Source organism: Microbacterium sp. Gd 4-13, from assembly GCF_003095395.1.
Lineage (GTDB): Bacteria > Actinomycetota > Actinomycetes > Actinomycetales > Microbacteriaceae > Microbacterium.
Genome location: NZ_QEIJ01000001.1, coordinates 229,758 through 342,289, shown reverse-complemented (window position 1 = coordinate 342,289; position 112,532 = coordinate 229,758). Strand labels below are relative to the sequence as shown.

Genomic DNA, 112,532 nt, shown 5'->3' with positions numbered 1-112,532 from the left:
CCGGCATCTCGATCCTCATCACGACCATGGCATCGGTCATGGTCGCGTCGACCGAGACCGCCGCGGCCGCCGAGGCCGCGGGCGCGCGGGGTGCATTCCTCGTCGCCGCGATCATCTCGCTGCCGCTGCTGGTGGGCGCGTTCCTCATCAAGAAGCCGGCCGACGCCCCGGCGGAACTACCGCTGGCACACTGACGGCCCTCGGCCCGCTCGGGCTCGGTCGCCTGTCCTCGCGCAGACGACCGAGCCCGATCTCTCGCCGCAGACCGTTTTCGTCACGCCCCGCACACCGAGCGCAGGCCCCAGACCTCACCCCGGAATGGGCACTCCCCCTGTCTGGCACGTCGGGCAGTACTGCGCCGCGCCTTTCGAACCGGGCACGTCCTGCACGGTGCCTGCGCACACCGGGCAGGGCTCGCCGGTTCGCCCGTGCACGCGCATCGCGTCGACCTTCGCCGCTTTCTGCCCGGAGGGCAGGATGCCTCGGCGAGCCGTGACCGCCTCACGCAGAACCTCGACGACCGCAGCGAACAGCCGGTCTCGGTCGTCGTCGCTCAGATCGACCGCGTGCGCGACGGGCGACAGCTTCGCGACGTGGAGGATCTCGTCGGAGTAGGCGCCCCCGATGCCGGCGATGGACTCCTGCTCCTGCAGGAGGGCGCGGATCTGCTTGCGCCTCGAGCCGAGGGCGGAATCGAGCTGTGCGCGAGAGTAGGTCGGATCGAGGGGATCCGGACCGAGCTTGGCGATGGAGGCGACGTCGCGCGCGTCGTCCACCACCGACAGCCCGAGCGACAGGAACGACCCCGCGTCGGTGACCGTGAGGGACGCACCGCCGTCGAACTCCAGGCGCGCGAGGACCGGCGCATCCGTCTGCTCGTCGAGGAGCGCCCACCCCGCGCGCCCGAAGCTGATCAGCAGCCCGGCGGCGTCGGTGGCGATCTCCACGTGCTTGCCGAAACGGTGCACCCCCGACACGGTCGCCCCGATCAGCTCGTCGAGCGGGCGGGCTCGGGTCTTCAGCGCACGGAACTCCTCGAGGTCCGCGCCGACGATCCGCTGCGCGACGAGGTGCCGGTCGAGGTACTCGGCGAGGGCCTGCACTTCCGGTGACTCGGGCATAAGAGCATCCTCCTCCTCGTTGGCGGGTGCAGTGCCCTTCGACGAGCTCAAGAGCGGCTACGCCGCGCGCACAGCGAAGCCCCGGACGCCGAGCTCGTCGAGTCGTCCGGGGCTGTGCTGGCACGGTCAGTGCGTGGGCGATCCGCCCGTGACCGCGATGGTCTCGCCGATGACGTAGCTCGACTCCTGCGAGGCGAGGAAGACGAACGGCGGCGCGAGCTCGACGGGCTGACCGGCACGGCCGATCGGCGTCTCCTCACCGAACGACTCGATCTTCTCGTTCGGCACGAAGGCGGGCTGCAACGGCGTCCAGACCGGTCCGGGTGCGACGCCGTTCACGCGGATGCCGCGCTCGATGAGCTGCTGAGCCATCGCGCGCGTCCAGTTCGCGATGCCGGCCTTCGACACGGCGTACTCCGCGAGCGACGGAGACGGGACGAAGCCCTGGATGCTGGAGGTCGTGATGATCGACGCACCGGGCCTGAGGTGCGGCGATGCCGCCTTCGTCAGCCAGAAGAGCGGGTAGATGTTGGCCTTCAGCACGTGGTCGAGGGTCTTCGTCTCGAAGTCGTCGATGCTGTCGACCGTCGGCATCGTGCCGGCGTTGATCACGAGGATGTCGAGACCGCCGAGCTCGGCGACCGTCTTGTCGACGATCTCCTTGTCGACGCTCTCGTCCTGGAGGTCACCGGGGAGGAGCACGGCCTTGCGGCCCTCCTTCTCGATCAGGGCGGCGACCTCTTCGGCCTGCTCCTGCTCCTCGGGCAGGTAGCTCAGGGCGACGTCAGCACCCTCACGGGCGTACGCGATCGCCACGGCTCGGCCGATGCCCGAATCTGCGCCGGTGATGAGGGCCTTCCGGCCGGGCAGGCGGTTGTTGCCGATGTAGCTGGTCTCACCGTGGTCGGGAGCCGGATCCATCTTGCGGATGTCGCCGGGGCCGGTCTGCTGCTGCGGGGGGAACGGCGGCCGGGGGAACTGGGTGTTGGGGTCTTGGGGCGTGTACATGTTGTCGGCCATTCCGTCACGCTAGAACGAGCGACCGCCGCCGCTCCCGGGGGTTGCGGCGGCGGTCGAAGCCGTCTATGCGGGCGTCTCAGCGCTTGCGCGGCGTGCGGTTCTCGGCGCTGACCATCCACGCGAGCTGCTCGAGGCGCTCGAGGATGGAGTGGAGGATGTCGGCGCTCGTGGGGTCTTCCTCATCGACGTCGTCGTGCACCTCGCGTACGGTCGACGTGGCCGACTCGAGGCGCTCGGTGATCAGATCGACGACCTCACTCGTGTCGACCTCGCCCTGCGGGAACTCCGGCAGAGTCGTCGTCTCGGCGATCGTGTCGCTGCGTCCATCGGGAAGGGCGTGCAGGGCGCGCATGCGCTCGGCGACGGTGTCGCTGAATTCGCGGGCGGCCTCGATGACCTCGTCGAGCTGCAGGTGGGTGTCGCGGAAGTTCTTGCCCACCACGTTCCAGTGCGCCTGCTTTCCCTGGATCGAGAGCTCGATCAGGTCGACCAGAACACGCTGGAGGTTCTCGCTGAGCTTCGCCGAAGCGGTGAAGCCGCTCTCGGCGTTCTCGGTCGCGGTGAGGCCCGCGCCGCTTCCGCCCTTCGCGGGGCGACGGCGGTTACGGGGGGCTGTCTTCGAGTCGGTTGCCATGATGTCTCCTGACGGTCGCAACGGGTATGTGAATGACGGTAGACCCGCTCCGCGCCGACGCCACGGGGGTTGTCGATGCATCCGTTCGTTGTTAGTGCGCGGCGGCTAGTCGGGCCCGAGGGTTCGCGCAAGCCCGCACTCCCGGCGGTCGGCTGTTCGTACGGTGGGAACGTGCCCGACACTCCGACCTCCGCCGACCCTCTCAGTTCCTACGCACCCATCGGCGACGGTCGCACGGTCGCACTGATCGGGATGCGCGGACAGATCGACTGGATGCCGCTGCCGAACCTGGATTCGCATCCGGTGTTCGCCCGCCTGCTCGACGCCGAGACCGGGGGCGCGATCGATCTGCACCCCTCCGGCGACTACGAGGTGAAGCGGCGATACATCCCGCGGACGAACGTGCTGGAGACGACGTTCACCACCTCCACCGGCACGATGCGACTCACCGACGCCATGGTGACCGGGGTTGCCGGGCGGCTGCCGTGGGCGGAGCTCGCACGCCGCGTCGACGGCATCGAGGGCGAGGTCGAGGTCGAGTGGGTCATCCGCCCCGGTACCCAGCTGCAGACCGCATCACCGTGGATCGAAGACATCGACGGGGCGTGCGTGATGCGGGTGGGCGAGATCTCCTTCGCGATCGTGGGGAAGAATCACGGTCGCGCCGACCCCGAGCCCGGTTCGGCGTCGGCTCCCCGCGTCGAGGGGCGCTTCACGACGACGACCGGCTCCCGGCATCTCATCGTGCTGGCCGCGACAGACGACGAGCCGCTGCATCTCCCCGACCCCGACAACGTCGACCGCGGCATCGACCGCACGATCGGGGGCTGGCGGGCGTGGTCGAAGGAGTTCTCCTATGAAGGCCCCTGGGCCCGCCATGTGCAGCGCAGCGCGCTCGCGCTGAAACTGCTCGTCTACTCCCCCACCGGGTCGATGGCGGCGGCGGCGACCACGTCGCTCCCCGAGAACCCGCGCGGCGGTAAGAACTGGGACTACCGGTTCGCCTGGGTGCGCGACCTCGCGTACGCCTCCCACGCCCTCATCCTGTTCGGTCTGCGCGAAGAGACCCACGCCGCGATCTCGTGGCTGCTGCGGACGATCCGCGAGAACGGTCCCGATCTGCACGTCATGTACACCCTCCGCGGTGGTACCAGCACCGACGTGCAGACCTTCGATGTCGAGGGGTGGCGCGGCATCGGCCCGGTCGTCACCGGCAATCCGGCCCAGGGCCAGTTGCAGCTGGGCGTCTACGGCGACCTCTTCGCCATCTGCCGCACCTATGTCGACGCCGGCAACGTGCTCGACGTGGCGACAGGTCGCATGCTCGCCGACACGGCCGACCGCGTCTGCGATCTGTGGCGCAATCCCGATTCGGGAATGTGGGAGCTGCCCGAGATCCGTCATTACACCTCGTCGAAGATGGGATGCTGGCAGGCCCTGAACGACGCGGTGGTCCTCGCCGAGGCGGGGCAGATCCCGGGAAGCGCGGCACGCTGGGCGTCGGAGCGCGAACGCATCCGCCAGTGGATCGAGGAGAACGGCTGGTCGGAGCAGGCCCAGGCCTACGTCATGTACCCCGGTTCGACCGACCTCGACGCCTCCGTGCTGCTGCACGGCCCCAGCGGCTACGACCGCGGCGAACGCATGTCGTCGACGATCGACGCGATCACTCGCGACCTCGGCGCCGGCAACCTGTTGTACCGGTACTCGGGCGTCGACCAGGAGGAGCACACGTTCGTCGCCTGCGCGTTCTGGCGAGCCGCGACCCTGGCCTGCGTCGGACGCCACGATGAGGCGATCGCGACCATGGACGACCTCGTCACGCGCGGCAACGACGTCGGCGTCTACGCCGAGATGATCGACGAGTCCGACGGCGAGTCGTGGGGCAATCTCCCCCAGGCGCTCAGCCACCTGGCGCTCGTCACCGCAGCCCTGACGATTCGCGACCTGGCACCCGCACAGAAGCTCGAGGGCCACTGACCTCCCCGCCCCGCACATCTGCAGCATCCGCTCACCACGAACACGATCGAAGGCTCCTCGATGAACGCTGACCCGAAGCTCTTCCGCCACCTGGATTCGGTGCTCGTGGAGAGCATCTTCTGGGACGAGCGCTACGACGAGGTCTCGTGGGTCGACATCACCACCGGAACCTTCCATCGCGCGCGGCTCGACGGTGCGGTCGACGGCTCGGACGACCGCGTGGTCGAGCTGCCCGCGCCGATGAGCGCGGTGCAGCCCGCGCACGGGGGCGGCTTCGTCGCGGCGTTGAAGGATCGCATCGTGTCGCTCGACGCGGAGGGGGCGATCACCGGCACGGTCGCCGAGGTCGAGCACGCGCACGCGGGCATCCGCTTCAACGAGGGCAAGGTCGACCCCTTCGGGCGGTTCATCGTGGGCGGCATGGACGTCACCTCCGCCAACCCCGACGCGGCGCTCTACGCCTTCAGCGCCGACGAGCGCCCCGAGGTGCTGCGGGGCGGGTTCGGCGTCGCCAACGGCTTCGAGTGGGCCGCCGACGGCGGCGAGATGTACGTCACCGACACGTCGACGAAGACCGTCTACCGCGCGCCCTACGGGCCGGGTCGCGGCGAGCTGGGCGAGCTCGAGCCGTACCTCCGCGGCTACGATTCCGACGGTCTCGTGCGCGACGTCGACGGATGCTTCTGGAACGCCGTCTACGGCGGCGGCGAGGTACTGAGATGGAGCCCGGACGGCGAGGTGATCGCGCGTCTCGCCGTGCCCGCACCCAACCTGACATCGGTCGCTCTCGGCGGTCGGGAGCGACGGACGCTCTTCGTCGGTTCGGCGCGAGAGAACCTCTCGGAGGACGATCTGCGCGCGGCCCCGCTCAGCGGATCGATCTTCACGATCGACGTCGACACGGCCGGGCGGGCCGTGGGCGTTTTCGGCGAGACCTCGCCCGGGCGCTGACGTCTGTCGCCGTTCTCCAGGGTCCACTAAGGTCGCACTCGAACCCGCCGTTCGGGCGGACCAGACCCTTGATCAGGAGATGCGACATGGCAGATCTCATCGTTATCGCGTTCGACAAAGAGAGCGAGGCCGAGGCGGCCTACGCGAAGGTTCAGGAGCTGCAGGACGATCTGATCGTCCAGCTCGCGGGCCTCGCCCTCGTCAAGGTCGACGAGGAGGGGAAGACGAAGGTCGAATACCCGGGTTCGGGAGCGCGAATCGGTGCCGGCGCGGCCGGCGGAGCGCTCTTCGGCACGCTCATCGGCATCCTCTTCTTCGTGCCGCTCGCCGGCCTCGTCTTCGGAGGACTCTTCGGCGGACTGTTCGCCGGCCTCGACAAGACCGGTCTCGACGCGCAGTTCCGCGATCGCGTGAAGTCGACCGTGTCGGAGGGCAAGTCGGCGATCGTGATCTACGCCACGAAGATCACCGAAGACAAGTTCGCCGCCGCCCTCGCCCCGTTCAACGGCAAGGTCGTCCAGACGTCGCTGTCGGAGGACGTCGAGCGCGAACTGATCCACGACCTCAACAACGCTCAGTAGCCCGCCGCCCGTCCTGGAGGCATGACGGGGCCCAGTGCAGGACGATCCGACCGCGATCGTCCTGCACCGGGCCCTTCTCCTACCTCCAGCGCCGCTCAGAGGAACGCGAGCAGCACGCCTCCCGCGGCGCCGACGAGCACGACGATCCACGGTGCGACCCGCCACGATACGAGCAGCACGAAGCAGACGAGGGCGAGAGCGAACGACCCGCCGTCGACCACGCCCGACACGAAAACCGGGTCGTAGAGCGCGGCCGCCAGGATGCCGACGACGGCGGCGCTCGCGCCGCGGAGCAGCGCACCGGCCCACGGCCGGGTGCGCAGTGCGTTCCAGAACGGCATCACGCCGACCAGCAGCAGGAATCCGGGCAGGAAGATGGCCACGAGCGCGATCACGCCGCCGACCACACCCCCGGGTCCGACCGACGAGAGCGTGCCGAGGTATCCCGCGAAGGTGAACAGCGGTCCGGGCATCGCCTGGGCGAGGCCGTAGCCGGCGACGAACTGGTCGGGTGCGAGCCATCCGGTCGACACCACGCCCGCGTCCAGGAGGGGCAGCACGACGTGGCCGCCGCCGAAGACGAGCGCCCCGGCGCGGAAGAACGCGTCGAACAGCGACACCGCGCCGCCTCCCGCGAGAGCCGCCACGATGGGCAGCCCGATCAGCAGCACGACGAGCGTTGCGAGACAGACCCACCCGACCGTTCGCGAGACAGGAAACCGCAGCATCCCCGCCCCCGGCTCCGCCCCCGCGCGGCAGAGCCACAGGCCGGCGAGCGCTCCGACCACGATCGCGAGCACCTGGCCGCCTGCGCCGTACAGCACCAGCGCGATCGTGGCCGCAACGACGGCGATCGCCGCGCGCTGCCGGTCGGGTGTCAGCGTCTTCGCCATGCCCCACACCGCCTGGGCGACGATGGCGACCGCGACGATCTTCAGCCCGTCGACGATTCCGCCGCCGACGGGGCCGCCGATCACGCCGGCCCCGTAGGCGGCGACGATCATCAGCACGGCCGAGGGCAGGGTGAAGGCGACGAAGGCGGCGAGCGCACCGGCGACGCCGGCGCGCAGCATCCCGAGCGCGAATCCGACCTGGCTGGACGCCGGGCCGGGGAGGAACTGGCAGAGCGCGACGAGGTCGGCGTAGCGCTCGTCGTCGATCCACCGACGGCGTGTCACGATCTCGTCGCGGAAGTATCCGAGATGCGCGATCGGTCCGCCGAACGAGGTCAGCCCGAGTTTGGCGAAGACGCCGAACACCTCGGCGGCCGACCCGGATCGAGACACGGCTCAGGCGTGCGGCGCGTCCGGCACGAGCGAGGCGATGAGCGTCTCCACGCGCGCGCGGATCTCGTCGCGGATGGGGCGGACGGCGTCGATGCCCTGACCGGCGGGGTCGTCGAGCTCCCAGTCCTCGTAGCGCTTGCCGGGGAAGATCGGGCACGCGTCGCCGCAGCCCATGGTGATCACGACGTCGGATTCGCGGACGGCCTCGACGGTGAGCACCTTCGGGGCGTTGCCCGCGATGTCGATCCCCTCCTCGGCCATGGCCTCGATCGCGACCGGGTTGATCTCGTCCTTGGGGGCCGAACCGGCCGAGCGCACGTCGACCCGGTCGCCGGCGAAGGCCTGCAGGTAGCCCGCAGCCATCTGTGAACGGCCGGCGTTGTGAACGCACACGAAGAGAACGGTGGGTGTAGTCACGTGACCAGTATGCCTGGCGGATACCAGCCGGCGGGGCAACGGGCAATGCCGGACACCCAGAGTTCACCCGCGCATAGGCTCGCGACATGGACGATGTCGATGTGACCCTCGGCCCCGGGAGTCCGTCGGATCTCGCCGCTGCGATCTCGAGGTCGGCGCGCGCGGCCGACGGCTTCGGCCTCGACATCGACGCGACGCTCGCGTGGGTGCGCGCGGTCGGCCCCGACGTCGCGTCTGCGTCGCACTCCGCGGGCTGGGAGTCGCTCGCCGCCGCGGCGGCGGTCGACGTCGCGGGGGCGCGGATGCTGGAGCCCCACGTCGATGCGCTGCAGATCCTCGCGCAGGCCGCCCGCGCCGACGCCGTGAGCACCGACGCGGTCCCAGGCGAGGACGCGACGTGGGGAGTCTTCGCCGCCGAGGGGAGAGGCGTCTCGGTGCGGGCCCGCGAGCACGAGGGGCGGTGGGTGCTTTCGGGCACGAAACCCTGGTGCTCCCTGGCGTCGCACCTCAGCCACGCTCTCGTGACGGCGTGGACAGCGCCCGACGAACGCCGGCTCTTCGCCGTCGATCTTCGCGCACCCGGTGTGCACCCGCACACGGGCCCCTGGGTGTCGCGGGGCCTCGCGCAGGTCGTGAGCGCGCCCGTCGACTTCGACGATGCGGCGGCGGCGCCGGTCGGCAACGACGGGTGGTACCTCCGGCGACCCGGATTCGCCTGGGGCGGTATCGGCGTGGCCGCCGTCTGGTGGGGCGCCTCTCTTCCGCTGACGGAGGCACTCGCGCGCGCGGCGGCGCGCGAGGGAGCCGACCAGCTCGCGGCGGCGTACGCGGGCGAGGCGGATGCCGCGTCGTGGGCCGCACGAGCGGTTCTCACCGATGCGGCTGGGCGCGCCGGCCGCGGGGTCGACGCGCCGGCGGTGCTCGCCCACCGCGTCCGAGCCACCGTCGCCGAGACCGCCGATCGCATCGCCTCGCTCGCCGAGCAGGCGCTCGGACCCGCCCCGCTGACGACCGACGAACCGTTCGCACGCAGGATCGCCGACCTGCGCATCTACCTGCGGCAGCATCACGGTCGGCGCGACCTCGCGGGGCTCGGCCGCAAGCTGGTCGCATCGTGAGCGTCGCCTTCGACCACCGCGATCCCGGGACGCCCGAGCAGACATGGGCTGACGCTGCGCCCTGGCGCTCCGCTCCCCCGCTGCGGCTCACCGCCGACGCCGTGGTCGTCCTCGCCGCACACCCCGACGACGAAACGCTCGGCGCCGGCGGCCTGGTCGCGCGGTGCCACGCCGTCGGCATCCCGGTCACGGTCGTCGTCGTCACCGACGGCGGCGCGTCGCATCCCCTTCTCGGCGACGAGCGCGACCTCGCGCGCGAGCGACGGAGCGAGACGGTCGAGGCGGTCGCCGATCTCGCTCCGTCGGCGGCGCTCGTGTTCCTCGGGTTCGACGATGGGCGTGTCGACGAGCAGCGCGCCGACATCTCCGAACGCGTGAACGCCGTTCTCTCGGGCTTCTCCGATCGTGCCGTTCTCGTGGCGGCACCCTGGTGGGGCGACGGGCACCGCGATCATCGCGTGCTCGGCGAGATCGCGCTCGACCTGGGAGCGCCGACGGTGGAGGTCGTCGGTTATCCCATCTGGCTCTGGCACTGGGCGACACCCGACGCCGTCGACACGTCCGGCTGGCGGGTGCTGCACCTGACGGATGCGGAACGGACCGCGAAGTCGGGAGCGATCGCCCGTCACCGCACGCAGGTCGAGCCGCTCTCACCGCTCCCCGGCGGAGAGGCGATCGTGCACGACGGCATGCGCGCGCACTTCCTCCGCGACGACGAGGTGTACGTCGGCGCTCCCCCGACCGAGGAGACGAGTGCGGATATCGCGGCGTTCGACGACTTCTTCCGCCGACACGACGATCCGTGGGGGTTCGAGTCGCGCTGGTACGAGGCACGCAAGCGCTCGGTGTTGCGGGCATCGCTCCCGCGGGCATCGTTCGCGAGGGCGCTCGAACTCGGGTGCGCCAACGGTGTCCTGACCGCCGAGCTCGCCGACCGGTGCGACGATCTGCTCGCCGTCGACGCCTCCGAGCCCGCGGTGCGGGCCGCGTCGGGCCGCACCCGAGACCTCGCGAACGTGCGAGTCGAACAGTTCATGCTTCCGGGCGCCTGGCCCGACGGCCGTTTCGACCTCGTCATCGTGTCGGAACTGGCCTACTACCTGGGCGCGGACGACCGAGAGCTCCTCGCACGACGCATCCGCGGATCGCTCACCGACGACGGCGTGGTCGTCGCGTGCCACTGGCGTCGTCGCATCGACGACGCGGCGACGACCGGCGACCGCGTGCATCACGAGCTGTCGCGCTCGCTGGGCCTGCACCGGATCGCACGCCACGAGGAGGCCGACTTCGTGCTCGACGTCTTCGCGACCGCTCCGGGGTCCGTCGCCGAGCGGGAGGGGCTGGCGTGAGTGCCGACATCGACGCGATCGCCGTCATCGTTCCCGCGCACGACGAGGAAGAGCTGCTCGGCGGTTGCCTGCGCTCGGTCGCCGCCACCGTCCGATCGGTGAGCCACGTGCCCGTCGCCGTCTTCGTCGTGCTCGACGCCTGCACCGACCTGTCTGCGACCATCGCCGCGGGGCACGACGTGGCCACCGTGGTGATCGAAGAGGGAAAAGTCGGCGCGGCCCGCGCCGCGGGGGCCGCGGCGGCGAGCGCTGTCTTCTCCGGCATCGACCCCGAACGCCTGTGGACGGCGCACACCGACGCGGATTCGGTGGTGCCGCCGAACTGGCTCTCGCATCAGCTCGACCTCGCCGCGGCCGGTGCCGACGTCGTCGTCGGGACCGTCCACCCCGACCTGCGCGATCTCGACGATCACCAGCGCCGCGCGTGGCTGGCGACCTACGAGATCGGAGTCGCAAACGGAGCCGTGCACGGCGCCAACCTCGGTATCCGGTCATCGACGCTCGTAGCGGCGGGTGGCTTCGCGCCCGTGCCCGAGCACGAGGACGTCATGATCGTGGATCGAGCGCGCGCCGCCGGTGCGACGATCGTCGCCTCCGCACGGGCGAACGTCGTCACGAGCGGGCGTTCGGAAGGGCGCACGCCGGGCGGATACGCGAGATACCTCCGCGAAGACCTCGTCGCCCTCGCCGCATCCGCCGACCGTTGACGTGAATGTGTCAAGGGCGTGCGCACCGGGGGCCCCGGGAGTAGCGTTCGAGACCTCATACCCCGAGGAGGCGGCCATGACCGACCACAAGCATCCCGAAGACGCAGCCCAGCGCGAGACCACCGACCAAGGCGAATACACCGACGTCGAGACGCCGGACGGGCGCGACACGCACCAGGACGACGTGACCCCCGGCGAATACACCGACACCGACCTCGGCGACTCGTCGAACCGCTAGAACACGGTCCGCGCCCTCAGCCGAAGATGCCCGAGGCGATCTCCGACAGCAGGGCGCGGCCGTTGCGGTTCACGGTCGCGTAGTAGATCCAGACGTCGTCGCGAGCGACGATCGCTTCCTCCGTGTCGGTGCCGCTCCCCGGCAGGAGGCAGTACTGCGCGCCGAAATCCTCCGCCGCCTGGCACGTGTACCCCTCCGACGCGAGGCCCGGGAGCGCAGCGGTGACGTTCGCGGCGGGCGCGGTGCTGATGAGCAGCAGCACCCCCGCCCCCTCACCCACGATCCAGTCGCACCCGAGAGCGAGGGTGGCTCCCTCGGGCGCGGGACGGATGAAGCCTGCACCGTCGCTCTGCAGAGTCATGTCACCGACGGTCTCTGCGCGCGTCGCGGCGGATCCGAGCTGCGCGCAGTCCGTCGGCAACGTCTCGGTGGAGGTCGTCGGGGTCGGCGTCGGAGGAGGTGTCGGCGTCGGAGTCGGGGTCGGCGATGCGGACGTCGCCGTCGGCGAAGCCGAGAGCGTCGGGCTCCCGCTCGGGTCGGCGCTGCCGGCGCATCCGGCGAGGAGGAGGACGGCCGCCGCGGCGGCGACGCTGAGGGCGGTGACGCGACGACGGATCATGCGGCCACTCTAGAGCCGCGGACCGGCGCGGTGTGAGCGTTCCGCTGCCCCGATTGACTCCGTGTCTGAGGCCCCGGATAGATTGGACGTGGCCGGCATACCGCCGCGTCGACTATCGACGCACGACGGAAGAGACCCCATGGAAATCGCAGGAATCGGAATTCTGGTTCTGATCGGAGTCGGGGTGGCGCTCGTCGCCCTGATCCTCATCGCCCTCCTGATCCGCGCGTGGTACCGCGTAGCGAAGGCCGACGAAGCCCTCGTCATCGTCGGTAAGCGTCAGCGCAGCACCGACGGCGTGACCTCGTCGCGCATCACCGTCATCACCGGCGGCGGCGCCATCGTCAACCCGCTCACGCAGCGCGCCGAGATGATCTCGCTGCGCGCCCGCCAGATCAAGATGGAGCCCACCGCTCAGTCGTCGACGGGTGTCACGGTCAACGTGAGCGGCGTCGCCCTCGTGAAGATCGGCTCCGACCCCGAGTCGGTGCGCCGAGCCGCCGAGCGCTTCGCCTCGCAGGACAAAGCCATCGAACAGTTCACCACCGAGCAGCTCGAGGGCGCACTGCGCGGCGTGGTCGCCACGCTGACCGTCGAAGAGCTCATGCGCGACAGGCAGCGCCTGTCGGATCAGATCGCCGAGGGCATCAAGCAAGACCTCTCGTCACAGGGTCTGATCCTCGACTCGTTCCAGATCCAGGGCATCACCGACCTGAACGGCTACATCTCCGCGCTCGGTGCGACCGAGGTCGAGCGCGTGAAGCGCGAAGCCGAGGTGGCCCGCATCAACGCCGTCCGCGAGATCCGGGCCCGCCAGATCGCAACCGACGAGGCGAACCTGATCGAGCAGACCGCGCTCGACAAGAACAACGCCGCCGCCAAGGCCGAGGTCGGCCGCGCGAACGCCGAGGCCGAGCAGGCAGAGGCCCTCGCCCGTGCCGAGCGTCAGCAGGCGGTGCTCGTCCAGGAGGCGCAGAACACCCAGGCCCGCCTGGAGTCCGAGGTCAGCCGCGTCGCCGACGCCGACCTCTACCAGCGCAAGCAGGAGGCCGACGCCGAGGCGTACGCCCAGGTCAAGGCCGCCGAGGCGCGGGCGCAGATCGCCGCGCAGGAAGCTACGGCCGTTCGACTCAAGGCGGAGGCCGACGCCGACGCTCTGCGCCTGACCGGTGAGGCTCGAGCCGCAGCGATCAGCGCCGAGGCCGAGGCGCTCTCGCTGAACCAGCAGGCGCTCCTCGCTCAGCGGGCGCTCGAGACGCTCGTGCCGATGATGACCGAGTTCGCCAAGGGCTACGACAAGGTCGGTTCGATCACCGTGCTCGGTGGCGAAGGCGCCAGCGGACACCTCGCGACCGAGTCGGCGACGGGGCTTCGCGCATCGTTCGACGCGGTCCGCGCCGCGACCGGAATCGACCTGACCGCCATCATCCAGGGCCGAGCGGTCGGAGAGGCGTTCGCCGATGCGTCTGCCCGCCGTCCGGGCGAAGCACCGGAGGCGGCTCCCGCCCCGGCCGACGCCTGAGAGCAGGTCGGCTCGAAAGTCGGGCAACCCTCGCCGCCCAGGAGGGGGCGTCCTTTGAGAAGGGGCAGTGAGGGTTGCCCAACTCGGAATACTCTAGTGTCTTGTCCCCCATATGGGGGACACGGACGGCTGTGAGATTCGTTAGTGCGGGTCTGCGGCCGCGCCCCGTTCGGCATCCAGCGCCGCCGACCACCCCTGCGCAGCATCCGTGCCGTCGAATCCGCCCCTCGCGAGACGGAATCCGACGTCGTCCTGGCCCGTGCGAGGATGCCCACCGCGGCGGGTCGACGCGCGTACCGTCCACGAGTCGTCAGCGAACCCGCCGCCTCGGAATACCCGATAGTCGCCGTAGCGTGCAGGATCGAGCAGATCCCAGCACCATTCCCACGCGTTGCCGAGCGTGTCGAAGAGCCCGTTGAGGTTCGGATGCTTCGCGCCCACGTCTTGCGGAGTCGTCACCCCGTCCGCGCTCGTCCATGCGACCTCGCGCAGCGGGCCGTAGTGCGAACCCGTCGAACCGGCGCGGCAGGCGAACTCCCATTCCGCCTCGGTCGGTAGCCGGAAGCCGTCGGAATCGACGTGCCAGGTCACCTCTTCACCCTCGAACGAATAGGCGGGGTCGAGTCCCTCCCACTCCGAGGCCGCATTGCAGAACCGGATCGCGCGCAGCCAGCTCACCCCCGTCGCGGGCCGTCGCGGGTCGGGTGAGGGTGCGCTGATGATCTCGGACAGCTGCTCCTGGGTAACCGGGTAGACGCCGATCTCGAACGGTTCGAGCTCGACCGTCCACCGTCGTTCGAGGCGGGCGTCGTACAGAACGACAGCCCCTCCGCCGATCCGGGCCATCTCGATGTCTGTCACCTCGGCAGTCTGCCACGCGGCCCCGGGGTCGGGGCGGGGCGGTCGCCAGGCTAGATTCGAGAGGTGAGCCGTCTCAAGTCCCTCGTGCGGTTCGTCGCCGCCGCAGAAGAGCTGCACTTCCCTCGCGCCGCGGAATCGCTCGGCATCTCGCTCCCCGCGCTCTACTCGGCGATCCAGAAGCTCGAGAACGAGATCGGGCACCCCCTCTTCACACGCGCGAACGGCAAGACGACACTCACACCCGCCGGCGAGCTGTTCCTCGACGAGGCCCGCCGGCAGATCGCCGAGACCCCCGTGTCGTCGGGCAACGTGCCCGCACCCGCGGGTGGCAAGGCGAAGGCGTCGAAAGGAACGGGCCGAGCTCCCGTGGTCAAAGGACAGCCGAAGCCGTTCAAGAAGCGCCAGGGGCGCTGACGGCGTCCGTCCCTCGCGACCTGCGGCCTCAGGCTTCGGTGAGCCGACCGGCGTCGACGTGCCAGTGGCGGTCGATCTGCACCGCGTCCAGCATCCGCCTGTCGTGCGTGACCAGCAGCAGGGTTCCGTCGTACGACTCCAGCGCCTGCTCGAGCTGCTCGATCGCCGGCAGGTCGAGGTGGTTCGTCGGCTCGTCGAGCACCAGCACGTTCACACCCCGCGCCTGCAGCAGCGCCAACCCCGCGCGCGTGCGCTCGCCCGGCGACAGCTCGTCGACAGGACGGTTCACGTGGTCGGCCTTGAGCCCGAACTTCGCCAGAAGCGTGCGCACGTCCGCCGACCCCATCTCGGGTACGAACGCCTCGAAGGCGATGGCCAACGGCTGGGTGCCTGCCAAGAGGGAACGCGCCTGGTCGATCTCCCCGATGCGCACGTTGGCGCCGAGACCGGCCGTTCCTTCGGTGGGCTCCTGACGACCCAGGAGCGCCCTGAGCAGCGTCGACTTGCCGGCGCCGTTGGGCCCCGTGATGCCGATCCGCTCCCCCGCGTTGACCTGCACCGACACCGGACCGAGCGTGAACGACCCCTGCGTGAAGACCGCTGAACTCAACGTCGACACCACCGAACTCGACCGCGGCGCCGCACCGATCGTGAACTCGAGCTGCCACTCCTTGCGCGGCTCCTCAACCTCATCGAGGCGGGCGATGCGACTCTCCATCTGGCGCACTTTCTGCGCCTGCTTCTCGCTCGACTCCGTCGCGGCCTTCCGCCGAATCTTGTCGTTGTCGGGCGCCTTCTTCATCGCGTTGCGCACGCCCTGGCTCGACCACTCGCGCTGAGTGCGCGCGCGGGCGACGAGGTCGGCCTTCTTGTCGGCGAACTCGTCGTACTTCTCGCGCGCGTGACGTCGCACCGTCGCGCGCTCCTCGAGGTATGCGTCGTACCCGCCGCCGAACACACGGTTCGACCCCTGGGCGAGATCGAGCTCGAGCACCCGCGTGACGCACCGCGCGAGGAACTCCCGGTCGTGGCTGACGAGCGCGACGCCGCCCCGCAGGCCGCGCACGAAGGCTTCGAGCCGCTCCAGACCGTCGAGGTCGAGGTCGTTCGTGGGCTCGTCGAGAAGGGCGATGTCGAACCGCGACAGCAGCAGGGCCGCGAGTCCGACCCGCGCCGCCTGACCGCCCGACAGCGACGTCATCTCTGTCTCGCTCGCGAGATCGAGGCCGAGGTCGGCGAGCACCGCGGGGATCCGCTCCTCCAGATCGGCCGCGCCGCTCGCCAGCCACCGCTCCAGCGCCGCCGAGTAGACGTCGGCGGGGTCGGCACCGTCCGGGGGCGACGGATCGGCGAGCGCGGCGGCCGCAGCATCCATCTCGTCCGTCGCCCGCGTGCAGCCGGTGCGGCGTCCGATGTACTGCGCGACGGTCTCACCGGGGATGCGTTCGTGCTCCTGCGGCAGCCATCCGACGAAGGCGTCGGTGGGCGCGAGGGTGATGGTGCCGGCCTGCGGTTCGTCCACTCCGGCGAGAAGGCGCAGCAGCGTGGACTTGCCGGCGCCGTTCGCCCCGACGACGCCCACGACGTCGCCCGGGGCGATCGTGAGGTCGAGCGCGTCGAAGAGCGTGCGGTGGCCGTAGCCGCCGGCCACACCGCGAGCCACGAGTGTCGCGGTCATCTTGTGTCCTGTCGTCCGTGTCGGAGGGGCGGGTCAATCCCAGCCGAGGTAGTCCTCGATCTCGGCGCCGATCTCGCCCGGGTGCGTGATCACCGCGAGGTACCCGCCGCCCTCGATGCTCGCAAGGCTCGCCCGCGTCGGGGCCGTCGCCCGCAGCTTCTCGGCCGTCTCGGGAAGATCGATGCGGTCGTGGGTGCCCTGGATGATGTTCACCGGAATGCGCTCGGCCAGCGGCTCCCACTCCTCGACGGGGGTCGCCGCCCGTGCGGCCGCCTGCAGCGCGCGCGCATCGTCGTCGCGCAGGCGCGAGAAGACGTTCCACGCGAAGCCCGCGTCGACCGCCTCGCCCGCGAGAACGCGGATGGCGTCGCCCGCCTCGGCCGCCGTCGCCGCGGCGAAGGCCGAATCGAGAGCGGCGGACGCATCGGCGGAGACGGGTTCGGACCCCTCGACGCCGAGCAGCACGAGGCCCTCGACGCGGTCGGCGTGGTCGCGGGCGATCACGCGCGCGAGCGTGCTGCCGAAGCCGTGGCCGCCGATCCAGGCCTGACCGATGCCGAGGTGGTCGAGCACGTCGACGACGTCCCGGCCGAGGTCGTGGAGGGTGACCGGGGCGGTGTCGGGCGACTGCGCGCGCACGCCGATGCGGAGGATGCGGAAGCCCTCCTCCTCGAGCACGTGCGCGAGCGTGCCGAGCGAGGCGATGCTCAGACCCTGACCGGGCAGGAGCACGAGCAGGTGCCCTTCGCCCTCGTCGACGAAGGGGATGGAACGGCCGTCGGGTTCGAAGGTCTGCGGGGCACTGATCGTCATGCCTCCATTCTCCCCGACCGCCGGGCCCGGTGACGGACGCCGGCCACCGGACCTGCTCCCCCTTCCGACCAGAACGCCCGACCGGCCGCCCGAGCAGAACGTCCGACCAGCCGCCCGAGCAGAACGTCCGACCGGCCGCCCGAGCAGAACGTCCGACCAGAACGCAGGATGGATGCTGCACTACCCCGTGCGGCGCCCTGGAAACATGCGGATCTCGCCACCGCGGCGCACCATTCATCCTGAGTTATGGCCGGGCGAGTGAGAGCGCCCGCCCGATCGGCGCCGTTCTCGCCCCGGCGGACAGTACGGTTGCGGTGTGATCACCAACGACCCGCTGCCCGACCGGCCCGCACCCGACAACCCCTCGGGCAAGCTCGTTCTCCTCCGCCACGGCGAGACCGAATGGTCCAAGAGCGGCAAGCACACCGGACTCACCGACATCCCCCTCACCGCTCGCGGCGAGGACCTCGCCCGCGGCGCCGGCCGTCTGGTTGCGGGGTACGACTTCTCGCTGGTGCTGACGTCTCCGCTCGAGCGCGCGCGACGCACCGCCGAGCTCGCGGGCCTGCACCCCGAGATCGACCCGCTGCTCGTCGAATGGGACTACGGCGGGTACGAGGGGCGCACGACACGCGAGATCCGTGAAGAGCTCGGTTACAACTGGAGCGCCTTCACCCACGGCGTGATCCGCGGGGAGACGCCGGGCGAGACGGTCGAAGAGGTCGCCGGACGCGCCTCGCGCGTGCTCACGCGGGTGCTCCCCGCGATGGTCGACGGCGACGTGGCACTCGTGGCCCACGGCCACTTCCTCCGCATCCTGACCGCCGTTTTCCTGCGCATGGCACCGCGTTTCGGGGCTCAGATCACCCTGGATGCCGGATCGGTGTCGGTTCTGAGCTTCTACCGCGAGCAGCCCGCCATCATGTCGTGGAACTACGGGCTCGAGCTCCCCCTAGAGCCCTCGGAGTCCTGACCGCCGCGCGGTGAGCCCCTGTGCCCGGAAATCACCGGTGGCGGGGAACACCCTTCAGGATGCGATCCACGGCGTTCTTCGGCCCGTGCACGGCTACACCCACAAGGTCGAGGTCGACACCGGCGGATGCGGCGACGACCTCGCGGTTCGCCGCGTCGTGGGTCGTACCGAACATCCGCCGGTCGTAGACCGACACACGGAGGTCACGCGTGACGGCTCTCGCTCTCACACCCTGCAACACCTCCCCGTCCCCTTCCCAGACGATGACGGGCTGTCCGAAGATCGCCAGATACTCGGTGCCATCCGCATCGACGTACGGCTCGCCGAGCAGGGCGGTGTCAGCGGCGACGCCGCTCGCGAGGAACGCGGCCACGTTGACGCTCTGCCACGGCTCGAGATCGTCGCGGAGGATGAGGGCGATGCGGGTGGGAAAGCGCACGGGTTCGTCGGTCATGGCTCCACGATCCGTCACGGGGGCGGGCGGAGTCTTGTACGTTTCTCGCATGGCGGAGCTCACACAGATGCATGTGTGGCCATCGGAGGTGCCCGGGGTGAGAGAAGTCCTCCACGCCCGGATGACGACCCATGCCTATCCGTTGCACGCCCACGCCGACTGGGCGCTCATGCTGGTCGACGAAGGTGCGGTGGTCTACACCCTGGGCGGCCGAGCGCATATCGCCGACAACGCCGCCGCGACTCTGCTTCCGCCGGGGGTCGCTCACGACGGACGCGCTGCTCCCGGCGCGGCGGGCTTCGCCAAGCGCGTGGCGTATCTCGACGCGTCATGGGTCTCTCGGTCCGGAATCGGCGCCATCGTCGACCGGACCACTCGGGTCGATCTCCTGGCTGCCACGCGCCGCGCACATCGGGCGTTGGCGACCCCCGGCGAAGGGCTCGCCGCGGAACAAGCCCTCATCGAACTTTCGGATGCTGTGGCCGCGCGAGCCGACGACACCGGTCGGTCGTTCCGCGACCATGGCCTTGCCCGCCGTCTCCGCGAGCTTCTCGAGGCACGACTGCCCGGCGCCGTGTCACTCGCGGAGGCGAGCGATCTGCTGAACAGTCATCCCAGCCATCTCTCGAGGTCGTTCGTCGCGGCCTTCGGCCTCCCGCCCCATCGCTACGTCACCGGACGACGAGTCGACCTCGCACGCCAACTCCTCATCAGCGGGCATCGCCCCGCGCGCGCAGCCGCGCAGGCGGGATTCCACGATCAAGCGCACCTCACGAGACACTTCGTGAAACTGCTGGGCACCACGCCCGCCCGTTTCCGCTCATCCCTCGCGCGCTGACCCGCGTACTGGGCCCGGTCGTGCGGATGAATGCCACCACGAATGCACTCGCGACGTGAAGTCGAGTGCAGCCAAGGGCGATTCCGGGGAGAGGCCATAGTGGCGTCCGAGCTTCTCCGTCAGTGACCGGCTCAATTCTTCCGGGGTCATGCCGCTCGACAGCCAGACGCGCATCGGGCTCACCAGGTCGTCGTACTCTTCGTCATCCTCGGGCCGGTCGTCTTCGTCCTCGTACACACCGAGCACGTCCCAAGTCTGGAAGATGTCCGCCAGCGCGAGGGACGTCGCATCGAATCCGTCTCGAAGCCGTCGCCGCATTGTGACGCCTTCCGTCCCCAGAACGCCCCCTCGGTCATCGGGGCGGAGCTCCACCGGATTCTCGTCCTGCGGCCCATCGACGCGCACGTCTGAGCGGGCGTCGTCATCCGCGGGCGAACGCCTCTTCTCGAACGCGAACATCAGATCCGCACCGGATGCTTCCCCCGCGCTCCCGGCTCGAGGAGGTTCGCTCGGATCGGGGTGACCCGGGTGGAAGAACTCAACGATGTGGAAGCCGCACGTGTTGACGTAGAGATGGATGTTCCTCGTGTCTTCGTACGGGGTCATGGTTCTCCAGACCTCGACCGCGGGATAGCGAGCCTCGATGCAGGCCCACACCCTCTTGCCGAGGCCCTTCCCCTGCTCGGCTGTGTCGATGAACAGCAGGTCCAGAGATGCTCGGCGCCCATCTTCGCCGATCCAGACGACGGCGCCACCCACGCGTCTGCCATCTTGTCGGACGTCCCACGTTGCGGCACCCGGCTGATCCATCGACTGACGGATCTCCGCTTCGGAGATCACCGGCTCGTCGGATTCGTTCCCGAAGGCCGCCGCACCGGCATCGAAGGCGGCCTGCAGGCGCGTGATGAATCCCGGACGATCAGAGGTCTCGAGCGGATGCAGCACAGGAGCGGTCACGTCGACACCCACACCGCTCATGCCCTGCCTCGTGTCCGTCAGTTGTTGAAGCGGAACTCCACCGGGTTACGCCACCGATGAGCATCACGGCGCACGATTCGGCCTCGGAGTTGGACCTAGGACCGGTTGTGCTTCTGGCGTATTGCGATAGCCGATATCCCACGGGAGATTGCCGCTCGAATCCGGCCACACCATTTGAAGTGCTTCGAAGTCGCCGAGCATCCTCTCGGCCGCCGTCAACCCGCGGCGGTCATCGACCCGGATAAGCGCCACCGAGCCCGACTCCGTAAGGGCATCTGTGCGATCGCCCGGTTGGAACGCTCCTCTCGATTCCTGTTCGTCCACCGCATTCCTGATGAAGACGTCAGCGACGTCTGCAGGCAGGCCGGTGATCAGGAGCTCGTCCCACCCTCTCGTCGTGAGACCAACCGTGTAGGAGAACGGTGCGGCAGACGCGATGCCGAGTACGTGTCTCACCGCCCAGCCGTACGTGTCGACCATTCGCTTCAAGTCGGCGAACGCGCGCTCGTTCGGGCTATCCATGACCCTGACCTTAGCGGCGCCCACCGCGCGGGATGTCAGTTGTTGAAGCGGAACTCCACGACGTCGCCGTCCTGCATGACGTAGTCCTTGCCCTCGAGGCGGGCCTTGCCCTTCGCGCGGGCCTCGGCGACCGAGCCGAGCTCCAAAAGGTCGGCGAAGGAGATGACCTCGGCCTTGATGAAGCCCTTCTCGAAGTCGGTGTGGATGACGCCCGCCGCCTGCGGGGCCTTCGAGCCCTGCGGGATCGTCCACGCGCGCGCTTCCTTCGGACCCGCCGTCAGGTACGTCTGCAGTCCGAGGGTGGCGAAGCCGATGCGGGCGAGCTGGTCGAGGCCCGACTCGTCCTGACCGGTCGACGCGAGCAGCTCGGCTGCGTCCTCGGGGTCGAGGTCGATCAGCTCCGACTCGATCTTCGCGTCGAGGAACACGGCCTGGGCAGGAGCGACGAGGGCTGCGAGTTCGGCCTTGCGCGCAGCATCCGTCAGCACCGCCTCGTCGACGTTGAACACGAAGATGAAGGGCTTGGCAGTCAACAGGCCCAGCTCGCGGATCGGAGCCAGATCGATCGACGTGGCGGAGAGCACCTCGCCGCGCTGCAGCGCGTCGCGCGCGGCGGTGGCGGTCTCGAGCACGACGGGGTCGAGCTTCTTGCCGCGCACCTCTTTCTCGTACCGGGTGATGGCCTTCTCGAGCGTCTGGAGGTCGGCGAGCTGCAGCTCGGCGTTGATCGTCTCCATGTCGTTCTGCGGGTTGACCGCGCCGTCGACGTGCACGACGTCGCCGTCGGCGAATCCGCGCACGACCTGCGCGATCGCGTCGGCCTCTCGGATGTTCGCGAGGAACTGGTTGCCCAGCCCCTCCCCCTCGCTCGCGCCGCGCACGATGCCGGCGATGTCGACGAACGACACGGCGGCGGGCACGGTGCGCTCGCTCGAGAAGACCCCGGCGAGCTGGTCGAGCCGGGGGTCGGGGAGGTTCACCACGCCGACGTTCGGCTCGATCGTGGCGAACGGATAGTTCGCCGCGAGAACCGTGCTCTTCGTCAGAGCGTTGAACAGGGTGGACTTGCCCACATTGGGCAGTCCGACGATCGCGATGGTAAGAGCCACGGGCACCAAGTCTAGGCGGGCGGATGCTGCACCCTCCGCCCGGCGCGTCAAGGGCGGTCCGTCAGGGGCGCAGGAAGCGAAACGCCTCCGTCGTGTACGGGAGCTCGACGACCGCGTCACCCGTCGCGCCGATGTCGTCGAACAGCTCGCCGAGCTGCGCGGTCATGCGGGCGCGAGTGGCATCGTCGACCGTCGCCGAGTAGCTGCGCGAGCGCGCCATGGCGAACAGCGTCTCGCGGGTCATGGGTCGGCTCCACGTCCAGCCCCGATGCTCGAACTCGCCGAAGGGCGGGCCCACGGGAGGCGTCCCCTGAGCGAGCATGAGCTCGGCGTTGCTCGGCGTCATCACCTCGGTCATACGGCGCACCCAGTCGACGTTCTCGTCGCGCAGGTTCCAGACGAGCCCGAGCACTCCGCCGTCGCCGAGCACGCGCGCGACCTCGGCCGAGGCGGCCTCCGGGTCGACCCAGTGCCACGCCTGCGCGACCAGAACCGCGTCGAGCGAGCCGTCGGGCAGCGGAAGCTTCTCGGCGGTGCCGACACGGGTCGGCACCCCGGCGACGTGGGCGCGCAGCGTGTCGAGCATCCGGGCGTCGGGATCGACCGCGACGACCTCCGCCCCCGCCGCCAGGGCAACGCGGGTGAGCTTGCCGGTTCCCGCACCCACGTCGGCCACCCGCGGCGTATGCCCGGAGCGACGGATGGGCTCCAGCATCCATTCGACCGCCTCGAGCGGGTAATCGGGGCGACCGGCCTCGTAGGCGGCGGCTTCGGCCCCGAACGATCTCGACATCTCCGTGCGATCGGCCATGCATCGACCCTACGACCGACACGCCGCCTTCAGAACGGACGTCGCGGGCCGCCCCGCGACGCGAACCGCCGCTTCCGCGCCTGCGGCGTCGTCCTGCCGGAGTTGTGTCGGCCCCGGCGCGCCTCCCCCGGGTGCCCACTCCGGCATCCGACCCTGGATCCGTGCCCCTGGACTTCACCGCTATCGATTTCGAGACGGCGAACTCCAGCAGTGCCTCGGCGTGCTCCGTGGGACTCGCCCGGGTGCGCGACGGCGAGGTCGTCGCGACCGCGGGCTGGCTGATCAAGCCCCCGCCGGGCCACGACGAGTTCCTCGACTTCCACATCGGCATCCACGGCATCCGCCCCGAGCACTGCGCCGACGCCCTCGGCTGGTCCGAGCAACTCACGCCGTTGGCCGCCTTCGCCGGGGCCGACGTGCTCGTCGCGCACAACGCCGGGTTCGACATGGCCGTGCTGCGCCGGGCCTGCGAGGCGACGGGCGACGAGTGCCCGCCCTACCGCTACCTCTGCAGCCTGCAGCTCGCGCGCAAGACGTACGAGCTCCCGTCGTACCGGCTGCCCTTCGTCGCCGCCGAGGCGGGCTTCAGCGAGTTCGACCATCACGACGCCGTCGCCGACTCGCTCGCGTGCGCGCACATCGTCATCGACGCCGCGCGGCGAGCCGGTGTGAGCAACATCGCCGATCTCGCAGCATCCGCGGGCGTGCGCATGGGCCGGATCGCCATCGCCGAGCCCGCCGTTCCGGCCCTCTCCGCCGTGGCGTGACGCGATGTCGGAGGGCTGCGGCATCCTGACGACATGGACGCACCTGTTCTCCTCCTGACGCTGGTCATATGCGTCGCCCTCGGTCTCGCCGCCGGTTTCGTCGTCGGCACGAGTCGCGCGAACGCGCGTGCGGTGCGCGATCAGGCGGATGCTGCGGCCCGGCTCGCCGCGGCTGACGCGGCCAGGATCGGTGTGCAGGCGCAGCTCGACCACCAGCAGCTGCTCTACCGCGACCTCGCGGGTCAGGCACGCGCCGATCAGGCCGCGCGCGAGGAACGCGAGCGTCGAGAGCAGACGGTGCTTCGGGCGCTCGCGCCCGTGCGCGACTCCCTCGAGACGATGCATCGCAAGGTCGAAGAACTGGAGCGCGAGCGCGGGATGCAGTTCGGATCGCTGAGCGAGCAGCTGCGGCGCGCGCATGAATCCGACGAGGCGCTGCGCTCCACGACCGAGGCCCTTGCGTCGGCGATGCGCTCGAGCAGCACCCGTGGCGTGTGGGGCGAGACCCAGCTCCGCCGCGTGGTCGAGGCGGCGGGCCTCATGCGGTACGTCGACTTCGACACGCAGGCGACGATCTCGACGGTGGCCGGCGCGGGGCGTCCCGACATGATCGTGCGGCTCCCCGGCGATAAGACGCTCGCGATCGATGCGAAGGTGCCGTTCGACGCCTACCTCGAGGCGAGCGCGATCCCCTTCACCGCCCAGGGCGAAGAAGCCGCGCGACGCGCGTCGCTGCTCGACCGACACGCGCGGGCCGTGCGGGCGCACGTCGACGCCCTGGCGAAGAAGAGCTACTGGTCGGGCTTGGAATCGAGTCCCGAGTTCGTGGTGTGCTTCATCCCGAGCGAATCCCTCCTGTCGGCCGCACTCGAGCACGACCCGGCATTGCTCGACTACGCCTTCGGCAAGCGGGTCGCACTCGCATCACCGGTGAACCTCTGGGCCGTGCTCAAGACCGTGGCCTACACGTGGACGCAGCAGGACGTCTCGCAGGAGGCGCGGCAGCTCTTCGCCCTGGGCACCGAGATGTACGAGCGCATCGGCACCCTCGCCGGGCACGCCGACGACCTTCGCCGGGCGATCGAACGCACGGTCGACTCGTACAACAAGTTCGCGGGGTCGCTCGAAAGCCGCGTGCTCGTCAGCGCGCGCAAGTTCCCCGGAATCGACGACACCCGCCTCGAGGCGGCCTCGGCCCCCGCGGTGATCGACCGCAGCACGCGCCGGTGGACGGCGCCCGAACTCCTCGACGGCCTCGACGATGCGGCGCCGTCGACCATCGCCGACCTCGGCGACGTTCGCGGACGGCTCTAGGGAGCCGACGTGGCGCCGATCGGCGCAACGGGAGAGATCAGCCTGCTCCGCCGGGCACGAAGCTCAGCAGCGAGATGACGGCGCCGGAGACGATCACGAACGCGCCGATCATCCACCAGACGCTGGGCTCGTGGCCCTCTTCCCGTCGCACGCGGAACAGCACGTCGGGCCGACGCGCGGGGTCGATCGGAGCTGCGACGGCCGCGGCTGCGGCGGCGTGTGCCACGGCGTCGGCGACGACCGCCTGGGCACCGGTCTGCGGTGCGGACTGGCTCGACTGAGCGGACATGTCCACTCCCCTCACGTCTGTGATCACGGAAGCATCGCCGTTGACACCGGGGTCAATTTTGCCATGCATCACCTGAACGAGTCGTCACGACTCGGTCACGACGGCGGGTCCGCGCGTCGATGCCGCACACGCGGCGGTCACAGAAGAGGCGTCAGAGCCACTTCGACGTGAGGTGTTCCGACGAGATCCACCGGAGGGTTCCCGAAGCTCCGCGCAGCACGACGCTCTCCGTATAGAGGAAGTCGCCCTCGCGGCGCACGCCCCCCACGAGCTGACCGTCCGTGACGCCGGTGGCCACGAAGATCGTGTTCTTCCCGCGGACGAGGTCATCGGCCTCGTAGACGTAGTCGTCGAACCTCAACCCGGCGTCGGCGCCCTTCTGGCGCTCCTCGTCGTCGCGCGGACGCAGTCGACCCTGGATGTGACCGCCGAGCGCTTTGATCGCGCACGCCGTCACGATGCCCTCGGGGCTTCCGCCGACCCCGACGCACATGTCGGTGCGCGCGTTGTGGCGCGCCGCGTTGATGCCGCCGGCGACGTCGCCGTCGCTCATCAGCCGGGTTCCGGCGCCGGCCTCCCGGATCTCCTGGATCAGCTGCTCGTGACGGGGGCGGTTGAGCACCGAGACGACCATCTCTTCAACGGGCTTGCCGAGCGCCTTCGACAGGAGGCGGATGTTCTCACCGATCGGCAGCCGGATGTCGACGACGCCGACGCCGGCCGGACCGGTGACGAGCTTGTCCATGTAGAACACCGTCGAGGCGTCGAGCATGCTGCCGGCATCGGAGACCGCGATGACCGACAGGGCGTTCTGACGCCCCGCGGCCGTGAGCGTCGTGCCGTCGATCGGGTCGACGGCGACGTCGCACTGCGGTCCCCGCCCGCTGCCGACCTTCTCGCCGTTGTAGAGCATGGGGGCGTTGTCTTTCTCGCCCTCGCCGATCACGATCGTGCCGTCGAAATCGACGGTCGTGAAGAACGCCCGCATCGCGTCGACGGCGGCGCCGTCGGCGGCTTCCTTGTCTCCGCGACCGACGAACGGGACGGCGCGAATCGCCGCCGCCTCCGTCGCCCGAACGAGCTCGAGTGCGAGGTTGCGGTCGGGATGCAGCGGGCTCATGTCCGCGGTAAGGCTCACCATGCGGCCAGCCTACGCGGCATGATCGCACCGATCCGGAGAATTGACGTCGACAGAACGCGAAGGAATCGCAGTTCTTAACCACACAGCATCCGGCGTCGATCTGGTCGGGCTGGCGACCTCCCGGTGCGCCGCGGCCCCCTTCGCTAGGCTGAGCGAAGACCCCTGTCTAACCCAAGGAGCACGACTATGCCCGTCGCCACACCTGAGCAGTACGCCGACATGCTGGACCGCGCGAAGGCCGGCGGCTTCGCGTACCCGGCCATCAACGTGTCGAGCTCGCAGACCATCAACTCGGTCCTCCAGGGCCTCACCGAGGCCGGCTCCGACGGCATCCTCCAGGTGACCACCGGCGGCGCCGATTACTTCGCCGGTCAGAGCGTCAAGGCCCGCGCCACCGGCGCGCTGGCGTTCGCGAAGTTCGCTACCGAGGTCGCGAAGAACTACCCCATCACGGTCGCGCTCCACACCGACCACTGCCCGAAAGACGCCCTCCCCGGCTTCGTGCTCCCGCTCATCGAGGCGTCCGAAGAAGAGGTCCGCGCGGGGCGCAACCCCATCTTCCAGTCCCACATGTGGGACGGCTCGGCGGTGCCCCTCGACGAGAACATCCAGATCGCGAAAGACCTGCTTCCGCGCCTGAAGAACATCAACGCCATCCTCGAGATCGAGGTCGGCGTCGTCGGCGGCGAAGAGGACGGCGTTCAGCACGAGGGCTCGAACGAGGCTCTGTACACCACCGTCGCCGACGTGACCAAGGCCGTCGAGGCCCTCGGTCTCGGCGACCAGGGTCGCTACATCTCGGCCCTGACCTTCGGCAACGTGCACGGTGTCTACAAGCCCGGCGGCGTGAAGCTGCGTCCCGAGCTGCTCGGTGAGATCCAGGCCGGCATCGCCGAGCGCTTCGGCACCGGACCGAAGCCCCTCGACCTCGTCTTCCACGGCGGCAGCGGCTCGACCGACGAAGAGATCGCCCTCGCCGTGGCGAACGGTGTCATCAAGATGAACATCGACACCGACACGCAGTACGCCTTCACCCGCTCGATCGCCGGGTACATGCTCTCGAACTACGAGGGCGTCCTGAAGCTCGACGGCGAGGTCGGCAACAAGAAGCTGTACGACCCGCGCGCGTGGGGCAAGGTCGCCGAGTCGGCCATGGCCGTCCGCGTCGTCGAGGCGACCAAGCAGCTCGGCTCGCACGGCAAGTCCCTCGCCGCCTGACCCGATCCGCAGCATCCGCGAGACCCGTTCTGCGCGGCGAGACCCCGACATTCTGCGGGAGTCTCGTCGCACAGGACGGGTCTCGCGGTCGTTTCGGTCTCAGGCGCCGCGGTAGCCGTCGAGCAGCGCGGGTGCGCCGGCCGGCGCGGCGACCACGACGATCTCGTCACCGGCACGGATGCTGCCCGCCCGCCGCACGCGCAGGTACGGCCCCAGGCGGCGCTCGGCGTCGAAGCGCTTCACCCAGCCGCGCGCGGCGCTGCCGCCCACCCACCGGGCGAACGTCGCGCAGGGCGTGCGCGGCATCGTCACCTGCACCTCGAGGCGGTCGCCGATGCGCCAGACCTCGCCGATGCGCGCCGCGTTGACGTCGAGTCCCTCGACACGCAGGTTCTCGCCGAACCAGCCGGGCGGCAGTGCCCGGCCCAGTTCGCGCTCCCAGAACTCGGCGTCTTCCTGCGCGTAGGCGTAGAGCGCTTTGTCGTGACCGCCGTGGTGCTTACGGCTCGCCTGCACGTCGCCGCGCACACCGAAGGGCCCGACCTTCACCGCGCCGTCGAGCGGGCGCTTGTCGATCGCGGTGACGCCGAGCGACCCCGAATCAGGACGCAGCTGATGCACGGCGCAGACGGCGAGGAGTCGGGGCATCGCACGATCCTACGACCCCGCGAGTGCGGCTCAGCGATCGGCCTCGTAGCGCATGAGCACGTGCTCGCCGGTGATCGTGCGGATCTCCACCGCCCCGATGTCGCCGACGCCCAGGTCGGTCCCCGCGCTCAGCTGCGTGGTCGACCCGGGTTCCGCCCGCCAGGTCGAGAGGGTCGTCGACGCGCCGTTCGCATCGACGACGGCGAGCGCGTACGGCCACCCGCCCTCGGGCGCATCGAGCACTTCGCCGCTGTATCGGCAGACCAGGTCGATCTGGGTTCCCCACGCGGCGTCCGTGAGCCGGACGGATGCTTCGAGGGGCGCGTTGGCGAGGTCTTCCAGGGCATAGACGCTCCCCTGCTGCGAAGCACTCTCGATCGTCAACGGAACGGCGACGGCTGCGACGACGATTGCTGCGGCCGCGACGCCCGCGCCCACCCACCACCCCCGCCGACGGCGTGCGCGGCGACCCGCGATCGAAACGAGCTGCGCGCGGCGGGCAGCATCCGGCTCCTCGTCGCGCTCGGTCAGCGGCGGCGCGGCGATCCGCGACAGCAGGCCGACGGTGGGGGCGACCTCGCCGACCGCGCGCGTGCATTCGGCGCACTCCGCCAGGTGGTCTTCGTAGTCGCGTCGGTCGGATGCCGACAGGGCGCCCAGCACGTAGGCGGCGTCCCATTCCGCGAAGCGCGCGTGATCGGGGTTCATCGCGTGACTCCCTTCTCCTGCAGGGCGAGCTTCAGCGCTCGCAATCCATAGTGCAGCCGCGACTTGACCGTGCCTTCGGGGATCCCGAGGGCGGCCGCGCACTGCGCGACGCTGCGGCCGCCGTAGTAGGCGGTCACGATCACGGCTCGATGATCGGCGCTGAGCGCCGCGAGGGCTTCCTCGATGAGCAGCGCGTCGAAGAGGGCGTCGGTGTCGTCGGAGGTCGCACGGTCGGGGATGTCGGCGACGGGGTTCTCATGCCGGCGCCGCGCGCTCCGCGCCTCGTCGACGACGAGGTTGCGGGCCACGGTGATCATCCACGAGCGGAGCGCGGCAGGGTCATCGGCCATGATGCGGGGCGTCCGCCAGGCGCGCAGCAGGGTCTCCTGCACGATGTCGTCGGCACCCGCACGATCACCCGTCAGCGATACCACGTACCGCCACACGGGGGCCGCGTGCGCGTCGTAGAGCGCCGCGAGCTGTTCCGCCTCGTCTGCACGCATCGACCGCCTCCTCCTCAGAACACGAGACGGAGGCGCCGGAGGTTCAGCTCCCCGACGTCGCGACCTGGTTGAACAGTTCGCTGAAGGCGGGGTCGTTGAGGATCGGAACCGTGATGAAGATCGACACCGCGATGCTGACGACGAGCGCTCCGGCCACGGGGATCCAGAACGCGATGCGGCCGCGGCGCAGCTGACGCCACGTGAGGGTGGCGGTCAGCAGCCACCCGACGATCATCGTGATCCCGGCGACGGTTCCCCACAGCTGGCCCTGCGCGACATTGGTGAAGGCCTGATCGACGCCGAACAATCCGAGGATCGTGTTGGCGTACTGCTCGAACGAGAAGAGCTGCACCGATGTGGCGATGACGTTGACCAGCCCGTAGGCGAGCAGACCGATCGTGATGATCCGATCGGCGAGACGCCAGCCGGTGAGAGGGCGCGCGAGCGCCGACGTCGAAGGGGCCGATGTCGTTCGCCGCGTCTGCTCGGCCAGGGTCGCCGGGGGCGCGGAGGCGGAGGTCGCGGGAGCATCGAGGGCCTGGCCCGCGAGCAGAGCGTCGGTGGCATCGGGCTGACGGATGCGCGCCCGCTGCTCCTCCGGCGAGGCGTACTCGCCGTACTGCGGGCGCGGCCGATCGTCAGGGTCGGGAGTACTCACGCGCGGCTCCGCCCGCCGAGGGCACGGTCGTCCGACCGCAACTCCTTCGGGAGCGAGAACAGGAGGTCTTCCTCGGCGGTCTTGACCTCTTCGACGTCGCGATAGCCGGCACCGGCGAGTTCGGCGATGACCTCCTCGACGAGCACCTCGGGCACCGATGCGCCGCTGGTGACACCGACGGTCTCGACGCCGTCGAGCCACTCCTGCTTCACCTCGTCGATGTAGTCGACACGGTAGGCGGCCTTCGCGCCGTACTCCAGCGCGACCTCGACGAGACGCACGCTGTTGGACGAGTTCGCCGAGCCGACGACGATCACGAGATCGGCGTCCTGCGCGACCTTCTTGATCGCCACCTGACGGTTCTGGGTGGCGTAGCAGATGTCGTCCGACGGCGGATCCTGCAGCTGCGGGAAACGCAGGCGCAGACGCCGCACGGTCTCCATCGCCTCGTCGACCGAGAGGGTCGTCTGCGAGAGCCACACGACCTTCGACGGATCGCGCACCTCGACGGTGTCGGCCTCGTCGGGAGAGTTCACGATCGTCACGCGGTCGGGCGCGTGGCCCGCCGTGCCCTCGACCTCTTCGTGGCCTTCGTGGCCGATCAGCAGGATCTCGAAGTCGTCACGAGCGAAGCGCACGGCCTCGCGGTGCACCTTGGTGACGAGAGGACACGTGGCATCGATCGCCTGGAGCTGACGCTCGGCGGCCGCGTTGACGACCGCCGGCGAGACGCCGTGGGCGCTGAAGACGAGGTGAGATCCCGGCGGAACCTCGTCGACCTCTTCGACGAAGATCGCCCCGCGGGACTCGAGCTCGCGCACGACGTGGATGTTGTGCACGATCTGCTTGCGCACGTAGACGGGTGCACCGAAACGGTCGAGCGCCTTCTCCACCGCGACGACCGCGCGGTCGACGCCGGCGCAGTACCCGCGCGGGGCCGCCAGCAGCACCTTCTTGTGTCCGGGCACCGGGATATCCTGGAGCCGTCCTCGACGCCCCGGTATGCGGGGCAGGGGCAGCTTGACGACAGGAGTACTCACCCCTCGATTCTACGGGGGTGCCCCTGGATGACGGCCGATACCCGCCACACCCCGACGAACCCGGAGCATATGACGACGTTCCAGCCCGAGGCCGTTCCGGGACAACCGCCGCCGCCCGACTCCGTGCCCCCGCGTGATTCCACCGCGCAGGCCCCCACCTCGGTCGCGCGCCTGAACGACACGATCCGCGGGTTCGTCGAGAAATGGGGATCGGTCTGGGTCGAGGGCGAGATCACGTCGTGGAACCAACGCGGCGGCAACGTCTTCGGACGCATGAAAGACCTTGCCACCGATGCCACCATCTCATTCCGCATCTGGTCGAGCACTCTGCAGCGCCTTCCCCGAGACCTCAAGGTCGGCGACCACATCATCGCGTGCGTCAAGCCCGACTACTTCCCCCGCACAGGAGACTTCAGCTTCTCGGTGTCGGCGATGCGCCACGTCGGTCTCGGCGATCAGCTCGAGAAACTCGAGCAGCTGCGGCTCGCGCTGCGCAAAGAGGGCCTCTTCGATCCGTCGCGCAAGAAACCCCTGCCGTTCCTCCCCCGGCACATCGGGCTCATCACCGGAGAGAACTCCGACGCCGAGAAAGACGTGCACCGCAATGCCGAGCTGCGCTGGCCGCACGTGCTCATCCGCACCAAGCACGCCGCCGTGCAGGGCGACCGGTGCGTGCCCGAGACCATCGCGGCGCTGAAGGCGCTCGACGCCGACCCCGAGATCGACGTCATCATCATCGCCCGGGGCGGCGGCGACCCGCAGACGCTGCTCGGATTCAGCGACGAACGGATGCTGCGCGCGGTGGCCGCCGCATCCACCCCCGTCGTGAGCGCGATCGGTCACGAGAACGACCACCCGTTGCTCGACGACGTCGCCGACCTGCGCGCCTCGACCCCCACCGACGCGGCCAAGCGGGTCGTGCCCGACGTCTCGGAGCAGCGGGCGCTGGTGGCGCAGCTGCGCGCGCGGCTGGTCGGGCGCCTCTCGCAGCGCGTCGGCCACGACATCGCGCAGCTCGACCAGCTGCGCTCGCGACCGGTGCTGCGCACCCCGGAGACGACCCTCACCGCGCGTGCTCAGGAGATCTGGATGCTGGCGAGCCGGGGGCGCGACCTCGTCGAGCGCGACCTCTCGCTGCGCGAGCGACGCACGATGGAGCTGCGTGCGTCGTTGCGCGCCCTCTCGCCGGTCGCGACCCTCGCCCGCGGCTACGCGATCGCCCACATCGGCGACGGCGTGATCGTGCGCGACGCCGCGCAGGCGCCCGCGGGCACCGCCATGACCATCACCGTGGCACGCGGATCGGTGGCGGCGCGCTCGGACGGCGAGGTCGCGGAGTCTCCGAGCGGAGCCTGAGCCGTCGGAGCCCCGCCCTAGAATGGAACCCATGACCGCGTCGCCCTCGGAACCCACCGTCGACGTCGCGACGCTGTCGTTCGAGCAGGCCCGCGACGAACTCGTGCGCGTCGTCGCTGAGCTCGAGCAGGGTGCGCCGACGCTCGAGCATTCGCTGGCGCTCTGGGAGCGCGGCGAATCCCTGGCCGCCCGCTGCGAGGAGTGGCTGCTCGGAGCCAAGCGGCGCCTCGACGCCGCCCGCGGCGAAGTCTCGACCGACGCACGCGCGGAGGCATGATGGCCCGCGTCGTCGCAGAGCTCGGCAGACCCGAGACCGCCGAGGAGACCGCGGCCCGCAAGGCCGAGTTCTCCCGCCGCTACCGGTCGAGCAAGACGTTCCCCAGCCTCTTGGCGGCCATTCTCGCCACCCTCGCCATCATGTTCGTCGTCGTGCTCGGCGTTCCGCGCGGCACGCCCGCCGAGGCTCCTCCCATCGATGTCACCGCCGAATCGGCCGCCCTGGCGGCCGACCTCGGACACCCCGTGATCGACCCCGCCGTCCCCGACGACTGGCGCGTGAACGCCGCTCGCATCGAGGGCGGCAGCGTCGACGCGTGGACCATCTCGTACGCCCCCCGGGCCGAGCGCGGGTTCCTCAACATCGCGCAGGGGTTCGGCGCGAGCGAGTCGTGGCCGGCCGAGATGCTGCGGGGGGCCACGACATCGGCCACCGTCACGATCGACGGCATCGAGTGGGCCGAGTACTCCATCTCCGATGCCGCCGGTGCCGGCAACATCTCCTACGCGCTCGCCACGACCGCCGGAGACGACCGCGTTCTCGTCTACGGCACGGCCGCGCCCGACATCGCGAAGGCGGCCGCGTCGGCCGTCACCGCCGACATCCGCGAACTCCGAGAGGCAACCCCGTGACGACGACTCGACTCACTCCGCGCCAGGTCTGGGACGAGATGCGACTCGGCAACGAGCGCTTCGTCGCCGGCGAGCCGCAGCACCCACGACAGGACGTCGAGCGACGCCACGACCTCGCGGGGGGCCAGACGCCACGCGCCGCGCTCTTCGGGTGCGCCGACTCCCGACTGGCCGCCGAGATCATCTTCGATGAGGGCCTGGGCGATCTGTTCGTCGTGCGCAACGCCGGTCAGGTCATCTCCGACTCAGTGATCGGCAGCCTCGAATACGCCGTCGCGGTCCTCGACGTGAAGCTCATCGTGGTTCTGCGGCACGACGCGTGCGGAGCCGTGAGCGCCGCCATCGACAGCACCGGCCTCGACGCCCCCGACCTTCCCGCCGGCATCTGGAAGCAGATCGCCCCGATCGTGCCCGCCGTCCGACGCGTGCTGCGCGCGAACGAGGGCCCCGCAGACCCCGAGCTGGTGGGCCGCGAGCACCTCCGCGACACCGTCGGAGAGCTGCTGCACTCGTCGGAACTGATCAGCGAAGCCATCGCCGAAGGACGCGTCGCGATCGTCGGCGCGAACTACCGCCTCAATGAAGGCCTGGTCGAGCCCGACGTGATCGTGGGCGACGCCGGCGATTCGCACCCGTGAACAACCCCGCACATCGGCAACTGGAGGACGACGACGTGACCGACACCGAGTACCGCATCGAACACGACACCATGGGCGAGGTGCGCGTTCCGAAGAACGCGCTCTACGCGGCGCAGACGCAGCGCGCGGTCGAGAACTTCCCCATCTCGGGTTCGGGTCTCGAGACCACCCAGATCGCGGCCCTCGCCCGCATCAAGAAGGCCGCCGCGCTCGCGAACAAAGAGCTGGGCACGCTGGATGCGGCGATCGCCGACGCCATCGCCGGTGCGGCCGACGACGTCATCACCGGGCAGTACGACGCGCACTTCCCCGTCGACACCTACCAGACCGGCAGCGGCACCTCGTCGAACATGAACATGAACGAGGTGCTCGCGACCCTCGCGACCCAGCGCCTCGGGTCGCCCGTGCACCCCAACGACCACGTCAACGCGTCGCAGTCGTCGAACGACGTGTTCCCGACGTCGGTGCACATCGCCGTCACCCAGGCACTGATCGACGACCTCATCCCCGCGCTCGACCACCTCGCCGTCGCCCTCGAGGCCAAGGCCGACGAGTGGAAGTCGGTCGTGAAGTCGGGCCGCACCCACCTGATGGATGCCACCCCCGTGACGCTCGGCCAGGAGTTCGGCGGCTACGCCCGCCAGATGCGCCTGGGCATCGAGCGCGTGCAGGCCGTCCTCCCCCGCGTAGGCGAGGTGCCTCTCGGCGGAACGGCGGTCGGCACGGGCATCAACACCCCGCTCGGCTTCCCGCAGAAGGTCATCGAGCTGCTCGCCACTGAGACCGAGCTGCCGATCACCGAGGCGAAGGATCACTTCGAGGCGCAGGCGAACCGCGACGGCCTCGTCGAAGCATCCGGCGCCCTGCGCACGATCGCCGTATCGCTCACGAAGATCAACAACGACATCCGGTGGATGGGCTCCGGACCGAACACCGGCCTCGGCGAGCTGCACATCCCCGATCTGCAGCCCGGGTCGTCGATCATGCCGGGCAAGGTGAACCCGGTCGTTCCCGAGGCCGTGCTGATGGTGTCGGCCCGAGTGATCGGCAACGACGCGACGGTGGCGTGGGCCGGAGCATCCGGCTCGTTCGAACTCAACGTCGCCATCCCCGTCATGGGCACCGCCCTGCTCGAGTCGATCCGCCTGCTGTCGAACGCGATGCGCGTGCTCGCCGACAAGACGATCGACGGGCTCCAGGCCAACGTCGACCGCGCCGCTGCCTACGCGGGCATGTCGCCCTCGATCGTCACGCCGCTGAACAAGCTGATCGGCTACGAGGCGGCTGCGAAGATCGCCAAGCACTCGGTCGCGAAGGGCATCACCGTGCGTGAGGCCGTGATCGACCTCGGCTACGTGGAGCGCGGCGAACTCACCGAGGCACAGCTCGACGAGAAGCTCGACCTGCTCTCGATGACCCACCCCGGCTGAGCCGTACGTACGTCGACCGCCGTCGCCCTCCGGGGCGGCGGCGGTTTCGCGTGTCCGCAGCATCCGTCCACGCCCCGCGCCTGCGCGGCCCGCGCCCGCGCGGCCGGCGCCTGCGCGGCCCGCGCCTGCGCGGCCGGCGCCCCAAACGGCGAACTGCGCCCGTTTCCGGCGACTGACCGCAGAGATCGATGCCGTCAGTCGCAGGAATGCGCCACATTCCTGTCGAAGGCGGGGAGGAAGCAGCGGCGCAGGGACCGGGTCACTCCCAGCGGTAGCCGGCTCCGCGCACCGTCGTGATGCGGTCGTGGCCGAACTTGCCGCGGAGGTACCGCACGTAGACGTCGACGATGTTCGAGCCGGGGTCGAAGTCCATGCCCCAGACGCGACTGAGCAGCTGCTCACGGCTGAGCACCTGGCCGGGGTGACGCAGGAACTGCTCGGCGAGCGCGAATTCCCGCGCGCTGAGGTCGACCTCCCGCCCCGATACCGTGGCCCGGCGCGTCAGCACGTCGAGGCTCACGTCGAGGTGCGACACGGCGATCGTGGCGGTCGCGACGTTCTCGCGCAAGCGCGACCGCACCCGCGCCAGCAGCTCGTCGAACTTGAAGGGCTTGGCGATGTAGTCGTTGGCGCCGGCATCGAGTCCGTCGACCGTGTCACTCGTGCTGGAGCGCGCGGTGAGCATGATCACCGGGAGCGTCGAACCCTGCCCGCGGAGGTGACGCAGCACCTCGAACCCGTCCATGGTGGGCAGGCCGATGTCGAGGAGCATAAGGTCGACCTCGCCCGACATGGCGCGCTCGAGGGCCTCCTCGCCGTCTTCGACGACGGCGGTCTGGTACCCCGCGGCCTCGAGCCCGCGGGCGACGAAGGCCGAGATGCGGCTCTCGTCTTCGACGATGAGGATACGAGTCATCCGGCGGCCTCTCGCTGGAGCACGACGTCACCGGCGCGCACGGGGGCCGGGAACCCGGCGGGTGCCGTGTTCCGTCCCAGGGGAAGGTGGATCGTGAAGGTCGCGCCGCCGCCGGGCGTCTCGACGACGGCGCAGTGGCCGTCGTGCCCCTTCGCGATCGCGTCGACGATCGCGAGCCCGAGCCCGGAGCCGCCGACGGTGCGCTTGCCGAGAGCGCGGTCGAACCTCCGGAAGATGCGGTGACGCGCGGCCGGCGGGATCCCCGGTCCGTGGTCGCGCACCCACAGCAGCGCTCCGCGATCGTCGACAGAGCTGCCGATCTCGACCGGCGACCCTTCGGGCGTGTATTTGGACGCGTTGTCGGCGAGTTGCAACCACGCCTGCAAGAGCCGGTCGTAGTCGCCCTCCACCCGGCCGCGCCCGCGCTGCTCGACCGACCAGGGGTGACCGGGAATGACCGCGACGAGTTCTCCGACGCGAGCGGTGAGGGCATCGACGTCGACGACGCCCATCGAGAATCCGCCTCCCTCGACCGCGGCGAGCAGGTCGATGTCGTCGACGAGACGCGTCATGCGATCGAGTTCCGAGATGCCGATATCGCGCGCGTTCGCCACGTCGGCCGGGTCCGAGGCATCCATCATCTCGAGGTGGCCACGCACGATCGTGATCGGTGTCTTCAGCTCGTGCCGCACGTCGTCGAGCAGTTGCCGCTGCACATCGACCGACCCCTCGAGGCGATCGAGCATCGAGTTCATCGTGCGGCCGAGGTCGGAGATCTCGTCGGTGCCGTCGGTGGCGATGCGCGCGCCGAGGTCGGAGATGGTGATGGAGTCGGCCGTCTCGCGCAGCCGCCGGATGGGCAGCAGCAGTCGACCCGTCACGAACCAGCCGACCGTGCCGATGGCGAAGAGCACGACCGCAGCCGCGATCGCGTACGTACCGACGCCGATGAGCACCAACTCCATGCGCGCGCTGAGAGACACCGCAGTGACGATCTCCGCGTCGCCCACCGACACGACGACGTAGCGATACATCCCGCCGTCACCGACCGCCGTGCCGAGTCCCTCGGGCGCACCGATGACCTGGTCCATGAACGCCGCGTCGGCGGCCAGATCCAACCCCGACGACGGTGACGCGGTGGCCACCACGCCGCCGCCCGAGAGCAGCAGAGCGCCCTCGGTCGGGCCGCCGACGGTGTCGACGACGATCTCCTTGGCCGCTTCGACACCCGAGAGGTTCGTGAACGCGGCGGCGAAGGCCTCCAGTTGGCGGTCTATCGCGGTGACGACGTGGTTGCGCTGCGCCCAGAACGTGACGCCGCCGACGACGATGAGGCCGACGCACGCCACGGCGAGGACGGCCCCGAGAATCCGCGCGCGCGCCGAGAACAGTCTCGGCATGCGACTCATCCTCCGATTATCGCGCTGTTCGAAGGTGCGAGCCCGCACGGCATCACGGGTGTAAAGAGCCACCCGCAGGCAGAGAGAGCCCCCGGCGCTGGGGGACGCCGGGGGCTATGGGAGAGTCGGAGATCTTTGGGGGAAGATCTCGCATGCCTGTCGCGATACCCGAATCGCGATGACTCCTTCTCCGTGGCGGACCCGATGGGCCCGTACCTCTGTGGGGGAATCCGCCGGTGGGCGGTAGAGAGGTTTCCCTCGCTGCTGTCCATCCTCATCTCGACGCGTGAGAACCCGAGGAACCCGAGGTGAGAGTCCTCTCATGTTCACTGCACGCCGCCCCGCAATGACAAGGGCGGGATGCTGCAGCATCCCGCCCTTGTCATGATGCGCCTCAGCGCGGGATGCGGCTCAGGAGAGCTCCCCCGCTTCGAGCAGCTCGGTGACGAGAGCGGCGATCGCCGACCGTTCGGAGCGCGTCAGCGTGACGTGGCCGAAGAGAGCGTGCCCCTTCAGGGTCTCGATCACCGACGCGACCCCGTCATGACGGCCCACGCGGAGGTTGTCGCGCTGGCCCACGTCGTGGGTGAGCACGACACGCGAGTTCTGTCCGATGCGGCTGAGCACGGTCAGGAGCACGTTGCGCTCCAGCGACTGCGCCTCGTCGACGATCACGAACGCGTCATGAAGAGACCGCCCCCGGATGTGCGTGAGAGGAAGCACCTCGAGAAGGCCGCGGGCGACGACCTCCTCCACCACGTTGGGTGAGACGACCGAGCCGAGCGTGTCGAAGATGGCCTGCCCCCAGGGGTTCATCTTCTCCTGAGCGTCGCCCGGCAGGTACCCCAGCTCCTGGCCGCCGACGGCGAAGAGCGGTCGGAAGACGATGATCTTCCGCTGCTCCTGCCGCTCGAGCACGGCTTCGAGGGCAGCGCACAGGGCAAGAGCCGACTTGCCGGTACCCGCACGCCCGCCAAGCGAAACGATGCCGACCTCGGGGTCGGTCAGCAGGTCGATCGCGATGCGCTGCTCGGCCGAGCGGCCGTGCAGCCCGAACACGTCGCGGTCTCCCCGCACGAGCTTGTACCCGCCGTCGCCGGTCACCCGGCCCAGGGCAGAGCCCCGCTCGGAGTGGATGATCAGCCCCGTGTTGACCGGAAGGCCGACGACGTCGTCGCTGACGGCGACCTCGCTCTCGTAGAGGTCGCTGATGTCGTCGCCGGAGACGTCGATCGTCGCGATGCCCGTCCAGCCCGAGTCGACGGCCTGCTCCGCGAGGTACTCCTCCGCCGAGAGACCGAGAGATGCGGCCTTGACCCGCATCGGAAGATCCTTCGACACGACGGTGACCTCGCTGCCGTCCTGCAAGAGATGCATCGCCACGGCGAGGATGCGACTGTCGTTGTCGCCGAGCCGCATACCCGAGGGCAGCACCGAAGGATCGGTGTTGTTGAGTTCGACGCGGAAGGTCCCCCCGGTGCCGACCTGCACCGGGAAGTCGAGCCGCCCGTGCTCGATCCGCAGCTCGTCGAGGTGGCGAAGAGCCTGGCGCGCGAAGTATCCGATCTCCGGGTCGTGGCGCTTTCCCTCGAGCTCGGTCACGACGACGACCGGGATCACGACGGAATGCTCGGCGAAGCGGAAGATGGCGCGCGGATCGCTGAGGAGAACAGACGTGTCGAGCACGTACGTGCGGAGGTCCTGCTCCGTCGACGCGTCTTCCGCGGTGTTCTCCAGACGCTGCTTCTGAGGTGCTCGTGCGCTCACAACCCACTCCCGACCCGGGACACTTTCCCGGAAAGCGACGAGTCGACCAGGGGTCACGAGTCGCGATCCAGAAGGCCGACTCGAACGGGCGCCTTGCCCGATGCGATCAAGCTACGACGGAACCCACCGGGCGCGCAGCGACACGCCCCTCGGTTCGCGTTACGAGTAGGTGAACTTCCTCACCACACCCGCGACGCCGCGAACGCGGCCATGGCATCACCGAGCTGGCGCAGAGTGTCAGGGCTGGTACCGGCGTGCACGGCGATCCGGATCCCGCCCGAGCGGACGGTGACGGCCAGACCGTGGTTCGACAGGGCGGCGGCCAACGGCGCGGCGTCCTGGGCGCCGGGGGCGAGCGCAATGATGCCGGCACGGTGCGCGGGATCGCGGGGTGTCGTCACGGGGATGCCGTGCTGCTCGGCCAGGGCGAAGACGTCGGCGGCTCGCTCGGCGACACGGGAGCCGATCGCGGCGACGCCGACATCTCGGATGTCGGTCACCGCCGTCTTGAGGCGACCCGCGGCCAGCGAGTCGAACGCGCTCACCGTGAAGGCGCGAGCCTGGTGCACCGGCGGCGGCACCTCGTCGAGCGGCAGTCCCTCCGCTTCGGTTCCGGTGAATCCCGAGAGAACGGGGTCGAGCCGATCGAGTGCGCGATCGCCGAACCAGGAGTAGCCGGTGCCCCGGCCCGCGCGCAGCCACTTGTACCCGTTGCCGCACACGACATCGGCCGCGGCGAAGTCCGCCTCGACCACACCGAATCCCTGGACGGCGTCGACGATGAGCAATCGGTCGCCGATCACGTCACGTATGGCGGCGAGGTCGGCGAGGTAGCCGGTGCGGAAGTCGACGAGGCTCACGGCCACCGCGGTCACATCGTCGGTGAGGGCGTCGCGGACGACCTCCGGAGTCACGAACCCGGCCGGCGGCAGCATCCATGAGACCTGTGCGCCCCCGACCGCGGCCGAGCGCGCCGCGGCGACCGTCAGGCTCGGGAACTCGGCCGACGAGAGCAGCAGCGTGCCACGGAGGGCATAGATCGCCTGCATCAGGCCATGCGCCGTCGAGGGCTGCAGCACGACCTGCTCGGCCGGTGCGCCCAGCACCTCGGCCACGGCGGCACCGGCCTCAGCGATGTGATCGACCACCAGGTCGATGCTCGATCGCCGACCCGACGCGAGGAGCTCGGCGTCAGCGTTCGTCTCCGCCACCACGGAGGGGGCGAGCGGGCCGAAGGACGCCCAATCGAGATACCCCGTCTCGTCGCCGAAGGAGTGCACGTAGGTATCGAAGTCGGTCACAAACGGCTATTCTCCCACTCCGCTCGCCACTGCGCTCGCCGGTGACCGCTCGCCGGTGACCGCGAGAGCCGGTCTGCGCGACGACACCCTGCCATCATGCGCGGGTCTCGGCGCGCCGCTGCGGTTTCGCGGAAGCCTCAGCCGCCGTAGCGACGGTCGCGCTTGGCGAAGTCGCGGACGGCGCGCAGGAAGTCGACCTCGCGCAGGTCGGGGCCGAGGGCTTCGACGAAGTAGAACTCGCTGTGGGCGCTCTGCCAGAGCAGGAAGTCGCTGAGCCGCTGCTCGCCCGACGTGCGGATCACGAGGTCGGGGTCGGGCAGCCCGCCCGTGTAGAGGTGCTCGCCGATCTGCTCGGGCGTGAGGCTCGCGGCGAGCTGCTCGAGCGAGCCGCCTTCGCTGTCGTGCTGGGCGATGATGCTGCGCACGGCGTCGACGATCTCGCTGCGTCCGCCGTAGCCGACCGCCAGATTCACGTGCAGACCCGTGTGAGCACGGGTGCGGTCCGCCGACTCGGCGAGCACTCGCGCGAGCTCGGTCGGCAGGTGGGCGGCGCGACCCACGTGCTGCACCCGCCAGTTCGGCTCGCGGGAGACCTCGTCGGCCAGTTCGGCGATGATCTCCAGGAGATCGGCGAGCTCACGGGAGTCGCGCTTGACGAGGTTGTCGTTGGAGAGCAGGTACAGCGAGACGACGCCGACCCCGAGATCGTCGCACCAACGGAGGAACTCGCGCATCTTCGCCGCACCCGCTCGATGGCCGTGCGCGGCGGAATCGAACCCGAGCTGTCGGGCCCACCGACGGTTGCCGTCGATCATCATCGCGACGTGGTGGGGAACCACGTCGGGCGTCAATCGGCGGCGGAGTCGATTGATGTAGAGGCGGTACAGAGGTCCTCTGCCCTCGTTCATCCCGTTCTCCGTCACGCCCCTACGCTACCCCCGACCTGTGCAGTCCATGCGGAACCGCACAGCGTGCGCTCAGCGGCATACACCCGGACGTAGGCTCGTTGCGTGACCCGCCCAGCCTCCTCCCGCGCGGCCGACGACGACGGCCCCGACATGCCGCAGCTGCCCCTCATCGAGGCGGCGGCGGTCGGCGCGCAGGACGAGCTGAAGCCGACCTGGCGCGGGTGGATCCACGCCGGAACCTTTCCCGTCGCCATCGCCGCCGGCATCGTCCTCATCGCTGTGGCACAGGGGGCTCCCGCGAAGTGGGCGTCGGTGGTCTTCATGGCCACCTCGCTGCTGCTGTTCGGCAATTCCGCGCTCTACCACCGCTTCCACTGGAAGCCCAGAACCCGCGCGATCCTCAAGCGCATCGACCACGCGAACATCCTGCTGTTGATCGCCGGCACCTACACGCCGCTGTCGGTGCTCGCCCTCCCGACCGACAAGGCGATCATCCTGCTGTCGATCGTCTGGGGCGGCGCCATCCTGGGCATCTTCTTCCGCGTGTTCTGGCTGAACGCGCCGAGATGGCTCTACGTCGCCCTCTACCTCGCGCTCGGATGGGCAGCCGTGATGTACATGGGCGATCTGTTCGCCGCGAACGTCGCCATGATGGTGCTCGTCGTCATCGGCGGTGTGCTGTACTCCGGTGGCGCGGTGATCTACGCGCTGAAGCGTCCGAACCCGTGGCCCGGCCACTTCGGCTTCCACGAGATCTTCCACGTCTGCACGGTGCTGGCGTTCCTCTGCCACTGGACCGCGTCCCTGCTCATCGTGCTGCACCCCGCGTTCCACGCGGGATGACCCTCAGCGACGGAAGCGATCGTCGCGCGGATCGATGTCCTGGTCGTCGGTGTCGGATGCTTCCTCTGCCGCCCTCGCCTGCGCCTCCGCAGCATCCAGGTCTTCGTTGACCTCGGCGCGATACCGTCCGCGACGGATGCGGCGCAGCATGTCCCAGACGAGCAGGAACACCGCCACGGCGATGAACGCGATGGCAGCGAAGCCCCACGGTCCGGGGGTGACGAGTTCGGCCGGAGGCGCGCTGGGCTCGGGGGTCACTGCGGCGAGAAGAATCGCGGCGTACATCACACATCCTCGTTCTGCGCGGGTAGCGCTTAACCTGGAGTTCCAGCCTAGTTCCGACCCGAGGTAGCGATGACCCAGCAGATGCTCGACGAACGGTACGGACGGCGACGCTCGCGCGGACGTCGGGCGATCGGCTGGACCGTCGTCGGGGCCGTCGCGGTCGGGCTGATCGGATGGGTCGGTTGGGGCACCGTGGCGCGCTCCATCGACGAGATCGACGACAACCTCACCGCCTACGAGGTCGTCGACGCGCACACGGTTTCGGTGACGTTCCAGATCACCTCTCCCCCGGGTCGTGGAGTCGCGTGCGTGCTGGAGGCGCAGGACGAGGAGCACGGGATCGTGGGCTGGCGGGTCGTGGAGTATCCCGCGGTCGACACGCATGCACGGGCCTTCTCGGAGGAGATCCCGACGGTCGCCCTGGCAACCAATGGTTTGGTCAACAGCTGCTGGGTCACGTAAACTCAGGACCCACATTCGATCGACGCCCTGGCCGACGCCGGGGCGTTTTGAATTGAGGGCGTCGCTATCGACGCCCCACGACGACCAAGGAGACCGACCGTGTCCAGCGACGCCCCGGTGACGTTCCTCACCCAGGATGCCTACGACCGCCTCGCCAACGAACTCGAACACCTGTCGACGACCGGCCGCGAGGAGATCGCGAAGCGCATCGAGTCGGCTCGCGAAGAGGGCGACCTCAAGGAGAACGGCGGCTACCACGCCGCGAAGGACGAGCAGGGGAAGCAGGAAGCACGCATCCGCACCCTGAAAGCGCTGCTGAAGGACGCCACGGTCGGCGAAGCCCCGCAGAGCCACGGCGTGGTCGAGTCGGGAACGATCGTGACCGCCATCGTCGCGGGGGGCGAAGAGCGCTTCCTCCTCGGCAATCGCGAGATCGCCGTCGACTCCGAACTCGACGTCTACAGCGAGGCCTCCCCGCTCGGAGCCGCGATCCTCGGCCAGAGCGAGGGAGCGAAGGTGACGTACACCGCGCCCAACGGCCGCGAGATCCCGGTCGAGGTCGTCAAGGTCGAGACCTACTCCGGCGAGTAGCCCGGCGTCGTCAGTCGCGCGAGACGGTGGCGGTGAACCCCGCCTCTTCGAGCGTGCTGATCACGAGACCACGGTGGTCTTCGCCCCGCGTCTCCACGCTCAGCTGCAGCACCACCTCGCTGATCTGCATGCCCTGACCGTGACGGGTGTGCATCACCTCGACCACGTTCGCCCCCACCTGCGCCAGCAGCTCCGACACCCGCGCGAGCTGCCCCGGACGATCGGGTAGCGGGATGCGCAGGGTCATGTAGCGACCGGATGCTGCGAGCCCGTGCGCGACGACGCGCTGCAGCAGCAGCGGATCGATGTTGCCGCCCGACAGGATCGACACGGTCGGACCGGAGGCGGTGACCTTGCCCGCAAGGATCGCCGCGACCCCGACCGCGCCGGCCGGCTCGACCACCTGCTTCGCCCGCTCCAGCAGCACGAGGAGCGCGCGGGCGATGTCGTCTTCGGTCACGGTGACCACGTCGTCGAGGTGCGTGCTGATGAGGGCGAACGGCAGATCGCCGGGGCGGGCGACCGCGATGCCGTCGGCGATGGTCGGTCGGGTCTCGACCTGGAGCGGACGCCCCGCGGCGAGTGACGACGGGTACGCCGCGGAGTTCTCGGCCTGCACCCCGATGACCCGCACGGTGCGTCCTTCAGCGGCGGCGCGAGCCTTGACGGCGGCGGCCACTCCGGCCGCGAGGCCTCCCCCGCCGATGCCCACGATGACGGTCTCGAGGTCGGGGAGGTCGTCCATGAGCTCGAGACCGAGCGTTCCCTGCCCCACGACGATGTCACGGTGATCGAAGGGGTGGATGAGCACCGCACCGGTCTGCGCGGCGAACTCCGCCGCCAGCCGCAGCGGCGTCTCGACCGTGTCGCCCTCGAGGATCACCTCGGCGCCGTACCCGCGCGTTGCCAGCAGCTTCGGCAACGGCACGCCCAGCGGCATGAAGATCGTCGCGGGGATGCCGAGTTGCTGCGCGGCGAGAGCGACGCCCTGAGCGTGATTGCCCGCCGAGGCGGCGACGACGCCTCGCGCACGCTCGTCGGCCGTGAGACGTGACAAACGGTAGGTGGCCCCCCGGATCTTGAAGGATCCGGTGCGCTGCAGGTTCTCGAGCTTCAGATGCACCGGCACGTCGAGGAGGTCGCTGAGGTGCTGCGATTGGTCGAGCGGGGTGCGCGTGATGATGCCGCGAAGGGAGGCGGCCGCGTCTTCGAACTCGGCCAGGGTGGGATCGGTCATGCCTTTTTTCTCTCTTTGCGTGGCACGGTGCTCCAGATCAGATCTCCCGTGAGGGGCTGCTCGCCCACGGTCGTCCAGGCCCGTGACGACAGGTAGACCGCGACGACGTTCACGAACGCCGCGAGCGGAACCGCGAACAGTGCCCCGGGGATGCCGCCGACCATGGCGCCACCGGCGACGACCAGCACGACCGCGAGCGGATGCACCTTCACCGCCGAGCCCATCAGGATCGGCTGCAGGATGTGGCTCTCGATCTGCTGCACGAGCAACACGAAGATGAGCATCCACAGGGCGATCCACGGCCCGTTGTAGACGAGGGCGATGAACACGGCGACGGCACCCGTGACGACGGCGCCCACGAACGGGATGAAAGCGCCGAGGAACACGAGCACGCCGATCGGAATGGCCAGCGGCACGCCCAGGAAGAGGGCGCTGAGCCCGATGCCGACCGCGTCGATCGTGGCGACGAGCAGCTGCGTCCGGGCGTAGGTCACGACGGTGCGCCAGCCCGCGCGTCCGGCTCCGTCGACGGCCGGACGGGCGTCCTTCGGGAACAGACGCGTCGTCCACTGCCAGATGCGTCCACCGTCGGCCAGGATGCACAGGAGGATGAAGATGGTCAGGAGGAGTCCGGTGGCCACGTGCCCGACGGTGCTACCGACGGCGAGCGCCCCGGTCCAGAGCACCTGGGCCTGTTGCTGCGCGAAGTCGATCGCCTGCGCGAGCCCGTCGTCGATCTGGGCCGCCGTCAGATGCAGGGGTCCGTCGATGAGGAACTGACGGAACTGCTGGGCCGACGCGACGGTGCGCTCCTGCACCGAGCGGAAGTCGCGGGTGATCTGCCACACGGCGACCCAGAACAGTCCGCCGACGATCGCCATCGTGCCGATGACCGTCACGACGATGGCGAGCCACCGGGGCCACCGGTGGCGCAGCATGAAGGTGAACGCGGGCCAGGTCAGAGCCGTGATGAGGATCGCGATCAGCAGCGGGATGACCAGCAGCTTGAGCTGGATGACCAGCCAGATCACGACACCGATCGCGGCGGCGAGCACGAGCAGTCGCCACGCGTAGGAGGTCGCGATGCGCAGGGCGTTCGGCACGGCGCTCGGGGCGTCGATCGTGACCGTGCGGCGACGCAGCGCGTCGAGGAACGAACCGCGGGATTCGGGGGCGGGATCGCTCATCCACTCAGTCTAGGCTCGGGGCATTCCGCGGCGGGCATGGCCGCCGCGGTGTCGGTGGCCATCAATAGGCTGGCTCGGTGAGACAGAACCTCGGACGAGCGGAAGCGCGTCGCATCGCCCTCGCCGCGCAGGGGTTCGCGCGACCTCGTCCCGGGACGGTCGGTACGCGGCAGCTCAACGCCGTGCTCGCGCGTATGGCGACCCTGCAGATCGATTCGGTCAACGTCTTCGCCCGTTCTCACTACATGCCGTTGTTCTCACGGCTGGGTGCGTACGACACCGCCCTGCTCGATCGCCTGCTGTTCTCGCGCAGACCTTCGTACGTCGAGTTCTGGGCGCACGTCGCAGCGTTCATCCCGGCCGATGACTGGGGCCTGTTCCGCTTCCGGATGGACGACCACCGCGCCAAGTACGCCGAGAAGGCCGACGCATGGATGGCGACGCATTCCGAGATCGTCGAGTGGGTGCGCGCCGAGCTCGCCTCTCGCGGTCCGCTGCGGCCGGCCCAGATCGAACACGATGCCGCGGGCGGTCAGCGCGGCCCGTGGTGGGGCTGGAACGACATCAAGCTCGCCCTCGAGTACCTGTGGCTCGTGGGCGACGTCGCCATCGCGGGGCGACGAGGATTCGAACGTCGCTACGCGCTCGCCGAACAGGTGATCCCCGCCTCCGTACTCGCATCGCCCGTGGCGCGGCCCGATGCCATTCGAGAGTTGGTGCGGCGCGCGACTCGCGCCTACGGCGTCGCGACAGCATCCGACCTCGCCGATTACTGGCGCATCCGCGATCGCCGGGCCGTGCTGACCGCACTCGACGAGCTCACCGACCAGGGCGAGCTGCACCGTGTCACCGTCGAGGGGTGGGAGATCGGCGGACGCCCCGCGAAGGCGTGGCTGCACCGCGACGCGGTGCTGCCGCGCCGCCTGACCGGAGCGGCGATCCTCACCCCGTTCGACCCTGTGGTGTGGTTCCGCGACCGCGCGGAACGCCTCTTCGACTTCGAGTACCGCATCGAGATCTACACGCCGGCGCCGCAACGCCGGTACGGCTACTACTCTCTCCCGGTGCTCGTCGACGACGACATCGTCGGACGCATCGACCTCAAGGCCGATCGCGCCGCGAGCACTCTTCTCGTGCAATCCGCCTGGTGGGAGCACCGGCGACCGTCCGACGCCGCTGACCGCATCGCCGCTGAGATACGTCTGGCCGCCGCGTGGCAGGGGCTCGAACGGGTGTCGGTCTCACGATGGGGCGACGCCTCCGACGACCTCGCACGAGCGCTTCCGGGTGCGGGTCGGCACGAGCGAGCGACGACCCTCGAGGCCCTCGCGCTCGCGCCGGAAGAGCCCGGAGTCTGACGGTCAGAACTGAACGCGGGGCGGCTCGGAGATCGCCGCGCCGTCGACCACTTCGAAGAACTCGCGCTCGGAGAACCCGAGGCGGCGGGCGAAGAGATTGTTCGGGAAGACTTTGACCTTGGTGTTCAGTTCACGAACGCCACCGTTGTAGAACCGGCGCGATGCCTGGATCTTGTCTTCGGTATCGACGATCGACTGCTGAAGGTGCAGGAAGTTCTGGCTCGCCTGCAGCTGGGGATATGCCTCGGCCACCGCGAAGATCGACTTCAGGGCCTGTTGCATGTGCCCCTCCGCCACGCCGGCCTCGGCCGGTCCGGTCGCCGACAGGGTCTCTGCGCGCGCCCGCGTCACGTTCTCGAACACGGCTTTCTCGTGGGCCGCGTAGCCCTTCACCGCCTCGATGAGGTTCGGCAGCAGATCGGCCCGGCGCTTGAGCTGCACGGTGATGTCGCTCCACGCCTCGTCGACGCGGACGTTGAGCTGGACCAGCGAGTTATACGTCGCCCAGAGGTAGATTCCGCCGATGGCCACGAGGGCGACGACGGCCAAGACGGGGATGAGCCATTCCCACATTGCCGGGTTCTCCGTTCGACGGTTTTCCTCATCTTAGCCGCGGCGGTCGACGCAGAAGACTCGCGACCCCGCCTCCCAGGGGTTACTCACCGAGCACGCGTGCCAGATAGGGATTGACGAAGAGCCGATCCGGATCCAGCCGATCCCGCACCGCCAGGAAGTCGTCGAATCGTGGGTAGAGCGCGCGGAGTTCGTCGGCACCGAGCGAGTGTTCCTTGCCCCAGTGCGGTCGTCCGGCGAAACCGCGCATGACCTCACCGACCGCCTCGAAGTACTCCGTCGGGTCTTCTCGCCAGTACCGGTGCACGGCGATGTAACCGCTCTCCCTCCCCGACGCCGTCGACAACCACACGTCATCGGCGGCCGCCACGCGCACCTCGACGGGGAAGGAGATGCGCCACCCGCGCTCGGTGACGAGATCGCGCACGGCGGCGAACGCGGCAGGCAGGTCGTCGAGGGCGACCGCGTACTCCATCTCGCGGAACCGCACGGTGCGCGATTGCGTGAAGACGCGGTGGGAACGGTCGGCGTACGTGCGATTGCCCATCAGTGCACTGGCGACACGCGCCACCGGCGGAACCGTTGCGGGCACCACCGTGCCCACCGCGCACGTCGCTCGGTACACGCCGTTCGCGAGAAGCGACTCGTCCACCCATCGCCGCACCGGCGGGAGGGGACGGGTGGGACTCCCCTGCGGCAACCGCTGGTTCTCCTTCGTCACGGCGTCGTCCGTGTGGGGGAACCAGTAGAACTCGAAGTGGTCGGCCGCGCCGACGCGGTCGTGAAGAGAGCCGGTGACGTCGGCGAGCGGTTCGCGGCGCTCGGTGGCGTCGAGCACGAAGGCGGGCACGCACTGCAGCGTGACGTCGACGAGGATCCCGAGCGCGCCCAGACCCACCGCCACGGCCGGGAGCAGCTCGGGATTGCTCTCGTCGTCGACACGCAGCACCTCGCCGTCGGCGGTGACGAGGGTCGCGCCGACCACCTGCGTCGAGATGCCGCCGAAGCGCAGACCCGTGCCGTGGGTGCCGGTCGAGATGGCTCCGGCGACGGTCTGCCGGTCGATGTCGCCGAGGTTCGGCATCGCCAGTCCGTACGGCGCCAGGAGGGCGGGGATCTCCCACAGACGCGTTCCGGCGCGCAGACGCACGCGTCCGCGATCGGTGTCGACGTCGATGAGGCCTCTGAGATCGCGCAGGTCGAGCATGATGCCTGCCGCAACGGCGATGCCCGAGAAGCTGTGCCCGGCGCCGACGGCCTTCACGGTGAGAGAACGGGCGGATGCTGCGGTCACGGCGCGGCGGACCGCACCCTCGTCGGCGGGGAACTCGATGCGATGGGGCCGAACCTTCTGCGAGCGCCCCCAGTTGCGCCAGACGCCACCCGGACGGGTCATAGGAACGTCTTCCCCTCGCCGCGGTAGGTGAGCGCCTCACCCTCGACGCGGTCGTCCTCCACGAGGAGGTAGCGGTCGACCCGTTCGGCGAGCTCGCCGCTCTTGGCGTGGCGGAACCAGACGCGATCTCCGATCCGCAGGCCCCGCGCGGCGACGCCCCGCAACGGGGTCTGCACCTCCCCCGCCCCTTCGCGCGAGAACATGGCCAGCCCTTCGGGCCACACCGGCAAAGGCTGTCGCGACGCCAGCGGCGGCCCCGATGCGATCCACCCGCCGCCGAGCACCGTCACGATGTCGGGGCGGGGCTTGCGTACGACCTCCAGCGCGAACGCCGCAGCCGGCGCCGGCTGGAACGCTCGGTATCCGTCGAAGAGGTGGCCCCCGAGCAGACCGCTCCCGGCGGTGAGCTCGGTGACGGACGTGTCGGAGGCCGTCTCCTCCAGCGATCCCGTCCCTCCGCCGTTGACGAACTCGAGCGGCACGACGTCGCGGACACCCGCGACGATCGCCCCGCGGCGCTCGAGGAGCTCGGCCGCCGAGCGACGCTGCATCCAGCGGATCACGGGGTCGGCGACCCCCGTGTCGTCCCCCTGCCCGGCGATCTGCGCTTCGTACATCATCAGTCCGACGAGATCGAAGCCGGGCCGGTCGGCGATGCGGCGGGCGAGGGCGACGACCTCCGCCGGCTCGTGCACGGGCGAACGGTGCACACCGATATGTCCGAGAACGGCCGACCGCCAGGAAGCATCCGCGTCGATCGCGATCCGGATGCGTGTTCGCGCGCCCGGCGACGCGAGGGCGTCGATGAGATCCAGCTGGGCCGGATCGTCGATCATCAGCGTGATGCGCGACGCGGCCTCGTCGTCGTTCGCCAGTCGCGAGAGGGCCTCCCTGTCGACGGTCGGATAGCCCAGCACGATGTCGTCGTGGTCGGCCGCGAGCCACAGCGCCTCGGGGAGCGTGTAGGCGAGGATGCCCCGGTAACCGGGCAGCGAGAGCACGGCGTCGAGCACCGAGCGCACCCGCACCGACTTGCTCGCGACACGCACCGGCACCCCGCTTGCGCGGACGAGCAGATCCGCCGCGTTGTAGCGGAGTGCGGGCAGGTGGATGGTCGCCAACGGACCGCTCACCGACGAGACGGCTCGGCCGAGGTGCGGCCAGAGCTCCGAGGCCGGCGGGTGCGCCGCCGGACGAGAGATCAGATCGATCGACACCGTGTGCGTCTCCCTCCGCGTGTGGGGTCAGCCTAGAACCATCGGCCGCAGCGCGGCGGTCAGGTCGCCGTCGGCAGTGAGAACGTGAAGACAGCGCCGACGCCCTTCGCCCCGCTCGCGGAGACCGCCCCGCCGTGGAGCGCGACGATCCTCGACACCGACGCGAGCCCGAGGCCGGTGCCGGGGAACTCGTCTTCGCTGTGAAGACGCGTGAGGGGACGGAAGACGCGGTCGGCATCGGAGGCGTCGAATCCCACGCCGTTGTCGCTCACCTCGAGCGTGCGGAACGCTCCGTCCGATCCGACGCAGCGCAGCCGGATCGTCGCGTCGTCGGTCGTGGAGGTGTATTTCACCGCGTTGTCGAACAGGTTGCTCAGCAGCAGGTGCACCATCGCGGGATCCGCCGAGACCCGGATGGCCGGTTCGACCTCGATGGTCACGCCGTGGGCGCGGCCCTGCACACGAAGGTCGGCGGCGATCCCTTCCGCGACCGCGCTCAGATCGACCGGCTCGACGTGCAGCGGTTCGGTCGAGAGGCGGTAGACCGACAGCATCCGGTCGATCTGATCCGACATGCGCCGACCGGCGCCCAGCGCGGAGTGGGCGTAGGCGGCGGCGCTGGCGACGTCGGTCGCCGTGCCGTCGGCGACCAGCTCGGAGAAGCCCATCATTGCGCCGAGGGGCCCGCGCAGGTCGTGCACCAGCGAGTGCATGGCGGCATCGAGCTCGTCCGCCCGCGCGGCCTCCTGGTCGCGTTCCGCGCTGCGGCGGGCGATGGCCCCCCGCAGCTCCAGGTTCTCGAGAGCCACCGCGGTGCTGTTGGCGAGCACCTCCAGGTGACGCACCACCTCCGGCTCGGGGACATGGGGCTCAGCCCAGTACGCGCCGAGGACGCCGATCGGATCCGACGAGCGGATGGGCGCCATGCACAGGCTCGAGACGAAGGTCGGTCGGTACGCATCGTGCGGGACGCGGTCGTCGTCGTAGATGTCGGCGATGACGACCGTCTGCCGGTGCAGCATCGACCACCCGCTCACGCACGCGTTCACCGAGAATCTGCTGCCCTTCCACAGCGGCGCGATCGCGTTCTCGTCGGCGTAGAAGCACTGGTCGTCTTCGCGGAGCACGAAGGTCGCTCCGTCGGCCCCGGTGAGAGCGCGCACGGCTTCTGCGACGATCGCGGTGACCTGAGCGGAACTCGTCGCGGTCGACAATCGGTCGACCGTCTCGGTGAGAACGAGCGTTCTCGCACTGGTCGTCGGTTCTGTCACGGTCATGGTTGCCCCCCAAAGCAACTCTGATGCGCCTGAATGGAAAGACTAGCGGACGGGGCCGTCGGGAGTCGGGCCCGCACGTCTCTCCCGCCGGGGCCGTCCGCGCCGTACCCTGGTGCGGGGCGCGCATGCATCGCGCCGACGGACCGAAAGGACCCTCATGGCCGTTTTCTCCCGAGGCTTCAGGGCTCGCAGGCGCGAGTCCGACCCGAAGCTCCCTCCCGGCCAGTACCTGACCGAGGATTTCCCCGTACTCTCCGCCGGGCCGACCCCGCGGATCGATACCGCGGAGTGGAGCTTCAGCATCCAGACCGAGAAGAACACGACAACCACCTGGTCATGGGACCAGCTGCACGATCTGCCGATCGAAGAGGTCGACACCGACATCCACTGCGTGACCCGGTGGTCCAAGCTCGGCACCTCGTGGCGGGGCGTTTCGCTCGACACCCTCTTCGCGGGCGTCGACACCGACTTCGCCTACGCGATGGCGCACTCGTACGGCGGGTACACCACGAACATCGCGATGGCCGACCTGCTCGGAGGTAAGGCGTGGGTGGCGTTCGAGTTCGGCGGTGAACCGCTCGATCCCGAGCACGGAGGGCCCGCGAGGCTGCTCGTGCCGCACCTGTACTTCTGGAAGAGCGCGAAGTGGGTGCGCGGACTGACCATGCAGAAGCACGATGATCCGGGATTCTGGGAGCAGAACGGGTACAACCTGCACGGCGACCCCTGGACCGAGGAACGCTATTGGTGAGCGTCGGCGGCTGGTTGCCAGCCACTCTTGCCGCGATCGAGCCCTCGACTCCGAGCGCGCGCGTGCTGCGTCTGGACGTGCCGGGGTGGACGGGCAACCTCCCCGGGCAGCACCTCGATCTTCGCCTGACGGCCGAGGACGGTTATCAGGCCGTCCGTTCGTATTCGATCGCCTCCTTCGGCCCCGGTGAGCAGGTCGAGCTGGGGGTCGACGAGGTTCCGGACGGCGAGGTGTCGCCCTACCTCGTGCTCGACGCGCGCCCCGGCGACGCCGTCGAGGTGAAGGGCCCCCTCGGCGCGTACTTCGTCTGGCGCGACGACGACCCCTCCCCCGTGCAGCTCATCGCCGGCGGATCGGGGATCGTTCCGCTGATCGCGATGGCGCGCGCACGCGCCGCGTCCGCCTCCGCGGCGCCGTTCCGTCTGCTGTACTCGGTGCGGCGCCCCGACGATGCCATGTACCGCGACGAGATCGGAACGCTCGGCGACGGTGTCGACGTCACCTGGGCCTACACGCGCGAGGCACCGGTCGGGTGGACGCGGCCGGCAGGTCGCGTGAGCCAAGACCTGTTGCGGGATGCTGCGTGGTCGCCCGCGCAGTCGCCGGCGGTGTTCGTGTGCGGTCCGACCGGCTTCGTCGAGACGGTCGCGACGGCGCTGGTCGCCCTCGGCCACGACCCCGCGCGCGTGCGCACCGAGCGATTCGGAGGATAGGGATGGTCAGAGTGAAACCGGGCGACACGGTCGAAAGCGTGATCGTCGACGGTAATGCGGTCGCGGGACTGCTGTCCGACGCCCTGCAGTCCGATGCGACCCTGCTGCAGCTCACCTGCGGAACGTGCGGCGATCAGAGCGTGCTCGCCGAAGCGCTCGTCGAACTCGACGAGGCCGGCGCGATCGTGCGATGCCGGTCGTGCACCCACACGATGCTCACGCTGCTGCGGCGTCCGGAGGGCGTCACCCTGCGCATCGGAACGTTCGAGATGGTGTTCCCCGGCGCGGCCGGGTGAGCGCCGAACCGACCGCTCGGATGTGCCCCCGCTGGGACTCGAACCCAGACTGAAGCGATTTTAAGTCGCCTGCCTCTGCCATTGGGCTACGGGGGCCGGTGCCGGCACCTGCACGTCGCCGACACCACCACCGTAGTGCCGGTGCAGAACGAGCCGGGCACCCCGCAGGGTGCACCGGCTCGTTCGACGACGCGGGCGGATCAGCCGGCGGCGGCGACCTTCTCGGGCTCGGCTTTCTCGGCAGCCGGCTTCGACTCCTCGACCGCCGCGGGCTGCGGGGGCTTCGGACGAGCGGCGAACTCTTCGAACACGGCACGGGGGGTCTGGACGGCCTCGAGGCTGACGATGTCGCGACCGAGGAAGAAGTTGTTGATCCATCCCCACACCACGCGGATCTTGCGCTCCCACGAGGGCATCGCCATACCGTGGTAACCGCGGTGGGCGAACCACGCGATGAGGCCCTTGAGAGCGATGTTGCCCGACTGGAAGACGCCGTTGTAGAGACCGAGGCCGGCGACGGCTCCCAGGTTCTTGTGGAAGTAGTTCTTCGGCTCTTCGCCGCGGACGACCGCGAGCACGTTCTTCGCGAGGAGCTTGCCCTGACGGACGGCGTGCTGGGCGTTCGGCACGCAGAAACCGCCGACACCACCACCGGAGAGGTCGGGGACGGCCGACACGTCACCGGCGGCCCAGGCGCCCTCGACGATCTCGTCGTCGGTGCCGACACGCAGGTCGGGACGGGTGCGGATGCGTCCGCGCTCCTCGACGGGCAGGTCGCCGCCGCGCACGACGGTCGGGTTGGCCATGACGCCGGCGGTCCAGACGATGAGGTCGGTCGGGATCGTCTCGCCCGTCGACAGCTGCACGATGCCGTCGACCGCGCTCTGCAGCTGCGTGTCGAGGTGCACGAACGCGCCGCGCTTGGCGAGGTCTTTCAGCACCCACTCGCTCGTCTTCAGCGAGACCTCGGGCATGATGCGCCCCATCGCCTCGATGAGGTGGAAGTGGGTCTCGTCGAACGACAGCTGCGGGTAGTCCTTCAGCAGCGCCGATGCCAGCGAGCGCAGCTCGGCGAAGACCTCGATGCCGGCGAAACCGCCGCCGACGACGACGACCGTGAGGAGTCTCTCGCGCTCAGGGCCGGCGGGGAGCACCGACGCACGGTCGAAGTTCGACATGAGGCGGTCGCGCACGGCGACGGCCTCTTCGATGGTCTTGAGTCCGATCGCGTTGTCGGCGATGCCCGGGATCGGGAAGGTGCGCGAGACGGCTCCGGCGGTGACGACGATCTGGTCGTACTCCTGCTGCCACGGCTCGCCCTCGGCGGGCGTGATCGTGGCGACCTTGTTCGCGTGGTCGATCTTGGTGACCTTCGCCGTGACGACCGTCGTGCGCTTCAGGTGGCGACGCAGGGCGACGACGGCGTGGCGGGGTTCGATGGCGCCGGCCGCGACCTCGGGGAGGAACGGCTGGTAGGTCATGTACGGCAGCGGGTCGACGATCGTGACATCCGCTTCGCCGCGGCGGGACCGCTTCTCGAAGTGCCACGCGGTGTAGAACCCCGCGTATCCGCCACCGACGATGAGGATCCTGGGAACGGTGTTGGTCACGGTGGAAGAACTCCTAGATGATGGTGCGGCTTGGCCCGCGAGATGCGCGCGCCGATCTGATGCGCCGGACAGCAGCGGTGAAGCCGAGCGAGATCATTATAGCCGCGAGCGTGCCCGCCACGAGCGGCACCGTCCCATAGAGCAGGGTGTCGCCGCTCGGGACGAACGGCGAAGCCTCCGAGGAACGCTCCTCGGCATCGGGAAGCGGGGGCACCTCCACCGGGGTCGGCGTGACCGCGGGCGCGGGCGCGGCGTCGGCCCGGCGGTAGAGGCGGATCCACTCCTCCAGCGTCAGCCCGAGCGGGCTCTCGTCGACGGTCGCCACCTGCGCGGTGACCGCCGCGGAGGCGTTCACGAGACCGTACCCGTAGAGGGGATCGGGCAGCGCGGCGATCCCGGGCACGGGACTGGCGGTCTTGATCAGTCGGTTGATCACGTTGTCGGCGTCGAGCTCGGGGTGCGCCGAGCGGATGAGGGCGGCGATCCCCGCGACCAGCGGGGCCGCGCCGCTCGTGCCGTCCCACCAGACGAGCTGACCGCTCGGCGAAACGCCGAGAAGACGCTCGCTGGGAGCCGAGACCCCGATGGTGATGCCTTGAGTGGATGCTTCCTGACTCGCGACGCCCGACGGATCGACGCCCCCGACGGTCAACACACCGGGGATCGTGGCGGGTGCGCCGACGCGGTTGGTTCCGCTCCCGCGGTTTCCCGCCGCGACGATGACGACGACGTCGTTGTCGAACGCGTACTGGAACGCCTCGTCCCAGGTCTCATCCCAGTCGAGGGTGTTCGTCGTGAAGGAGAGGTTGATCACGTTGGCGCCGTTGTCGACCGACCAGTGGATGGCTTCGGCGATCTGCTGGATGAACGACACCGAAGAGGTGCCGCCGAACCCGACGGAGACGGACAGCAGTTCAGCTTCGGGGGCGACGCCGATCATCCCCCGCCCGTCACCGGTGCCCCGCGCGCCCGCGAGCGACGCGACCCAGCTGCCGTGCGCGCGGTCGGTGCCGCCCACCGGGGTGCGTCCGTCGGGCGTGCCCACGCCGGAGACGTCGATACCCCCGGCGACAGCGCCGGTGAACTCCACCGGCCCCGACGCGATACCCGTGTCGATGATGGCGATCCGCGAGCCGGCGCCGCGGGTGGTGTTCCACGCCTCGCGGACGCCGTACTGATCGAGCCAGTACTCCGCCGCTCTCACGCCGTCGGCGGGATCGTCGACCACGGGAGGAGCCGGGGTCGCCGCCCCGACCAGCGTGCCCGCCACGACCATCGAGAGGACGGCCGCGGCGAAGCGCTTCATGCCGCCGCTCCCGGACTCACGCAGACGCACTGCTCGGGCGACCAGGTGGAGCGTTCGAGTGCGCGGTCGCCGATGGGATTCACCCCCGGGCCGGCGGCGAGCGCGTGGCCCGCCAGGGCGTGGAGGCACTTGACCCGTGTCGGCATGCCACCGGCCGACACACCGGCGATCTCCTCGGGCTCGCCGTACTGGGCCCGATCGCGCAGATACGCCTCGTGTGCGCGGAGGTACGCGTCGCGCTCGAGGTCGTCCTCGGCGAGCTCGTCGGTGAACTCGCGCATCACGTGATCCGCCTCGAGCGTCGACATCGCTGCCGTGGCGGCCGGATGCGTGAGGTAGTAGAACGTCGGGAACGGTGATCCGTCGTCGAGACGCGGAAGGGTCGCGACGACGGTCGGGTTGCCGCAGACGCAACGCGCGGCGATGCCGACCACGCCGCGCGCGGGGCGCCCGAGCTGCTCGCGGAGCACGGCGAGCTCAGCGTCGGTGACCGGCGGGTAGGGCGGCGTACTCATCGACCCCAGGCTACCGTGCGGCGCGCCCCTCACGCCGATCGGCGGCGCCGACCGCGATGTCAGGGGGCGGGAACCGCGGTCTGGGCGAGACCTGCCGTCGTGACCGATCGCACGAGCTGTGCCATCCAGTCGGTGCGGGTCTGCTCGACGTCCTCGCTCACCGGAGCTTCGTCCTGAGGGAGGGCCGACGGGGGCAGGTCGTCGTCGACGAGATAGACGACCTCACCTGGCTTGACGTAGTAGAGACGCTCACGGGCCTGCGTCGTGATGTAGGCGGGATCCGTCCATCGCTCGCGCTGCGCTTCGAGGTCGTCCACCTCGGACTGGCTGAGCGAGACAGCATCCTGGAGTCCCGCGATCTGTTGGCGTTGATCGACGTACGTTCCGACCGTCGGCACGAGGGTGAACACGGCGAGCACCACGAGCCCGAGCATGATGACCATGAACCCGGAGAAGCGGATGCCGCCCAGCCACGCGCGCACGTCGACGCGAGGGTCGCCCTGGCCGGACGTGCGAGAGGGAGGAACCCGATCGCTCATGGTTCCTCCCTCTCGTCGTGCGTGTTACTGCGTGTCAGCCCTTGAAGCGCGGGAAGGCGCCGCGGCCGGCGAAGACGCCGGCGTCGCCCAGCTCCTCCTCGATGCGCAGAAGCTGATTGTATTTCGCGACGCGCTCGCTGCGGGCGGGCGCGCCGGTCTTGATCTGACCCGCGTTCACGGCGACGGCGAGGTCGGCGATGGTGGTGTCTTCGGTCTCGCCCGAGCGGTGCGAGAGCATCGAACGGTAACCGTTCTGCGTCGCCAGCGAGATCGCGTCGAGCGTCTCGGAGAGCGTGCCGATCTGGTTGACCTTGACCAGGAGGGCGTTGGCGACGCCCAGGTCGATGCCACGCTGGAGGCGCTCGGGGTTCGTGACGAAGAGGTCGTCGCCGACGAGCTGCACCTGGGTGCCGAGCTTGTCGGTGAGCAGCTTCCACGCGTCCCAGTCGTCCTCTGCCAGCGCGTCTTCGATCGTGACGATCGGGTAGTTCGCGGCGAGGTCGGCGAAGTAGTCGGTCAGCTGCTCGGCCGACCACGACTTGCCCTCGACGGTGTAGACGCCGTCGGCGAAGAACTCGGTCGCGGCCACGTCGAGGCCCACGGCGATGTCGGTGCCGGGCGTGAAGCCGGCCTTCTCGATCGCGCCCATGAGGAAGTCGAGCCCCTCGCGGTTGCTGGGCAGGTCGGGGGCGAAGCCGCCCTCGTCGCCGAGGCCGGTGGCGAAGCCGGCGGCCTTCAGCTGGCCCTTGAGCACGTGGTAGACCTCGGTGCCCCAGCGCAGCGACTCGGAGAAGGACTCCGCGCCGATCGGAGCGAGGAAGTACTCCTGGAAGTCGATGCCGTTGTCGGCGTGCGAACCACCGTTGATGACGTTGAACAGCGGCACGGGGAGGACGTGCGCGTTGGGTCCGCCCAGGTAGCGGAACAGCGGCAGGTCGGCGCTGTCGGCGGCGGCCTTGGCCACGGCGAGGCTGACGCCGAGGATGGCGTTGGCGCCGCAGCGCGACTTGTTCTCGGTGCCGTCGGTCTCGATGAGGATCTCATCGACGATGCGCTGCTCGCTGGCTTCGACGCCCTCGAGCGCGGGGCCGAGCTCATCGACGACCGCGGCGACGGCCTTGAGGACGCCCTTGCCGCCGTAGCGGCTCTTGTCTCCGTCGCGGAGTTCGTACGCCTCGAAGGCGCCGGTGGATGCGCCGGACGGAACGGCCGCGCGCTGGACGATGCCGTCGTCGAGCAACACCTCCACCTCGACGGTCGGGTTTCCGCGCGAATCCAGAATCTCGCGCGCGTTGACAGCCTCGATAAGTGCCACGGAGGACTCCCTGTGTGATCTCGGGGTGTGAGGTGGTGCGGAGCGTCGTCGGTCCTCGTCGAGTCTAGTGAAGCGAACGGCTCTCCACGGGGCGGGTCAGGATGCGGCGTCCGTCACGAGCGCGATGGCCACGCCGTCCCAGCCCTTGCGGTCGAGGGTCTGCAGCGCGGTGGCGTCGAATCGCGGGTCGCCGCCGAGCATCGCCAGGCCCGCGCGGGTGCCGACGATCCGCGGGTCGACGGTGTCGGCGTCGGCGACGTCGCCGTTGCGGCCGATGTTGTCGACGACCACGACGGTTCCGGGGCGCCCGAGCCGGGCCGCCCAGTCGAGGTAGATCGTGTTCGACTCCTTGTCGGCGTCGATGAAGACGAGATCGAACGGTTCGCCGCCGGCGAGGGTGGGGAGCACGTCGGCCGCCCGACCTTCGAGCACCTCGACCCGGCCGCTCTCCCCCGCCCGCTCGAGATTCGCGCGGGCGACGGCGGCATTCGCCGCCTCGGCCTCGATCGTGACGACACGCCCGTCGGCGGGAAGGCCCCGTGCCAGCCAGATCGTCGAGTAGGCACCGAGCGTGCCGATCTCGAGCACCCGGCGCGCGCCGCTCATCCGCACGAGCAGGTGGAGGAGCTTGCCGTTGACCGGTGCCACCTCGATCGAGGGCAGCCCCGCAGCATCCTGGTCTGCCACGGCCGCCTCGAGAGCGGGGTCGTGTCCGACGAGGGTCTCGGACAGATAGGCGTCGACCGCGCGGTACGCGTCGGGGGTGAGCTCGCTCATGTCGCCAGCCTCGCGTCCCGGCGCGCGCCTGGTCAAGACACCCCCGCGAGACCGCACGCTCTCGCCGAACCCGCATGCCGTCGGGCGCGATCGCGTGCGCCTTCCGCGACGCCGTGCGGTCTCGGCGGCAGGAGGGCGGGCGGATGCTGGGGGGTCAGGCGTGGCGCGTCAGCGCGTGCAGCGCGACGGGGAGGAGCGCCTCGGCCGTGCGCCGGTAGCCCAGGGCGCTGGGGTGGAAGCGGTCGAGGCTGAACATCTCGTCGGGCTCGGACAGGAACATGGGCCCCACCGTCCGGCGCAGGGAGAACACCTCGGCACCCGCGGCGGTCGCGGCCTCCGCCTGCTCGTTCGCGAGCTGTCGTGAGAGCCGGGAGGCGAGGCTCCGCAGGGGCTGCGGGACGGCCCGCAACGACCGAAGGTCGGGACAGGTCGCGACGACGACGGCCGCGCCGCGTTCGTGCAACCGGCCGATCGCCTCGGTGAGGTGCCCGGTCGCCACCGAGACCGGCACACGGTGGGTGACGTCATTGCCGCCGACGACGATGACCGCCAGGTCGGCGACGTAGTCGGGGGGCAGCGCGTCGAGCTGCCCCGCCAACGCCGACGACTCGGAGCCGACCACCGCCGCGGTCCTCAGCCGCACGGGCCGATGGGTGCGCCGGGCGAGCCCCTTCGCGAGGCGCGCGCCGAGGGTGTCTTTGCGTCGTTCGGCTCCGAGGCCGGCGGCGATGGAGTCGCCGAGCAGCAGGAGCTCGACCGGTGCCCCCTCGAGCGAGCGGCGCCACACCCGGTCGGAGTCGGGCGCGAGCTCACCCAGAGGCTTGCCGATGCGTCTGCGCGCGACGGCCGCCTGGCGGCGCAGCACCTCGCGCGATGCGACGACCACGACGCCGGCCCCGGCGAGTCCGGACGCGGCGATCGCGGCCACTCGAATGCGGCTCATGCCCCGATTCGACCCCGGCGAGCTGAACGGTACGTTGCCGGAGGGTGAAGAGGCCCCCGTCAGGCGAGCGGCTTCACCTCGATGTCGGCCGGGCCCGCGCCCGCGGCGACGAAGGCGAACCCGGTGTAGCCGTCAGCGGACGCGCGTTCGAGGAGCGGCTTGAGGTTCTTCGGACGCTGCTCGAGGCGGACGCGTGCACCCTCCGCGACGAGAGACGCCTTCACCGCGACCAGCTCGGCGACCGTGACGTCGCGGTCGTGCACGAGCACGATCGCGCGCCCCGCAGCATCCGCGTCGCCCTCGAGCAGGTCGACGATGCGCTCGAAGCCGATCGAGAAGCCGACGGCCGGCACGTCCTGACCGAGGAACCTCCCGATCATGCCGTCGTAGCGACCGCCGCCGCCGAGCGAGTAGCCGACGCTCGGGTGGGCGAGCTCGAAGATCGTGCCGGTGTAGTAGCCCATGCCGCGCACGAGGAACGGATCGAACACGACCGGGATGCCAGACTCCCCCGGCCGCGCGGCGGCGACGGCGTCGCCGATCCCCGTCAGGTGCGCGACGATCTCGTCGGGGACCCCGTCGGGGAGCGCACCGCGGATCTGCTGCTCGCCAAACGGCGCGTCGGCATCCGAGGTGCGGCGGAGGAACTCCCCGAACGCCTCGACGGCCGCGGCGGCGGCACCGCGGTCGGCGAGCTCGCGCACCACGCCGTCGGGCCCGATCTTGTCGAGCTTGTCGATCGTGATGAGTACGCGGGGGCGTTCGTCTTCGGCGAAACCGAAGCTCGACAGCATCCAGTCGAGCACCCGGCGATCGTTCACACGCACGACCCCTCCCTCGAGCCCGAGCGCATCGAGGGTGTCGAGCGTGGCGGCGATGAGTTCGGCCTCGGCGCGCGCGGTGGCATCGCCGATGATGTCGATGTCGCACTGCACGAACTGGCGGTAGCGGCCCTTCTGCGGCCGTTCGGCACGCCAGACGGGGGCGATCTGGATCGCGCGGAACACCCCGGGCAGTTCGCCGCGGTGGCTCGCATAGAAGCGCGCGAGCGGCACGGTGAGGTCGTAGCGGAGCCCGAGGTCGGTGAGGGCCGCCGGGTCGTCGGCAGCGGCGCGGATGGCGTCGGCGTCGAGCCCGCGGGCCAGAACGTTGAAGGCGAGCTTCTCGTTGTCGCCACCGATGCCCGCGTGCAGGCGCGAGTACTCCTCCATGACGGGGGTCTCGATCTCGTCGAAGCCGTGCGCGCGGTAGCGATCACGGATGACGGCGAGCACGCGCTCGCGACGGGCCTTCTCGGCGGGGAGGAAGTCGCGCATGCCGCGCGGCGGGTTCACGGTTGCCACCGCGCCATTCTTCCAGGTCGCCGCGGGGCGCTCCGCCGCGCCCGATCACTGAGAGTCCATAACACCCGGAGGCAGCGCGAGGCGCGTCCGGGTGTCGTGGACTCTCAGCGCGCTACGCGGGCTCCTCGGCCGCGCGGACGTCGGCCTGCAGCATCCGCAGACGCTCGCGGAGCGCGCGCTCGGCGTCCCAGCCGTTGCCGCGCGCCTCGGCGACGAGCGCGAGGAGCGCGTCGCCGAGCTCGGCCTCCGTCCGCGCCGGCGCAGCGGCAGGCATCGCCTCGACGCCGACCTGCGCGGCGCGTCCGAGCACTTTCTGCGCGAGCGCGAGTGACGGCATGTGCTCCGACACGCCGTCGAGCACGCTCGTGCGCGTGCGCTTCTCCGCGGCCTTGGCCGCATTCCAGTGCACGAGCACCTGCTCGGGCGTCGTTGCCACCTCGCCGGCGAACACGTGCGGGTGACGGCGCACCATCTTCTCGGTCAGCACCCGTGCGACGTCGTCGATGTCGAAAGGGTCGTCCTCATCGCGAGACGCGATCTCGGCGTGGAAGAGCACCTGCCACAGCAGGTCTCCCAGCTCTTCACGCAGGTCGTCGCGACTGCCCGCCTCGACCGCATCGATCACCTCGGCGCTCTCCTCGACCAGGTAGGGCACGAGGGCGCGGTGATCGATCTGCTGCGACCAGACGCACCGGTCGCGCACGGCGCGCATGGTCTCAGCGGCTTCGCGGAGCGGATCGACGGTGCTCATGAGGACTCCCGGGGAGAAGGATGCTGCGGCGTGCGCGCCACGAGACGAGTATCGCGGTCATCGCGACCGCACCGGACCCACCCGTCGAGACGGGCCGTGTCACATCACCGTCATCCGGCGGCGCTAGCGTGGAGGGATGCGCGAATTGACCCACACGGAGGCCATCGACCTGGTCGGCCGCTTCGAAGCCGCCGAGGAGCTGCCCGAGCAGATGCGTTCCGACGTGCGACTGCTCGGCTCGCTGCTCGGGCGCGTTCTGCGTGAGAGCGGCTCCCCCGGACTGTACGAAGACGTCGAACGCCTCCGCACGGCGACGATCCACGCCTACACCGATGAGACCCCCGAGGCCTTCGCGCGTGCGGCGGCCATCGCCGACGGGTTCACCGTCGCGCGTGCCGACGAGGTCGCCCGCGCCTTCACGGCCTACTTCCACCTCGTGAACCTCGCGGAGGAGCACCAGCGCGTGCGTGCGCTTCGCGAGCGCGACGGACGACCGGGGCGCTCCGCCACCGACTCCATCGCCGGCGCGTACGCGCAGCTGTCGTGCGAGGTCGGTGAGGCGGCGGCGCTGACCCGCCTGCAGTCGCTGCGGTTCCACCCGGTCTTCACCGCGCACCCGACCGAAGCCCGCCGCCGCGCGGTGTCGAGCAGCATCCGACGCCTCGCGGAGTTCATCGACGAGCGCGACGCAGCGATCCGCGACGGCGCCGACTCGGCCCGCATCGAACCGAAGATGATCGAGGAGATCGACACCCTGTGGCGCACCGCGCCGCTGCGCGCCGAGAAGCCGTCTCCCACCGACGAGGTGCGCGCTGTCATGGCGATCTTCGACGAGACCCTCTACACGGCTGTGCCCGACGTCTACCGGCGCATCGACGAGGCGATCCAGGGAGCGGATGCGGGGTCCCGCCCGCCGATCGTGCGCCCCTTCGTGCGCGTGGGATCGTGGGTCGGCGGCGACCGCGACGGCAACCCGTTCGTGACCGCGAAGGTGACCCGCAAAGCCGCGGGAATCGCCAGCGAGCACGTGCTCCTCGGTCTCGAGCGCACGGCGCAGCGCATCGGCCGCGGTCTGACGCTCGACGCGACGACGACTCCGCCGAGCGAGGCGCTGCTGGCACTGTGGCGGCGTCTCCGCGCCGCCGACGAGGACGCCGCCACCGAGATCGCCAAGCGCTCGCCCAACGAGCCGCACCGCCGCATCCTGCTCGTCGTGGCTCGGAAGATCGCCGCGACGCGCACCCGTGACGCCGACCTGGCGTATCGCGACCCCGACCACCTCCTCGCCGACCTCCGCACGGTGCAGGAGTCGCTCGTGGCGGCCGGTGCACCGCGCCAGGCGTACGGCCAGCTGCAGCACATGATCTGGCAGGTGGAGACGTACGGCTTCCACCTCGCCGAGCTCGAGGTGCGTCAGCACTCCGCCGTCCACCGCGCCGTGCTCGCCGAGCTCGCCGCCGGCGGCGCGCGCAGCGAACAGACCGAAGAGGTGCTCGAGGTCTTCCGCGCGATCGCCTTCGTGCAGGAGCGCTTCGGCCCGCGCGCTGCGGGACGCTACATCGTGTCGTTCACGCAGTCGGCCGAAGACCTCGCGAACGTGCATGAGCTGGCCCGTCACGCCATGGGCGAGGGCGCGACCCTGCCCGTTCTCGACGTCATCCCGCTGTTCGAGACCTTCGCCGATCTGCAGGCCGCGCCGGCCATCCTCGCCGAGGTCGTGCATCACCCCGAGTTCGAGGCGCGGCTGAACGCGACCGACCGCCGCCTGGAGGTCATGCTCGGCTACTCCGACTCGTCGAAGGACGTCGGCCCGGTCGCGGCGAATCTCGCGCTCTACGAGGCGCAGGCGAAGATCGCGGCCTGGGCCGATGAGAGCCGCATCGAGCTGACGCTGTTCCACGGTCGCGGCGGTGCGCTCGGCCGCGGCGGCGGGCCCGCGAACTCGGCGATCCTCGCCCAGCCGCCGCACTCGGTCGACGGGCGCTTCAAGCTCACCGAGCAGGGCGAGGTCATCTTCGCCCGCTACGGCGACCCCGCCATCGCGATGCGACACATCGATCAGGTGGCCGCCGCCGTGCTCATGGCCTCGGCGCCCTCGAACGAAGACCGCAACCGCGACGCCGCCGAGCGCTACGCCGATGTCGCCGCGGCGATGGACGAAGCATCCCGCGCCCGCTTCTTCGAACTGGTCAAGGCGCCCGGCTTCGCTCCGTGGTTCGCGACCGTCACACCGATGGAGGAGCTCGGCAACCTCGCACTCGGCTCGCGCCCCGCGCGCCGTGGCCTGTCGGTCGAGTCGCTCGAAGACCTGCGGGCGATCCCTTGGGTGTTCGCGTGGACGCAGGCCCGCATCAACCTCGCCGGCTGGTTCGGACTCGGTACGGCCCTCGAGGCCGTCGGCGACGAGCACCGGCTCCGTCAGGCGTACGCCGACTGGCCGCTGTTCCGCACCCTCGTCGACAACGTGGCCATGAGCCTCGCGAAGGCCGACGCGCGGATCGCCCGGCGCTACCTCGACCTCGGCGACCGCGACGACCTCGCCGACCTCGTCATGGGCGAGATGCTGCTGACGCGGTCGTGGGTGATCCGCGTGACCGCCGGCTCGGAGCTGCTCGACAACAAGCCGGTGCTCCAGCGCGCGGTGAAGATGCGCAGCCCTTACGTCGACGCCCTCTCGCTCCTGCAGCTGCGGGCGCTGCGGTCGCTCCGCTCCGGCGACGAGGCGACGCCCAGCGATCCCGAGCAGGAGCGCCTGCTGCTGCTCTCGGTCAGCGGGGTCGCGGCCGGGCTCCAGAACACGGGCTGAGCGCGCAGCATCCGCTCGAGGGTGCCCGTTTTCGCCGATCGTGCCCGTTAGTTGCGGCACTCTCGGCGAAAACGGGCACCCTCGGCGTGAGGCGGGCTCAGGCGGAGGCGGGTTGCGGCTCGGCGGGCGCGGCGACGGGCTCGGGGAAGAGCGCGTCGAGCAGCTGGGCGACCCAGGCGATCAGCGCGGCGTCGTGCGTGTCGGTCGGCAGCGGCACGACCATCGCGTCGCCGCCGGAGACGAGCTTCGCCTTCGGGTACAAGCGCTGCAGGCGCACGCGCATCGAATCGGCCAGCCGGGCGGGGGCGACGCGCAGGTTCGGCCCCATCGCCACGACGTCTTCCAGCCCCGCGCGCGCCGCACGGCGGCGCAGACGCGCGACGGCGATCAATCCGTCGACCTCGGCCGGGGGCTCGCCGTAGCGGTCGCGCATCTCATCGATGACGAGGTCGATCGCGTCGTCCTTGGCGGTGGCGGATGCTGCGGCCGAAAGCTTCTGGTAAGCCTCGAGCCGCAGGCGCTCGCTGTCGATGTACGACTCGGGAAGGCGCGCGTCGACGGGGAGCTCCAGCCGCAGCTCGGCCGGCCCCTCGGTGTCTTCACCGCGGAAAGTCGCGACGGCCTCGCCGACCATGCGCAGGTACAGGTCGAAGCCGACACCGGCGATGTGTCCTGCCTGTTCGCCCCCCAGCAGGTTTCCGGCGCCGCGGAGCTCGAGGTCCTTCAACGCGACCTGCATGCCGCTGCCGAGGTCGTTGTTGACCGCGATCGTCTCGAGACGGTCGGCGGCCGTCTCGGACAGCGGCTTCTGGTCGTCGTAGAGGAAGTAGGCGTAGGCACGCTCGCGGGCGCGCCCGACGCGGCCTCGCAGCTGGTGCAGCTGCGACAGCCCGTATTTGTCGGCGCGATCGATGATGATCGTGTTCGCGTTGGCGATGTCGAGACCCGTCTCGATGATCGTCGTCGAAACGAGCACGTCGGCCCGGCGCTCCCAGAAGTCGTCGACGACCTGCTCGAGGGCGTGCTCGCCCATCTGGCCGTGGGCGACGGCGATCCGCGCCTCGGGAACGAGTTCGGCCAGCTCTGCGGCGACCTTGTTGATCGACTGCACCCGGTTATGGACGTAGAACACCTGCCCCTCCCGCAGAAGCTCCCGGCGGATGGCCGCGGCGATCTGCTTGGGGTTGCGAGCGCCGACGTACGACAGGATCGGGTGCCGGTCTTCCGGCGGAGTCTGCAGCGTCGACATCTCGCGGATGCCGGTGACCGCCATCTCGAGCGTGCGAGGGATCGGCGTCGCGCTCATGGCGAGGATGTCGACGTTCGTCTTCATCTTCTTCAACGCGTCCTTGTGCTCGACTCCGAAGCGCTGCTCCTCGTCGATGATCATCAGCCCGAGGTCTTTGAACTGCACCTTCTCGGTGAGGATGCGGTGCGTACCGATGACCATGTCGATCGTGCCGTCGGTGATGCCCGCGAGCACCTCACGGGCCTCTTTGTCGGTCTGGAAGCGCGAGAGCGCGCGCACCTTCACCGGGAACCCGGCGAACCGCTCGGCGAAGGTCTCGGTGTGCTGCTTGACCAGCAGGGTCGTCGGCACGAGCATCGCGACCTGCTTGCCGTCCTGGATCGCTTTGAAGGCGGCGCGGACGGCGACCTCGGTCTTGCCGAATCCGACGTCGCCCGACAGCAGGCGGTCCATGGGGATCGGCTTCTCCATGTCTGCCTTGATCTCGTCGATCGTCTGCAGCTGGTCGGGGGTCTCGGCGAACGGGAACGCCTCTTCGAGCTCGCGCTGCCAGGGCGTGTCGGGGCCGAAGGCGTGGCCCTTCGCGGCCATGCGCGCCGAGTAGAGCTTCACCAGCTCCACCGCGATGTCGCGCACCGCCTTGCGCGCGCGTCCCTTCGCCTGGGCCCAGTCGCTGCCGCCCATCTTCGACAGGGTGGGCGCCTCTCCCCCGACGTAGCGGGAGAGAAGGTCGAGCTGGTCGGTGGGCACGTAGAGCTTGTCGCCGGGGTAGCCGCGCTTGGACGGTGCGTACTCGAGCACGAGGTAGTCGCGAATGCTCTTGACCGCATTGCGACCGCCGCTGGAGACCTCGCGCTGCTGCAGCTCGACGAACTTTCCGATGCCGTGCGTCGAGTGCACCACGAAGTCGCCGGTCTTCAGCTGCAGCGGATCGACGACGTTGCGCCGCTTGGAGGCCAGCTTCTTGACCGTGCGCGAGTCGTTGGCGACGGCGCGCCCGTAGAACTCCGCCTCGGTCAGCACCGCGAACCGCGACCCCGGCATCTCGAACCCGCGCTCGAGTTCAGCGCAGACGAGGAGGGCCACCCCCGGGGCGGGTTCCTGGATGAGCGCCTCGTCACGCCGGGCGGCGATGCCGCGCTCGGCCAGCACGTCACGCGCGCGGTCGACGAGACCGGGCCCGGAGGCCACGACGACCACCCGCCAGCCGTCGGTCAAGAGCTGCCCGACGTGCTCGGTCGCGCCGTCGATGTTGCCCTGGAAGGAGGGCACGGCCTGGCCGCGCACGCGCAGCGAGCCGTCGGCGGCGAGCCCGTCGTATTCCGTGCCCTCGAAGTCCGACGTCGCGTCGGAGGCCCCCGAGTCGAACGACGACAAGGACCACCACACGCCCTCGCGCTCGCGGGCCGCGTCGCGCAGGGTGGCGAGGGAGAGGAAGTCGCCCGCCCCCAGGCTGATCGGCGTCTCCGCACCGGCGGTCGCGGCCGACCAGGCGGCGTCGAGGAACTCGCGGTTCGTATCGGCGAGGGTGGTGGCGCGGGCGAACGACCGCTCGGGGTCGACGAGCGCCACGGCCGCCCCCATGGGCAGGTACTCGACGAGGGGCACGACGCGGTCGAGCAGCGCGGGCGTGAGCGACTCCATCCCCTCCACGGGGATGCCCTCGGCCATCTTCTCGAGGATCGACCGGAGGGCGGGCAGCTCATCGCGCAGCTCGGCGGCCCGCGCCCGCACCTCGGCGGTCAGCAGCAGCTCACGGCTCGGAACGAGCGAGACGGAGGTGACGTCTCCGGGCAGCGACCGCTGATCGGCCACCGAGAACGCGCGGATCTGGTCGACCTCGTCGCCGAAGAACTCCACCCGCAGCGGGTGGTCGGCGACGGGCGGGAAGACGTCGAGGATGCCGCCGCGCACGGCGAACTCGCCGCGGCGCGACACCATGTCGACGCGGAGGTAGGCGCGCTCGACGAGCTGGCGCGTGACCGACTCGAGGTCGTAGTCGCGCCCGCCCACGGTGAGGTCGATCGGCGCCACGTCGGCGAGGCCGGACGCGAGCGGTTGCAGGGCACTGCGAATGGATGCTGTGACGATCAGGGGTGTCTCGCCGTCCCACGACGCGATGCGTCGCAGGGCGTCGAGACGGCGGCCGACGGTCTCGGGACTCGGGCTCAGCCGCTCGTGGGGCAGCGTCTCCCACGCGGGGAAGTGCAGCACCTGCGCACCCGGGACGAGGGCCTCCAGGGCAGGGCCCAGCGAGTCGGCACGACGGCCGGTGGGAGCGATGACCAGCAGCGCGGGGGGCTTCCCGGCTGAGCGTCGCCGCTCGAGGAGGCCGGCGAGTGCCGGGGCGTGCAGCCCCTCGACCAGCGAGAGGTCGGCATCGACCACCGCGGCGGCCATCGCCTCCCGGAACGATTCATCCTGCTCAAGGGCGCGCACGATCCCGGGAACTGTCACCGGAGAAGCATACGCGCCTCCACCCCCACGGGGCTTCGCCGCCGCATCCGTTCTCTCACGAGAGCGAAATGATAGAGGCGCGACGGTCTGTGACGCGAGGGTCCGAAGTGCCCTGGCTCGATTCCACCGGGGACCCTAGACTGACGGGTTCACAGCCACTTTGCGGCTGTACCCCGCTCGCCGACAGCCAGGAGTAGCCATGAGCAACGTCCCGCCCGCCCCCGAGCCGCAGGGTTCGCAGCCCGCGTACCAGCCCCCGACACCGGGAGCCTCCGCGCCGCCGCCCGCTCCCCAGTACTCCGCCCCCGGCTCCTACCCGGCAGCGCCGTCCGACTACCCGACGGAGCAGCCGAAGGGGTCGAACAAGCTCGGCGTGATCGCGTTCGTCGTCGCCCTCGCCGCCGTGGTCATCGGATCGATCGTGACGTACCTCGGCGGACAGAGCCTGGGCACCCTGATCGAGTACACGGGCACCTCGGGCACCGTCGATGCGAACGATCTGCCGCCCGCCGCCCAGCAGATCGCCGCTTCCGGCGGACTGCTGACCGTCGCCGGGTTCGCCGTCTTCGGTGTGCTGGCGCTCTGGGGCTTCATCCAGGGCATCGTCGCCGTCGTGAAGAAGCGCGGCCGCGGCTGGGGCATCGCCGCGATCATCGTCGCCGTCGTCGGCGGTGTGATCGTCTCCATCATCTGGGGCGTCGGCTTCGCCGCGGGCGCCGCTCCGTACATCAGCGCCTGACGCCCACGCGCCGAGAAGGCCCCGTCTCCTCCGGGAGGCGGGGCCTTCGTCATGAGCGGGCGCGAGGCGCCGGGCCTCAGGCGCGCGGGGCGTGGAAGCGCTGCTGAGCCGCGACGAGCCCCTCGGCGACCAGCTGCTCCACCGCGTCGGCGGCATCGCCCACGAGGATCGGCAGGGTCTTGCGTTCGGCCGCGCCGAACGGATCCAGCACCCAATCCGCCGCATCCTGCCGCCCCGGCGGGCGGCCGATGCCCACGCGCACGCGCGGGAAGTCGGGGGTGTCGAGCGCCTTCGCGACGTCGCGGACGCCGTTGTGCCCGCCGTGCCCGCCGCCGGTCTTCAGCTTGATCGTGTCGAACGGGATATCGAGCTCGTCGTGCACGATGACGACGCGCTCCGGCTGGACGCCGTAGAACTTCGCCAGCGACGAGACGGGCCCGCCGGAGACGTTCATGAAGCTGTCGGGCTTGGCGAGCACGAGCTTGGCTGCACCGGGCCGCAGCCATGTCTCGACGACTCGCGCGTGCGACTTGTGCGCGCGGAACGTCTCGCGGCGCCGGGCCGCGAGCTCATCGACGACGAGCTGCCCGATGTTGTGCCGGGTCGCCTCGTACCGGGGTCCGGGGTTGCCGAGTCCGACCACCAGCCACGTGTCTGCCATGCCCTCATCCTCCAACGAACCGATACCCGGAAACGAAACGAGGGGGCGCACCGGGCGCCCCCTCGTCTCTCCGATCCGCCTCCGCCCCTCGACGGAGTCGAGGACCGCGGCGGGCGAGGATTGCTCTTACTCGGATGCTTCTTCGTCGGCCGACTCGAGTGCCTGTGCGGCCGAGACGGCGGCGTCGATCTCGGCGATCTCATCCTCGGCGGCGAGGGTCGCGGCCGGGACGGAGACGGCGATGATGAGCGCCTCGGGGTCGCCGGCGAGGACGGCGCCGCGGGGAAGCTTCAGGTCGGCCGCGGTGATGTGCGTGCCGTCCTCGAGACCCTCGACGCTGACCTCGAGGTTCTGGGGGATGTGGGTGGCCTCGACCTCGAGCGACACGGTGTTGCCCTCGAGGTTCGCGATGGTTCCGGGGGCGGGCTCGCCGACGACGTAGATCGGGACGTCGACCGAGACCTTCTCGCCCTTCTTGACCACGAGCAGGTCGATGTGCTCGATGATCTGACGCACGGGGTCCTTCTGCACGTCCTTGACCAGGGCGAGCTCGGGCGTGCCGGCGATGTCGAGCTCGAGCAGCGCGTTGGCGCGGCGGATGAGCAGCGAGACCTGGTGGCCGGGCAGCGAGACGTGCTTCGGGTCGGTGCCGTGACCGTAGATGACGGCGGGGATCTTGCCCTCGGCGCGCAGGCGACGGGCGAAGCCCTTGCCGAAGTTCTCGCGCAGCTCGGCGCTGACCTTGTTGTCTTCCGACATGGTTGTTCTCCTCGTGGGCGTGCGGCCCGCAGTTCACGGGTACTGCCCAGTGCTTGTGGTCTGGGGTGGATTCGACTCGAACGCGAGCGCGTGAGGAAAGCCGTGAGCCTGCTTCACTGCGTCGATCACGGATGCTGCGATCACCCTCGCGGGCGACGTGGGCATCCCTCGCCGAAGTTCAAGCACAGAGTCTATCAGCGGCGACGGTACGATGAAGACGCACCCGATCCCCTCCGGAGGACCCCTTGGACCTGGACGCTCACTTCTTCTCCTACGTCATGCTGTGGATCGTCGGCGGCATCGCCGCGGTCGGCGGAGTGGGCCTGATCGCGGCACTGTTCTCGATGGGACGACAGGGCTACCGCAAGCCCTGACCGATCAGGGCCGCTCGCGCAATTCGACCGGCAGCGACGGCGCGAGCCGCCGCAGGCTGGCGAACGTGGGTACGAGCTGGTCGTAGAGCGCGCCGAACACCGGCTGCAGCTGTCGGTAGACGGATGCTGCGGTCGGATCGGGCCGTACGTGGTCATCGACCGGGATGAGGTCGGCGGCGACATCGATCGAGTCGATCAATCCGAGCGCCTCCATCCCGAGGAGGGCTGCTCCGAAGCTCGATCCTTCCTGCCCCTCGGCGAAGTCGACGCGGATGTCGAGCGCCGCGGCGAGCACGTCGCGCCAGACGTCGCTCTTCATCACTCCCCCGGTGGCACGCACCTGCGTGATCTCGAGCCCCGCGGCACGCATCGACTGCAGCACGAGCGCGAGCTGCAGGCAGACCCCCTCCAGCGCCGCCCGGATCAGGTGCTCACGGGTGTGCGCTCGCGACAGCCCGATGTAGGCGCCCTTGGGAAGCGCACTCCAATGCGGGGCGCGTTCACTGAGCAGGTACGGCAGCATGATCAGCCCACCGGAACCCGGCTGGGCGCGGGCGGCGAGTTCGAGCAGCTCGGCCTCCTCGCCCGCGGCGATCTCGGGCGCGAGGAGCGTGCGCACCCAGTCGAGGGTCGCGCCGCCGTTGTTGATCGCCCCGCCGACAACCCAGCGATCCTCGGTGAGCGCGTAGCAGAACACCCCGCCCTGAGGATCGACCGCGGGCTTGTCGACTCCGACGCGAAGGGCTCCGCTCGTCCCGATCGAGCACGCGGCGACACCCGGGCCGACCGCTCCGACGCCGAGGTTCGCGAGCGGACCGTCACCGGCGCCGACGACCACCGCCGTGTCGGCGGGAAGGCGCATCGCGGCGCTGGCCTCCTCGGTGATGCCCCGCAGCACGTGACGGGTGGGGACGAGTTCGGGGAGCTGCTCCACCGAGATCCCGGCGATCGACAGGGCCTCGTCGTCCCAGGCGAGCGTGTGGATGTTCATGAGGCCGCTGGCGGAGGCGAGCGAGTGGTCGACGACGAGCGCGCCGCACATGCGCACGAGCAGCCAGTCCTTGATGCCCACCCAGAACGCCGTCTCCTCGTGGAGCTTCGGCTCGACCTCGCGGAACCACACCAGCTTGGGCAGGGGCGACATCGGGTGCAGCGGGGTACCCGTGCGCCGGTGCAGTGCGAGACCGCCCGGTTGGGCCCGGAGACGTTCGGCATGGACGCCGGCGCGCGTGTCGCCCCAGGTGACGACGGGCGTCAGAGGCCGGTACGCCGCGTCGAGGGCGAGGAGGCTGTGCATCGCCGACGAGAACGAGATGCCCGCGATCCGGGCGGCGCCCGTCACCGCCACGACGTCGCGCACGGCGGCATAGGCGGCTTCGAGGATGGCTTCCGGGTCCTGCACCGCATACCCGGGGTATGGGGTGTCGAGGGCGTACCCGTGCGATGCGGTGGCCACCTGGGTGCCGTCGACCGCGAAGGCCACGGCCTTGGTGCTCGTCGTTCCGAGGTCGAGCCCGATGACCAGGTCCGCAGCATCCGTCATGGTCAGATCCTCCCAGGTCAGCGGCCGGCGGAGAGCTCGACGACGACCTTGCCGCTCGCCGTGGAGTCCTTGGCGATCTCGAACGCCCGCACGGCGTCGTCGACGGGCAGCACGTGCGTGATGACGGCCTCGATCTGCGGATGCTGCGCCAGGAGCCGGACGGCGTCGTCGATCTCGTCGTGGAACCGGAAGACGCCGAGGAGGGCGACCTCCTTCGAGATCAGGGGCGCGATGTTGAGCGGTTTCGGCTCGTTCGGCACCATCCCGACCTGCACCACCGTGCCACGTCGCCGGACGGCGGCGAGCGCGGCGGAGATCGCCGGGGCGGCGCCCGAACACTCGAAGACCACGTCGAAGGCCTCGTCGGGCAGGGGCTGCTCGCTGATGCGCACGACGGCGTCGGCTCCGAGGCCGGTGGCCCGGCGGAGCGGCTCGGCGAGCACGTCCGACACCGTCACGTGCTCGGCCCCGCGTGCGCGGGCCGCGGCGGCGGTCAGGAGTCCGATCGGTCCGGCGCCCGACACGAGCACCCGCGAGCCGGTGATGTCGCCGACGCGCGTGATCGCGTGGAGCGCCACGGCCAGGGGCTCCGCGAGCACCGCGCGACGTACGGGAAGGTCGGCGGGGAGCACCCGCACCATGTCGGCCTCGACGACGAGCAGTTCGCTCATCGCGCCCTGGGTGTGCGGGCGCGTCGACGCGCTGCCGAGGTACGAGCCCCCCGGCCAGAGGTGAGGCTCGCCCTCTGTCCCCTTCGTCGGCGTGCCGAACCGCGCCGGGTGCACCGTGACCGGGGTTCCCGGAGCCAGGACGCCGCGGGGGTCGAGGTCGACGCGACCCGAGAGCTCGTGGCCGGGGACGAGCGGCTCCTCCACGACGAACGCGCCGTTGGCACCCTCGAAGTAGTAGTGCAGGTCAGACCCGCAGATCCCGACGAAGTCGACCCGGATGCGCACCTGCCCCGCGGCCGGCTGCGGCTCGGGGGCGTCGACGACGTCGAGGTCGAGCTTGCCGGTGATGACGACCGATCTCATGGTCGTTCCTTTCGTGACGGGACGGGGTGATCAGACGACGGAGGTCATGCCGCCGTCGACGAAGATGTTCTGCCCGCTGACGAAATCGCTCGCCGACGACGAGAGATAAAGGAGCGTGCCCGCCAGCTCTTCGGGACGCCCCCAGCGCTGAGCCGGGGTGCGCTGCTCGACCCACGCCGAGAACTCCGCGTCGGCGACGAGTGCGGAGTTCATCTCCGTCGCGAAGTACCCCGGCGAGAGCGTATTGACCTGGATGTTGTGCCGCGCGAGGTCGGCCGCCATTCCCCGGCTGAGTTGCGCGACCCCGCCCTTGCTCGCCGAGTAGGGCGCGATCGTCTGCCGGGCCAGCATCGACTGCACCGACGCGATGTTGATGATCTTGCCCGACCCCCGCTCGATCATCGCCGGCGCGAGGAAGCGCGACACGTAGAAGACGCTCGAGAGGTTCGACGCGATCACGGCGTCCCAGTCTGCGACGGGGAACTCGGCGAACGGCGCACGCCGCTGGACCCCCGCATTGTTCACCAGGATGTCGGGCACGCCGTGAGCGGTGATGAGCCCGCCGATCGCGTGCTCGACCTCCGCGGCATCCGTCACGTCGAACGTCACCGTCACGGGTCGGCGACCGCTGCGCGCCTGGATCAGGTCGGCGGACTCCGCGAGCGCCGTCTCGTCGCGCCCGTGCAGCACGAGGTCGGCGCCCGCATCCGCCAGCGCGAGGGCGAGGGCACGGCCCAGGCCACGGGACGAGCCCGTGACGAGGGCAGCCTTGCCGGTGAGGTCGAACATCGCGTTCATCTCTCGGGGTGCCTTTCTGTCAGAACAGCTGGGCGACGGCGTACACGATCAGCACGAGCACGAAGCCGATGATCGACTCGAGACCCTGCTGCACCGTCCAGGTCTTGAGCGTCGTCTTGACGTCCATACCCATGAGGCGACCGACGAGCCAGAACCCGGAGTCGTTGACGTGTCCGGCGAAGACCGAGCCGGCCGCGGCGGCGAGCGTGATCGCCGCGACCTCGAGGGGGTTGAAGTCTCCGGAGATCACCGCGGGAGCGACGAGACCCGCGGAGGTGACCAGCGCGACGGTCGCGGAGCCCTGCGCGAGGCGCAGCACCACGGCGATGAGGTACGCGGCGAAGATGACGGGGAGGCCCAGGTCGGCGAGAGTGCCCGACAGTGCATCGCCGATGCCCGAGGCGCGCAGGACGCCGCCGAACATCCCGCCGGCACCGGTGATGAGGATCACCGAGCAGATCGGACCGAGCGAGCGCTCGACGATCTTTTCCAGCGCGCTTCCGCCGACGCCGCGGGCACGGCCCAGGACGACGAGGGCGACGAGCACCGAGATCAGCAGGGCGACGGGGCTGGTGCCGATGAGCGTCAGGAACTGCACCCAGAGCGCTGCCGGATCGACGACGCCGATCGAGCCGAGGGCGTCGAGTCCGGTGTTGAGGAAGATGAGCAGCATGGGGACGGCGATGATGCCGATCACCGTGCCCGCCTTCGGCGGGTTGACCGCCTGCACGTCGTCTTCCGGACGACCGAACAGAGCCAGCACGGGCATCGGGATGCGCTTGTTGACGCGCTTGGCCCAGAGGTATCCGGAGATGTACCAGGTCGGGAATGCGACCAGCATGCCGACGAGCAGGACGACGCCGAGGTTGGCCTGGAAGTACTCCGTCGCGGTGACCGGACCCGGGTGCGGCGGGAGGAAGATGTGCATCACCGAGAACGCCGCCGCCGAGGAGATCCCGTACAGCAGCAGGTTGTTGCCGCCGACGCGGCGCGCGACGGCGAAGACCACCGGCAGCATGACGATCAGTCCGGCGTCGAAGAACATCGGGAAGCCGATGATCAGCGAAGCGATGCCGAGGGCGAAGGCCGCGCGCTTCTCGCCGAAGACGTCGACCATCTTCTCGGCCAGCACGCGGGCGCCGCCGCTGGATTCGACGAGGCTGCCGAGCATCGCACCGAGACCCACGAGGAGGGCCACCGATCCGAGCGTGCCTCCGAACCCGCTGACCAGCACTCCCGAGATCTCACCGGTCGGGATGCCGGTGGCGAGCGCGGTCAGCAGCGACACCAGCACGAGCACGAGGAACGCGTGCAGCTTGACGACGATGACCAAGAACAGGATGACCGCGATCGCTGCTGCGGCGATGCCGAGCAGCGGGAGCGCTCCGAGTGTCTGAGTCCACTCTTCCATGGGGATTCTCCGTTGAATTCGAGGGTGACCGGCCGGTGGCTGACGCCGCGCGACCGGGGCTGACTAGGGTGGGGACCGCCTCGACGGAGCGCTTCCCTGAAAGCCACCGTTAGGCTGCCACAAAGATAGTACTTTTACAAACGGAGGCCTGATGAGCGGGATGCGCGAGGGTTCGCACAGCCGTGTCGTGCAGGAACTCGGACGCCGGATCGCCGGCCTCACGCTGCCCGCGGGCACCGTGCTGACGCTCGCCGGGCTCGAGGAGGAGTTCGGCACGTCGCGCACCGTGGTGCGGGAGGCGGTGCGCGTCCTCGAGACCCACGGGCTGGTCCGATCCCGTCGCCGGGTGGGGATCACCGTGCAGCCACGCACCGAGTGGGACAACCTGAACGCCTCTGTCATCCAGTGGACGCTCGACGGCCCCCGACGCCGCGATCAGCTGATCGAGCTCATGGATCTGCGCGAAGCCGTCGAGCCGGTCGCGGCGAGGCTCGCCGCTCAGCGCGCCACCGCCGCGCAGCGGGCCGAACTCCTGCGTTCCGCGACCGCCCTCAGCGACCTGGGCGCTGCGGGCCTCGGCGATTCCGACGAATACCTCGCGGCCGACATCGCCTACCACTCGCTGCTGTTGACGGCCAGCGGCAACGCGCTCCTGGCCCAGATGGCAGGTCCCGTGACCGAGATCCTGCGCGGACGCACCTCCTACGGGCTCACCCCCTCCGACCCGCGACCCGGCACGCTCGAAGCGCACGTCGCGACCGCCGCAGCCGTCGCGGCCGGCGACGTCGACGTCGCCGAGCGCGAGGCCCGGCACCATCTGTCCCTCGTCGCCGACGAGGTCAGCGCGCTCCAGCAGCCGTCGACGGTGCCCGGTTCGATCCCGATAGCCTGAGGGGGTTCCGAGACTTCAAGGAGTTCGCGTGTCCTCTGACCCCACGTCCGCACAGAAGCACCTTTCGCAAGATCAGGCCGACGGGCCGGATTCTGCTCCCGATCACGAATCGGCCCCCGGTTCGGAGAACGTCCGCCGCCCCGTCGGCGAAGCCGGCGTCGACGCCCCCGCCACCGGCGGGCAGGCGAACATCGGTGTCGTCGGTCTCGCGGTGATGGGATCGAACCTCGCGCGCAACCTCGCCAGCCGCGAGGGCAACACCGTCGCGGTCTACAACCGCAGCTCCGACAAGACCGAGCACCTCGTGCAGGCGCACCCCGAGGCCGGCTTCGCACCCGCCTTCTCCTACGAGGAGTTCGCGGCGACCCTGCAGAAGCCCCGCGCGGCGATCATCATGGTCAAAGCCGGCCGCCCCACCGACGCCGTCATCGACGAGCTCGTGCGCGTCTTCGAGCCGGGCGACATCATCGTCGACGGCGGCAACGCGCTGTTCACCGACACGATCCGCCGCGAGAAGGCCGTCCGCGAGACCGGCATCAACTTCGTCGGCATGGGCGTCTCCGGCGGCGAGGAGGGCGCTCTCCTCGGCCCCTCGATCATGCCCGGCGGCTCCGATGAGTCGTGGGTCACCCTGGGCCCGATCCTCACGTCGATCGCCGCGATCGCCGAGGGCGAGCCCTGCGTCACCCACGTGGGTCACGACGGTGCCGGCCACTTCGTCAAGATGGTGCACAACGGCATCGAGTACGCCGACATGCAGCTGATCGCCGAGGCGTACGACCTCATCCGTCGCGGAACCGGCAAGTCCCCCGCCGAGATCGCCGACATCTTCGCCGAGTGGAACCGCGGCGAGCTCGAGTCGTACCTCATCGAGATCACCGCCGAGGTGCTCCGACAGACGGATGCGGCGACCGGACGCCCGCTCGTCGATGTGATCGTCGACCAGGCCGGCGCGAAGGGCACGGGAGCGTGGACCGTGCAGACCGCCCTCTCGCTCGGTGTGCCCGTCTCGGGCATCGCCGAGGCGACCTTCGCCCGGTCGCTCTCGTCGCACGCCGAGCAGCGCGAGATCTCGGGCGGGCTTCCCGGCCCGTCGGCGGAGGGCGACTTCGCGGTGGACGACGCCGACGAGTTCATCGAGAAGATCCGTCTCGCCCTGTGGGCGTCGAAGATCGTCGCCTACTCGCAGGGATTCGACGAGATCCGCGCGGGCGCTGCCGAGTACGGCTGGAAGATCGACCTCGGCGCCATCGCCGGCATCTGGCGCGGCGGCTGCATCATCCGCGCCCAGTTCCTCAACCGCATCACCGAGGCGTATGCCGAGACGCCCGACCTCGCGGTGCTGCTGACGGCGCCGTACTTCGTCGAAGCTCTCGAGCTCAGCCAGTCCGCCTGGCGCGACGTCGTCGCGACGTCCGCACGAGTGGGCATCCCGGCGCCGGCGTTCTCGTCGTCGCTGGCGTACTACGACGGGCTCCGCGCCGAGCGTCTTCCCGCCGCCCTCATCCAGGGCCAGCGCGACTTCTTCGGTGCGCACACGTACAAGCGCATCGACAAGCCGGGCACCTTCCACACGCTGTGGTCGGGCGACCGCAGCGAGATCGAGGCCGAAGACACGCACTGACATCGGGCCGCCCGGCGCGAACGCCCGAACCGCGAGACGTCACTCCGTATACGAGACTGCGACCGTAGTCCGCTGTCTCGTGCCGGGGATGACGTCTCGCGGTTCCTGTGTCACCGGCGCGTGAGGTCGGTGACCCTGCCGCGATCGAGGCGCAGGCGTCGACGGGCGCGCGCGGCCACCGCGGAATCGTGCGTCACCACGATGAGCGTGAGCCCGGCCGCGTTGAGCCCCTCCAGCACCGAGAGGATCTCGTCGCGCATCCGCTCGTCGAGATTGCCCGTCGGCTCGTCGGCCAGCAGCACCCGTGGACGCTTCGCCACCGCCCGGGCGATCGCGACGCGCTGCTGCTGACCTCCCGAGAGTTCCCCCGGCCGGTGGTCGGCCCGATCGGCGAGACCGACCTGCGCGAGCGCCTCGGCCACCCGGGTCGCACGCTCGTCGCCGCCGAGGCCGAGCGGCTCGAGACCCATGTCGACGTTCTCGGCGGCGGTCAGCGTCGGGATGAGGTTGAACCCCTGGAAGACGAAGCCGATCTGGGTGGCACGCAGGCGCCCGATCTCGGCATTCGATGCGGCGGCGACGTCGACCTCGCCGAGCCGCACCGACCCGGCCGTCGGGCGGTCGAGCGCACCGAGCAGCTGAAGCAGCGTCGACTTGCCACCGCCCGTCGGGCCCTGGATGGTGACGAAGTCGCCCTGCTCGATCTCGAGATCGACTCCCGCGAGCGCGGCGACGACGCGCTCGCGCTGTCGGTAGGTGCGGGTGACCCCCGCGAGGCGGTAGATCGGCGAGCGCTCGTCGGTGTCGGACGGGATGCTCGGGGTCTCTGCGATGGTCATGCTCTCTTCTCCGATTGAGGTGTCGAACGGACGGTCGAGTCTCATGCGACCGACCGCAGTGCTTCTGCGGGGCTGAGGCGCGCGGCGCGCCAGCCGCCGAACGCTCCCGCGACGAGTCCGCCCCCGACAGCGAGACCGACGGCGGCCACGATGATCCACGGGGTCAGCGGAGCGTCGAGCACGACGTCGGCGACCTGCGTCGCTGCCTGCCCGAAGGGCCCGCCGCCGGCTCCCATCCCGCCGGGGCCGACCGTCGTCGTCTCGGGAGCGGACGAGATCGTCGGCGAGACGACGTTGATCACGGCGATGCTCGCCAGGCCGATGACGAGCCCCGCCACGCCGCCGATGAGCCCCTGCACGAGCGACTCCCCCGCCACCTGTCCGACCACGCGTCCGTTCGACCACCCGATCGCCTTGAGGGTGCCGAACTCCCGCGTGCGGCGCGAGACCCCCGAGATCGTGAAGAGCACGGCCAACACGAGCGCGACGAGGAGAACCAGCACCGACAGCCAGGTGCCGAGGTTCGACACGAGCGACGAGGCGTTGGTGAGCGATCCCGAGACCGTGGAGGCGAGCTCCGACTGCGAGCTGACCGTCGCGTCGGGGAGCGCCGACCGGATCTCGGTCTGGACCGCGCCGATGCCGTCGGCCGACGCCGCCCGCACGTAGACGGTCGAGACGACCTCGCCCACCCCCGCGAGCGTCTGCGCCACGTCGAGCGGCAGATAGACGTTCGCCGCCGTGTCCGCATCAGACGACGTCGACGAGACCAGGCCCACGATCTGCATCGCGGTGCCGCCGACGTCGATCGTGTCGCCCACGGCGAGCGCACTCGTCGCGGCGTAGCTGCCGTCGACCACGGCGACGTTCGTGCCCGCGTCCGAAGCATCCAGCCCCCGTCCGTCGGTGACGGCGACCGATGACAGCGGACCGACCCCGGATGCGGCGGGGTCGATCCCGAGCACGCTGAACGACTGGATGTCGAAGGCGCTGCCCCCGGCGCCGTCCGCGCCGCCCGCGGGCGGCCGACCGGGGTCTTCTCCCTCGCCCATCTGCGACATATCGGGCATCTCGCCCGAGAAGGTGGTGTTCGTGAGCGACAGGGCCCCGGATGCGGCGGCCACACCATCGAGCGCGGCCACGGTGTCGACGGCAGCGGCGTCGAGCGTGCCCCGCATTATGTCGGTCATCAGGCGCGACTGGCTGAGGCTGGTCGTGCCGTCTACGGTCTCGCCGTCGTCCTGGCCGAAGTCGAAGCGCGAGCCCCCTCCCTGGCCGGCCTCGACCGACGCGCCCGTGACGGTGAGGTCGGTGCCGACACCGTAGACCGCGGCGAGTGCCCGGGTCTGGGCATCGCGGACGCCGGCAGAGAGCGGAGCGACGACGATGACGAGGGCGATCGCTATCGCGAGCCCCGCAGCCACGATGATGGTGTGTTTCTTACGCCCGACGAGCTCGCGGCGCAGGTACGTCCAGTACATGTGTCTCCTTCCGGCGCCCGGATGCCGCCGTCCCCCCGACGGTAGGAAGCGCGCTCATGCCGTGCGTGTGGCGGACGTGTGGAAACACGATGAGATCGGATTCACAGCGCAGCCATAACATTCGCCATAGGAACCACATAGGTGGGCGAGCACAATGAGTGCATGACCGCGACCGTCGCCTCCCCCGCCCTCACCCGCCCTGACGGCTCTGCGCTGCGCGTGCTCGTCGTCGACGACGAGCAGATGCTCACCGACCTCCTGTCGATGGCACTGCGGATGGAGGGCTGGGACGTGCAGACCGCCGCGTCGGGCCTGCAGGCGCTTCAGGCCGCACGCGACTTCGCCCCCGACGCCATGGTGCTCGACGTCATGATGCCCGACCTCGACGGCATGGCCGTGCTGCAGCGGCTGCGCCATTCGGGCAACGACGTGCCGGTGCTCTTCCTCACCGCGAAGGACGCCGTCTCCGATCGCGTGGCGGGCCTGACCGCGGGCGGCGACGACTACGTCACGAAGCCGTTCAGCCTGGAGGAGGTCGTCGCGCGCCTGCGTGGACTGATGCGACGTGCGGGCACAGCGTTCGCCGGGGGCGGCGAACCGATCCTTCACGTGGGCGACCTCTCGCTGAACGAGGACAGCCACGAGGTCTCCCGGGCGGGGACGTCGATCGACCTGACGGCGACCGAGTTCGAACTGCTGCGCTACCTCATGCGCAATCAGCGTCGCGTCGTATCGAAGGCTCAGATCCTCGACCGCGTGTGGAACTACGACTTCGGCGGCCGATCCAGCGTGGTGGAGCTCTACATCTCCTACCTCCGCAAGAAGATCGACTCCGGTCGGGAGCCGCTGATCCACACCGTCCGGGGCGTGGGCTACATGATCAAAGCACCGCAGTGACGGCCGACACCGCCGAAGCGACCACGACGACGCGCCGCGGGCACGCCTACAGCCTGCAGGCTCGACTCATGATGGCGATCATCGGCATGGTCGCCATCATCCTGGCGAGCATCGCTCTCGGCACGAGCGCGATCCTCAGCAACGTGCTGCAGGAGAATCTGCAGACGAAGGTGCAGTCGCAGACGCAGGAGCTGCGGTTCGGCCCGCAGAGTACGGCCAGCGCGGTGCTCAGGGCCGGGTTCTTCGAGCCCGGCACGGTGCTGGTCGTGTCGAACTTCGCCGGTGTCACCGGCGCGTATGTCGACGGCGACACCGTTCGCGAGCTCGACGCCGACCAGATCGACGACGTCGTCAACGCTCTCGTGGGTGCCCCGGCGTCGGAAGTCATCGACCTGCCCGGGCTCGGCGAGTACCGGGTGGCCAGCACGGGATCGGCCGTCCTCGGACTGCCGCTGACCGACGTGACCTCGACGATCGCTCAGATCCTCACCACGATCGCTCTCGTCACCGCCGGCGGGCTCGTGCTCCTCGGGTCGATCATCGCCATCGTCATCCGAGCGGGTCTGAAACCGCTGCGCGCCGTTGCCGAGACGGCGCAGCGCGTCGCGTCGGTGCGCATGGATCAGGGCGAGGTGTCGATCACCGAGCGCGTGCCCGACGAGCAGACCGATGATCGCACCGAGATAGGCCAGGTGGGCGCCGCGCTCAACAGTCTTCTCGACCACGTGGATGCGTCGTTGTCGGCCCGCCAGCAGAACGAGGAGCTCATGCGGCGGTTCGTCGCCGATGCCAGCCACGAGCTCCGCACCCCGCTGGCATCGATCCGGGGCTATTCGGAACTGTCGCTGCGCGACCGCACGCTGAGCGACACCTCCCACGAAGCGCTCTCCCGCATCCAGGCGCAGTCGCTGCGCATGACGACCCTGGTCGAGGACCTCCTCCTCCTCGCGCGCCTCGACGAGGGGCAGGAGCTCGTCTACGGAACCGTCGACCTCACTCAGCTCGCCCTCGAAGCGGTCGGCGACGCCCGACCCGCCGGTCGCGGCCACAGGTGGGAGATCGACGTGCCCGACGAGCCCGTCCATCTCGCCGGAGATACGTCGCGCCTGCACCAGGTGGTCGCGAACCTCCTCGCCAACGCGCGCACCCACACGCCCGAGGGCACGACCGTCACCGTCTCGGTTCGCCGCGACGGCGGTGAGGCGGTGCTGCGCGTGCACGACGACGGACCCGGGGTCGACCCCGCGGTCGCCGACGAACTGTTCGAGCGGTTCTCCCGTGCCGACCGTTCGCGGGCACGCAAGACCGGCGGCACCGGCCTCGGCCTCTCGATCGCCCGCGCCATCGTCGAGGCCCACGCGGGCACCATCTCCGTCAGCAGCGTTCCCGGCGACACCACCTTCGAGGTGCGCCTGCCGGCGAAGCCGTCCGACCCCGCCTGACGCGCAGCATCCGCCCCGCCCCTCCCCGCGAGCACACGCTCTGCGCCCGAGCGCACGCTCTACGACCGGCACCACCCCGTGCGCACGAACCCACCCCGTGTGCTCGCGCACGTGAGCGGCGGGGCGGCGGGGTCAGTAACCCGCGAAGGCGTCGGTGGTCAGCGAGCGAGCGCGCCCCAGAGCCGGAGCGAGGTCGGCGATCAGCGCGGGCGGACCCGAGATGTAGGCATGACGGCCCTCGATGTCGGGGACCGCGCGGATGAGGCCGTCGGAGTCGAGGCGGGTGCTGCGGCCGGCCCACGTCCAGCGCGGGGGTAGATCGGCCGGCTCGTCGCGCGTGAAGACCACGACGGGGATGCCCGCGGCGACGATATCGTCGCGGAAGGACAGTTCGTCCGCCGACGAGGCGACGTAGACGAGCACGATGTCGCGGTCCTGGTCGGTGGCGACGAGGTGACGCAACTGCGACACGAAGGGCGTCACACCGATCCCCGCGGCCACCAGCAGCACCGGTGACGACGACTTCACGGGCAGCAGGAAGTCGCCCCACACGCCCGTGACAGCCAGCGGCGAGCCCGGCGCGACCTCGGCGAGGGCGCGCTTGAAGCTGCTCTTCGACCCCTCCTTGAACGCGATCCGCACCATCGGCAGGTCTTCGGGAGCCGAGGCGATCGAGAACTCGCGCCGCGTTCCCCGCGCATCGGGGTGCGTGTGAGGGACGTCGAGCTCGAGGTACTGCCCGGGGCGGAACGCGAACGGGCGCTTGGCCTCGAACGTGAGCTCGCGCACGGTGGGGGTCAGGTCGCGTCGGCGCTCGAGCGTCAGACGCACCGCCGCGCGGAGGGCGAAGAAGAACGCGAGCAGGTTGCCGATGAGGAGCGCGCGCTCCTGACCGAGCGTGACGGTGCCGATGCCGAGGTCGACCGGGATGGGCCACCCGGCGAAGACGCCGACGACGACGGCGACGGTGTACTGCTGCCATCGACGCGGCGGCATGGTCAGCGGCTCGGACAGCATGAAGGCGCCGAGGAAGAGGAACGGCGAGGAGAACGCGACCTGGGTGAGCAGCACGCCCGGGTCGATCGTTTCGCCGATCGCCTGGTACTGCGACGACGTGCGAAGGAAGGCGACCGCCGTCGCCACGATCCAGAAACCCACTACCATGCGCAGCTTCTCGGTTCGCCAGAGGATCGCGACCCCCAGCACGACGACGGGCGCCGCGAGCACGGGGGTGCCCACCCACCACGACGAGGCGCCCAGGTCGGGGGCGAGAACGCTGACGAAGGTCAGCACCGTGGCGCCGACGGCCGCGGGGTTGAAGATGTGACGGCCTCGCCAGACGAGCACGTACTTGGAGAGGGATGCGGCGACCGCGGCGAGCACGACGCCCAGGATCGCGATCGGGTCGAGCGTCGGACGCAGCACGAACAGGAGGATCGCCGCGGTGATGAATGACGACTCGAAGCGTCGCGGGAGGCGCAGCACGCTCTGCGCGGCGAGGTCGGTGCCCGCGCACGCGAGGGCGAGCACGACCGCCGTGACGAGGATCTCGAACGGCCCGGGGCCGACGAGGTCGAAGAACGACAGCACGAACGACAGCGCGGCCAGCACGGCGAGCGACATCATCACGAGTCGGTACATCGAGACGCGTCCGAGGACGGCGAGAACGCGGGAAGAACCCGCGACGAGGGTGGCGATCACGTGAACAACTCTGCCTCACTGCCCGGCGACCACTCCACGCGGCCGTCCGTGCGCATTCGAACCCAGTGCGCTCCCCAGGAGGCGGCGAGCTCGGGCCCGCCGTCGAAGAACAGCGCCGTCGCGAGCGCGTCGGCGTGCAGGGCGTCGGGGGCGATCGCCCACGTCGCCGCGTACGCGCGCACGGGGGCGCCCGTCCGCGCGTCGAGCACGTGGTGCAGCCCCTCGCCCCAGGCGCGGCGGGTGACGGCCGAGGCGCACAGCGCAGCATCCGCCACCGTCACGACGCCGATGACGCGGCGCGGATCGTACGGATGCTCCAACCCGATCCGCTGAGCGGTCCCGCGCACGGCGAGGTCGCCGCCGCCGTCGACGACGAAACCGCCGTCGACGGCGCGCGAGACGACATCGGTCACGAGGTCGACCAGCCGCCCTTTACCCAGAGCACCCACGTCGATCGTCGCGGGTGCGGCCACCGCGAGGGTGCCGGCATCCCACCGCACGATCTCGCGCCACTGCTCGGGCGCCGCGACCGGGTCGCCCTGCGCGGCGAGCGAGTACCGCGCGTCATAGCCCAGGCGGGCGAGCGATGCGCCCACGAGCGGGTTCACCGCCCCTCGCGTGGCCGTGTCGAGCTCGGTGTAGACGTCGAGCATCGCGGCGGCATCGGGCGGAACGGGAGCAGAGCCTCCTGCGCCGGCCAATCGAGACACGACCGAGTCGTCGCGGAACCGCGACCAGTCGAGGTCGAACGCGTCGATCACGGTCTCGACCTCACGGCGCACCCCGTGATCGAGCGGGGCGTCGGTCTCGATCGACCACACCGTGCCGATCGCCTCGAACGACCACACCGCGCGGGTGGGAGTCGCGCTGCTCACGACGCCGGTCAGGCTGCGGCTTCGGACTTGATCGTCTGGAGAGCCTTGGTGAACCCGCCGCTGGTGAGCGACGACCCCGCGACACGGCTGACCGAGACGTCGTCGACCAGCTTGCCCACGACCTCGTCGGAGATGCCCCCGATGAACTCCGACTGGTACCGCTTCGACTCGGCGGCCTGCGGGTCGCCGGTCACCTCGACGGCCGTGACGACGTCGCTCTCGAGCGTGATCGTCACCTCGACGGTCTCGACCGACTCCGGGGTCGAATACGACCCCTCGGCCGTGTAGGTCCCGTCGGTGTAGGCGCTGCCGACGATCGACCCCGTGTCGGTGCCGGTTGCCGCCGAGGACGAGGGGGCGGTGGTCGCGGGCGTCGTCTCTTCGGCGTCAGCGGCGGGCGTCGTGGTGCCGGCGCATCCGGCGAGGGCGACCATGCCGAGGACGCCGACGAGGGCGCCTCCGGCTCGGACGGGGCGGGGTACGGCGGTGGTGCGGATCATGGGGGGTGCTCCTTCAGCAGTGCCTCGCGATCCTGCTGCTCTACCGAGCAGGATCGTCACTCAGGTGACACGAGACCATCAGCGTGACGGTTCACCTTATGCGCGCACTGTGGAAGGGTTTACGCCTCGCCGCCGAACATGCTCGTGACCGAACCGTCCTCGAAGACCTCGCGCACGGCGCGGGCGAGAAGGGGCGCGATCGGCAGCACGATGAGCGACGGGAAACGCTTCTCCTCCGGGATGGGAACCGTGTCGGTCACGACGACCTGGTCGATGGCGGGATGCTGCAGCCGCTCACGAGCCGGATCGCTGAAGATCGCGTGGGTCGCCGCGACGATGACCTTGCGCGCGCCGGCTTCTTTCAGGGCCTGCGCCGCCTTCGCGATCGTGCCGCCCGTGTCGATCATGTCGTCGACGAGGAGGCAGGTGCGGCCGTCGACCTCACCGACGATCTCGCGCACGGTGACCTGGTTGGCGACCTTCGGGTCGCGGCGCTTGTGGATGATCGCCAGCGGAGCGTTGAGGCTGTCCGACCAGGTGTCGGCGACGCGCACGCGGCCCATGTCGGGAGACACGACGGTCAGCGTCTCGCGGTCTTCGGGGCTCAGGTTCGCCTGGAAGTGCTCGAGCAGCACGGGCTTGGCGAAGAGGTGGTCGACCGGCCCGTCGAAGAAGCCCTGGATCTGCGCGGCGTGCAGGTCGACGCTCATCACGCGGTCGGCGCCGGCCGTCTTCAGCAGGTCGGCGACGAGGCGGGCGCTGATGGGCTCGCGGCCACGGCCCTTCTTGTCCTGCCGCGAGTACGGGAAGTAGGGGGCGACGACGGTGATGCGCTTCGCCGACGCGCGCTTGAGCGCATCGAGCATGATGAGCAGTTCCATCAGCCACTCGTTGACCGGGGGGCCGAACGACTGGATCACGAACACGTCGCAGCCGCGGATCGAGACCTCGAACCGGGTGTAGATCTCGCCCGACGCGAAGGTGCGGTGCTCGGTGGGCGCGAGCTCGGTGCCGAGCTGCTGCGCGACCTGGTGCGCGAGGTCGGGGTGCGAACGACCCGTCGCGACCACGAGCCGCTTCTTGGTCTTGGCGACCAAGCCCGGGGCGATGTCGTTCTCGCGGTCGAGGTCTACGGTCTTCTTCTTACGAGCCATCGCCGGCTTCCTGTGCAGACCGGGCGCGTGCCGCGGCGGCTGCCGCTCCGGTGCCCGATCGGTTCTTGTCGACCCACCCCTCGATGTTGCGCTGGGGGGCCACGCTGAGTGCCAGGGCGCCGGGAGGAACATCCTTGCGGACGACGGCTCCCGCGCCGGTCTTCGCGCCGTCTCCGATCCTAACGGGCGCGACGAAGACGTTGTGCGAGCCGGTGTGCACCTCGTCGCCGATCTCGGTGCGGTGCTTGGTCACGTCGTCGTAGTTCGCCGTGATCGCGCCGGCTCCGAGGTTCACCCGCTCGCCGATGGTGGTGTCGCCGATGTACGACAGGTGCGGCACCTTGCTGCCCTCACCGATCGTGGAGTTCTTCGTCTCCACGAACGTGCCGATCTTGCCCTTGGCGCCCAGCACCGTGTTCGGTCGGAGGTAGGCGAACGGACCCACGGTCGCCTTCGCTCCGATCACGGCGAGCGTGGCATCGGTGCGGGTGACCGTCGCGTCCTCCCCCACCTCGCAGTCGACGAGGCTCGTGTCGGGACCGATCAGAGCGCCCCGGCCCACGGTCGTGGAGCGCAGGATGTGGGTGTTCGGCAGCACGGTGACGTCGGGGGCGAGCGTGGCCGTGACGTCGATCCAGGTCGTTGCCGGGTCGAGGATCGTGACGCCCTCGAGCTGCCAGTGCCGCACCGTTCGCGCGTTGAGGATGCGCGCAGCCTCCGAGAGCTGCACGCGATCGTTCACCCCGAGCGCGGTCGAGGCGTCGGGAGCGTCGGCGGCAGCCACCGTGTGGCGGGAGTCGCGGAGGAGTCGAACGACGTCGGTCAGGTACTTCTCGCCCTGCGCGTTCGCCGTGCCCACCAGCTCGAGGTGAGTACGCAGTGACGGCGCCTGGAAGACGTAGACACCGACGTTGATCTCGGTGACGGATGCTTCGTCGGCCGTCGCATCCTTCTGCTCCACGATGCGCTCGACGCCGCCGCCGGCTCCGCGGATGATGCGGCCGTAACCGGTGGGATCGTCCAGTCGTGCGCTCAGTAGGGTCGCCGCCGCCCGCTGCGCGCGGTGGGTGTCGAGCAGGTCGGAGAGCGTCGACGACTCCAGCAGCGGCACGTCGGCGCTGAGGACGAGCACATCGCCGTCGAAGTCGCCGAGCTCGGCGAGGGCGACCTGCACCGCGCGCCCCGTTCCGGGGATCTCGTCCTGATCGACGATGACGACGCCGGGAGCGAGACCGAGCACGGTGTCGGCGACGAGGTCGCGCTCGTGGCGCACCACGACGATGACGCGCGTGGGGTTCAAGGCCCCGGCCGTGTCGAGCACGTGCCCGACGAGCGGACGACCGCCCACCGCGTGCAGCACCTTCGGCAGGGTGGAGCGCATGCGCGTTCCTTGGCCTGCGGCCAGGATCACGATGGCGAGTTCGCTCGTTTCGTTCATGCTCCGCCGCCAGGATTCGAACCTAGACCTAACAGCTCCAAAGGCTGTCGTGCTGCCATTACACCACGGCGGACCGCGCCCGCCTCGGGGCTGTCGGCGCCCGACAAGTCTGCCATGCGCGTGCCGTCGTCTCCGCCCCGCTTCCCCGTCGCGAAGGGCGGGTCGACCGCCGCATCCGTGACGGCGGAGCTTCGTCGTCGACGCTCGCCTGTCGCACTCGGCGGGTCGCACCCGCACACGGCGACAGGCGAAGACGCCCCCGTCGACGGGGCCGGGGCGCGGCTCGACATAATGGTGCGATGACCCAGCACAGCGACGAGGTGGACCGCATCGTCGACGCCTGGGTGCGCCAACGCCCCGATCTCGACTTCTCGCCCCTGGAAGTGCTCTCCCGCGTCGACCGGCTCTCCCGCCACCTCGACCGGGCGCGCAAGGAGGCGTTCCGCCGCAGCGACCTCGAGTCGTGGGAGTGGGACGTGCTGTCGGCACTCCGCCGGGCGGGCGAGCCGTTCCAGCTGAGCCCGAAGCAGCTGCTCCAGCAGACCCTCGTCTCCAGCGGCACCATGACGAACCGTATCGACCGCCTGGTCGGGCGGCGGCTCGTGCGGCGGGAGTCGGACCCCGGCGACGGACGCAGCATCCTGGTCACCCTCACCGCCGACGGACGAACGCGCGTCGACGCGGCGATCACGCGCCTCGTCGACGCCGAGGCGGTGCTGCTCGGTGCGCTCTCGCGCGGCGATCGAGACCGCCTGGCCGGGCTGCTGCGCAAGCTCAGCCTCGGGTTCGACTCCTGACGCCGCGACTCAGCCCAGCGCCTCGCTCAGCTCTAACCAGCGGACTTCCAGTTCGTCGCGTTCGGCTTCGAGAGCGGTGATCTTCGCCATCTCGGCCCCGAGCCCCTCGTAGTCGGACGGATCCCACTCGGCCAGCGCCGCGCGCGCCGTCGACACCTGGGCGTCGAGCTTCACGATGCGTCGCTCGATCGACGAGACCTCTTTCTGCGCCGCGCGCAGCTCGGCTCCGGCGAGAGACGAGGCCGACGGCTGGGCCGTGGCAGCACGACCGGATGCGTCGCCCTCGCCCGCCGCGCGGAGCTTCAGGTACTGATCGACACCCCCGGGCAGGTGCCGGAGCTTGCCGCCGAGGATCGCGTACTGCTGATCGGTGACGCGCTCGAGGAAGTACCGGTCGTGCGAGACCACCAGCAGGGTGCCCGGCCACGAGTCGAGGAGGTCCTCCATCGCCGCGAGCATGTCGGTGTCGAGGTCGTTCGTGGGCTCGTCGAGGATCAGCACGTTCGGCTGATCGAGCAGGATCAGCAGCAGCTGCAGGCGCCGCTTCTGTCCGCCCGAGAGATCCTTCACCGGGGTGGAGAGCTGCGCGCTGGAGAAACCGAGCTGCTCGAGCAGCTGTCCGGGTGAGAGTTCCTGCGCTTTCGAGCCGGTGCCGAACGTGTACGACGTGCGCAACCGGGAGATCACCACGCGCACGGGATCCTTGAGGTGCTGCTCAAGCTCGTCGAGGCGCTGCGTCAGCGTCGCGACATGCACGGTCTTGCCGCGCTTGACGCGGCCCTCGGTGGGCTGGATCGATCCGTCCACGAGGCCGAGGAGAGTCGACTTGCCGGCGCCGTTGACGCCCAGGATGCCGGTGCGCTCCCCCGGGGCGATCAGCCACGTGACGTCGTCGAAGACCTGGCGCGCCTGCCCTGAGCCCGTCGAGGGGTAGCTCACGGCCACGTCTATCAGGTCGACGACGTCTTTGCCCAGTCGTGACGTCGCCAGCGACTGCAGCGCGATGCGATCGCGGATCTCGGGCACATCCGCGATGAGTTCGTTCGCCGCGTCGATGCGGAACTTGGGCTTGGTCGATCGCGCGGGCGCGCCACGGCGCAGCCACGCGAGTTCTTTCTTGGCGAGGTTCTGACGACGCGCCTCGATCGTCGCCGACTGCCGATCGCGTTCCACACGCTGCAGGATGTAAGCCGCGTATCCACCCTCGAAGGCCTCGACGATGCGGTCGTGCACCTCCCACGTCACGGTGCTCACCTCGTCGAGGAACCACCGGTCGTGCGTCACGACCAGAAGGGCCCCCGAACTCGCCGCCCACCGGCGCTTCACGTGTGCGGCAAGCCAGGTGATCGCCTCGACGTCGAGGTGGTTCGTCGGCTCATCGAGGAAGAGGATGTCCCAGTCTCCCGAGAGCAGCCGCGCGAGCGCGACTCGGCGTCGCTGACCGCCCGAGAGCGTTCCGATGCGCGCCTCCCAGGGGACGTCGGACAGGAGGCCGGCGATCACGTCGCGCGTGCGCGCGTCGCCCGCCCACTCGTGCTCCGCGCGCCCATCGACGACAGCGTTCGAGACGGTGTCGTCATCGTCGAGCTCATCGGCCTGGTGCAACACGCCCACCGTGACGCCGCTGCGGACCGTGACGCGTCCGGAGTCGGGTTGACGCAGGCCCGCCAGCATGCCCAGGAGGCTGGACTTACCGTCGCCGTTGCGGCCGACGATGCCGATGCGATCGCCCTCCGACACCCCTACGGTCACGGAGTCGAAAACGACTTTGGTCGGGTACTCGAGATGCAGGGACTCGGCCCCGAGAAGATGCGCCATATTGCCTCCAGGCTACGGGGTCGCGGGTGTGCGTATGGTGTGCGCGGGTGGCGGCGTGCTAACGGTGCGGGCTGCGCGGTGTCACGGTCCGCGACACCGCTCCGCCCGTTCCACCCACCTTTTCCCGAATCAACATCTTGCGGCGGCATGGGAGTGAGGATCCCAGCGCGAACGTGTTGATCGGATGCTGCCCTGGTGACGCGACGAGGGCCGCCCGGCGGATGCCGGACGGCCCTCGGGGAACGGATGCTGGTCAGGCCAGGCCGTTCTCCTTCAGCCAGTCGGCCGCGATGTCGCTCGCCGAACGCTGGTCGACCGTGTTCTGCACGTTCAGCGTGACGAGGCCCTCGGGAGTCAGCGCCGCGCTGATCTTGTTGATGACGTCGGCTGCGTCTGCCGGGAAGTCGGCGCTCACGACGGGCACGATGTTCGAGGCGAGGAACAGGCCCTCGGGGTCTTCCAGCACGACGAGGTCGTCGGTCTCGATGCGCGGATCGGCCGTGTAGACGTTCGCGATGTTGACGGTGCCGGCGAGGAGGTCCTCGACGGTGGTGTCACCGGTCGGGGTGAACGAGACGTCGACGCCGTAGGTGTCCTTCAGGCCGGTCGGACCGTAGGGACGCTCCGCCAGCTCGGCGTTGCCACCGAGCGTCAGCGGGACCGACACGTTCGCCAGGTCCGCGATCGTGGTGAGGTCGTTCTCCTGGGCGAAAGCGGCCGTGACCGTGTAGGAGTCCTGGTCGGTCGCCGCCGACTGGTCGAGAACCTTCAGGCCCTCGGGCAGCGCGTCGGGAAGCGCCGCGTAGACCTCGTCGGACGTGCGCGCGGTCGTCGCGTCGTCGAAGTACTGCAGCAGGTTGCCGGAGTACTCGGGGAACAGGTTGACCGAGCCGTCTTCGAGCAGCGGGATATAGGCGTCGCGCTGTCCGATGCTGAACTGGGTCGTGACCTCGAAGCCGGCGGCCTCGAGAGCCTGGGCGTAGATCTCGGCGATGATCTCGTTCGAGGGGTAGGCCTGCGAGCCGACGACGATGGGACCGTCGGATCCGCCGTCGCCGGCCGACGCACCGGAATCAAGCGGGCTGCTGGACGAGCAGCCGGCCAGGGCGAGGAGCGCCGCCGCGCCGACGGCTGTGCCGACGAGGCCCTTTCGAGTTCGTGCTGTGAACATGTGATCTCTCTTTTCCTTGGTGGGGTTCGTGTTCCCGAGGGCGTCTAACGGGCGGCGTCGGCCGTCGTGACGCTCACCGGTCGTTCTTCGATTGCGGTGCGCGAGGTCTTCTTGCGGCCTTCCGAACCGGCAGCGACGGCACCGGCGCGAATGCCGCGCGGCACGACCAGGTGCTGGACGATCGCGAACAGCGCATCGAGCACCAGGGCGAGAACGGCGACGAGGATGGCACCGCCGATGATCACGTCGAGCTGGCGCAACTGCAGACCACTGATGATGTACTGCCCGAGTCCGCCCAGACCGATGTACGCGGCGATCGCCACGGTGGCGACCACCTGCAGCGTTCCGGCCCGCAGCCCGCCGACGAGCAGGGGTAGTCCGAGCGGCACCTCGATGCGCCACAGGATCTGCCACTCGGTCATTCCCATCGCCCGCCCGGCGTCGACGACCCGTCGATCGATCGCCTCGAGACCCGTGTAGGCACCCGCGAGGATCGACGGGATAGCCAGGATGACGAAGGTGATCACCGCGGCCTCGGGCTTGCGCAGCACGCCGAGGAGCAGCACGAGGAGGATCAGCAGACCGAACGAGGGGATGGCGCGCGCGGCGCCCGAGATGGCGACCGCCACCTCGCGACCGCGCCCGGTGTGGCCGATGGCCCAACCGACGGGCACCGCGATGAGGGCCGCGATGACGACCGAGACGAAGGTGTAGGCCAGCTGCTGGAAGAGGGCGAGCTGCAGCGGGAGGTCGCCGGACAGACGGTCGGGCGAGAAGATCCACGCGAAGGCGTCGATGAAGAGGTTCATGCTGTCGCCTCCGCACCGATCGGGGCGCGGCGCGCACGGCGAACCGACGTCGCCCGCGTCCACGGCATGAGCAGTCGACCGGCCACGACGAGCACGAAGTCGACGAGCAGCGCGAGCAGCACCACCACCACGACCCCGGCCAGCACCTCGGGGATGATCCGGCGCTGCAGACCGTTCGTGAACAGGTAGCCGAGGTTGATCACGCCGACGAGGATGCCCACCGTCGCGAGCGAGATGGTGCTCGCCGCGGCGACGCGCAGGCCCGCGAGGATGACCGGACCCGCGAGCGGGAAGTCGACCGCCCAGAAGCGGCGGAACGTGCCGTACCCGATGGCGGTCGATGCCTGGCGCACGCCGGGGTCGACGGAGTCGAGACCGTCTGCGACGGAGCGCACGAGGATCGCGACCGCATAGATCGCGAGGGCCACGATGAGGTTGGTCTCGCTGACGATGCTGTAGCCCAGGACGGACGGCAGCAGGATGAGCAGCGCGAGCGACGGGATCGTGTAGAGCAGACCCGTGATCGTGATGACACCGCTGCGCACGAGACGGTAACGCCACGCCACCCATCCGAGCGGCACCGAGACGACGAACCCGATCACCAGCGGGATGACGCTCTGACGCAGATGGTCGAGCGTCAGGCCGCCGATGAGACCGAGGTTGTCGAGAACCCAGCTCACCCGGTGGGTCCGTCCACGAGCGCACCTTGCGTGCGTCCTTCACCGTCGACGAGGAACGACCCGTTCGCCGTCGTCTCGATGTGCAGCGCCCGCTTGCCGCGCTCCGTTCCGACGAAGCTGGCGACGAAGTCGTTGGCCGGGTTCTGGATGATCTCCGTCGGCGTGCCGAGCTGGGCGACCTTGGCGCCCTTCTCGAGGATGACGACCTGATCGCCGAGCAGGAACGCCTCGTCGATGTCGTGGGTGACGAACACGATCGTCTTGCCGATGTCGCGCTGCAGTCGAAGCAGTTCTTCTTGCAGCTCGGCCCGCACGATCGGGTCGACGGCCCCGAACGGCTCGTCCATGAGGAGGATGTTGGGATCGGCGGCGAGTCCGCGCGCCACTCCGACGCGCTGCTGCTGACCGCCCGAGAGCTGACTCGGGTAACGGTCGGCCATGGAGGGCTCCAACCCGACCGTCTCCATCAGCTCGAGAGCCCGGGTGCGGGCGGCTTTGCGCGACTGTCCCTGCAGCACCGGCACCGTTGCGATGTTGTCGGCCACGGTGAAGTGCGGCAGCAGACCGGAGTTCTGCATGACGTAACCGATGCTGCGACGCAACTCCACCGGCGAGCGGTCGGCGATGTTCTCGCCGTCGATCGAGATGGTGCCGGCGGTGGGCTCGACCATGCGGTTGATCATGCGCAACAGAGTGGTCTTGCCGCATCCCGAAGATCCGACGAAGACGGTCGTCTTGCGCGACGGCAGAACGAGGTCGAAGTCGCCCACCGCGCGCGTGCCGTCGGGGAATTCCTTCGAGACGTTCGTGAACTCGATCATGTCGACCGCCTCAGTCCTGGACCGATACCTTCCGGTCGAACGCCACGAAGCCCGCGAAGTCGCCGCCGGCCTTCTCCACCGCGCCGGGCAGCAGGTCGGGATACGACCACGCCCCGTCGGTGAGCTCGGCGCCGTCGAGCGCGATGCTCCAGTACTGCGCCGCACCCTTCCAGGGGCACGTGTAGGGGGTGGGGGTCTTCGTCAGCGCACCCTCGCGGATGCTGGCGGGCGGGAAGTACCAGTTGCCTTCGATCGAGATCAGATCTTCGCGATCCGCCTCAGCGATCACGACACCGTCGAGCACAGCCTTCATGAGTCCTCCTCGGAGCTCCGCAGGGCACGGAAACCCGTGCGATCCCGCCACGGTACCCGAGGCTACCGACGCCCGGCTCGGTCTCGACCGAGATTGCCGCGTATGACGCCGACGTGTTATGTGATCGCGTCAGACGACGCGCGCGCCCGAGACGGGTCCGTGCACGTGGAGCGCGGAGAAGCCGGCAGCGCTGAGGGTGATCTGCAGATCGAGCGCGGATGCGTCGTCGGCGGCGAGGAACGCCAGGGTAGGGCCCGAACCCGACACGATGCCGGCCAACGCCCCGGCCTTCTCCCCCGTCTCGAGTGCTGCGCCGAGGTCGGGGCGCAGAAGCAGCGCCGGTGCCTGCAGGTCGTTGCGGAGCGCCGCGGCGAGCATGCCCGCGTCGCCCTGGCGCAGCGCGTGCAGCACGTCGGGGTCGACGCGCGGCTGCCTCGGTGCGGGACCGATGTCGACGAGGTGGCGCGCACGGTGCGCGTCCAGCTCGCCGTAGACGACGGGGGTCGACATCCCCTCGTCGCTGACCACCAGCACCCAGTCGAACCGTCCGCGCGCGAGCGCGGGGCTCAGCTCGTCGCCGCGGCCCGTCCCGATCGCGGTGCCCCCGAGGAGCGCGAACGGCACGTCCGCCCCGAGCCGCGCGCCCAGACGGGCAAGCTCCGCGGTGGAAAGCCCGGTGCCCCAGAGCGCATCGCACGCGACCAGGGCGGCCGCAGCATCCGCCGATCCGCCGCCCATACCGCCGGCGACCGGAACCGACTTGCGGATCTCGAGGTGCACGCCGCGATCGACCCCGGCGGCCCCGGCGAGCAGTCGCGCCGCCCGGACCGCGAGGTTGCGGTCGTCGACCGGTACGTCGCCGATCGCGACGGTCCCCGAGACGTGGGCCGTGATCTCGTCGGCATCGCTCGCCCAGAGATCTTCGTACAGCGAGACGGCCTGGTAGGCCGTGGCGACGTCGTGGTACCCGTCGTCCTGCACGTCGCCGACCTCGAGGAAGACGTTGATCTTTCCCGGCGCGCGCACGTGCACGCGCTCGGACGACGACGCGAGAGTCACTGCTTCGCCGAATCCGCCCACGGATCGGCGCCGACGATGTCAGAGATGGCGTCGATGCGCTCGAGCTCCTCGGAGTCGAACGCGGGGCCGTCGAGAGCGGCGATGTTGTCGTCGAGCTGCTCGACACGGGAAGCGCCGATGAGAGCGGAGGCGACCACCGGGTCGCGCAGCACCCACTGGATCGCCATCTGGGCGAGCGTCTGCCCGCGCTCCTTGGCGATGAGGTTCAGGGTGCGCAGCGCCGACACCGTGCGATGCGGCAGCGCCGCCTCCGGCAGCGACGACCGCTTCTGAGCACGGGTGGCCCGTCCGTCGCCGAGGTACTTGTCGGTCAGGAGCCCCTGCGCGAGCGGGGTGAACGCGATCGCGCCCATCTGCTCCTGACGCAGGACGCCGGTCAGGCCGTCCTCCACCCACCGGTTCACGATGGAGTACGACGGCTGGTGGATCACGAGGGGCGTGCCCATCGAGCGCGCGACGGCGACGGCCTCGGCCGTGAGCTCGGCACTGTAGGACGAGATGCCGACGTAGAGGGCCTTGCCGTCGCGGACGAGGGTGTCGAGCGCCCCGATGGTCTCCTCGATCGGCGTGACCGGGTCGACCCGGTGCGAGTAGAACACGTCGACGTAGTCGAGCCCCATCCGCTTCAGCGAGGCATCGGCGCTGGCGATCAGGTACTTGCGCGAGCCGTAGTTCCCGTAGGGCCCGGGCCACATGTCGTACCCCGCCTTGGACGAGATGATCAGCTCGTCGCGGTAGGGCGCGAGGTCTTCTCGCATCATGCGGCCGAAGTTCGTCTCGGCCGAGCCGTAGGGCGGTCCGTAGTTGTTGGCGAGGTCGAAGTGCGTGATGCCCCGGTCGAAGGCGTGACGAAGAAGCGCGCGCTGCTGATCGAACGGGATGTTGTCACCGAAGTTCCACCACAGCCCGAGCGAGATCGGCGGCAGGTACAGCCCGCTCGTTCCGACCTGGCGGTACTCGACTCCCGAGTACCGTTCGGCCCGGGCGGCGTACGGCCGGTGCAGGTCTCGAACTTCGGCGCCGAAACGGTCGGAATCACTCACTCTTCGACCCTAGCGCGCGACCCCGCCCCCGAAGGAAGCCGTTGTGAAATGCGGGCGCAACACGGTGTGTTTACCTTTAGTACACCTTCGCGCTCGCGAAGCGCGCCACATCCTGCCCTTCAAGGAGCCTCGTTGCCCCGAATCACACCGCTGCCGGCCGAGACCGATCCGCTTCGCCGCATCCTCTCGCGCGACGACGTCCGCCTCTCCGACGGCATCCTGCATCTCGTCGGAGACGACACCGCTCCGGCCGAAGCTCGCGACGCCGACCTCCTCTACATCGCCGCAGCGCTGGAGTCGGCGTCGATCGACATCCTGCTCGTGCGCGACACCAACCGCCGCCCGAAGATCGTCGTGGATCTGGCGGATGCTGCAGCCGCACTCTCCGCGCTGCGCCTGGCCGCAGCGGACGAACCGCTCTACCTCAAGACGTCGGGTGAAGACCCCACGCCCGTGCACACCGCGACGCTCGCGACCGACGCCGTCTCGGCGATGGCCGTCTTCCGCCCCCGCGCCTCCGTCGACGGCGCGTTCCGCTACGGTTCCGCCCTGGCGCCGCACCTCGAGTTCTGGCGATTCGGCGACACGCTGGTCGAAGCCCCGCGGCCCAACGCCCTCACCCGACGCGTGATGGCCGCCTCCGACCTGTCCTTCGTCGAGGTCGAACGCCACGGTCGTCGCTGGCGCACCGTGGAGGGCATGTTCGAGCCCCACGCGAACGAGTTCACCGAAGACGTCGACATGGTCTTCTCGTGGGTGGACGGCACCGACTCGGAGTTCCAGCGCCAGCGTGCCGCCCGCATGCAGGGGTACGTGGTCGGCGACGGCGACGACGCCCCCGCGCGGTACCGCCAGATCGACGAGCTCCGCTATGCGCTGCGCAGCGTGCACATGTACGCACCCTGGGTGCGGCGCATCTTCATCGCGACCGACTCCCCGCGGCCGGCGTGGCTCGACGACCACCCGAACGTGACGATCGTGCGGAGCGAGGAGTTCTTCGCCGACCCGTCGACGCTCCCCACCCACAACTCGCATGCGGTCGAGGCGCAGCTGCACCGCATCGAGGGGCTCGCAGAGCACTTCCTCTACAGCAACGACGACATGTTCTTCGGTCGCCCCGTCTCGCCGGAGCTGTTCTTCAGCGGATCGGGCGTCAGCCGGTTCGTCGAGAGCGGCATCCGCATCGGCAGTGGGGCGTCAGCCCCGGAGCGCTCTGGCCACGACAACGCGCTGCGGGTGAACCGTGCGCTGCTGCGCGAACGTTTCGGGCGCGTGATCACCCACGACCTCGAGCACAGCGCCGTCCCGATGCGCCGATCCATCGCCGCAGAACTCGAGCGCACCTTCGCCGACGACTACGCCCGCACCGCGGGCAGCCGATTCCGTTCGGCCACCGATGTCTCGGTGACGAACAGCCTGTACCACTACTACTCGCTGTTCACCGGGCGAGCGGTCGTGACGACCGAGCCACGGGTGCGCTACATACAGACCACGAAGCTCGATTCGCTCCGCAGGATGGAGCGCCTGATCGAGCGGCGCGACACCGACATGTTCTGCCTCAACGACGGCAGCGAACCCGAGATCCCCGAAGAGATGCGGGTCAAGGCGCTGCGCTCGTGCCTCGAGCGTTATTTCCCGGTGCGCGCGCCGTGGGAGCGCGCCGATGTCGCCTCCGCCGAACTCAGCGGATCGACGTCATCGGAGCCGTCGGCGGCGTCGATGGTGTGAGCGCGCGAGCCGCGGGCGTCTCGATGCCCGCGGCACGCAGTCTCGCGAGCGACTCCGCAGCATCCACGAACTGCAGCGGTGCCGCGGTGTCGAGCGGAACGACCGAGTGCACCACGGTGTCGTCGTAGACGTGGATGAGGTTGAACCCCTGTGCGCCGTCGTGGGGGCGCGTTCCGCCGACCGGCACGGTGAGGTCCTGCGTGTAGCAGGTGGCCGAAGCGACCGACACCGGGATGCCCGCGAACGTCGCGAACGTGGAGTAGTGCAGGTGGCCGCCGATGATGGCACGCACGTCGCTGCCGCGCAGCACGTCGCCCAGGCGACGCTGATCGCGCAGTTCGACGGATGCTGCGAGCTCGAGCACGCTCGGAACGGGCGGGTGGTGCAGGGCCAGGATCGTGCCGAGGGGCGCCGGCGTCGAGAGCTCGCCGGCGAGCCAGCGCAGCTGTGCGTCGGTCACCTCGCCGTGGTGATGCCCCGGAACGGTGGTGTCGAGCGTGATGACGCGCAGGCCGTCGAGCTCGTCGACCCGGTCGACGGGCGCGTCGCCGGCCGCATCGCCCGGAAGGAGCCGCGCGCGGAAGGCGGCGCGATCGTCGTGGTTGCCCATGACCCAGATCACACGCGCGTCGAGCGACGCGGCGAGCGGCTCGACCAGGGCGGCGATCCGGTCGTAGGCGTCGTCCTCGCCGTGGTCGGCGAGATCGCCGGTGAAGATCAGCGCGTCGGGCTGCACGCCCGAGGCCGAGATCGCGGCGAGCGCACGGGCGAGATAGGCCTCGGAATCGACGCTGTCGTACAGCGGGGCGCCGTGCGCGCGCAGGTGAGTGTCACTCAGGTGGAGCAGTACCCGCTCGGGTTTGGGGTACTCCGCATACCGCATGTGTCTCCTCGTGCCGTGGAGCCGGAAGTCCGGCTGCCGGGCGATCATCGTGGCAGAACGAGGGAAATGTTACAGACATGTTTCGTGAACGTCGGGTGGACACGTCATGAAACGCTGATGCGGGCGATGCGGAGGTAGTCCTCGACGCCGAGCTCCTCGCCGCGAGCCGTCGGCGCGACGCCGGCGCTCTCGAGCAGGGCGGATGCTTCGGCGGCCGTCGTGCCGACGACGCCCGCGAGGGCCTGCCGCAGCATCTTGCGTCGCTGCTGGAACGCCGCATCCACGATCGCGAAGGTGCGGCGGCGTTCCTCCTCCGTGCCACGCGTCTCGGAGTCGAGGGTGAAGGCGACGAGCACGGAGTCGACGTTGGGCACCGGCCAGAACACCTGTCGAGACACGTTTCCGGCGAGCCGCCAGGATCCGTACCAGGCCGCCTTGACGCTGGGCGCGCCGTAGATCTTCGAGCCGGGGCCCGCGGCCATGCGCTCCCCCACCTCGGCCTGCACCATCACGACACCGCGCTGCAGCGCCGGGAAGGTCTCGAGGAAATGCAGCAGCACGGGCACCGAGACGTTGTAGGGCAGGTTCGCCACGAGCACCTCGGGGTCGCCCGGAAGCTCCGTCACTCTCAACGCGTCGGCGTCGACGACGGTCAACGCGCCGGCGGGGACGCCGTGTGCAGCGGCCGTTTCGGCGAGGCGAGCGGCGAGGCGGTGGTCGATCTCGACCGCCGTCACCGTCGCGCCGGTTTCGAGGATGGCGAGGGTGAGCGAACCGAGACCCGGGCCGATCTCGACGACGCGGTCGCTCGCGGTCACGCCCGCGACCTGCACGATGCGTCTGACGCTGTTCGCATCGACGACGAAGTTCTGCCCGAGCTTCTTGGTCGGGGTGACGTCGAGCTCCGCCGCCAGTCGGCGGATCTCGGTCGCCCCGAGCAGGGTTACAGGCATCCTTTTACCCTACGACCTCGCGCGCAAGCCTTCGTCTTGTCTCCCGGCGAGGAGTACGGTGACGGCCATGACATCAACCGGCACCATTCCCGCGAACGCGTTCTCGATGAAGAGCCCGTTCGGTCGACGCGCAGCCGCCCTCTCGATCGCTGCCGCCGTCGGCGGGTTCCTTTTCGGGTTCGACTCCTCGGTGATCAACGGCGCCGTCGACTCGATCCAAGAGAACTTCGCCCTGGGCGAGTTCCTCAAGGGGTTCGTGGTCGCCATCGCGCTGCTCGGTTGCGCGCTCGGCGCCATCATCGCCGGCAACCTCTCCGACCGCTGGGGCCGGCTGCGCGTGATGAAGCTCGGCGCGATCATGTTCCTCGTCTCCTCTGTCGGATCGGCGCTCACCTTCAGCGTGCCCGACCTGATCCTCTGGCGCGTGATCGGCGGCATCGGCATCGGCATCGCCTCGGTGGTCGCTCCCGCGTACATCGCCGAGATCGCGCCGCGGCAGATCCGCGGCGCGCTGGCCTCGCTCCAGCAGCTCGCGATCACGCTCGGCATCTTCGCCGCGCTGCTGAGCGATGCGGTGCTCGCCACCTCCGCGGGTGGGGCCTCGGAGCAGCTGTGGTGGGGCCTGGAGGCCTGGCGGTGGATGTTCCTCATCGGCGTCGTTCCCGCGGCCGTGTACGGCGCGCTGGCGTTCGTCATGCCCGAGTCGCCGCGCTACCTGCTGTCGAAGGACCGCGCCGACGAGGCCCGCGCGATCTTCGCGCGCCTCGTGCCGCCCGCCGACCTCGACAAGTCGGTGAACGAGATCGCGCAGGCCATCGAGACCGACCGCAAGAACGCGAACGCGTCGCTGCGCGGACCGGTGCTGGGGCTGCAGGGCATCGTGTGGACCGGCATCATCCTCTCGGTCTTCCAGCAGTTCGTCGGCATCAACGTGATCTTCTACTACTCGACCACTCTCTGGCAGGCGGTCGGCTTCGGCGAGAGCAACTCGCTGCTCATCAGCGTGATCACCTCGGTGACGAACGTCGTGGTGACCCTGATCGCGATCTGGCTGGTCGACCGCGTCGGACGCAAGCCCATCCTCCTCACCGGATCCACGCTCATGGCGCTGTCGCTCGGCACGATGGCGCTGGCCTTCGCCTTCGCCGAGACCGTCGACGGCGAAGTGAGCCTCCCCGGGGCGTGGGGCCCGATCGCGCTGGTCGCCGCGAACCTGTTCGTCGTCGGATTCGGCGCATCGTGGGGTCCGCTGGTGTGGGTGCTGCTCGGCGAGATCTTCCCGAGCCGCATCCGCGGCAAGGCGCTCGGCGTCGCCGCCGCCGCGCAGTGGGTCGCCAACTTCCTCATCACCGTGACGTTCCCCGTCATGTCGGAATGGTCCCTCCCGCTGACCTACGGCATGTACGCGCTGTTCGCCGCCCTGTCGTTCGTGTACGTCGCGATCAAGATCCCCGAGACGAAGGGCATGGCGCTGGAGCAGTCCGAGACGCTGTTCACCGAGAAGAACGCCAAGAGGAAGGCCGCTTCCGACGCGAAGGGCTGAACCCCCCGCGACCTGCGGCAGGATGGACACCGTGCCGAGGCTCCGTCCCTGAAGAAGGGCCCGCCCGGGCCCGCACAGGCAGGATGGACGCATGACCAGGTTCGTCGTGGTTCCCCAGTGGCAGGGTTCGTCGTCGTCGCGCGCGATGCAGCTCGTCGACGGGGCGGACGCCATCGCCGGAGATCTGCCGCGCAGCGCCACGACGCGGCTCGACATCCCCCTCGAAGCCGGTGACGCGCTCGGCTCGGGCGTGCACCGGCTGAGCGCTCTGCATCGCGTTCGAGCCCAGGTCGAAGAGGCGGTGAGAGAGGCCACCGAGACCGTCGTCGTCGTCGGCGGCGACTGCGGTGTCACTCTCGGCGCGGTCTCGGCCGTCGCCGGCGACGATCTCGCCGTCGTCTGGCTCGACGCGCACGCCGACGCCCACAACCCCGAGACGTCGGCGTCGGGGGCCTTCCACGGCATGGTCCTGCGCAGCATCCTGGGCGACGGTCCCGACGGCATGACCATCGAGGCCGGGCTCGTCACGCCGTCGCGCGTCGTGCTGGCCGGCACCCGCTCCCTCGACCTCGAAGAGGAGCTCTACGTCGCCGGGTCGGAGATCCGGATGCTGACGCCCACCGACCTGTCCAACCACGACGCTCTCGCCGACGCGGTCGAGGCGACCGGCGCCGCGCGTGTCTACGTGCACGTCGACCTCGACGTGCTGGATCCCGCGGAGATCACCGGAATCGGCCTCGCGGAGCCCTTCGGGGTGGCGACCGCTGACCTCGTCGGTTCGATCCGGGCGTTGCGGGCCCGGATGCCGCTCGCCGGCGCATCCCTGACCGAGTTCTCGCCCTCCTCGCCGGACGCCGCCGTCGACGACCTCGGCACGATCCTCCGCATCGTCGGGGCGCTCGCGTGAGCCCGGTCGCCACGCCGCCCGACGGGTGGGAGCAACGCGCCGAGCGCGCCGTCGAGCGCGGTCGCCGACTCGATCGGTGGATTCCGTCGTTCCTCCTCGACTCCCCTCTGAGCCGGCTGGGCTATCTCTACGGCACGGCCACGGGGTGGATCTGGGGCACGATCTGGAGCACCGGGCGCGTCGAGCGCCACGGCGATCTCTGGGTCTTCCGCGGGATGCCCGCCTGGACCTACGGGCGCGGCGGCGTCTGCGTGGGCGGATGCTTCCTCACCGGATCCGCGCGAGTGACCCCCGCAATACTGCGCCATGAGGCCGTGCATCAGCGGCAGTGGCGGCACTACGGCATGCTCATGCCGTTCCTGTACGCCTTCGCCGGGCGCGATCCGTTGCGCAACCGCTTCGAGATCGAGGCCGGCCTGGTCGACGGCAACTACGTCCCTCGCGACGCGTGATGCGGGGCGCCTCCCGGCGAAACACACGCATCGGCTGAGACCCACCGCCTGGCGGTGTGTCTCGCCCGAAAAGTGCGTATCAGCGGGGGTTGCGACCGGGCGTCAGCGGGCGGTCGCGAGTCCGAAGCGCTCGGGGGTGTGGATCGTGGAGGCATCGACGGCGTATGCCGAGGTCAGCTCGTCGACGATGTCGGCCGTGCCCAGGTATCCGCCGAGCAGGAAGACCCGCGTGTGGGCTGCGGACTCGGCGTCGCAGAGCATCTCGCCGGCCCACCCCGTCACGGCGCGGGTCAGTGCCTCACCGGGGGTGCACGAACGGGCGGTGCCGGGCGCGCCGGCGCGACGCGAACGGTCGAGCCAGGTGACCGTCATGCGGGCGGGGGCACGGAGGGGGCCGATCCACGACGCGTCGGGCACCTCGATGAACACGCGACCCGTCGAACAGATCGGGAGCGTCACGAGCAGCGTCTCGAGCTCGACCAGCGACGACTCGTCGGCCGTGATGAGGTGCTGCACGCGCGTGTGACGCGACGACCGGCAGACGGTCTCGTTGTGCTCGTTCTGGGTACCCATGACCCTCTCACTATACGCGAGGGAAGGGTTGCCTCACCTTATGTCGGGCGAACGATCAGGATGCGGCGCAGCTCGGCGATCTCGTCGTCGCCGAGTCCCTGGGCACGCAGGTAGTCGCTCGGTGATCCGTACTCGCGCTCGAGCCGGGCCAGCAGGTCTCGCATCACGGGCGCCGGCGACCGGGTCGCGAGCTCCTCGAGATGGAGCGCCTCGGGATGCATCGCCCGCAGCCGGGCGATGACCTGCGTGTTGCGTGACGCGGGCAGCAGGGTCTCGGTGCGGGCGTAGTCGTCGACCACCGCGTCGAGGTCGACACCCGCTGCGGCGAGGGTGAGGGCGACGGTCACCCCGGTGCGATCCTTGCCGACCGTGCAGTGGACGAGCACGGGTTGGTCGACGAGGACGCTGCGCACCACCTCGACCACACGGTCGGCCGAGTCCTCGATGAGGCTGTCGTACAACTCGCCCAGGCTCGGGTCGTTGCGGAAGAAGGACGCGACCGAGCCGAGGAACAGGGGCACGCGCTGGGTCGTGAGGTCGAGTCCGTCGACCCGACTCGGCGAGCGCGTCACCTCCTCGTCGTCGCGGAGATCCAGGATGCGGCGCAGTCCGAGTCCGCGGAGGGATTCGGCCCCCGCGGCGTCGACGTCGGCGAGATTTCCCGACCGGTAGAGCACACCACTGCGGGTGAGGCCGCCCTCGGCCGGCAGACCCCCGACATCGCGGAAGTTCATCACGCCCGAGACGAGCGTCGGCGGCGCCTCGCTCATGCCTGCGCCTCGCGGGCCGGCACGGCGTAACGACCGGCGATCGCGACGCGGTTGAAGGCATTGATCGCCACGAGGATCCAGCTCAGCCCGACGTACTCCTTCTCGCTCAGGATGCTGCCGACGTGGTCGTAGACCTCGTCGGGGATGCCGTCCTCCGAGATGAAGGTGAACGCCTCGGCCAGCTCGAGGGCGGCACGCTCGCGGTCGGTGAAGACGCCGGAATCGCGCCACACCGCGACCTGCGCGATCTCGTCGGCCGTGACGCCCGCCGCGACGGCGCGGTCCACATGCACCCGTACGCAGAAAGAGCACCCGTTCAGCTGCGACGCGTGGATCTGCACCAACTCGCGCAGTCGCGGCTCGATACCCGAATCCGACGCCACCGCGCCGACGGTCTTCGCGAACGCCTCGAGAGCGCGATACGCGTCGGGGGCCGATCGCGACAGGTGGACACGCGCTTCATCCGTCATGCGACCAGCCTAGGCGCGCGCCGCGCGCGTGTCCGGGCAGAATAGCCGCGTGACCGACTTCGACGAGTTCTCGTTCCTGCCCGACCAGGCCGCCGAGGCCGGGTTGACCGTTCCGATCCCCCGGGGCGAGCGTCTCACCCTGACCCTCCCGGACGGACGGACCCTCAGCGCGGTGCGCTACGGCGGCTCGGCCCCCGAAGTCACCCTCCTCCACGGCGCGGGACTGAACGCGCACACGTGGGACACGACGATCCTGGCGCTCGGCCGCCCCGCGCTGGCGATCGACCTGGCGGGGCACGGCGATTCGTCGTGGCGCGACGACGCGGCCTACACCCCGCGAAACCTCGCGCCCGACGTCGTCGCGGCGCTGTCGGAATGGACCGACCGCCCGCAGGTGCTGGTGGGTCAATCGCTCGGGGGCCTCACGGCGGCCCCGGTCGCCGCATCCGCCCCCGACGCCGTCTCCCGTCTCCTCATCGTCGACATCACCCCGGGCGTCGATCCCGACGCCGGCCCCACGCAGGTGCGCACCTTCTTCGCGGGGCCCACCGACTGGGCGTCGCGCGACGAGCTCGTCGACCGAGCACTCGCGTTCGGTCTCGGCGGCGGCTCCCGCGAGAAGGCGGCGCGCGGGGTGTTCCTCAATTCCCGGGTTCGCGCCGACGGGCGGGTCGAGTGGAAGCACCACTTCGCGCATCTCGCCGCAGCCGCCGCGAACGACGCCGGAGGCACTCCGTCGCGCGACGACGCTGTCACGGCGCTGCTGTCGGGCGCGGGCTGGGACGACCTCGCGGCCGTCCGTGCCCCGATCACGCTGATCCGCGGCGAGCGCGGGTACGTCACCGAGGCGGATGCCGCGGAGTTCGCCCGTCGCGTGCCCGCGGCGCGCACCCTCACCTTCGCCTCGGGGCACAACGTGCAGGAGGACGCACCGGTCGAGCTGGCGCGGGCGATCGCCGACCTCCTCTGAGTCCGCACACGCACCGACCTGTGACGTTCCGCGTCACCGTCGCCTCACGCACCCGCGCGGAACCATAGGCTGGTAGGCACACCGAGATTGCCTGCCCGCGGCGTCCGACAGCATCGATGACGCCGCCTCCTGGGGAAAGGACCCGCCCGCACATGCCCCGCCGCGCCACCCTCGCCACTGCCGCCCTCTTCGTCACGGGGGCCTTGATCCTCGCGGGGTGCTCCAGTTCACCGTCCCCGGCACCGACATCCGTCGGCGCCCCCGACCCCGACGCGACCCTCACGATCGCCGCGACGCTCGAGCCGTCGAACCTCGACATCCGTCACACGTCGGGGGCAGCCCTCGACCAGGCGCTCATCGACAACGTCTACGAGGGGATCGTCTCCCGCGATCAGGACAACAATGTCGTCCCGAAGCTCGCGAGCGCCTACGAGGTCTCCGACGACGGGCTGACCTACACGTTCACCCTGCAGGAGGGCGTCACCTTCCACGACGGAAGCGCCCTCACCGCCGACGACGTCGTCACCTCGCTCACCACGGCGAAGGACGACCCGACCGTCCAGGGCAACTCCGACCTCGCGGGCGTGACCTCGATCACCTCCCCCGACGCCGCGACCGTCGTCGTGACGCTGGCCGAGCCCAACAGCGACTTCCTCTTCTCGCTCACCGGGCGCGCCGGTCTCGTCGTCCGCGCAGGTGACACCACCGACCTGCAGACCAAGGCGAACGGCACCGGCCCCTTCACGGTGTCGCAGTGGGCGCAGGGCCAGAGCCTGACCCTCGACCGGGCGGACGCCTACTGGGGTGAGCAGGCCGGCGTCGCCGAGGTCGTCATCGACTACATCCCCGACCGCACGGCGGCCGCCAACGCCGCCCTCGCGGACGAGGTCGACGTCACGCTCGAGCTCGACCCCGAGTTCCGCGCGCAGATCGAGGACAGCGGCCTGTTCACCATCGAGACCGGACAGACCACCGACAAGGGCACACTGGCCTTCAACAACGCCGCTCCCCCGCTGAACGATCCGAAGGTGCGCGAGGCGCTGCGCCTGGCGATCGATCACGATGGGCTCGTCGAGGCCATCGGCGGCGTCGGCTCGACGCTCTACGGTCCGATTCCCGAGCTCGACCCGGGGTACGAAGACCTCTCGGATCTCGTGCCGTTCGATCCGGATCGCGCGAAGGAGCTGCTGACGGAAGCCGGCCAGGAGGATCTCGAGCTCACGCTCACGATCCCGAACATCTACGACGCGACCATTCCGACCTACCTCGTGTCGGCGTTCAACGACATCGGTGTGACGCTCACGGTCGAATCGGTCGAGTTCTCCGTCTGGCTCCAGGACGTCTACACGAACAAGGACTACGAGCTCAGCTTCGTCCGCCACGTCGAGGCCCGCGACTTCTCGAACTGGGTCGACCCCGACTACTACTTCGGATACGACAACCCCGAGGTCCAGTCCCTCTACGCCGAGGCCGTCGCCTCGGTGGACGAGGACGAGGCGAACACCCTTCTCGCCCAGGCCGCGCGGATCGTGTCGGAAGACAACGCGGCCGACTGGCTCTTCGCGGCGGCTCCGCTGGCCGCGGTGAGCACGCAGGTCGGCGATTTTCCGAAGAACTCGTTGAACGTGCGGCTTCCGCTGGCCGGCGTGACGGTCTCGTCCGAGTGATGCGCTCGAAGAACTGACGGTGTCCTCGCGGTGATGCGCTACGCGGTGACGAGGATGGTCCTGCTCCTGGCAGGCCTCCTCGTCGCCAGCGTGCTCATCTTCCTGACGCTGCGTGTGCTCCCCGGCGACGTCGCGGCGGTGATCGGGGGCACCACCTCGTCGCCCGAACAGGTCGCGGCCATCCGCGAGGGCCTGGGACTCGACCGGGCGCTGGTGGTGCAGTACACCGACTGGATCGGCGGACTCCTGCGCGGCGACCTCGGCACGTCGCTGCTGACCGGCGCTCCGGTCGCCGACGAGCTCGCCTCCAAGGCGCAGGTCACCGTGCCCCTGGGCGTGATGTCGCTGCTGATCGCCCTGGCCTTCAGCGTCCCCCTCGGCGTCGCCTCCGCCCTGCGCCGCGGCCGCGCCGACGGCACCGCGCTGAGCGTGGCGGCCCAGTCGCTCGCGGCCGTGCCGGTGGTCTGGGCGGGTCTGATGCTCGTCGTCGTCTTCGCGGTCTGGCTCGGCTGGCTGCCCGCGCAGGGCTTTCCCCGCAACGGCTGGGACGACCCCGCCGCGGCCATCCGTTCGCTGATCCTCCCGGCACTCACGATCGGGGTGGTGGAGGGGGCGATGCTCATGCGCTTCGTCCGCAGCGCCACGCTGCAGGCGATCGGTCAGGACTACGTCCGCACGGCGGCGGCGAAGGGACTCACCCGCACGCGGGCGCTGATCCGCCACGGGCTCCCCAACGTCGCGCTGTCGATCATCACCGTCCTCGGTCTGCAGATCGCCGGGATCGTGGTCGGCGCCGTCATCATCGAGCAGCTGTTCTCGCTTCCGGGCGTCGGACGGATGCTGGTCACCGACGTCGGGCAGCGAGACCTCCCCAAGGTGCAGAGCGAGCTGCTCGCTCTGACGGGCTTCGTGCTCGTCATCGGGTTCGTCGTCGATCTCGTGCAGCGACTCATCGACCCCCGGCAGCGGGAGGCAGCATGAGCACCGCGAGACCCGCCGCGCGTCTGGCGTGGCTCCGACGCCTCTGGGCGCTCGGCACCGGGCGTTTCGGTCTCATCGTCGTGGCGGTCGTCGTCGCGACGGCGATCGTCGCGGCCTTCTGGACCCCCTTCCCGCCGCAGCAGGTCGACATCGGCGCCCGCTGGTCGTCGCCCGGCTGGCCGCACCTGCTCGGCACCGACGACACCGGGCGCGACATCCTGAGCCTGCTGATGGCGGGGGCGCGCACCACGCTGATGGTCTCCCTCGGGGCGGGCGTGGTCGCAACCCTGCTGGGTATCGCTCTGGCCGCGCTCGGCGCTCTGACGGCCCGGTGGGTGCGCGAGACGGTGGCGGTGCTGATCGACATCCTCGTCGCCTTCCCCGTGCTGATCATCGCGATGATGATCACCGCCGTCTGGGGCGGATCCCTCGGCGTGGTGATCTGGGCGGTCGGCATCGGCTTCGGGGTGAACATCGCCCGCGTCACGCGCGCGGAGCTGCGTCGCGTTCTGCACAGCGAGTTCGTGCTGGCCGGTCGAGCCAGCGGCCTCTCCCCCGCGCAGAACCTCTGGCGCCACCTGCTGCCGAACGTCGCGCCCGTCTTCATCGTGCAGCTGTCGTGGGCGATGGCCGTCGCCGTCCTGGCCGAAGCCGGGCTGTCGTACCTCGGGTTCGGCGCACCACTCACCGAGCCGTCGTGGGGGGTGCTCCTCGAGCAGCTGCAGCGGTACGTGTCGGTCTACCCGTTGACCGTGGTCTGGCCCGGGCTCGCGATCACCCTGACCGTGCTCGGCCTCAACCTCCTCGGCGACGGGCTGCGCGAGGCCACCGATCCCACGCTGTCGCGGCGCACCGCCGCGTCCCGCCTGCACGTCCCGGAGGTGGTCTCGTGACGCTCGAAGTGCGCGATCTGACGGTCGAGATCGGGGGGCGCCGGGCCGTCGACGCCGTCTCTTTCGACGTTCCCGACGGCGGCCGTCTCGGACTGATCGGCGAGTCGGGGTCGGGCAAGTCGCTCACCGCGCTCGCGATCCTCGGGCTCTTGCCCGACGGGGCGACGGCGGCAGGAAGCATCCGCTGGGATGGCCGCGAGATCCTCGGCCTCCCCGACCGTGACCTCGCGCAGCTGCGCGGCGACGAGATCGGCGTCGTGTTCCAGGAACCGCAGACCGCCCTCAATCCGATCCGCACCGTGGGACGGCAGATCGGCGAGTCGCTGCGCATCCACGAAGGGCTCTCCCGCGCCGAGGCCCGGCGGCGGGCGATCACCGAGGCGGAGAGGGTGGCCCTCCCCGATCCCGCGACGATCGTGACCCGCTACCCCCACCAGATCTCGGGCGGCCAGCGCCAGCGGGTCGCGATCGCCATGGCCCTCGCCTGCCGACCACGGTTGCTCATCGCCGACGAACCCACCACGGCTCTGGACGTGACCATCCAGGCCGGCATCCTCTCCCTTCTCGCAGACCTCGTCCGCGATGCGGGCATGTCGCTCGTGTTCATCACGCACGACCTGGCGGTGCTCGCGCAGGTCGCGACGACGGCGGTCGTGCTCGAGCACGGGCGCGTCGTCGAAGCAGGTGAGGTGTCGCAGCTGCTCGATGCGCCGGCGTCACCCGTCACGCGCGGACTCGTGCGCGACGCGCGCGCCACGCTCTGGCGCCCGGAGGGTCGGTCATGAGCGAGATCCTGCTGCGCGCTCGCGGGCTCACGCGCCGTTACACGGCGCCGCGCCGCGCCCTGTTCACGCCGCGGGTCGTCACGACGGCCCTCGATGCGGTCGACCTCGACGTGACCGCGGGCTCGGCGGTCGGCGTGATCGGCGAATCGGGGTCGGGAAAGTCCACCCTCGTGCGGTTGCTCCTGGCCCTCGACACCCCCACCGACGGAACGGTCGAACTCGACGGCCGCCCGGTGGACGCCCGTCAGAGCGCGCGGTCGCTCCACTGGATGCGCCGACAGACGGGCATCGTCTTCCAAGACCCCTACGCCTCGCTCGATCCGCGCATGAGCATCGGCCGGATCGTCGGCGAGCCGCTGTGGGCGCTCGACATCGCCGGTGACAGACGCGCTCGTGTTCGCGAGGTGCTCGAGCAAGTCGGCCTCGAAGCGGGGATGGCCGACCGCTTCCCCCACGAGTTCTCGGGCGGTCAACGTCAGCGCATCGCCATCGCCCGGGCCATCGTCCACCGACCGGCCGTCCTCGTCGGCGACGAACCGCTGTCGGCGCTCGATGTCACCG

115 protein-coding genes and 2 tRNA genes (2 of these 117 cut by a window edge) are annotated in these 112,532 nt (G+C 70.0%); 46 read left to right on the top strand and 71 right to left on the bottom strand.

Features of this window, described 5'->3' with window-relative positions:
* Positions 1–194, top strand: partial view of a DHA2 family efflux MFS transporter permease subunit gene (locus tag DEA06_RS01570; protein ID WP_116646201.1) — the end only. 1,306 nt of this gene lie to the left of the window's left edge; the window shows 194 of its 1,500 coding nt (coding positions 1,307–1,500); its start codon lies beyond the left edge, outside the window; its stop codon occupies positions 192–194.
* Between the two features lie 114 nt (positions 195–308).
* Here DEA06_RS01570 and DEA06_RS01565 read toward each other — a convergent pair whose 3' ends face one another.
* The 3 genes from DEA06_RS01565 to DEA06_RS01555 form a co-directional block, all read right to left on the bottom strand.
* Positions 309–1,121 carry a DNA-formamidopyrimidine glycosylase family protein gene (locus DEA06_RS01565; RefSeq protein ID WP_116646200.1) on the bottom strand — a complete coding sequence of 271 codons (813 nt, stop codon included), beginning with the start codon at positions 1,119–1,121 and terminating at the stop codon, positions 309–311.
* Between the two features lie 126 nt (positions 1,122–1,247).
* Entirely contained in the window at positions 1,248–2,141 is an 894-nt protein-coding gene (locus DEA06_RS01560) for an SDR family oxidoreductase (RefSeq protein ID WP_116646199.1), read from the bottom strand.
* Positions 2,142–2,217: 76 nt separating this feature from the next.
* Entirely contained in the window at positions 2,218–2,775 is a 558-nt protein-coding gene (locus DEA06_RS01555) for a DNA starvation/stationary phase protection protein (RefSeq protein WP_116646198.1), read from the bottom strand.
* 171 nt (positions 2,776–2,946) lie between these two features.
* Here DEA06_RS01555 and DEA06_RS01550 point away from each other — a divergent pair, with 171 nt between their 5' ends.
* The 3 genes from DEA06_RS01550 to DEA06_RS01540 all read left to right on the top strand — a co-directional run bounded on the left by DEA06_RS01550 (position 2,947) and on the right by DEA06_RS01540 (position 6,287).
* Positions 2,947–4,755, top strand: a complete 1,809-nt coding sequence (locus DEA06_RS01550) for a glycoside hydrolase family 15 protein (RefSeq protein WP_240606755.1) — start codon at positions 2,947–2,949, stop codon at positions 4,753–4,755.
* 60 nt (positions 4,756–4,815) lie between these two features.
* Positions 4,816–5,706: an SMP-30/gluconolactonase/LRE family protein gene (locus DEA06_RS01545; protein WP_116646196.1), complete on the top strand. Its 891-nt coding sequence runs from the start codon at positions 4,816–4,818 to the stop codon at positions 5,704–5,706.
* An 86-nt stretch (positions 5,707–5,792) separates the two neighbouring features.
* On the top strand, positions 5,793–6,287 hold the full coding sequence (locus DEA06_RS01540; RefSeq protein ID WP_116646195.1) for a DUF1269 domain-containing protein: 495 nt from the start codon (positions 5,793–5,795) through the stop codon (positions 6,285–6,287).
* Between the two features lie 95 nt (positions 6,288–6,382).
* Here DEA06_RS01540 and chrA read toward each other — a convergent pair whose 3' ends face one another.
* Both chrA and DEA06_RS01530 read right to left on the bottom strand, forming a co-directional pair.
* Complete coding sequence (gene chrA, locus DEA06_RS01535) at positions 6,383–7,573, bottom strand: chromate efflux transporter (RefSeq protein ID WP_116646194.1); 1,191 nt, start codon at positions 7,571–7,573, stop codon at positions 6,383–6,385.
* A gap of 3 nt (positions 7,574–7,576) precedes the next feature.
* Positions 7,577–7,990, bottom strand: coding sequence for an arsenate reductase ArsC (locus DEA06_RS01530; RefSeq protein ID WP_116646193.1), 414 nt, complete (start codon positions 7,988–7,990; stop codon positions 7,577–7,579).
* An 86-nt stretch (positions 7,991–8,076) separates the two neighbouring features.
* On the opposite strand from DEA06_RS01530, the gene DEA06_RS01525 reads away from it, so the two are divergent.
* The 4 genes from DEA06_RS01525 to DEA06_RS16435 all read left to right on the top strand — a co-directional run bounded on the left by DEA06_RS01525 (position 8,077) and on the right by DEA06_RS16435 (position 11,402).
* A complete protein-coding gene (locus tag DEA06_RS01525) occupies positions 8,077–9,108 on the top strand; it encodes an acyl-CoA dehydrogenase family protein (protein WP_116646192.1) in 1,032 nt (343 codons plus the stop codon).
* Positions 9,105–10,457, top strand: coding sequence for a PIG-L family deacetylase (locus DEA06_RS01520; protein WP_165817897.1), 1,353 nt, complete (start codon positions 9,105–9,107; stop codon positions 10,455–10,457). The genes DEA06_RS01525 and DEA06_RS01520 overlap by 4 nt, the downstream gene beginning before the upstream one ends.
* Positions 10,454–11,164 carry a glycosyltransferase gene (locus DEA06_RS01515; RefSeq protein ID WP_240606754.1) on the top strand — a complete coding sequence of 237 codons (711 nt, stop codon included), beginning with the start codon at positions 10,454–10,456 and terminating at the stop codon, positions 11,162–11,164. Before DEA06_RS01520 ends, DEA06_RS01515 begins: the two co-directional genes overlap by 4 nt.
* A gap of 76 nt (positions 11,165–11,240) precedes the next feature.
* Positions 11,241–11,402, top strand: a complete 162-nt coding sequence (locus tag DEA06_RS16435) for a hypothetical protein (protein ID WP_165817896.1) — start codon at positions 11,241–11,243, stop codon at positions 11,400–11,402.
* Between the two features lie 16 nt (positions 11,403–11,418).
* Here the strand turns inward: DEA06_RS16435 and DEA06_RS01510 are convergent, their stop codons facing one another.
* On the bottom strand, positions 11,419–12,021 hold the full coding sequence (locus DEA06_RS01510) for a hypothetical protein (protein ID WP_116646190.1): 603 nt from the start codon (positions 12,019–12,021) through the stop codon (positions 11,419–11,421).
* Between the two features lie 139 nt (positions 12,022–12,160).
* Here DEA06_RS01510 and DEA06_RS01505 point away from each other — a divergent pair, with 139 nt between their 5' ends.
* A complete protein-coding gene (locus DEA06_RS01505; protein ID WP_116646189.1) occupies positions 12,161–13,543 on the top strand; it encodes a flotillin family protein in 1,383 nt (460 codons plus the stop codon).
* 141 nt (positions 13,544–13,684) lie between these two features.
* On the opposite strand, the gene DEA06_RS01500 is transcribed toward DEA06_RS01505, so the two are convergent.
* Positions 13,685–14,404, bottom strand: coding sequence for an SUMF1/EgtB/PvdO family nonheme iron enzyme (locus DEA06_RS01500; RefSeq protein WP_205781198.1), 720 nt, complete (start codon positions 14,402–14,404; stop codon positions 13,685–13,687).
* Positions 14,405–14,467: 63 nt separating this feature from the next.
* Between DEA06_RS01500 and DEA06_RS01495 the strand changes: the two genes are divergently transcribed.
* Positions 14,468–14,818 (top strand): LysR family transcriptional regulator, encoded by a 351-nt coding sequence (locus DEA06_RS01495; RefSeq protein WP_116646188.1) that lies wholly within the window; start codon positions 14,468–14,470, stop codon positions 14,816–14,818.
* A gap of 28 nt (positions 14,819–14,846) precedes the next feature.
* Here DEA06_RS01495 and DEA06_RS01490 read toward each other — a convergent pair whose 3' ends face one another.
* Together DEA06_RS01490 and DEA06_RS01485 are read right to left on the bottom strand one after the other, a co-directional pair.
* Positions 14,847–16,496 (bottom strand): ABC-F family ATP-binding cassette domain-containing protein, encoded by a 1,650-nt coding sequence (locus DEA06_RS01490; RefSeq protein WP_116646187.1) that lies wholly within the window; start codon positions 16,494–16,496, stop codon positions 14,847–14,849.
* Between the two features lie 33 nt (positions 16,497–16,529).
* On the bottom strand, positions 16,530–17,309 hold the full coding sequence (locus tag DEA06_RS01485) for an alpha/beta hydrolase (RefSeq protein WP_116646186.1): 780 nt from the start codon (positions 17,307–17,309) through the stop codon (positions 16,530–16,532).
* Between the two features lie 316 nt (positions 17,310–17,625).
* On the opposite strand from DEA06_RS01485, the gene DEA06_RS01480 reads away from it, so the two are divergent.
* Complete coding sequence (locus tag DEA06_RS01480; RefSeq protein ID WP_346427017.1) at positions 17,626–18,282, top strand: histidine phosphatase family protein; 657 nt, start codon at positions 17,626–17,628, stop codon at positions 18,280–18,282.
* A gap of 31 nt (positions 18,283–18,313) precedes the next feature.
* Here DEA06_RS01480 and DEA06_RS01475 read toward each other — a convergent pair whose 3' ends face one another.
* Positions 18,314–18,736: a DUF2000 domain-containing protein gene (locus tag DEA06_RS01475; protein ID WP_116646185.1), complete on the bottom strand. Its 423-nt coding sequence runs from the start codon at positions 18,734–18,736 to the stop codon at positions 18,314–18,316.
* 97 nt (positions 18,737–18,833) lie between these two features.
* Between DEA06_RS01475 and DEA06_RS01470 the strand changes: the two genes are divergently transcribed.
* A complete protein-coding gene (locus tag DEA06_RS01470) occupies positions 18,834–19,574 on the top strand; it encodes an AraC family transcriptional regulator (protein ID WP_240606753.1) in 741 nt (246 codons plus the stop codon).
* On the opposite strand, the gene DEA06_RS01465 is transcribed toward DEA06_RS01470, so the two are convergent.
* From DEA06_RS01465 to DEA06_RS01450, 4 genes are all read right to left on the bottom strand, one after another.
* Entirely contained in the window at positions 19,557–20,552 is a 996-nt protein-coding gene (locus tag DEA06_RS01465) for a GNAT family N-acetyltransferase (RefSeq protein WP_116646184.1), read from the bottom strand. The two genes, DEA06_RS01470 and DEA06_RS01465, sit on opposite strands and share 18 nt — an antisense overlap.
* Positions 20,553–20,615: 63 nt before the next feature.
* Positions 20,616–21,074: a DUF4262 domain-containing protein gene (locus tag DEA06_RS01460; protein ID WP_133241689.1), complete on the bottom strand. Its 459-nt coding sequence runs from the start codon at positions 21,072–21,074 to the stop codon at positions 20,616–20,618.
* 35 nt (positions 21,075–21,109) lie between these two features.
* Positions 21,110–22,183 (bottom strand): redox-regulated ATPase YchF, encoded by a 1,074-nt coding sequence (gene ychF / locus DEA06_RS01455; RefSeq protein ID WP_116646182.1) that lies wholly within the window; start codon positions 22,181–22,183, stop codon positions 21,110–21,112.
* A 61-nt stretch (positions 22,184–22,244) separates the two neighbouring features.
* A complete protein-coding gene (locus DEA06_RS01450) occupies positions 22,245–22,994 on the bottom strand; it encodes a class I SAM-dependent methyltransferase (protein WP_116646181.1) in 750 nt (249 codons plus the stop codon).
* A 161-nt stretch (positions 22,995–23,155) separates the two neighbouring features.
* Here DEA06_RS01450 and DEA06_RS01445 point away from each other — a divergent pair, with 161 nt between their 5' ends.
* Positions 23,156–23,761, top strand: a complete 606-nt coding sequence (locus DEA06_RS01445; RefSeq protein ID WP_116646180.1) for an exonuclease domain-containing protein — start codon at positions 23,156–23,158, stop codon at positions 23,759–23,761.
* 33 nt (positions 23,762–23,794) lie between these two features.
* Entirely contained in the window at positions 23,795–25,075 is a 1,281-nt protein-coding gene (locus DEA06_RS01440) for a DNA recombination protein RmuC (protein WP_116646179.1), read from the top strand.
* A gap of 37 nt (positions 25,076–25,112) precedes the next feature.
* Here the strand turns inward: DEA06_RS01440 and DEA06_RS01435 are convergent, their stop codons facing one another.
* Together DEA06_RS01435 and glpX are read right to left on the bottom strand one after the other, a co-directional pair.
* Positions 25,113–25,364, bottom strand: a complete 252-nt coding sequence (locus DEA06_RS01435; protein ID WP_116646774.1) for a UDP-N-acetylmuramyl pentapeptide phosphotransferase — start codon at positions 25,362–25,364, stop codon at positions 25,113–25,115.
* A gap of 151 nt (positions 25,365–25,515) precedes the next feature.
* Positions 25,516–26,505: a class II fructose-bisphosphatase gene (glpX, locus tag DEA06_RS01430; protein WP_116646178.1), complete on the bottom strand. Its 990-nt coding sequence runs from the start codon at positions 26,503–26,505 to the stop codon at positions 25,516–25,518.
* A 186-nt stretch (positions 26,506–26,691) separates the two neighbouring features.
* On the opposite strand from glpX, the gene fbaA reads away from it, so the two are divergent.
* Positions 26,692–27,723, top strand: a complete 1,032-nt coding sequence (fbaA, locus tag DEA06_RS01425) for a class II fructose-bisphosphate aldolase (protein WP_116646177.1) — start codon at positions 26,692–26,694, stop codon at positions 27,721–27,723.
* 99 nt (positions 27,724–27,822) lie between these two features.
* On the opposite strand, the gene DEA06_RS01420 is transcribed toward fbaA, so the two are convergent.
* Genes DEA06_RS01420 through DEA06_RS01400 form a run of 5 tightly spaced genes read right to left on the bottom strand, consistent with a single transcriptional unit; the run spans position 27,823 to position 31,280 of the window.
* Positions 27,823–28,371, bottom strand: a complete 549-nt coding sequence (locus DEA06_RS01420; RefSeq protein ID WP_116646176.1) for an MOSC domain-containing protein — start codon at positions 28,369–28,371, stop codon at positions 27,823–27,825.
* A gap of 30 nt (positions 28,372–28,401) precedes the next feature.
* The gene (locus tag DEA06_RS01415; RefSeq protein ID WP_116646175.1) at positions 28,402–29,079 is read right to left on the bottom strand and encodes a zf-HC2 domain-containing protein; all 678 of its coding nucleotides are present in this window, start codon (positions 29,077–29,079) and stop codon (positions 28,402–28,404) included.
* Positions 29,076–29,582 carry a sigma-70 family RNA polymerase sigma factor gene (locus DEA06_RS01410; protein WP_116646174.1) on the bottom strand — a complete coding sequence of 169 codons (507 nt, stop codon included), beginning with the start codon at positions 29,580–29,582 and terminating at the stop codon, positions 29,076–29,078. The genes DEA06_RS01415 and DEA06_RS01410 overlap by 4 nt, the downstream gene beginning before the upstream one ends.
* 43 nt (positions 29,583–29,625) lie before the next feature.
* Positions 29,626–30,240 carry a DUF6264 family protein gene (locus DEA06_RS01405; protein WP_116646173.1) on the bottom strand — a complete coding sequence of 205 codons (615 nt, stop codon included), beginning with the start codon at positions 30,238–30,240 and terminating at the stop codon, positions 29,626–29,628.
* Positions 30,237–31,280, bottom strand: a complete 1,044-nt coding sequence (locus DEA06_RS01400) for a 4-hydroxy-3-methylbut-2-enyl diphosphate reductase (RefSeq protein ID WP_205781197.1) — start codon at positions 31,278–31,280, stop codon at positions 30,237–30,239. Before DEA06_RS01400 ends, DEA06_RS01405 begins: the two co-directional genes overlap by 4 nt.
* A gap of 69 nt (positions 31,281–31,349) precedes the next feature.
* Between DEA06_RS01400 and xseA the strand changes: the two genes are divergently transcribed.
* The 5 genes from xseA to DEA06_RS01375 are packed head-to-tail and all read left to right on the top strand — an operon-like array spanning position 31,350 to position 35,613.
* Positions 31,350–32,636, top strand: coding sequence for an exodeoxyribonuclease VII large subunit (gene xseA / locus DEA06_RS01395; protein ID WP_116646172.1), 1,287 nt, complete (start codon positions 31,350–31,352; stop codon positions 32,634–32,636).
* A 31-nt stretch (positions 32,637–32,667) separates the two neighbouring features.
* Positions 32,668–32,913 carry an exodeoxyribonuclease VII small subunit gene (locus tag DEA06_RS01390; RefSeq protein WP_116646171.1) on the top strand — a complete coding sequence of 82 codons (246 nt, stop codon included), beginning with the start codon at positions 32,668–32,670 and terminating at the stop codon, positions 32,911–32,913.
* Positions 32,913–33,545 (top strand): DUF4245 family protein, encoded by a 633-nt coding sequence (locus DEA06_RS01385; protein WP_116646170.1) that lies wholly within the window; start codon positions 32,913–32,915, stop codon positions 33,543–33,545. Before DEA06_RS01390 ends, DEA06_RS01385 begins: the two co-directional genes overlap by 1 nt.
* Before the next feature lie 38 nt (positions 33,546–33,583).
* The gene (locus DEA06_RS01380; RefSeq protein WP_116646772.1) at positions 33,584–34,183 is read left to right on the top strand and encodes a carbonic anhydrase; all 600 of its coding nucleotides are present in this window, start codon (positions 33,584–33,586) and stop codon (positions 34,181–34,183) included.
* Between the two features lie 35 nt (positions 34,184–34,218).
* The gene (locus DEA06_RS01375) at positions 34,219–35,613 is read left to right on the top strand and encodes a class II fumarate hydratase (protein ID WP_116646771.1); all 1,395 of its coding nucleotides are present in this window, start codon (positions 34,219–34,221) and stop codon (positions 35,611–35,613) included.
* A gap of 259 nt (positions 35,614–35,872) precedes the next feature.
* Here DEA06_RS01375 and DEA06_RS01370 read toward each other — a convergent pair whose 3' ends face one another.
* The 5 genes from DEA06_RS01370 to DEA06_RS01350 form a co-directional block, all read right to left on the bottom strand.
* Positions 35,873–36,529, bottom strand: a complete 657-nt coding sequence (locus DEA06_RS01370; RefSeq protein ID WP_116646169.1) for a response regulator transcription factor — start codon at positions 36,527–36,529, stop codon at positions 35,873–35,875.
* Positions 36,526–37,929, bottom strand: a complete 1,404-nt coding sequence (locus DEA06_RS01365; RefSeq protein WP_240606752.1) for a HAMP domain-containing sensor histidine kinase — start codon at positions 37,927–37,929, stop codon at positions 36,526–36,528. Before DEA06_RS01365 ends, DEA06_RS01370 begins: the two co-directional genes overlap by 4 nt.
* 411 nt (positions 37,930–38,340) lie before the next feature.
* Positions 38,341–39,696, bottom strand: a complete 1,356-nt coding sequence (locus DEA06_RS01360) for a PhoH family protein (RefSeq protein WP_116646167.1) — start codon at positions 39,694–39,696, stop codon at positions 38,341–38,343.
* A gap of 179 nt (positions 39,697–39,875) precedes the next feature.
* Positions 39,876–40,997: an aminotransferase class V-fold PLP-dependent enzyme gene (locus DEA06_RS01355; protein WP_116646166.1), complete on the bottom strand. Its 1,122-nt coding sequence runs from the start codon at positions 40,995–40,997 to the stop codon at positions 39,876–39,878.
* Positions 40,998–41,134: 137 nt separating this feature from the next.
* Positions 41,135–41,905 (bottom strand): isoprenyl transferase, encoded by a 771-nt coding sequence (locus DEA06_RS01350; protein WP_116646165.1) that lies wholly within the window; start codon positions 41,903–41,905, stop codon positions 41,135–41,137.
* 150 nt (positions 41,906–42,055) lie between these two features.
* Between DEA06_RS01350 and DEA06_RS01345 the strand changes: the two genes are divergently transcribed.
* A complete protein-coding gene (locus DEA06_RS01345) occupies positions 42,056–42,748 on the top strand; it encodes a hemolysin III family protein (protein WP_116646770.1) in 693 nt (230 codons plus the stop codon).
* 3 nt (positions 42,749–42,751) lie between these two features.
* Here DEA06_RS01345 and DEA06_RS01340 read toward each other — a convergent pair whose 3' ends face one another.
* Positions 42,752–43,033 carry a hypothetical protein gene (locus DEA06_RS01340; RefSeq protein WP_116646164.1) on the bottom strand — a complete coding sequence of 94 codons (282 nt, stop codon included), beginning with the start codon at positions 43,031–43,033 and terminating at the stop codon, positions 42,752–42,754.
* 69 nt (positions 43,034–43,102) lie between these two features.
* Here DEA06_RS01340 and DEA06_RS01335 point away from each other — a divergent pair, with 69 nt between their 5' ends.
* A complete protein-coding gene (locus DEA06_RS01335; RefSeq protein WP_116646163.1) occupies positions 43,103–43,495 on the top strand; it encodes a DUF4307 domain-containing protein in 393 nt (130 codons plus the stop codon).
* Between the two features lie 99 nt (positions 43,496–43,594).
* A complete protein-coding gene (gene greA, locus DEA06_RS01330; protein ID WP_116646162.1) occupies positions 43,595–44,086 on the top strand; it encodes a transcription elongation factor GreA in 492 nt (163 codons plus the stop codon).
* 10 nt (positions 44,087–44,096) lie between these two features.
* On the opposite strand, the gene ilvA is transcribed toward greA, so the two are convergent.
* On the bottom strand, positions 44,097–45,323 hold the full coding sequence (gene ilvA, locus DEA06_RS01325) for a threonine ammonia-lyase (RefSeq protein WP_116646161.1): 1,227 nt from the start codon (positions 45,321–45,323) through the stop codon (positions 44,097–44,099).
* Positions 45,320–46,510 (bottom strand): AI-2E family transporter, encoded by a 1,191-nt coding sequence (locus DEA06_RS01320; protein WP_116646160.1) that lies wholly within the window; start codon positions 46,508–46,510, stop codon positions 45,320–45,322. Before DEA06_RS01320 ends, ilvA begins: the two co-directional genes overlap by 4 nt.
* 77 nt (positions 46,511–46,587) lie before the next feature.
* Here DEA06_RS01320 and DEA06_RS01315 point away from each other — a divergent pair, with 77 nt between their 5' ends.
* Positions 46,588–47,868 (top strand): crosslink repair DNA glycosylase YcaQ family protein, encoded by a 1,281-nt coding sequence (locus tag DEA06_RS01315; RefSeq protein ID WP_116646159.1) that lies wholly within the window; start codon positions 46,588–46,590, stop codon positions 47,866–47,868.
* A gap of 3 nt (positions 47,869–47,871) precedes the next feature.
* Here the strand turns inward: DEA06_RS01315 and DEA06_RS01310 are convergent, their stop codons facing one another.
* The 4 genes from DEA06_RS01310 to DEA06_RS01295 form a co-directional block, all read right to left on the bottom strand.
* Positions 47,872–48,441 carry a LemA family protein gene (locus DEA06_RS01310; protein WP_116646158.1) on the bottom strand — a complete coding sequence of 190 codons (570 nt, stop codon included), beginning with the start codon at positions 48,439–48,441 and terminating at the stop codon, positions 47,872–47,874.
* Positions 48,442–48,523: 82 nt separating this feature from the next.
* Entirely contained in the window at positions 48,524–49,837 is a 1,314-nt protein-coding gene (locus tag DEA06_RS01305) for a D-arabinono-1,4-lactone oxidase (RefSeq protein ID WP_116646157.1), read from the bottom strand.
* On the bottom strand, positions 49,834–51,042 hold the full coding sequence (locus DEA06_RS01300; RefSeq protein WP_240606806.1) for an alanine racemase: 1,209 nt from the start codon (positions 51,040–51,042) through the stop codon (positions 49,834–49,836). Before DEA06_RS01300 ends, DEA06_RS01305 begins: the two co-directional genes overlap by 4 nt.
* 71 nt (positions 51,043–51,113) lie before the next feature.
* Positions 51,114–52,331, bottom strand: coding sequence for a HAMP domain-containing sensor histidine kinase (locus DEA06_RS01295; protein WP_116646156.1), 1,218 nt, complete (start codon positions 52,329–52,331; stop codon positions 51,114–51,116).
* Positions 52,332–52,488: 157 nt separating this feature from the next.
* Here DEA06_RS01295 and DEA06_RS01290 point away from each other — a divergent pair, with 157 nt between their 5' ends.
* The 3 genes from DEA06_RS01290 to DEA06_RS01280 are packed head-to-tail and all read left to right on the top strand — an operon-like array spanning position 52,489 to position 54,091.
* Positions 52,489–53,082: a molybdopterin-dependent oxidoreductase gene (locus tag DEA06_RS01290; RefSeq protein ID WP_116646155.1), complete on the top strand. Its 594-nt coding sequence runs from the start codon at positions 52,489–52,491 to the stop codon at positions 53,080–53,082.
* On the top strand, positions 53,079–53,795 hold the full coding sequence (locus tag DEA06_RS01285) for an FAD-binding oxidoreductase (protein ID WP_116646154.1): 717 nt from the start codon (positions 53,079–53,081) through the stop codon (positions 53,793–53,795). The genes DEA06_RS01290 and DEA06_RS01285 overlap by 4 nt, the downstream gene beginning before the upstream one ends.
* A gap of 2 nt (positions 53,796–53,797) precedes the next feature.
* Complete coding sequence (locus DEA06_RS01280) at positions 53,798–54,091, top strand: DUF6510 family protein (protein ID WP_116646153.1); 294 nt, start codon at positions 53,798–53,800, stop codon at positions 54,089–54,091.
* A 23-nt stretch (positions 54,092–54,114) separates the two neighbouring features.
* On the opposite strand, the gene DEA06_RS01275 is transcribed toward DEA06_RS01280, so the two are convergent.
* The 10 genes from DEA06_RS01275 to DEA06_RS01230 form a co-directional block, all read right to left on the bottom strand.
* A tRNA-Leu gene (locus DEA06_RS01275) sits at positions 54,115–54,187 on the bottom strand.
* A gap of 104 nt (positions 54,188–54,291) precedes the next feature.
* The gene (locus DEA06_RS01270) at positions 54,292–55,701 is read right to left on the bottom strand and encodes an FAD-dependent oxidoreductase (RefSeq protein ID WP_116646152.1); all 1,410 of its coding nucleotides are present in this window, start codon (positions 55,699–55,701) and stop codon (positions 54,292–54,294) included.
* 13 nt (positions 55,702–55,714) lie between these two features.
* A complete protein-coding gene (locus DEA06_RS01265; RefSeq protein ID WP_116646768.1) occupies positions 55,715–57,007 on the bottom strand; it encodes a S8 family serine peptidase in 1,293 nt (430 codons plus the stop codon).
* Positions 57,004–57,522 carry a DUF501 domain-containing protein gene (locus tag DEA06_RS01260; protein WP_116646151.1) on the bottom strand — a complete coding sequence of 173 codons (519 nt, stop codon included), beginning with the start codon at positions 57,520–57,522 and terminating at the stop codon, positions 57,004–57,006. The genes DEA06_RS01265 and DEA06_RS01260 overlap by 4 nt, the downstream gene beginning before the upstream one ends.
* A gap of 59 nt (positions 57,523–57,581) precedes the next feature.
* Positions 57,582–58,061, bottom strand: coding sequence for a septum formation initiator family protein (locus tag DEA06_RS01255; RefSeq protein WP_116646150.1), 480 nt, complete (start codon positions 58,059–58,061; stop codon positions 57,582–57,584).
* 34 nt (positions 58,062–58,095) lie between these two features.
* Positions 58,096–59,376, bottom strand: coding sequence for a phosphopyruvate hydratase (gene eno, locus DEA06_RS01250; RefSeq protein WP_116646149.1), 1,281 nt, complete (start codon positions 59,374–59,376; stop codon positions 58,096–58,098).
* Between the two features lie 96 nt (positions 59,377–59,472).
* Positions 59,473–60,153 carry an O-methyltransferase gene (locus DEA06_RS01245; RefSeq protein WP_116646148.1) on the bottom strand — a complete coding sequence of 227 codons (681 nt, stop codon included), beginning with the start codon at positions 60,151–60,153 and terminating at the stop codon, positions 59,473–59,475.
* Positions 60,154–60,307: 154 nt separating this feature from the next.
* Positions 60,308–61,096 carry an SGNH/GDSL hydrolase family protein gene (locus DEA06_RS01240; protein WP_116646147.1) on the bottom strand — a complete coding sequence of 263 codons (789 nt, stop codon included), beginning with the start codon at positions 61,094–61,096 and terminating at the stop codon, positions 60,308–60,310.
* A 59-nt stretch (positions 61,097–61,155) separates the two neighbouring features.
* Positions 61,156–62,412 (bottom strand): histidine--tRNA ligase, encoded by a 1,257-nt coding sequence (gene hisS, locus DEA06_RS01235; RefSeq protein WP_240606805.1) that lies wholly within the window; start codon positions 62,410–62,412, stop codon positions 61,156–61,158.
* Between the two features lie 139 nt (positions 62,413–62,551).
* Positions 62,552–63,190, bottom strand: a complete 639-nt coding sequence (locus tag DEA06_RS01230; RefSeq protein ID WP_116646145.1) for a MazG family protein — start codon at positions 63,188–63,190, stop codon at positions 62,552–62,554.
* A 136-nt stretch (positions 63,191–63,326) separates the two neighbouring features.
* Here DEA06_RS01230 and DEA06_RS01225 point away from each other — a divergent pair, with 136 nt between their 5' ends.
* Positions 63,327–65,996, top strand: coding sequence for a phosphoenolpyruvate carboxylase (locus tag DEA06_RS01225; protein WP_116646144.1), 2,670 nt, complete (start codon positions 63,327–63,329; stop codon positions 65,994–65,996).
* Between the two features lie 97 nt (positions 65,997–66,093).
* On the opposite strand, the gene mfd is transcribed toward DEA06_RS01225, so the two are convergent.
* Complete coding sequence (mfd, locus tag DEA06_RS01220) at positions 66,094–69,702, bottom strand: transcription-repair coupling factor (RefSeq protein ID WP_205781196.1); 3,609 nt, start codon at positions 69,700–69,702, stop codon at positions 66,094–66,096.
* A gap of 199 nt (positions 69,703–69,901) precedes the next feature.
* On the opposite strand from mfd, the gene DEA06_RS01215 reads away from it, so the two are divergent.
* Complete coding sequence (locus tag DEA06_RS01215; protein WP_116646142.1) at positions 69,902–70,441, top strand: hypothetical protein; 540 nt, start codon at positions 69,902–69,904, stop codon at positions 70,439–70,441.
* A gap of 76 nt (positions 70,442–70,517) precedes the next feature.
* Here the strand turns inward: DEA06_RS01215 and pth are convergent, their stop codons facing one another.
* Both pth and DEA06_RS01205 read right to left on the bottom strand, forming a co-directional pair.
* A complete protein-coding gene (pth, locus tag DEA06_RS01210; protein WP_116646141.1) occupies positions 70,518–71,102 on the bottom strand; it encodes an aminoacyl-tRNA hydrolase in 585 nt (194 codons plus the stop codon).
* Between the two features lie 126 nt (positions 71,103–71,228).
* Positions 71,229–71,861, bottom strand: coding sequence for a 50S ribosomal protein L25/general stress protein Ctc (locus DEA06_RS01205; RefSeq protein ID WP_116646140.1), 633 nt, complete (start codon positions 71,859–71,861; stop codon positions 71,229–71,231).
* Positions 71,862–72,106: 245 nt separating this feature from the next.
* Here DEA06_RS01205 and DEA06_RS16880 point away from each other — a divergent pair, with 245 nt between their 5' ends.
* A complete protein-coding gene (locus DEA06_RS16880) occupies positions 72,107–72,235 on the top strand; it encodes a hypothetical protein (protein ID WP_276308324.1) in 129 nt (42 codons plus the stop codon).
* A 4-nt stretch (positions 72,236–72,239) separates the two neighbouring features.
* Here DEA06_RS16880 and DEA06_RS01200 read toward each other — a convergent pair whose 3' ends face one another.
* From DEA06_RS01200 to DEA06_RS01185, 4 genes are read right to left on the bottom strand one after another with little or no spacing between them, the layout of a single operon-like run.
* Positions 72,240–73,778, bottom strand: coding sequence for a gluconokinase (locus DEA06_RS01200; RefSeq protein WP_116646139.1), 1,539 nt, complete (start codon positions 73,776–73,778; stop codon positions 72,240–72,242).
* A 17-nt stretch (positions 73,779–73,795) separates the two neighbouring features.
* Positions 73,796–74,812, bottom strand: a complete 1,017-nt coding sequence (locus tag DEA06_RS01195; RefSeq protein ID WP_116646138.1) for an L-idonate 5-dehydrogenase — start codon at positions 74,810–74,812, stop codon at positions 73,796–73,798.
* Between the two features lie 30 nt (positions 74,813–74,842).
* Positions 74,843–75,610, bottom strand: coding sequence for an SDR family oxidoreductase (locus DEA06_RS01190; protein WP_116646137.1), 768 nt, complete (start codon positions 75,608–75,610; stop codon positions 74,843–74,845).
* A 19-nt stretch (positions 75,611–75,629) separates the two neighbouring features.
* On the bottom strand, positions 75,630–77,021 hold the full coding sequence (locus tag DEA06_RS01185; protein ID WP_116646136.1) for a GntP family permease: 1,392 nt from the start codon (positions 77,019–77,021) through the stop codon (positions 75,630–75,632).
* Between the two features lie 151 nt (positions 77,022–77,172).
* Between DEA06_RS01185 and DEA06_RS01180 the strand changes: the two genes are divergently transcribed.
* Positions 77,173–77,913, top strand: coding sequence for an FCD domain-containing protein (locus DEA06_RS01180; protein WP_240606751.1), 741 nt, complete (start codon positions 77,173–77,175; stop codon positions 77,911–77,913).
* 190 nt (positions 77,914–78,103) lie between these two features.
* Complete coding sequence (gndA, locus tag DEA06_RS01175; RefSeq protein ID WP_276308332.1) at positions 78,104–79,537, top strand: NADP-dependent phosphogluconate dehydrogenase; 1,434 nt, start codon at positions 78,104–78,106, stop codon at positions 79,535–79,537.
* Between the two features lie 110 nt (positions 79,538–79,647).
* Here gndA and DEA06_RS01170 read toward each other — a convergent pair whose 3' ends face one another.
* Together DEA06_RS01170 and DEA06_RS01165 are read right to left on the bottom strand one after the other, a co-directional pair.
* The gene (locus DEA06_RS01170; protein WP_116646766.1) at positions 79,648–80,376 is read right to left on the bottom strand and encodes an ABC transporter ATP-binding protein; all 729 of its coding nucleotides are present in this window, start codon (positions 80,374–80,376) and stop codon (positions 79,648–79,650) included.
* 41 nt (positions 80,377–80,417) lie between these two features.
* Entirely contained in the window at positions 80,418–81,857 is a 1,440-nt protein-coding gene (locus DEA06_RS01165; RefSeq protein ID WP_116646134.1) for an ABC transporter permease, read from the bottom strand.
* A 162-nt stretch (positions 81,858–82,019) separates the two neighbouring features.
* Here DEA06_RS01165 and DEA06_RS01160 point away from each other — a divergent pair, with 162 nt between their 5' ends.
* Complete coding sequence (locus DEA06_RS01160) at positions 82,020–82,754, top strand: response regulator transcription factor (protein ID WP_116646133.1); 735 nt, start codon at positions 82,020–82,022, stop codon at positions 82,752–82,754.
* Complete coding sequence (locus DEA06_RS01155) at positions 82,751–84,196, top strand: ATP-binding protein (RefSeq protein ID WP_346427015.1); 1,446 nt, start codon at positions 82,751–82,753, stop codon at positions 84,194–84,196. Before DEA06_RS01160 ends, DEA06_RS01155 begins: the two co-directional genes overlap by 4 nt.
* A 132-nt stretch (positions 84,197–84,328) precedes the next feature.
* Here DEA06_RS01155 and DEA06_RS01150 read toward each other — a convergent pair whose 3' ends face one another.
* From DEA06_RS01150 to DEA06_RS01125, 6 genes are all read right to left on the bottom strand, one after another.
* A complete protein-coding gene (locus DEA06_RS01150) occupies positions 84,329–85,897 on the bottom strand; it encodes a flavodoxin reductase (RefSeq protein WP_165817895.1) in 1,569 nt (522 codons plus the stop codon).
* Positions 85,894–86,772, bottom strand: a complete 879-nt coding sequence (locus DEA06_RS01145) for an FAD:protein FMN transferase (protein ID WP_116646132.1) — start codon at positions 86,770–86,772, stop codon at positions 85,894–85,896. The genes DEA06_RS01150 and DEA06_RS01145 overlap by 4 nt, the downstream gene beginning before the upstream one ends.
* An 8-nt stretch (positions 86,773–86,780) precedes the next feature.
* Complete coding sequence (locus DEA06_RS01140) at positions 86,781–87,272, bottom strand: hypothetical protein (protein WP_116646131.1); 492 nt, start codon at positions 87,270–87,272, stop codon at positions 86,781–86,783.
* Positions 87,273–87,391: 119 nt separating this feature from the next.
* Complete coding sequence (locus DEA06_RS01135) at positions 87,392–88,426, bottom strand: ribose-phosphate diphosphokinase (RefSeq protein ID WP_116646130.1); 1,035 nt, start codon at positions 88,424–88,426, stop codon at positions 87,392–87,394.
* The gene (gene glmU, locus DEA06_RS01130) at positions 88,416–89,864 is read right to left on the bottom strand and encodes a bifunctional UDP-N-acetylglucosamine diphosphorylase/glucosamine-1-phosphate N-acetyltransferase GlmU (RefSeq protein ID WP_116646129.1); all 1,449 of its coding nucleotides are present in this window, start codon (positions 89,862–89,864) and stop codon (positions 88,416–88,418) included. Before glmU ends, DEA06_RS01135 begins: the two co-directional genes overlap by 11 nt.
* A 1-nt stretch (position 89,865) precedes the next feature.
* Positions 89,866–89,937, bottom strand: a tRNA-Gln gene (locus tag DEA06_RS01125).
* A gap of 41 nt (positions 89,938–89,978) precedes the next feature.
* Here DEA06_RS01125 and DEA06_RS01120 point away from each other — a divergent pair.
* Positions 89,979–90,167, top strand: coding sequence for a hypothetical protein (locus DEA06_RS01120; protein ID WP_116646128.1), 189 nt, complete (start codon positions 89,979–89,981; stop codon positions 90,165–90,167).
* Positions 90,164–90,661, top strand: a complete 498-nt coding sequence (locus DEA06_RS01115; protein ID WP_116646127.1) for a MarR family winged helix-turn-helix transcriptional regulator — start codon at positions 90,164–90,166, stop codon at positions 90,659–90,661. The genes DEA06_RS01120 and DEA06_RS01115 overlap by 4 nt, the downstream gene beginning before the upstream one ends.
* 9 nt (positions 90,662–90,670) lie before the next feature.
* On the opposite strand, the gene DEA06_RS01110 is transcribed toward DEA06_RS01115, so the two are convergent.
* The 8 genes from DEA06_RS01110 to DEA06_RS01075 all read right to left on the bottom strand — a co-directional run bounded on the left by DEA06_RS01110 (position 90,671) and on the right by DEA06_RS01075 (position 98,396).
* Entirely contained in the window at positions 90,671–92,479 is a 1,809-nt protein-coding gene (locus DEA06_RS01110) for an ABC-F family ATP-binding cassette domain-containing protein (protein WP_116646126.1), read from the bottom strand.
* 253 nt (positions 92,480–92,732) lie between these two features.
* Positions 92,733–93,650, bottom strand: coding sequence for an ABC transporter substrate-binding protein (locus DEA06_RS01105; RefSeq protein WP_116646125.1), 918 nt, complete (start codon positions 93,648–93,650; stop codon positions 92,733–92,735).
* Between the two features lie 44 nt (positions 93,651–93,694).
* Positions 93,695–94,459, bottom strand: coding sequence for an ABC transporter permease (locus DEA06_RS01100; RefSeq protein WP_116646124.1), 765 nt, complete (start codon positions 94,457–94,459; stop codon positions 93,695–93,697).
* Entirely contained in the window at positions 94,456–95,139 is a 684-nt protein-coding gene (locus DEA06_RS01095; RefSeq protein ID WP_116646123.1) for an ABC transporter permease subunit, read from the bottom strand. The genes DEA06_RS01100 and DEA06_RS01095 overlap by 4 nt, the downstream gene beginning before the upstream one ends.
* Entirely contained in the window at positions 95,136–95,960 is an 825-nt protein-coding gene (locus DEA06_RS01090; protein ID WP_116646122.1) for an ATP-binding cassette domain-containing protein, read from the bottom strand. The genes DEA06_RS01095 and DEA06_RS01090 overlap by 4 nt, the downstream gene beginning before the upstream one ends.
* Before the next feature lie 10 nt (positions 95,961–95,970).
* A complete protein-coding gene (locus DEA06_RS01085) occupies positions 95,971–96,273 on the bottom strand; it encodes a DUF427 domain-containing protein (RefSeq protein ID WP_116646121.1) in 303 nt (100 codons plus the stop codon).
* Positions 96,274–96,402: 129 nt separating this feature from the next.
* Entirely contained in the window at positions 96,403–97,332 is a 930-nt protein-coding gene (locus tag DEA06_RS01080; protein WP_116646763.1) for a 4-(cytidine 5'-diphospho)-2-C-methyl-D-erythritol kinase, read from the bottom strand.
* A complete protein-coding gene (locus DEA06_RS01075) occupies positions 97,329–98,396 on the bottom strand; it encodes an aldo/keto reductase (protein ID WP_116646120.1) in 1,068 nt (355 codons plus the stop codon). Before DEA06_RS01075 ends, DEA06_RS01080 begins: the two co-directional genes overlap by 4 nt.
* A 132-nt stretch (positions 98,397–98,528) precedes the next feature.
* Between DEA06_RS01075 and DEA06_RS01070 the strand changes: the two genes are divergently transcribed.
* Entirely contained in the window at positions 98,529–100,124 is a 1,596-nt protein-coding gene (locus DEA06_RS01070) for a stealth conserved region 3 domain-containing protein (RefSeq protein WP_116646119.1), read from the top strand.
* Here DEA06_RS01070 and DEA06_RS01065 read toward each other — a convergent pair.
* Both DEA06_RS01065 and rsmA read right to left on the bottom strand, forming a co-directional pair.
* Positions 100,078–101,007, bottom strand: coding sequence for a phosphodiesterase (locus DEA06_RS01065; RefSeq protein WP_116646118.1), 930 nt, complete (start codon positions 101,005–101,007; stop codon positions 100,078–100,080). The two genes, DEA06_RS01070 and DEA06_RS01065, sit on opposite strands and share 47 nt — an antisense overlap.
* 104 nt (positions 101,008–101,111) lie before the next feature.
* Positions 101,112–101,960: a 16S rRNA (adenine(1518)-N(6)/adenine(1519)-N(6))-dimethyltransferase RsmA gene (gene rsmA / locus DEA06_RS01060; RefSeq protein ID WP_116646117.1), complete on the bottom strand. Its 849-nt coding sequence runs from the start codon at positions 101,958–101,960 to the stop codon at positions 101,112–101,114.
* A gap of 67 nt (positions 101,961–102,027) precedes the next feature.
* Here rsmA and DEA06_RS01055 point away from each other — a divergent pair, with 67 nt between their 5' ends.
* The 3 genes from DEA06_RS01055 (at position 102,028) to DEA06_RS01045 (ending at position 104,862) form a co-directional block, all read left to right on the top strand.
* Entirely contained in the window at positions 102,028–103,503 is a 1,476-nt protein-coding gene (locus DEA06_RS01055) for a sugar porter family MFS transporter (protein ID WP_116646116.1), read from the top strand.
* Positions 103,504–103,594: 91 nt separating this feature from the next.
* The gene (locus DEA06_RS01050) at positions 103,595–104,410 is read left to right on the top strand and encodes an arginase family protein (RefSeq protein WP_116646115.1); all 816 of its coding nucleotides are present in this window, start codon (positions 103,595–103,597) and stop codon (positions 104,408–104,410) included.
* Positions 104,407–104,862 (top strand): Fe-S oxidoreductase, encoded by a 456-nt coding sequence (locus tag DEA06_RS01045; RefSeq protein ID WP_116646114.1) that lies wholly within the window; start codon positions 104,407–104,409, stop codon positions 104,860–104,862. The genes DEA06_RS01050 and DEA06_RS01045 overlap by 4 nt, the downstream gene beginning before the upstream one ends.
* A 102-nt stretch (positions 104,863–104,964) precedes the next feature.
* On the opposite strand, the gene DEA06_RS01040 is transcribed toward DEA06_RS01045, so the two are convergent.
* The 3 genes from DEA06_RS01040 to DEA06_RS01030 are packed head-to-tail and all read right to left on the bottom strand — an operon-like array spanning position 104,965 to position 106,675.
* Positions 104,965–105,435, bottom strand: a complete 471-nt coding sequence (locus tag DEA06_RS01040) for an SIP domain-containing protein (protein ID WP_116646113.1) — start codon at positions 105,433–105,435, stop codon at positions 104,965–104,967.
* A gap of 38 nt (positions 105,436–105,473) precedes the next feature.
* Positions 105,474–106,205: a tyrosine-protein phosphatase gene (locus tag DEA06_RS01035; RefSeq protein WP_116646112.1), complete on the bottom strand. Its 732-nt coding sequence runs from the start codon at positions 106,203–106,205 to the stop codon at positions 105,474–105,476.
* Positions 106,202–106,675, bottom strand: coding sequence for a carboxymuconolactone decarboxylase family protein (locus DEA06_RS01030; RefSeq protein ID WP_116646111.1), 474 nt, complete (start codon positions 106,673–106,675; stop codon positions 106,202–106,204). The genes DEA06_RS01035 and DEA06_RS01030 overlap by 4 nt, the downstream gene beginning before the upstream one ends.
* Positions 106,676–106,724: 49 nt before the next feature.
* Here DEA06_RS01030 and DEA06_RS01025 point away from each other — a divergent pair, with 49 nt between their 5' ends.
* The 6 genes from DEA06_RS01025 to DEA06_RS01000 form a co-directional block, all read left to right on the top strand.
* Entirely contained in the window at positions 106,725–107,645 is a 921-nt protein-coding gene (locus DEA06_RS01025; protein WP_116646110.1) for an alpha/beta hydrolase, read from the top strand.
* Between the two features lie 152 nt (positions 107,646–107,797).
* Complete coding sequence (locus DEA06_RS01020) at positions 107,798–109,312, top strand: ABC transporter substrate-binding protein (protein WP_116646109.1); 1,515 nt, start codon at positions 107,798–107,800, stop codon at positions 109,310–109,312.
* 30 nt (positions 109,313–109,342) lie between these two features.
* A complete protein-coding gene (locus DEA06_RS01015) occupies positions 109,343–110,293 on the top strand; it encodes an ABC transporter permease (RefSeq protein WP_116646108.1) in 951 nt (316 codons plus the stop codon).
* Positions 110,290–111,186: an ABC transporter permease gene (locus DEA06_RS01010; RefSeq protein ID WP_116646107.1), complete on the top strand. Its 897-nt coding sequence runs from the start codon at positions 110,290–110,292 to the stop codon at positions 111,184–111,186. Before DEA06_RS01015 ends, DEA06_RS01010 begins: the two co-directional genes overlap by 4 nt.
* Positions 111,183–111,971, top strand: a complete 789-nt coding sequence (locus DEA06_RS01005) for an ABC transporter ATP-binding protein (RefSeq protein ID WP_116646106.1) — start codon at positions 111,183–111,185, stop codon at positions 111,969–111,971. Before DEA06_RS01010 ends, DEA06_RS01005 begins: the two co-directional genes overlap by 4 nt.
* A protein-coding gene (locus tag DEA06_RS01000; RefSeq protein WP_116646105.1) for an ATP-binding cassette domain-containing protein crosses the window boundary here: on the top strand, positions 111,968–112,532 show its 5' portion. 230 nt of this gene lie beyond the right edge of the window; the window shows 565 of its 795 coding nt (coding positions 1–565); it begins with the start codon at positions 111,968–111,970; its stop codon lies beyond the right edge, outside the window. Before DEA06_RS01005 ends, DEA06_RS01000 begins: the two co-directional genes overlap by 4 nt.

Coding starts and splice junctions, on each gene's coding strand:
- DEA06_RS01035 (WP_116646112.1), bottom strand. CDS start 106,205: ATGAGCGAGGCGCCGCCGACGCTCGTCTCGGGCGTGATGAACTTCCGC.
- fbaA (WP_116646177.1), top strand. CDS start 26,692: ATGCCCGTCGCCACACCTGAGCAGTACGCCGACATGCTGGACCGCGCG.
- DEA06_RS01345 (WP_116646770.1), top strand. CDS start 42,056: ATGCCGCAGCTGCCCCTCATCGAGGCGGCGGCGGTCGGCGCGCAGGAC.
- DEA06_RS01225 (WP_116646144.1), top strand. CDS start 63,327: ATGCGCGAATTGACCCACACGGAGGCCATCGACCTGGTCGGCCGCTTC.
- DEA06_RS01305 (WP_116646157.1), bottom strand. CDS start 49,837: ATGACCCGTCCGGGTGGCGTCTGGCGCAACTGGGGGCGCTCGCAGAAG.
- xseA (WP_116646172.1), top strand. CDS start 31,350: ATGACGACGTTCCAGCCCGAGGCCGTTCCGGGACAACCGCCGCCGCCC.
- DEA06_RS01260 (WP_116646151.1), bottom strand. CDS start 57,522: ATGAGTACGCCGCCCTACCCGCCGGTCACCGACGCTGAGCTCGCCGTG.
- DEA06_RS01525 (WP_116646192.1), top strand. CDS start 8,077: ATGGACGATGTCGATGTGACCCTCGGCCCCGGGAGTCCGTCGGATCTC.
- DEA06_RS01450 (WP_116646181.1), bottom strand. CDS start 22,994: ATGGCCGATCGCACGGAGATGTCGAGATCGTTCGGGGCCGAAGCCGCC.
- DEA06_RS01065 (WP_116646118.1), bottom strand. CDS start 101,007: ATGCGGTATGCGGAGTACCCCAAACCCGAGCGGGTACTGCTCCACCTG.
- DEA06_RS01415 (WP_116646175.1), bottom strand. CDS start 29,079: ATGAACCCCGATCACGCGCGCTTCGCGGAATGGGACGCCGCCTACGTG.
- glpX (WP_116646178.1), bottom strand. CDS start 26,505: ATGGTGAGCCTTACCGCGGACATGAGCCCGCTGCATCCCGACCGCAAC.
- DEA06_RS01265 (WP_116646768.1), bottom strand. CDS start 57,007: ATGAAGCGCTTCGCCGCGGCCGTCCTCTCGATGGTCGTGGCGGGCACG.
- DEA06_RS01105 (WP_116646125.1), bottom strand. CDS start 93,650: ATGTTCACAGCACGAACTCGAAAGGGCCTCGTCGGCACAGCCGTCGGC.
- DEA06_RS01545 (WP_116646196.1), top strand. CDS start 4,816: ATGAACGCTGACCCGAAGCTCTTCCGCCACCTGGATTCGGTGCTCGTG.
- hisS (WP_240606805.1), bottom strand. CDS start 62,412: ATGCGCGACTTCCTCCCCGCCGAGAAGGCCCGTCGCGAGCGCGTGCTC.
- DEA06_RS01050 (WP_116646115.1), top strand. CDS start 103,595: ATGACCAGGTTCGTCGTGGTTCCCCAGTGGCAGGGTTCGTCGTCGTCG.
- DEA06_RS01340 (WP_116646164.1), bottom strand. CDS start 43,033: ATGTACGCCGCGATTCTTCTCGCCGCAGTGACCCCCGAGCCCAGCGCG.
- DEA06_RS01490 (WP_116646187.1), bottom strand. CDS start 16,496: ATGACCGCGACACTCGTGGCTCGCGGTGTGGCCGGCGGCTACGGCCAC.
- DEA06_RS01180 (WP_240606751.1), top strand. CDS start 77,173: ATGAGCGGGATGCGCGAGGGTTCGCACAGCCGTGTCGTGCAGGAACTC.
- DEA06_RS01055 (WP_116646116.1), top strand. CDS start 102,028: ATGACATCAACCGGCACCATTCCCGCGAACGCGTTCTCGATGAAGAGC.
- DEA06_RS01335 (WP_116646163.1), top strand. CDS start 43,103: ATGACCCAGCAGATGCTCGACGAACGGTACGGACGGCGACGCTCGCGC.
- DEA06_RS01120 (WP_116646128.1), top strand. CDS start 89,979: ATGCGCGTGCCGTCGTCTCCGCCCCGCTTCCCCGTCGCGAAGGGCGGG.
- DEA06_RS01290 (WP_116646155.1), top strand. CDS start 52,489: ATGGCCGTTTTCTCCCGAGGCTTCAGGGCTCGCAGGCGCGAGTCCGAC.
- DEA06_RS01510 (WP_116646190.1), bottom strand. CDS start 12,021: ATGATCCGTCGTCGCGTCACCGCCCTCAGCGTCGCCGCCGCGGCGGCC.
- DEA06_RS01460 (WP_133241689.1), bottom strand. CDS start 21,074: ATGGATAGCCCGAACGAGCGCGCGTTCGCCGACTTGAAGCGAATGGTC.
- pth (WP_116646141.1), bottom strand. CDS start 71,102: ATGGCAGACACGTGGCTGGTGGTCGGACTCGGCAACCCCGGACCCCGG.
- DEA06_RS01165 (WP_116646134.1), bottom strand. CDS start 81,857: ATGTACTGGACGTACCTGCGCCGCGAGCTCGTCGGGCGTAAGAAACAC.
- DEA06_RS01135 (WP_116646130.1), bottom strand. CDS start 88,426: ATGGCTCGTAAGAAGAAGACCGTAGACCTCGACCGCGAGAACGACATC.
- DEA06_RS01230 (WP_116646145.1), bottom strand. CDS start 63,190: ATGAGCACCGTCGATCCGCTCCGCGAAGCCGCTGAGACCATGCGCGCC.
- DEA06_RS01240 (WP_116646147.1), bottom strand. CDS start 61,096: ATGAGCCGCATTCGAGTGGCCGCGATCGCCGCGTCCGGACTCGCCGGG.
- DEA06_RS01385 (WP_116646170.1), top strand. CDS start 32,913: ATGGCCCGCGTCGTCGCAGAGCTCGGCAGACCCGAGACCGCCGAGGAG.
- DEA06_RS01140 (WP_116646131.1), bottom strand. CDS start 87,272: ATGATCCGCACCACCGCCGTACCCCGCCCCGTCCGAGCCGGAGGCGCC.
- DEA06_RS01565 (WP_116646200.1), bottom strand. CDS start 1,121: ATGCCCGAGTCACCGGAAGTGCAGGCCCTCGCCGAGTACCTCGACCGG.
- DEA06_RS01200 (WP_116646139.1), bottom strand. CDS start 73,778: ATGACGGATGCTGCGGACCTGGTCATCGGGCTCGACCTCGGAACGACG.
- DEA06_RS01110 (WP_116646126.1), bottom strand. CDS start 92,479: ATGGCGCATCTTCTCGGGGCCGAGTCCCTGCATCTCGAGTACCCGACC.
- DEA06_RS01295 (WP_116646156.1), bottom strand. CDS start 52,331: ATGACCGTGACAGAACCGACGACCAGTGCGAGAACGCTCGTTCTCACC.
- DEA06_RS01320 (WP_116646160.1), bottom strand. CDS start 46,510: ATGAGCGATCCCGCCCCCGAATCCCGCGGTTCGTTCCTCGACGCGCTG.
- DEA06_RS01440 (WP_116646179.1), top strand. CDS start 23,795: ATGGACGCACCTGTTCTCCTCCTGACGCTGGTCATATGCGTCGCCCTC.
- DEA06_RS01245 (WP_116646148.1), bottom strand. CDS start 60,153: ATGAGCGAGCTCACCCCCGACGCGTACCGCGCGGTCGACGCCTATCTG.
- DEA06_RS01280 (WP_116646153.1), top strand. CDS start 53,798: ATGGTCAGAGTGAAACCGGGCGACACGGTCGAAAGCGTGATCGTCGAC.
- DEA06_RS01505 (WP_116646189.1), top strand. CDS start 12,161: ATGGAAATCGCAGGAATCGGAATTCTGGTTCTGATCGGAGTCGGGGTG.
- DEA06_RS01170 (WP_116646766.1), bottom strand. CDS start 80,376: ATGACCATCGCAGAGACCCCGAGCATCCCGTCCGACACCGACGAGCGC.
- DEA06_RS01020 (WP_116646109.1), top strand. CDS start 107,798: ATGCCCCGCCGCGCCACCCTCGCCACTGCCGCCCTCTTCGTCACGGGG.
- DEA06_RS01350 (WP_116646165.1), bottom strand. CDS start 41,905: ATGAACGAGGGCAGAGGACCTCTGTACCGCCTCTACATCAATCGACTC.
- DEA06_RS01390 (WP_116646171.1), top strand. CDS start 32,668: ATGACCGCGTCGCCCTCGGAACCCACCGTCGACGTCGCGACGCTGTCG.
- DEA06_RS01040 (WP_116646113.1), bottom strand. CDS start 105,435: ATGGGTACCCAGAACGAGCACAACGAGACCGTCTGCCGGTCGTCGCGT.
- DEA06_RS01560 (WP_116646199.1), bottom strand. CDS start 2,141: ATGGCCGACAACATGTACACGCCCCAAGACCCCAACACCCAGTTCCCC.
- DEA06_RS01100 (WP_116646124.1), bottom strand. CDS start 94,459: ATGAACCTCTTCATCGACGCCTTCGCGTGGATCTTCTCGCCCGACCGT.
- glmU (WP_116646129.1), bottom strand. CDS start 89,864: ATGAACGAAACGAGCGAACTCGCCATCGTGATCCTGGCCGCAGGCCAA.
- DEA06_RS16435 (WP_165817896.1), top strand. CDS start 11,241: ATGACCGACCACAAGCATCCCGAAGACGCAGCCCAGCGCGAGACCACC.
- DEA06_RS01195 (WP_116646138.1), bottom strand. CDS start 74,812: ATGAGATCGGTCGTCATCACCGGCAAGCTCGACCTCGACGTCGTCGAC.
- DEA06_RS01435 (WP_116646774.1), bottom strand. CDS start 25,364: ATGTCCGCTCAGTCGAGCCAGTCCGCACCGCAGACCGGTGCCCAGGCG.
- DEA06_RS01540 (WP_116646195.1), top strand. CDS start 5,793: ATGGCAGATCTCATCGTTATCGCGTTCGACAAAGAGAGCGAGGCCGAG.
- DEA06_RS01475 (WP_116646185.1), bottom strand. CDS start 18,736: ATGACCGACGAACCCGTGCGCTTTCCCACCCGCATCGCCCTCATCCTC.
- DEA06_RS01160 (WP_116646133.1), top strand. CDS start 82,020: ATGACCGCGACCGTCGCCTCCCCCGCCCTCACCCGCCCTGACGGCTCT.
- DEA06_RS01090 (WP_116646122.1), bottom strand. CDS start 95,960: ATGATCGAGTTCACGAACGTCTCGAAGGAATTCCCCGACGGCACGCGC.
- DEA06_RS01365 (WP_240606752.1), bottom strand. CDS start 37,929: ATGCCGAGACTGTTCTCGGCGCGCGCGCGGATTCTCGGGGCCGTCCTC.
- DEA06_RS01555 (WP_116646198.1), bottom strand. CDS start 2,775: ATGGCAACCGACTCGAAGACAGCCCCCCGTAACCGCCGTCGCCCCGCG.
- DEA06_RS01410 (WP_116646174.1), bottom strand. CDS start 29,582: ATGCGTGCAGACGAGGCGGAACAGCTCGCGGCGCTCTACGACGCGCAC.
- DEA06_RS01190 (WP_116646137.1), bottom strand. CDS start 75,610: ATGAACGCGATGTTCGACCTCACCGGCAAGGCTGCCCTCGTCACGGGC.
- DEA06_RS01010 (WP_116646107.1), top strand. CDS start 110,290: ATGAGCACCGCGAGACCCGCCGCGCGTCTGGCGTGGCTCCGACGCCTC.
- DEA06_RS01205 (WP_116646140.1), bottom strand. CDS start 71,861: ATGTCGGAAGACAACAAGGTCAGCGCCGAGCTGCGCGAGAACTTCGGC.
- DEA06_RS01030 (WP_116646111.1), bottom strand. CDS start 106,675: ATGACGGATGAAGCGCGTGTCCACCTGTCGCGATCGGCCCCCGACGCG.
- DEA06_RS01215 (WP_116646142.1), top strand. CDS start 69,902: ATGAGCAACGTCCCGCCCGCCCCCGAGCCGCAGGGTTCGCAGCCCGCG.
- DEA06_RS01420 (WP_116646176.1), bottom strand. CDS start 28,371: ATGCCCCGACTCCTCGCCGTCTGCGCCGTGCATCAGCTGCGTCCTGAT.
- DEA06_RS01485 (WP_116646186.1), bottom strand. CDS start 17,309: ATGACGATCAGTGCCCCGCAGACCTTCGAACCCGACGGCCGTTCCATC.
- rsmA (WP_116646117.1), bottom strand. CDS start 101,960: ATGCCTGTAACCCTGCTCGGGGCGACCGAGATCCGCCGACTGGCGGCG.
- DEA06_RS01380 (WP_116646772.1), top strand. CDS start 33,584: ATGCGACTCGGCAACGAGCGCTTCGTCGCCGGCGAGCCGCAGCACCCA.
- DEA06_RS01085 (WP_116646121.1), bottom strand. CDS start 96,273: ATGAAGGCTGTGCTCGACGGTGTCGTGATCGCTGAGGCGGATCGCGAA.
- DEA06_RS01310 (WP_116646158.1), bottom strand. CDS start 48,441: ATGTGGGAATGGCTCATCCCCGTCTTGGCCGTCGTCGCCCTCGTGGCC.
- DEA06_RS01185 (WP_116646136.1), bottom strand. CDS start 77,021: ATGGAAGAGTGGACTCAGACACTCGGAGCGCTCCCGCTGCTCGGCATC.
- DEA06_RS01370 (WP_116646169.1), bottom strand. CDS start 36,529: ATGACTCGTATCCTCATCGTCGAAGACGAGAGCCGCATCTCGGCCTTC.
- DEA06_RS01115 (WP_116646127.1), top strand. CDS start 90,164: ATGACCCAGCACAGCGACGAGGTGGACCGCATCGTCGACGCCTGGGTG.
- DEA06_RS01465 (WP_116646184.1), bottom strand. CDS start 20,552: ATGAGCGGTGTGGGTGTCGACGTGACCGCTCCTGTGCTGCATCCGCTC.
- DEA06_RS01255 (WP_116646150.1), bottom strand. CDS start 58,061: ATGAGCGATCGGGTTCCTCCCTCTCGCACGTCCGGCCAGGGCGACCCT.
- ilvA (WP_116646161.1), bottom strand. CDS start 45,323: ATGACCGATCCCACCCTGGCCGAGTTCGAAGACGCGGCCGCCTCCCTT.